This window comes from Xanthocytophaga flava, assembly GCF_030068545.1.
GTDB lineage: Bacteria > Bacteroidota > Bacteroidia > Cytophagales > 172606-1 > Xanthocytophaga > Xanthocytophaga flava.
In genome coordinates this window covers 1-115,343 of record NZ_JASJOR010000009.1, presented here as the reverse complement: position 1 = coordinate 115,343, position 115,343 = coordinate 1, and the positions used below count along the sequence as shown (strand labels likewise).

The window sequence follows — 115,343 nt, the reverse complement described above, 5'->3', positions numbered from 1 at the left end:
CACCAGATTGCCAATTTCAGAAGGAAGCACAGAAAGCTGATTGTTACTTGCTCTCAGGTAATGAAGTTCAATACAATTTCCAATCTCAGAAGGAATAGATTGCAACAAATTTGTATCCAGGTCCAAATTTCTGAGCTTTTTAAGATTACCTACTGAAGTAGGAAGCGAATGTAACTAATTACTTGCTACATTCAGGGTATTAATATTGCGACAATATCCAAGTTCTATAGGAATAAAACGCAATCGGTTATTACGGCAATCGACCTTACTCAAATGGAACAGATACCCTATTTCAACAGGAATGGAAACTAATTGGTTATTATCCAGAGACAAACGCTGTAGTTGTGTTAATATCCCTATTTCACTGGGAATAGTAAACACTTGGGTAAATTGTAACTGAAAGATTTGAAGATTCTTCAGATAGTGTATCTGAGGAGGTACTACAGTCATGCTACAATCTGATATAGTTATATTTCTCTGAGAATTCACATGAAATATCTTTTGCTCAAAAGATAAATCTTGCTCTGTAGATAACCAATTGAAGATAACTTCAATATCCCGTTTAAACTCTTCCAGATCAATCTTTAGTGACTCAGCAATTGCTAGTCCCACCTAAACAGTCTCCATTTGGCCGGAAAGCAATAACCACAGTGCCTTTTCTTTTTCAGTTTACTGGACTGTATAATGAGTCATATTGTTGTAATGTTTCTATTTATTGTAGCCATTTTTATAGATAAAAAGGTAAATCAGTACGAGTTGTTTTTCTATTAAATACTCTATTTATTTCGAGCCCTTTTTATCTTCTTTTGGAACTGCTTCTCTTAAAGAGTAATGGTTATATAACTTATTGAATAGAACCCAGATACAATCATAGGTTGAAAGAACATTCTTCCAAAAGATAGTTTATCTGACTACCAATATTAATTAAGTAATTTTTCTAATTAAAGAACACTAACATGTAAGAAAAGCGGTTATCCTAAGAAAGTACAATTAGAAATGATCCTATATTTTTGCATCTATACTTTCTATATCACTCTATGCAAAAAACTCTACAGATTATTTTATTATTAATTTTGTTTTTTTTCTTATCTCCGTACTTATGGGCCCAAGAATATACGTTTAAAACAAATATTGGACAAGTTTTAATCTATAAGGCTAGAGATATTACTATTGATACTAAAGGAAATGTTTATGTGGTTAATGATGATCGTGCTGTCGTAAAATTAGATTCAATGGGCAACTTTATATCATTTATTGGTAATTATGCTATGCCTTCTGCCAGACATGAAAATTATATTACAGCGGACAAAAATGGAAATCTGTGGGTCTCCGAAGGATATGGGGGGAGAATTGCAAAATACGATCCAAAAGGTAATTTATTATTAAGATTTTTTGTAGATGAGGTAGGTGGGTCTGCTTCATCTCAAGGTATTAGTATAGATAGTCAGGAAAATATCTGGGTAATAGATCAGAATGATTATTGTGTTCGCAAATTTGATAAAAACGGCCTTCTATTGTTAAGATTTGGAAGTTATGGTATTAGTAAAGGAGAGTTTAAAACTCCATTAGCATTGGTTGCTGATAATGAAGACAATATATGGGTAGCTGATGGTGGTAACTACCGTATTCAAAAATTCAACTCTACAGGTGCTTTCTTAGGTGCTTTTGGAATGGAAGGCTCTGGTAAGGGCCAATTTAATTATCCACGTGATATTGTTTGTGATAAACAAGGCAATATTCTGATCTCCGATTATAGAAATAATCGTATTCAAAAAATTGACAAAAAAGGAAACTTCATACAAGTCTTCGGAACATTTGGCTATTCATATGGAAAGTTAGCAAATCCAAATATGCTCACGATAGATAACCAAGGAGTGATCTGGATTCAAGATGCACAATTTTCGTCTGCTAAGAGCCGTATCCAAAGATTTGACTCTAATGGAAATTTCCTTTCTGGATTTCCTTATTCAAAAGAAGAGAACACTCCACTTAATTTTCCAAAACGATTAACTTCTGACAGTCAAGGCAATACATGGATAGTTGATACAGGAAACTCTACACTCCTGAAATTTGATAAGGATGGTAGTCTTTTATTGAAAGTAGGGTCTTATGGATCTGACAATGATCAATTTCAAAATCCTGAAGGTATTACAATAGATAGAGAGGATAATATATGGGTTATCGATTCACCGAACTCTCTCATAAAAAAGTTTGACAAGAATGGTAATTTTTTATTCTCTTTTGGATCAATAGGTCAAAACAATGGTCAACTTTCATATCCACATTCTATTAGCTTGGATCAACATAATAATATCTGGGTAGCAGATGAAAATGCTATCCAAAAATTTGACAAAAATGGCAATTTCTTACTAAGGAGAATATCTTATGGGAACAATAATCAAAAATTCTATCGACCTACGGATATTACTACAGATCGTAAGGATAACGTTTTGGTACTTGAAAGAGGAAGCACTGACATCCTGAAATTTGATAGGGATGGCAATTTTTTATTAAAAATAAGCTCCTATGGATCTGCAAACACTACATTTGCATCTAATAAAGATATTACAGTAGATAGTGAAGATAACATTTGGGTTGCAGAAAAAGATTATCAACATATTATTAAACTGAATGCTGATGGGAAATTTTTGATGAAATTTATACCGTCTATAAAACCTGAATATATTCATATCGATAAAACTGGTGATGTCTATTTGAGTAATTCTCTGCTTGGTGTAATGGTCTATACAAAAGATCATGATGCGTTTATTCATGGAATAGTATATGCAGATGAAAACCAGAATTGTAAATTTGACGGATCAGACAAGCCTATTTCAGATATCATACTGAAAACTGAACCAGGTAATTATTATGGAAAAACAGACAGTGGAGGAAACTATTGGATAAAAGTCCCTATTGGCAGTTACACTGTTAATCAAGCACTTAAAACAAATAACATTTTATTACAACCTGTTTGTCAGACAAATAATGCTTCTACAACTGTTACACTTATCAAGGAAAGAGAACAAATATTTGATATTAACTTTGCCAACACCGCTATCAAAATTCCTTATCTTGATATAACTGTAAGTTCTAACCGTAGACGTAGGTGCTCCACTAATACAACTCTTATTCGCTATTCCAATACAGGATATGCAGATGCGCATAATGTAAAAGTGTTTGTAAAGATGCCATTATATATTTCTCTTAAGTCTGCCAATGCTCCTTATACAATTGATACTGACTCTAATTATGTTTTTACTATAGGTACATTATCAGCCAATCAAACTGGAGTAATTACCATCATAGATTCAGTAGCATGTGTAGCTAAAGCGCGTGGGTTAACAGCTTGTACCAAAACCTGGATTATTCCTGCCAATAGTTATACATTATCTGAAAATTCAAATTGGGATAACTCTGATATATCTCTTAGAGGAAAATGTATAGAAAATGGTCGAGTACAATTAGTTATTAAAAATATGGGGCAGTCAATGACTGATAGTGCTCAGTTTCGTATTCTGCTTAATACTCAGCTCTCTTTTTACCGAAATTATAGACTAGCCCAAGGTGATAGTTTGGTATTGAAAATTCCTGCTAATGGCAAAACAATCCGTCTGGAAGCAGATCAGAGGCCAGGTCATCCACAGAAATATCAAACTAACCTTACGATTGAAGGATGTATAGCATCTGTAAGTGATATTATTAGTACAGGATTTGTTAATGCATTGCCTCAAGATGACTCTGAAGCCGAGGTTAATACAGATTGTCAGATTATTGTAGACTCTTATGATCCTAATGATAAACAAGTTAGTCCGTCCGGTATTACATCTGAACATTATACACCAACAACATCCGAATTGAAATATGTAGTCCGCTTCCAGAACACAGGTACTGATTATGCTTACAATGTTGTGATAGTTGATACACTGTCTGAAAATCTGGATATATCAACTCTCCGAATGGGAAGTGTTTCACATGCTTACACACTGAAAGTTAGTGGAAAAGGCCATCCTGTATTAACTTGGACGTTCAATGACATCAATCTGCCGGATAGTACCCGTGATCAGGCAGGTAGCAATGGGTTTATTCAGTTCTTGATCAAGCCAAAAACTGGCTTGTCAGAAAAAGCCCGTATCGAAAATTTTGCCGATATATTCTTTGATTACAATGATCCGGTACGCACTAACACTACGACCAATGTGTTGTACGATATTCCTCCCATCATTGCTGAAGAGAACAAATTAAACGAAAAAGGATTGCTCTTTTTGATCCCTACTATCAGCAACTTTACTCCTGAACAAGCACAGGTGGGTGAACAACTAACCGTTACAGGTACCAACTACCAGGCTGTTATCACAGATAATACTGTAAAGATCAATGGTATAACAGCCACAGTTGTTTCCGCTAATGAAATGCAACTGATCGTGACTGTACCACAAGGCGTAACGGCAGGTAAGGTAAGTGTAACTACACCAGGTGGAACTGCCACCAGTGAGACTGATTTTGTAATGAAGCCTACCGCTAGTGAACAACCTCAGTGGAGCCGTCCGATTGTAATCTCTCCGAACCCAACAGAGGGTAGGTTTACAATTGACTTCTCTAAAACTGGTGTTCAGATTCAGGCCATTGAAATATATAATCACCTGGGGCAACAAATCAGTTCACAAACAGTATCGAAGGTTACTGCCAGAAAAGAAGTAGACCTTTCAGATACAGGAACAGGGATTTACCTGGTTGTCTTCAAAACAGACAAAGGCAATGCGACCCGGAAGCTGATTGTAAAATAAATCCAAAGCAGAATAAAAAAGTGGTTCAGGTAGTTTTGTCTGAACCACTTTTTTATTTATAAAATCAACTTAAAGATGCTTCTTTTTCGAATGTTATTTATCCTGTTTATCCATCTGGTCATTTTTAGCTGGTTGGCAAAGGCCACCTTTTATGATCCTATAGGTTCAGACTTTTTTGCCCTATTGGTGATAGGCACCTTTGTATGTATGTTTTTCTATGGGTTGTATTCTATGGTGATTTATACGTTGTTCAAAAAAATAAAAGAACGTTCTATTTTAATTGAATTCGCTTTCTGTGTAGTGGAGCTATTGCCTTTCTTCCTGATGGCGTCTCTGACTATCCTAAACTCATGAAGCATTCTCGTTCATACATATTTCTTCTGTTTCCAGTAACAAAACACCTGATTCACCAACATTAACTTTCTTTCCTACATACTAGCTGAATATGTTTAGTAAGCTAATACAATCTGTTTTTATTCAGAAGCATAAATTAGGGATGCATACCACCTCAGGTAACAGATTAATGTATAACATCCTTTCTATCTATGTGAATAACTATTCCTTCCAGTATTGTTTATGAAATCATGTCTTGTATTCCTTTTTGCCGTTATTGCTTGTTTTAGTTCATGTAACCAGACGGCAAGCAGTCAGAAACCTGTCTCAAAAATTCCGTTTGAAGAGGTACTTACCTTTACCCAACAACTTTCAGAATACACCGGAATGTGGATCAAAGACAGTTCTACTATTTCGCAAAAAGACAAACTAAAGACGTTACTCAGTCAGTATCCGAAGATTAAGGACAACGTTCTGAGAGAATTGATTACATACGAAGGAAAAAACGAAAAAAAGATACTGGAACAGATTCTGGAGGCTAATAAGTCAAATAAAGAGAAACTTTTGGAAGAACTTCAGGTATGGAAACATAAACAAGAATCGCTAAAGTCTATAGATATCCTCACAGACCTTGAACAAGTGGTTACAAATACGCAGGCGATTACCGAAAGTCTTAAAGAAGCTAAGAACTATGAAGAGAATGGCGGTATAGACGTTTTTTCAGCTCAGACCACTTACGAGGAGGACATCCTGAAAGGGATAGAGAAAATCCGATTGGCCATAACTGCTATTCGTACAGAAACAAATCTCCCTAAAAAATAAAGAAAAACACTCTCCCTGTCTTCCTGAAAGGAACCCGTGACAAGACCGGCGGCCTGTTCGAATAGAGTGTATTTTTTCGCTCAGAATCCACAGATCACTCTATTTGTCAAGAGATTCTTTCAGAAGGACAGGGAGAGGAGTTGAGAATCAGGGTATGAGTCTGATAAATGTAAGCAGGAGGCGAATGACGCAGATAGAGTGCATAAAAATCTTAAAATCCGTGCCAATCTGTGATTAAAGACAACAAACAACCTCTATACAGGTTGAAATCTGTGAGTAACCAGAGTTTAGGTTAAAAATTATTTTGACTGGCGTTCAGGTTATTTTTGTTTTTAACTGGAACTCCAATCATATTCTCTCTTTTGTATAGTTCAACGCAAAATAAAAATTGATTAGAAGTAGAAGGACAAACGAGAAAGAAACTTTTCTAGACACTTGTCAGCAATTTAGCCTTGCTCTTAGTATTATCAAAAAAGCACGAGATTTCTCTCGTGCTGGTAGTATTTATTTCGCATTCTTGTAATCTAATCCATCATCCTTTCACAGCTTCCAGCCAGGCTTGGGCCATCAGGCGGGCACCGGCAATGCTGGGGTGTACGCCGTCGTAGGTCCAGTAGACGCCGGGGGCTGCTTTTTGGGCTTTGTCAAATACCGTCTGGTAGGGAATATATACAGCACCGTAGCTGTCTGCTATCTCACGGGATGCCTTGCGGTAGTCGTTAAAAGCAGGATACCACTTCTCGTCTACCGCCTTAATGCCTGTTACGGCAAAAGGCTCTCCAATGACGAGTTTAATAGTCGGATACTTTTGTTTGGTGCGATCCAGCAGTGTTTTCAGATCGGCCTGGTAGGTTTGGACTGTGCCTGTGTAGTTATGGGTTAGGGTATGCCAGAAGTCATTTACACCAATCAATATACTGAGTACATTGGGTTTCAGATCCAGGCAATCGGCATCCCAACGTTCGGCAAGCTGATATACTTTGTTTCCGCTAATACCTTTGTTATAGATTTTCAGGGTTTTGTCTGCATGTTGTAACAATAAATCTGAAGCGGCCATGAAGGCATATCCAGAGCCCAAAGCACCAGTGTTGTTTGCCTCTAACACTTCACGTTTTCTGCCAGCATCGGTAATAGAATCACCTTGAAAAAGAATAACATCGTCTTTTTGTAAAGTAATTTTGCCAACTTTTTCAGCAGCAAAGGCAGCTGATACAATTTGTGGAATGGATAAGGAAAGTGCAGTTCCGGCAGTGGCTTTTTTCAGAAAGTTTCTGCGGTTAAATAGATTGGTAAGGGACATAGCAACAGGTATAATTGTTAAGATAGTGTTTAGTCTTTTTTACAATCAATTGGGTGATTTGGATGCAGGCGTCAGTTCTGCCCACGTCCAGGCCTTGTCTCTTCCTGCCGTATGTTGTCTCATATTTTTTACATCTTCAGGCTTTACCAAAATACGGGACAGTTCTTCTGGTGACACTCCTCCTCTGTTGGGGCGACCTAAATCATATCGCACATAACTCAATACAGACGCTATCCATTCATCCTCATTCGCCCCCATGGGTGGCATCATATCGGGATAGGTTTTATCCTCAATAGGTCCGGTTAATCCATGTAATAGGATTTTAATCATGGCATCCTTGTTGGTCATCAATCGTTGAGAGAAGCCTGCCAATGGAGGTGCCACCTGACTAGGAAGTCCCTGTCCTTCGGGGCCGTGGCAAGTTGAACAAAGAGATTGAAAAATCATAGCGCCTTCCATAATCATCTTTCGATTTGTTTCATTGAGGCTACCCAGTTTAATACCATATTTTTTTACATCGTCATTTCTTTCGATGGCTAGCTTTGTACTTTTCAGCATTTCATTGCCTGTATTTGCCTCCAGAATAGCAGTTACCAGTTCGGTAGCCTTTGGCGACTGACTTTTATGAAGCGACAACAACAACTGCACCCGTACGTCATAGCTGGTATCGTCTTTCATGGATTTTAGTTGGGTCAGCATATCTGCATCATTGGCTACTAGCCAGGGTTCGCTTACCCAGACAGCAGCCCGCCGTACCTGCTCATCGTCATCCTTCATGGCTGTGAGGATGATATCTTTATCCAGCGCATCTACTCCTTCCAGCGTCCACAAGGCATGCAGGCGTCCCAAGGCGGAAGGCTTATGGCCTAAGGCTGTTGTCTCTCCTTTTATGATCTGTTTCAATACCGGTATCACAGACTTATCTTGTCGCACTACCAGTTCTTTCTGGGCATTGTCTCTCCACCAGCCATTGGGATGATCCAGATAGGCCACCAGCTTGCTTCCGGGCTCACTAAGCATTTTTGGTTTGGGACCTCTTGAAAGGCCATCATATACCAGCCTGTAGATACGTCCTCGCTGAATGTTTTTATCCAGCCCCAGACGCTGAATCTGTGGACGCAGGTAGCTTCCCTTAGCTGTCCAGGTTCCTTCCTGAATAATCCCTCTGTACATGTCTACAATATATAAACAACCATCAGGTCCGGTGTAGGTATTCACAGGACGAAAGTTCATATCTGTAGAGGCGATAAACTCCTGTTTGTCATAGGCATTTTCCAGCGTTGTTTTACCAGCCTTGTTGATGACCTTAGCACGCCGAATAATGCGGGCTACGGGTTCATTGATGAGGTAGTCACCTACCAATGTTTTAGGCAACCGGTCTCCTCTAAAAATAGACTGTCCGTTTCCTGCTGTAAAATGATTCAGGGTAGTATCGGGACGAATACGTTTTAGTCCGCCCTGTATATCAGGTGTTTTAATAATAGGCCATACCGACCCAAAGGTAGAGTCGATATAGGCATCCCTGAACTCGAGTTGACCATATGCAGGGTTGATCTGAAATCCGGAACCAGCATTTTCCCCGCCTGCTCTACTAAAAAACAGCCGTCCAAAGTTATCGTGTGTCAGTCCCCATTGTCCGTTCGAGCCACTTGCCAATGTATCTGCTTCCAGCATTCCATTTTTATACCGAAAACGTACCGGATCTACTGTTACATAAATCCAGTTGTCGAGATTCCAGTCCAGTCCGCTGCGCTGGTGCTCCAGATTGCCTGGGGCTCTTTTATTGATATGATAGACCCGTCTTTTCTGGTCTGCCACACCATCTCCATTGGTGTCTTTGTAAGCATATATATCATAGGTATCTGTTTCGTTGACCAGTAGTTCCGAACCTACACACAAGATCATACGGGGCAGCATCAGCTTGTCTATAAACACAGAGCTTTTGTCCATCCGTCCATCGTTGTTTGTATCTTCCAGGAGCATAATTCTGCTGTGAGGCTCGTGCTCTCCGGTGGTGTCTACTGTTTGCATATAGGTCTCCATCTGAGCCACATACATTCGTTCGTTGCCATCCCAGGCAATGGCTACCGGTTCGGTTATCATGGGTTCGCTGGCTACCAGTTCCATATGATATCCTTTGGGTAGTCGAAACGAGGCCAAGGTTTGTTCGGGTGTCAGTGGCAATGGTGATGGATCTGACTTTACAGTATAGGGGGTATCAAATCCTTGTTCCGCCTGCACTTGCATGGAGGGAGTCACATTTCGGTTACAGGTGATGAATAAAAAAGGAAGTGTAATAAGAAGAGTAACAGGCCATTGTTTTGCGTTCATAGTAGATCATCGGTTCCTGAAGTAATTCTTACCAATTAAACATTTACAGTGCCTGGCATCAAAAGGCATTCCTGAAACATATTTCTATGTCCGAAAATAGTTTGTCAACAGAAAAATACTTGCAACGAATCTAGTAATAAACTGCTATAATATTACACTTTTTATAGAATTATAATTTTATGGAAAGACAAATCTCGAGAGGAATAGGAGTCTGATTGTTAGCTGACGAATAATGAGAATCTCCCACATATGTAGAAAAGAACAATTCCTATCTATGTGAGCTTCCTCTTACAGACATACAGCTTTTCATATTGACCAGGTAACCGCAGTGACACTTCAGCATTTACTTGCAAACATGATTTTCAATTGATTTCTTTGCTGTAGCAATACTGTTTTTTCTCAAAACAACATCTATGAAGTCAACCATTTACTCAATCCTCTCTCTTTCCCTACTTCTTTTTGCTTCATCCTGCAAAGACTCCAAAGACCCAAAACCAGAGATAAAAACCTCTGTTGTAGCCAGTTCCAACAACTCCTTTTTTATGAGAAATGACACATTATGGGCAGCTGGCAACAATAATGACGGACAGTTGGGGGATGGCACAACTACCAATATAGAAACGCCTAAACAGATTATGACCAATGTTAAGGCTGTTGCAACTGGATCACTCCACACCATGATTCTGAAAAATGACAACACTTTGTGGGGTGTGGGCTATAATTATGTTGGTCAACTAGGTGATGGTACTACCACCAATGCAACAACGCCCAAACAAGTAGCAACTGACATTAAATCGGTAGCTGTCGGAGCGTTTCACACACTAATCCTTAAAAATGACAACACACTATGGGGTACCGGAGCTAATGTATATGGTCAACTAGGTGATAGTACGACTACTGATATCAAAACACCCAAACAGATTATGACTGATGTAAAAGCTGTTACTGCCGGGGTATTCCACACCTTGATTCTCAAAAACGACAATACACTGTGGGCTACTGGAAGTAATGTATATGGTCAACTAGGCGATGGAACTACCGGTTTGGTATACTCATTTAAACAAATTACGACCAATGTTAAACTAGTAGTCTCTCAAAGAGATTATACACTTATTGTTAAAAATGATAATACATTGTGGGCTGCTGGCTTTAATTTATATGGCCAACTAGGTGATGGAACAAATACTGATCTACATACATTTAAACAAATTATGACCCATGTCAAATCGGTATCTGCTGGACAATTTCATACCATGATTATGAAGAACGATAATACATTATGGGCTACTGGCTTTAATGCAAGTGGCCAGCTAGGCGATGGCACGACTTCTGATGCAAAAACGCCTAAACAAGTCATGACCCATGTCAAAGCTGTAGCTGTTGGACAATACCACACCCTTGTAATTAAAGATGACAATACCTTCTGGGCTACTGGAGATAATTTCTATGGTCAGCTAGGCTTGAATCTGGGATCGTCTTTTTATACCAAAACCTTCACCAAAATCCCTCTGTAAGCTATCAGCAAACAGCTAAACCTATTTATCCTCCGCTTGCAGTTTATACTATTGCAGCGGAGGATATTTTTTTCATAGCTGGCTGTAGTGCTTTTTCTAAAAAGATATAGCCATATTAGACATGGAGGTTGGTCTGGATTGTTGCAGACTGTGATTGAGAATTTACGAATCGTCCTGGTTCCATTCGCAAATGCTCGGGTTTATCAGAAAACCGTTTCGGATGTATCCCATGCCGTGTCTGTGGGAACTAGGGCGACCGCCAGTCGCCCCTACAGGATTTCGGAATATCCCAGGCATCGCCTGCGGGAACCAAAGAGAACAATGAGACACGGTAATCCTACCAGCAAAAACAATGTTACTATAGAAAAAATATTCCATGACTTAACACGATGGTTTGCCTTGATACGTTTATATTATACAAGAAACTTTTTTCTTAATTGCCTGTCATGAACCATTTTCTACGTAGAATCCTGCCTGTTTTTCTGTTTTTATCTCTGCTGGTTCCCTGTCTGGCACAAAAAGAAGCTACCCATTGGTACTTTGGCCGAAAACAGGGGTTTGACTTTAACAATGGGACTCCCATAATAGACCGAAATAGTGATATGCTTACAGTCAGAGGATGCGTCACTATGTCTGACAAAAATACAGGGGAACTGCTATTTTACAGCAATGGGCGCAATGTCTGGAACCGGTTTCATCAGCGTATGCCCAATAGCCATTTTTTTTCAGAGGAGTGCAGTGGGCCTGTTCCTCAATCCGCACTGATTGTACCTGTCCCCGAAAGCGAATCGCTTTATTACCTGTTTAGCTTATATCCGGTAACTAACAACATACCAGACACTTCTGCTAACTGTATATTTGGTGATTTAAGTGAAGGCCTTATTGGCAATGGCACCTATTCTTTTCAATTGCGCTATTCAATTATTGACATGCAACTGGATGATGGCAAAGGAGACATTGTGGATGATCAAAACAACCTGTTTCTAACCGATAACCTGAGTGCTAAACTCACCGCTGTTCCGCATACAAATGGCACGGACTACTGGCTCATTTTACATGAGGCAGTTGGTGATTCGTTTTATACCTGTTTAATAGACACGTCTGGTATACAACCTCCTAGTCAACAGCGTATTGGCTCCGAGTATCAGGTTCGTCCAAGCAGCATTGGCAGCTATCATGAAGTTTTAGGTGAAGTAAAAGCCTCTCCGGATGGCAAAAAGCTGGCTTGTGCCGTATACAATATTCTGGGTCACCCCTTTGATGTATTTGATTTTGATGCAGCTACAGGTACTATTTCCAATTATCAGAACTATGGAAATATCTCAGACCAGATGGGGGTTACCTTTTCACCGGACAATTCTAAGTTATATATCACGTCTTTCAATAAGATAGATAAAACCAACCTGGTAGAGCTAATCCGCCAGTATGATCTATCGTTACCAAGCCTTTCTCAGGTCCTCTCTTCTGGTAAAAGTATTATTCGGTTTAATCCCTGTACCAATATATCCGAAAAGGCCTGGCCAGTCAATGTGGTTTTCAATACCTTGCACATTGCCCCTGATGGAAAAATATATGGGGCTGGCGAAGGAAGTAACAATGAGAATGGCGGAAATAATGATATGCTGGTCATTGCACATCCTAATCGGGCTGGATTTGACTGTGGGGTATCTTTACAACGATTTGCTTTTGGTATACCCGACTCAGTGGTGAACTTTCGCAGCTTTCCCAACTTTATCCAATCGTATTTCAACAACATCCCCTCTTCTTCTGGTGAAGAATGCACTCTCCAGCAGCTGATTGTGTATCCTAATCCCACACAGGATATGGTAATTTTGCGTTCTGACTGTGGCATTGTGCCCAGATATGTAGACATACTGGACCGTCTGGGACGACTGGTAGACTCACAAACGCTTTACTCTACGGCTGTAAATCTGACTTCGCTGGCCAAAGGCATGTATGTGCTTCGGATTACGGATGCTCACAAAGGTCAGGTGTACCGAAAGGTGATTAAGCTGTGAGGGATAGCCAGGCTGATTCAATCATTCCTGGTTGGTGTGTATTATCTGTAAAGTCTCATTGAAAAAATGCTGCACTTGTGGCAGAAGTATAGGGTTACTGACCAGATTAGTAGTTTAGTGTAGTTCACCCATCAGTCGTTTTAGTTGATTGGGATAAAGTGAAATTTCTATCTCATTTGACTCAATCTTTTTACCATTAAGATCAAAAGTAATTTTGTATTTTACTTTCTCACTTCCTTTTTCCTGATGTATAGAGTTCACATTCAATACATACAACCCTCTAGGGCCAAGTTTTGACTTATAATAACTATTTCCACAACGGGATTTTTCATTGTCCCGGATTTTATACCATGTATTGTTGATTTTTATATAATCTGAAAAGTTATTTACAGTGGCATCCATCCTGGGAATATATATTGTAAAATCCAGAAAATTAATCAGACATGTATGTTCCAGTCTTCAGGTATGTAGAGAGCAAACTTATTTGCCTGCTTTATATGTCTTGACACAATAGATACAGTATCACCTGACTTTTGTTCATTAAACCATACAGTAAGTCCAGCACCAAGAGAGCCTGCCTCTGCTACTACCTTATGATTCCATTCTTCTATGGTCAGTTTTTTCGCATTATAATCTGCCCATAATGCATTCTCTTTTTCCCGCCAAGCAGATTGAGCAAATCCAGTAGAACAAAGTACCAGCAAGGCAGCTAGCCACAGTACAAAAACTTTCATAGTATTTTGCTTTAGGAATTAGTATAGAATGTTGTCGAAGCAGCTTTTTTACACTTAGATGCAAAAGCAGCAGGTTTCCATATTCATTGACACTAAAAATTATTGCTAACAGAAAAGGACTTTGTGGTGTAATTGCCCTGTCTGTTGTTATCCCAAAGATGAGTATGGATCTGAACCAATATAGGGACAAGTAGCAGATTGTCCCGACTCGGGTAGACTCTGTCTAAGTTCTTACGATTCTATAGGGGGACACCTATGTTCCTACAGGATCAGATCAAATATCGATACTGACTTGGCAGCCACTAAAGCAGAATCGCTGATTACAATTATTACAAATCTTTCCTAAAGTGCTATACAAACCGAAAAGTATGTCCAATTATGGGTCGTTTACGTTATAATAGCATAAAAGTAAGTTTCAGCTTTAGTTTACACGCTTGTGTCATAAATAGAGAGTCAATGCCTACTTACATATGCAGTAGCCACCTTCATTTCAGTACGTGAAGAGGACTGTGCTATAGCTAGCATTTTCTGATAGTATTGTTTTGCTTTTATTGCGTTACCATTCTTTGCTGCCACTTCTGCAGCACTGTACAGACCATTGAATCTATTTGGCTGGCGTTGAAGAGCAGCTTCATACGCTTCAAGAGCATGAGCAACATCCCCCAACTGCATATACATATCACCAAGTAGTTCGCGTGCAGGTATAATTGGCCCAGGGCTAACGGGATGTTTTTCTGTAGCATCTTCCATCTCTGCTGCGGTAGTCATCAAGGCCAGTGCTTCCTTTTTCTGGCCCTCTGCCAGCTTTACCCAACCCTCACCCGCTTTTACCTGAATCTGTACCAGATTTGATTTGTATACTTCTTTTGCCTCCACTAGCTTTTCATAAGACTGTTTTAACTGTTGCAGGCTTTGCCGTGCGTTAACGAGGTCTTTTTCATGTACGGCACCTAGTAGCCGGGCAAAATCGGTATTGGAACGCTCCCAATAATAAGTGTCCCATGAAAACGTAGATGGAGTAAGTACAAGTGCCGCAGCCGCTTTCCAGTCCCGTCGTTCAACAACATAACGGGCAGGCACAGCTCCAAATGAAAATGCATCTTTGGAACTCATAGGAAAAACTTCCTGAATGGTTTTAAAATATTCAAATTCCTTTCTGGCATTCACCTCGTCCCCCTTTTGCAGGTAAGCATACATGAGATAATCCAATCCGTGAAGTTCTTCATCCCAATGCCCTTTCATTCCTACATTTCCCGCATAACACTTTGCTGCATCCACCGACTTGCTATTGGATTCTATGGACTCATCCCATAAGCCTAACCTGGTAAATATGTGTGAAGGCATGTGTTGAGCATGCGCACTTGCAGGAGCAAGTGAGGCATACTCCCGTGCAGAGGTTAATGCCTGTTCTGCCAGCTGTGGGTAGTCATAGACATGAATGATGTAATGTGCCACACCAGGATGCATGGGATCTTTTGTCAGTACAGCATTGAGAATATCACCAGCCTGTTTCTGTTTGACAAAGGTTTTATCTTTCGGATCAGCAGCAGCACGAATTGCCAAAGCATGAAAAATGGCAGCCTCCGTATCGTCTGGAAAATCAGCCGCAAGTTTTCCGGATGCTACTTCAAATTTTGCTACACGGGTTTTGTAATCCGTTTCTTTCCAGCCATCATAGATAGTGGCAATGGTCTCCAGGTATTTCGCCTCTCGTGAGGTAGCATCAGTGACAAGTGTACGTGCCAGCTTTATTACGTCTGCTCCTTTTTGTAGATCGGCCTCAGTAGGTGGTTCCCAGAGAGGATGAAAACTGCACATAGCAGCACCCCAGTAAGCCATAATACAATGAGGGTCTTTCTCTATAATACGCGCATATACTTTTTCAGACTCGGTGTATTCAAATGAGTGTAGCAGTGCCGTTGCCATGTTAAAATCCTCAGCTGTTTCAGGTGAGCAACCTGTTGCAAAACGAACTTTACCAAACTCATTTTTGCCGGAAAACCAAAGGGCTATATCACCGCGTTTCAGATCCAGCGCCTCAAGCTCATTTTTGATTTTGTCGTTGGTCTGTTTTTGAGAACACGCACTAAGAAGTGCGATTACTATGGCTGAATAAATAATCTTCATCTTAGTAAAAATTACCAATGGAATACTACCAGACTTTACAGATGAATAGAAAGCAAGATATTCATGAAACAGTCGCTTATATGTTAGTAGTAAAAGAGTTCAAAGGATAACATATTCAGCTACAGAAAGATGATTCAATTTTCTACAAATCGGGCGATTAAATGACAGTAAAAACCAAAATAAAAATAACCTAGCAATTTAGCATTCGGTACATCGAATGTATATATTCCGACTACAGATAAATTCATATACCATTTAATATTTCGACAAAAGTGAAAGCATTACTAGTGAAGTCTTTACTTCTCTCTACCTCGATTCTTCTTATTACCACCGCCTGTTATCACAAAGACATATATGATTTCTCTGAGTTATATAATGACAACTACGATAGCACAAAATATGAAAATCTAAATAAGTTTGACAGTGTAATGGGAACCAATTATAGCCTTCTAGAAGCAAAATATTGCATTAAGTGGATAGAGTTTGATGTAGAATGTATTTATGGGAACGAAGATTTAACAAAGTTAATAAAAGAGATGCTGGATCTGGGAGGATTTCAGTATCAACTGGTTAAAGAAAAACATGATGACTCTGAAAAGCAATACGTTTCTATATTTCAGATAGCAGGCAAAAACTATGAATTCAGAACCTCATCTGAGGGTGACTATGTTGATCTGGAGATCATAATCCCTATACTGGAAAAAGTTACCAGAGATAACAATCCTGACTATGAATATAATATAAGCAACCTGGATGGAGGACAAGTTGCAAATTTAATTTTTGCAAAATCATCTGACTTACGCCAGGCTGTTGACGAAGGGTTTCCCTGTTCACTAGAAAGTGGTTACTGGCAATGGGACAAAGAATGGCAATGGGGCGTGTATTCAGATATTCAACTGAAACAGATCCCAGATTTTGAAGAGTTAAAGACTAACTATCATCAAACACTACAGGAGCTTTATAAACAAGGGTTTAATGTCCCTGAACTAACCATTAAAAGGATATATATAGATGACATCTTTAAGGGAAATCAAATTGATATTATGATTGATGGTGGTCCTCTATCAACCTCATCCAGTGATATAGTGGGAAACAAAGTTCGTTGTTTTTGGGATAGCTGGGGTGTTCTGCTTGCCTATACACTTGTTAAACATTACAATGGTAAGCCAACTTTGTATGACAAAGAAGAGAAAGAGACCACTGTAGTAACTCAGCAGGAATATCAAATGATGGCAGAAAAAGCATTTGGCAAACGCTTGAAATAGAAAACAAAAGTTTTTTTGATCCAAAATGATACTCAATAGAGCCTATGCCTTTTCAAAAGTATAGGCTCTGTTTTATTTTGATTACTTTTCACCTCGCTCTTTCTTCCCTCTTCTTCTATATACTCAAGTCCTTTTCGTTCCTGTGTTTTTTGATTCTACCAGGGACAAGTAACAGGTGCTGGAAAATATTCTTCGCTGAAAAACTTTCCTGTAGGTCCATCCTGACCGATCAATGCGTATTTAGCAATTCGTTGTCCTGCCTCTTGTGGCGTGCTTGTTCCTTGATAATTGGTAAAATCGGTTTGGGTATATCCGGGACACACGGCATTGACTTTAAATGGTGTATCACGAAGTTCGTAGGCCAGATTAATCGTGTACATATTCAGAGCAGACTTAGACGACTGGTACATCGCATACCGGGTAGGATAATTGGGATTGTCAATATCGGCAGCGAGAGTCAGTGAAGCCATGCTGGTGCTCACATTCACAATGCGAGGCTCTGATGACTTTCTCAGTAGATCGATAAAAGCCTGTGTCACCCTGATCACACCAAATAGATTGGTCTCATATACGGCTTTGAACTGATCGGCTGATGATTCAAGGGCTGACTGTGGAAGTACACCCGAAATACCCGCATTGTTAACCAATACATCTAGCACCTGTGTTTTTTCACCTATCCATCTACGGGCAGCACTGACAGATTCCGGATCGGTAACATCTAGTTGCACAGCCTCAATGTTGTCGATTCCGCTGGCTTTAAGCTTTTCTACCGCCAACAAACCATTTTCCAGACTACGGCTCCCTACATACACAAAGAACCCGTTTTGAGCAAGTTGTCTCACAACTTCAAAGCCAATACCTTTGTTGGCTCCTGTTACTAATGCTGACTTCATCTTATAATTTGTTTTTAAAACCTGATGCAGCAAAAGTAGGCAGTGCGCAACCAACCGGAATGGACAAATCTTCTTATTGGCTGGACAAATCGCGCAGGTTGGTTAAAAAGGCACTCACGCTCTTGCCTGTGCTCTTTTTAAACAACCGCGAAAAGTAATCAGGGTCATTAAAGCCCAGTTCGTAAGCCAGTTCCTTTACAGAAAGAGACTCATACTGTAACTTTCGTTGCGCCTCCAGCATAAGTCGGTTGGTGATCCACTCCTTTGGTGAAACACCCGAAAACTCCTTCACAACGCCATACAAGCTGCTGGTAGTCATTGCCAGCTTTTCAGCGATGGTATGCACATCGTGTTGCTCGGTCAGGTGGGTTTCTACGGCAAGTTTAAAGGCAACATATTTTGATAGTTTAGGATTGGCAACCGTTTCAGGTGCACTCTGCTCAAAATAGGCGCTGTTAAACTCCGTTAACAAAACGTTCAGATGTGCCAGAATGATTTCAGAATTTCTGGGCTTACCAGAAGAATGAAGCAACTGAAATAGATTGGCAAAAACACCCTTTACCCGTTGCTGGGCATCCGGGTCAAAGGTAATCCGGTTTAGCTGTAACGGATTGACCAGAAATGGATACGAACGTGGAAGCAAGGCCAGTGTGCTTTCATCAAATCCGAGGTGAGAATAGTGGTTGCTTGTATTGTGTGGTGAATTGATAAAAACCTGGTTGGGCAAACCAAAAACCATCTGACCATCAGACACTGCAATATCCTCAAGGTCTACTGTGTAGGTTGCAGAACCCTTATCCATAAACACAAAGTAATAAAACGCAAGCTTGTGTGGTTGAAGCAGCTTTTGCAATACATATTCCGGCAGGTAAATCCTACAGTCTTCATTCACTGTAATCGACAATTTATCGTGGTGCTTGATCCTGTCGAGTAAACCTTTTGTCTCGTGCATATAGTATCATATATTCCAGACAAAGATACAAAAATGGAACAATTGTAAAGAAGCTCTCGCTATATTAGCCAGACATTGCAATTGTGTAACTTAGTTGTCTTTTATATATCATTCTAATGCAAGGCACGGACCTGGCTTTTCAGTATCCGTTGTTCGATACGATCCAGTTCGTTTTGTAATATATCTTTCATCAGGTATTCAGCCCAGATACCTGCATACCAGTTAAAAGGAGTATTGATATAAAACCGACTCGACAACAGCAGACGGGTTCTTCCATCTGATAATGTTTCCAGTTCATAAACATCTTCCAAAATATCCAGGTGCTTCCCTCCTATCAGAATATGTTCATCCATTACGGTAGGAGGTATTTTGTGTGGGTCTGTTTTAATAGCTAAAACCAACTTTTGGGCAGGTTCATACTGAGAAATGGTTTCTTCGAAGTATAAGCCTTTCTCATAATAAGCTATTCTTTTGCCATTAACGGCAGCAGTATCCAGTGTGGTTTTACTATGTCTGGGAAAACCCATCAGATTAGACAACGAGCCACCAGAAGACTCTGAAGGCAGTGTCTCATGAGATGAGATAATCTGTTGCCAGACCTCCTTAGGAGTGGCATCCAGGCTAACTTCTCTCCTGATAGTCATTTCTTTGGGAGTCAGAGACCGTTCCCCTTCGATAAAGCCCAGCAAAACCGGAACCATAAAAAGCAGAGAGACCTGAAGGGATGTAGGTTTCTCCCAGTCATTCTTTTCTGCATTCTTTTGAGCTTGTTTCTTCTTAATTTCAAATGCAATCAGCCCACCAAATCCTGCCATAACAGCAAAAAAAGGAAAAATCATAATCCAGCAGATAGCACCCTCTATATTTAACAAGATGGTAACAACAAGCAAAATCAGACTAGTAACCCAGGGCATAAAAAATGCAAAAGTTTTACTAGTGAGTTGTCTGACAGGCATTAGGTAAATGGTTACGAAACCAACAATAGCAGGAATTAGCGCCAGAAAAACAATACCCATAATTTGCATAATCTCACTTAAGAAACCAAACAAAATGCGAATGGTTAATCCATATACAGAAGCCAATAAAACTGCCAGTCCGGGTTTCATAGTATTGAAAAAGTAAGAGTAGTTAAAGAAGTACTGGATTTCCGATAGTAACCAGAAGGATATCCTTTTTGCAATTATAACGTATCGGCAAGGTGTCTCCAAGTCCCTTGCTAATCAGATATAAACAATTTTCCAGGTTAGCTTTCAGAAAGTTTCTTCTATAAAACCATTTACCCGGATATAATCCTTTTTCGGTTTCCCATAATACAACCTGGCAACCATGCAGATGTCCTGCCAATACAAGCTGATACTTGCCTTGTATCTGCTCAGGATCTATCGGCTGATGTACACACAAGATTCGTATAGGGGTATTTATGCTTACATTGCCACTCACCTCATTTGTCACTTGCACTTTAAGGCCATTCACCTCAATCTCGTATGATGTTCCTTCCAGCCATGTGATTCCCTGATCTTCTACCATTTTCTGGATGGACTTAATTCCAAAAAAATAATCATGATTTCCTGCAATAGCAAATACATGGGATCTTTGAGAGAGAAATGCAAGCAGCCTTTGAAAGTGTTTTATTCCACCTTTCGAATCGATGTAATCACCTCCCAGCAAAACAACAGAAGGGTTTAAGCTGTTAATACTAACCTCCAGATTGTCAATTAATGTACTGCTATATCGGTTTACGTGCAAATCGGAAAGATAAAGCACACTGAACCCTGACTGACCCGGAAATGGATAAGATTCACTACGAACTTCGTATTCATTTGTATAACCGATCTCTAACATCGTTTGTATACCAGAGCACTATTGACAAACAGCCAATATACCAGTTTTGAAAAGGTTTTCTAAGATTAAACAATCCTACCATCATAAAAAAGGCAATCTGCATAACAGTGATTATACATCGGACTATCCCAATCCGATACGTAATACAGATGCTGGTTAGAACAGGATTGGGCACACGATCTATCAGTAATGGAAATAAGAATAAGAAGTGTACTTCGACAAAGTAAAAAATAAGAACAGAGAGAGGAAGTAATCCAACATGAATACGGGAAAGCAGAATACTGGATAACAGAAAGATACCCAGACATATACTATATTTCAATAGTCCATACAACCCAAACCGGATCGATTTGTCAAAAGGAACGGTATTCTCTGGCGATAATTCACTCATCCGGGTATGCATCCAGTGAGCGCCATACTGAAATACATGAATCGAAAGAGCCTGATGTATCTCAACAGGTTTAGAATCAAACCAGACTTTACTTTTGTTGATCAATTCAGTACCGTTCATTAGCAAAAAATAAAATGAAACCAGGCCAGCCAGGCAATGCCATTACCTAACACTAACATCCGGTGATAGATAGTTTCCAGCTTTCCACACCGTTTCCGATGAAACACAAATTCATCATAACAGATTGCCACTATGGTATAAATCAATACAACTAAAATAGGAATCAAAAATTGAGTGGGCTTTGCATGCATCATAGCCAGCCACATCAGTACAAACATTGGCAAGCCGCCTAGCCCGAGTGCAGCAGCCTCGGCATCTCTTTCTTTTTTTGATAATTTCAATTGTAAAGGATTGCGGTGGTATTTCCAGTCCAGAACACCTCCCGCAGTTGCAATGACACCAAAAATGCCAATGATCCAAAACTGCCACGGTAAAAACGGAAACGCTCCCTGAATATGCAGGATGCTATGGTTTCTGAACACAATCAGCAGTAAGGCAAATAATAGTGCAGGCATAAACAAAAGCACCAATGACAAATATGGTCTGATTTGCTTGCTATAATTCATCATTCACTTGTATAACTCTTGCTAATTTCTGCCTCTAATATCTGACATTCCAGAGAATTTAGGAGACAAAGCTTGGAATAAAATAGGCAATAAGTCTGGAGGAATTAATTTTACAACTAAAACTTTTGAAAAAACATCTATCTTAAAACACTCATATTGCAATAGAAAACAAATTCTACCATTTCCTTTTTCCAGCCTAACCATGTATCAGACAGCATTTTCCTTCTTTATTGCAACTCTACTTTTTATCACAACCTCCTCTCATACATTACCTTACACGTCTTCCCTAGTCATCGGAATAGATCACATCCCGCTGGCAGTCAGAGATCTTGATCAGGCTGCTACATTTTACAGATCCATCGGCTTTGCACTCAAGCCAGGAAGATCTCATAGCAATGGCATACGCAATCAGCATATCAAATTCCGGAATGGTACAGAGCTAGAACTCATCACCGCCTCACAACCTCACGATTCGGTGACAGCAGAATACTGTCGCTTGCTGAAAGAAGGCGAAGGGCCTGCATTCTGGGGACTTTTTACGAAAGATACTGAGGGCATAGCCAAACAGCTTACAGCCATTGGTCAAGAGTATCAACGTGAGGGTTCCATGATTACCTTTTCCGAAACAGATAGACTGCATACACTATTTTTTGGGGGTCGCAATCACTCTCCAACAGACAGAGAAGAACACTTTCAGCATACCAACTCTGCCACAAACCTTATTGGTGTCTGGATAGCTACCTCTGATTCAGAGGTATACACCAATCTCTTCAAAAATCTCTCCCTACATGTTACCTTCCAAACCAAACAAACTCCTTTCCAAAAGAAGAAAGTAGCAGTGGTATCACTGCCAGAAGGCGAAATTGTATTCTTTCCTGCCTCTGAACAAGTGAGTAAAAGACTCACAGTTATAGGCGCTACTATCAGTGTTTCAGACATGAAACAAGTACAGACATCCTTACGTCAGGCTGGCATCAAAAACGTATCTGTGACTCAAAATACAGATGATACACAAAGCTTGTTCCTCCCTCCTTCACATACACATGGCATCTGGCTGGAATTCAAGCAAACTTCAATATCTAACAAATAACTGATCTATCTATCATGATAAGGGTATCAGCAGAAATATTTTACTTTCAGAAAACAAAGCCTCACATTTGATAGACATAGCGGTACACATTAGTCAGCTAAGAATTGCTGAATGGGAAATAATTCACTTTTAAAAGTGGTCAGATCACTCATTAAGGAATCAAAACATTGTTGAAATCCCTCAAAGCTGGTTTCGCCACCTTGTAAACCACAGAGTTTAGATTCAGGTTTAAAGCACAACTGACCTATTCTCTCAAAGCGATTAGCAAAACCCTTTAACGTTTTGTGCTCCACTCCGATCACATCTATGCCAATAAAGTATTTGCCTGTCCGTTCTGCTTCTCTTCTCACAATGACATCTATCCCACCCTGCTCAATGATTTTATGCATGCCTTCATGCAACAAACTTGCCCATTCTATCTCAACCCCAGACGATACTTTACGTCCGACAACATAATAGTTCTTTATATCAATTAGATTAGGCCTTTCAGTGTATCTGTATGTAAGTTTAGCAAATTCATAACTACACTGCCCTCTACCCTGACTGATCAGCAATACAAGGGTGGCACAATAACTTCCATCAGGAAGCTGAAATACCAGAACATCACCTTCAGAAAATAACAGATTCACAATTCTCCGGTAACTCTTCCGCTTGCGAATTGTTCGTTTAGCTGTGTTTATTTTTTTCCAAAAAAGAGCCAGTTCCCGTTCTCGGGCCTTTCCCTCTGCTTCTGAGACTTCCTCTTTCCAGACTTTCACACCCACCCCTTTATCAATCACATTTCTTACCTGTTGTTTTATCAGATCGGTTAGCGTTCCTGTTTCCCAGAGAGCCAGTGCATATGCGGTGATAAATATTTCATATTCAAAGTCATCATACTCTTCCTTTCCTTGTTCTATCGAGGCTTTGATCTTTTCAAGAGGTATCCCTTCATCATACATATCCATAAATCCCCAATAAGTATCATGAGCTAAATCACCATTAATAATTTTTACTCCATCTGTCGCCATAGTTAGTATAAAAGACGGTACAAGTAGATTGTTATTGACTATATACCTTTATTTGTTACGGAACTTGACTATCTCATCTGCTTTTCTTCCCAATCAACACATATATTAATCTTTTAGCTCTTCCAAAATAAAAATAGAACAAAAGATATAAAGACAAAAAAGGTAAGAGCAAAAAGCTTCCGACACAGACACTCAGGAATTCAACAGATAGATTCCATATTCTTGGTACATACTCTGCATAATCTTCTACATCAAACACATAATATGTTCCCAGATCCTTCAATTCCTCAGAACCAATTATCTTTCCTTTTAGGATAAAATTAGCCATTAAAACATCATAGTTTTCAGAATAATTATACTTCGCAGTGGGTATATTTCCAGTTATATTGATTTCATATATCCCTTTCCCTTTTTTTACCAATGGTAATGAAACGGTATGCTCTATCACATAAAAATCTCCTCCTGTATATTGTAAGTAATGTCCAAGTATGTAATTAGGCTTCATTTCTGAATTCCACATTTTCAGAGGAGTCACCGGCGACAAACTATACAATATAAGTAGCAGACATATCAGCCAGAAAATCCATACAATACTCACAAATTTGAATTTCACACAAAATAAAAAAATAACATGTGGTTTATAGAAATCTTAAATTTTCAGTTCATTATTCCACAATTCAGGTATAAATTCGGAAATAAACTCTGTTGTAACTATATTTTTACTATCATTATTCTACTCACAAACTACGTATGAAAATAAAACAAAAGCCCGACCTTGTGGACGGGCTATAACTTATAGATACGTTTGTGTACAGACTTATCCTTCCGGTATAAAGGCTTTACTTTGGCACAAAGTTATGGCAGAGCCTTCTTTAGGAATATTGCCGGGAAACAAAAACAGGTAAAATCGCAGCACAAGGCCTGCTCTTTTCAGCATTTCAATCTCCAGGTTGGTGTGGTGTCATCACCAACCTAGGACAGAATATTTCTTCTCTGAGAATGACTTTATCTGATTCTCATTCAGGCGTCAGGAAGCTTTGTATTTTTTCGCAGATGATCGTGCCACTCCGCAAATGTGATAAACTCTGCATACTTACGGGCCCATTGAATATGGCGCTCAAGTTTAGTTAGCATCCTCTGCCCACCATAACGACTCACATAAAAAGGTAAGCCAAATACTGATTTATCAGAAATATCAGCAAACTCCCATGGGTGAAAGTAATAATTCACACAACTATCTGTATTCCAAATCCATCGTGAGGCTAGCCGAATCCACTGCGCTGGAAAATTCTTAAAGCTAAGCCAGAAAACCGGAAATCGGAAAAGTGGTGTTACCGAAGCGGGAATTTGTACTACTCCTTTACTTAAAAATGGAGTACGGGGCCTGGAAAAACAATTATAACGGCCAGGCAAAAAAGTTGGATGCAAGGATGAGTTGTACCTATATCCTGCTTGCGCAATGGCTTCCTCACTGACAGGCATCATACGCGCCATCCTGTAACCAAGTATAGGTTTTTGAATAATCTCCTCCAATGCATCTTTAGATCTGCGCAAATCACTCTCTTCGAATGTAGAATGAAAATACCCATGAGAGGCAATTTCGTGTACTTGTGCCATAGAGCGAATCAAATCCGGATACTGATTGGCAAAATTAGCTGTTGTAAAAAAAGTAGCCCGAACCTTATATTTGTCAAGCAAAGCTACTACTGCCCGCAATCCTTCTTCTGATACACGCATCTGCTGGCTGAGTGGCAGTTCTTTGCCATATTCAAGAGGCGTATCAAATTCTTCAACATCAAAACTTAAAATTATTTTTTTATTCATAAGAGTTGTTACAACATTCTAACACTAGCTATAAGACTTAGAGGTTGTCTATATTATTATGTCAACTATTAGTCTATTTTTTGTCTAGCTATAATACTACTGATAAATTCACGCTTTTTAGTCAGAATGGTTGGTGATTCATCTAGCGTATTTTTCTTCACTATATAAGAAGGTCGCTGCTTGGCTTGCATAAACAATTTACCAATATACTCGCCAATAATTCCCAACATAATTAACTGCAAACCTCCAATAAAGAGTACTCCCATAATGACAGATGTCCAGCCAGAAGTATTCCAGTTTGTAAATAAATAGCTTAGGAAAGCAAATACAGCATACGAAAAGCTGATCAACGATAAGGTAAAGCCTATTATCATCGCCAGGCGTAAGGGTTTCACACTAAAGGATGTAATGCCATTGAGAGCAAAAAGAAGCATCTTCTTTAACGAATATTTGCTGGTTCCGGAATAACGCTGGTTAGGCTGGTAGGGCATACAATATTGCTTGAAACCCATCCATTTAACCAAGCCCCGAATAAACAAGTCCCGCTCAGGCAATTGCTTGAATACATTAACTACCACCTTATCCATCAAACGAAAGTCAGCAGTACCTTCTTCTATTTCAATGTCCGAAAGCCAATTCATCAGCTTGTAAAAAGTACGGGAGGTAACCCTTTTAAAAAATGGTAACTTTGCGTCTTCCAGTCTTTGGGTGTATACAACATCGTAGCCCTCCTGCCATTTATCAATCATGGGAATGAGTAGTGCTGGTGGGTGCTGTAAATCAGCATCCATCGAAATGACACAATCGCCGGTAGCCATATCTAACCCTGCCTTTAATGCATACTGATGCCCAAAATTGCGGGAAAACGAAATGTAGTGAATTGAGCTATTATGTTGTCTTAATTTTTCGAGTTCAGCAAGTGTATTATCCTGACTACCATCATCAACAAAAATGATTTCGTAGAAACAGTTAATAGGAGAAAGAATATCCTCCAGACATTGAGCCATCATCCATACATTTTTTTCTTCGTTGTAAGTAGGGACAATGACTGAGATTTTGAAACTCATGGTTTAGTTAATTCATAATGGATATGACTTGGTATATTTCATAAAGGTTTGAGTCTAATAGTACTCAAACGCTAGGAGTTTTAGTATTCAGCAGAGATAATATAAATTGATTAAAATGGTTATAAAAAGATATTAAAAGAGTATTAAAAAAATATTAAAAGTACTATATCACTATCCTGAAATAAAGCATTATAGATGAATGTGCTACGAAGACATCTATAATACTTTAAAACAAAGTCACATTATCACTTCACAAAAAACTCTAATAAATAGTTTAATACCTTTCCCTAAATAGATCAAAACGGAAATTACTCTCCAATTATTGAGCTACAGTAAGAGATGGTGATGAAACTTTGGAAAAAGAGCCAAACAAAAGTTCAACCATGACTACAATCCAGACTACAGCACATGGCAGAGCCTTCAAACTGTAAGGAATTACATACACATCACGCAGGTAGGCAGGGAAAATGTCAGTAGGAGATAGAATTGTTAGGACAAATACAAAGATTGCCAGGCTGATTTGCCATTTTTTTCTCTCACTTTGAATATACCATAGAGCAACTCCTGTAACAGCAATCACAAAGGTAGGAGATTCAGCACCAGGACTAAAAATAACCATCCAGATTAGCACAGAGGCTAAAAACAGGAGCCGAAAGGATAAAGTTTCGAACTTGTCCCATCGGAGATAGGCCAAACAAAATATACCCACACCTGTCAGTACAACATAGGCATCTTTGATATTGGAACTAACCAGAGACTGGAGGATTTGTATAAGTGAAATGTCGTGATGAATCTGTGCCTTTTCAACAAGTGCCAAATACCATTCCTTATAAAGAAAAAGCAGTTGATCCAACGAAATGAAAATTAATGGTAAAAAAAACAATACGACACACCAAAATGCGAAAGAGAGGATAAAACGAATTTTTTGCGGATATAAAAGAAAAAAGGCAGCACCTATAAATCCATAAATTTTAAAAAAGCCCCCCAAAGCAACAAAAAACGCAGCCCAGAAGACCGTCCTCCGTTCAAAAGCAATAAAACAAAATAATATGAGGGAGGTAAGCATCGGATTAGCCTGTAGATTCTGAATTGAAGTCAGGAATTCAATCAGTATAAACCAATAGATAAAAATTTTACTTGATTGACCAATTGTAAGTTTATGTATTGCCCACAGCAACAAAAACGCATTTACCATAGTCCATGCTATTATTCCCAACCAATCAGGCAGTATTGCAAACGGAGCAATAAAAATTCCAAATACAGGACCATATTTATAATTATCATGGTATTGATCCGGAAACAAAATATATAAATTCTGATTATGAATTAGATGTTGGAAGGAGTATTTAAAGATATAATAGTTGTTGAGTTGATCAATCAACATTTGTTGAATGGAAGCTGCCAGTGTAATTAAAAAGTAGATTCCATATATATAACGAATAGGGACCTGAGAGATTTTGTTAACAAGTGATTTAAACATAGAAGCGGTTTCGTAAAAGAAAAATTCCTCAAAAAAGTGTAATTTCAGACGTATATCAAAAGAAACTACTCAAAAACAATTAATCCCGAAAGATAAATACATGCATTTATAGTTCAAAATTAAGTACGGGTGTAGAAGTAAATAATGTGATTCTCCCAGATTACTGAAACAACTCAGCCAGATAAAAAAATGAGTAACAAAGAAGTAAATTCACCTATCTATTAGAGCATTATAAAATATACAGCATAGTAATCAACTCATGTTATCATTTTGTTAAGACTTGACCGAAATAAACAAATAATAGTTGGCCCACCGCCATAGTTTGGGTATTCATTCGAACTTTGTTAATCAAACATCATTAATATACATCCATAAAAATAGCCCGACCTTGCGGACGGGCTACTGCTCATTTAGATACGTTTGTGTACAGACTTATCCTTCCGTTGTAAAGGCAATAGCCAATGCAGGATATGTCTTGTTTTGTTTGCGGAAAGCATCAGGCAGCCATACCTTTACTTTATTTCCGCTATGCTCCCATTTTACTTTTGTACCACTTGCCAGCAACGTCATGGCAGAACCTTTTTTAGGGACATTGCCAGTCCATTCAATGAAGGCAGGTACATCTTTTCCTTCGGGTAGTTGAGCCAAGGCATATAATGTATTTCCGGCTTTTGCCTTGGTAAAATACACGTCACCATCTTTGAATACATCAGTAGTACGGGTATTGTAAATAGCCTGTCCGTTTTTATCGAGCCACTTTCCAATTTCTGCCAGTCGCTGCACAGCCTCTTCGGTAAGCGTACCATCGGGCTGAGGACCAACGCCCAACAGAAGACTCCCTCCTTTAGCAACAATCTCAATCAGAGAATGTACCACCTTCGTTGCAGACTTCAGCTGATCGTTTGGTACATATCCCCAGGCATTACCCAGTGTCATACAGCTCTCCCATGGGTTGTTCAGCTTGTGATCCGGAATGCGCTGCTCAGGTGTCTGATAGTTCTCATAAGGGCCATGTACGGTACGGTCTACAATTAGTAAACCAGGTTGCGCCTGACGTGCCATGTTGGCAATACGAGGCATATCAATATCCTGACTCCATGCCGGAATAGATGCACCCCAGGCACGTACTTCGTCATTTACAGTCTCTAGTGGACGTACCCAACCGCCATCTAACCATAGAATATCCATCTTTCCATAGTCATGCATCAGTTCACTGATCTGGTTATAGGTATACTGCTTAAATTGATTCCAGCGCCATGGATGCTTACGGATATCGTAGTTGTTGTTCCGGTCGGCAGTGGCATATTTAGGCCACCAATAGTATTCAGTATGCCAGTCAGGCTTAGAGAAATACGCTCCAATCATGAAACTCTGCTTCCGGAAAGCTTCAAACACATACTTTGCCACATTGGCTTTCGGATTACCCGCAAAAGGACCGTTGGTGATTTTAAAGTCGCTCTGTTTGGTATCAAACATGCTAAATCCATCGTGATGTTTGGTGGTAAATACCACATACTTCATCCCCGCAGATTTGGCTGCTATAGCCCACTGATCCGGATTAAATTTTACTGGATTAAACTTGGCACTTTGTCCCCAGTACCATTTTTTATAATCATCATACGACATGGTGCTATCCCGTTCAATCCAGTCTTCCGAACACAGTTCCCATGATTCGATAATACCTGGAACAGCATACAATCCCCAGTGGATAATCATCCCAAATTTCTGATCCTGCCACTGATCCAGCTTTTGCTTTACCTGAGAATCGGTAGGCCACTCATACACAGAAGATTGCTGGTGGATATTTCCTTGCGCATTTACCTGAACAACAGGTACACCCAGCAAGGCCATCCACAAAAATAATCGTAGTTTCTTCATACGAATAAAAGAGCAAGTAGATTAGAAGTGTTGGTTAAACAAAGAAGCGGCTTATACTGGCTTTAAAAGTAGTATAAACCGCTTCAGAATATATTATTGATTGATAATCTCACCGTTTTTCAGTGACCAGTCATTTCCGAAAAATCCAGCCATCTTTACACCTTTTATACCCTCTTTCAACATATCTGTTGTAAAGATCATAAAGTCTGGAAAACCACTTCCACCACTGAAGTACTGATTCGCTTCACTAGCACGCATTCCGGCTAATCCGGTTCCACCAATCACCGCGACAGAAGCTATAGGGCTATCCGGTCTTGGCCAGGAGAAATATGCTCCGATATCTGTTCCTTTCTGTTCTTTATCACCCAGTTTTGCTACACCATTGGATAACTGTATCGGGCAGTCAGACAGCAGCGGCTTCCAGGCTTTGTTGGTAGAGGCATTTCCATAAATAATCACCCCTCTGTCTTTGTATTTCTTCAGATCAAATTCTTTATCTGAAATCACATCTACCGCACCATTGCCTCTGTAATACCAGGTTTCAGCATCATAACGAGCTTTATTGTATGCCCACTCATTCTCCGGTGCCGTTCCTCCGGTTGCATACACAAATACCATCTGGTTATTAAATGGCTCTTTGAACGTTCCATTTCTGTGAGGTCCTTTCTGTATTGTTTTGATAGCCTCTGCCTTTGTCCATGATGCACCTTTAGACAGATACAGTTGCTCGTTGCTTTGTTTTACAATGTGGTGTATAACGGGCAGACTATCCAGCGTAATGTGTACAGTATCCCCTTGTTTAAAATCAGCCAGATCCAGTTTCAGTAAAGCGATGTTTTCTGTAACACCTGAAATTTTATGACTGGCTTTGTTGCGTTGTAACTGAATACGGCTATATTTCAATGCCTGGTTTTGCTGTACAATCGTTGCCCAACGCATCGTAGCCGAGATCGCAGGATTAGCTGTAGTAAAGTCAATTACATTGGCTGCACTGTCTGCTGGAATTTTGTGCCACTTGAAGAAATCGAAAATAGGCTTCCAGTCTACACTTTCGTTGCCATACCAGTGTGATCCACCCGGATATTCGTAGTAGCTATGATCGGCATGAAAAGTACCTAACAACTTCCGCATTTGACGAGCATAGTCAACAGACACAACCGGATCGGCATCACCATGTAAAACATATATACCCAGTGCTTTGTAGTTAGAAGCCAGTGAAATTACATTACTTGGATTGCTGGCACGTAGCAACAGATTTTCCATAGGCGTAGTCCCTGATTCGGGAATTTTGCCATCATGTGAGCCATAAGCCGACAATACCGGATACCCTGCACAAGGAGCAATAGCAGCCCAGTTACCAGGGAAAGTTGCTCCCAGATACCAGGTTCCATGTCCTCCCATTGAATGGCCTGTCAGATAGATATGCTCCGGATCGGGCTTAAACTCCTGTTTCGCCATTCCAAATACTTCCAGTGCATCCAGACGACCCCAGTCTTCCCAGTTAAAGCCTCTCGGACGTCTGTTGGTAGGCGCAACCAGCACACCCCAGTTTTTAGGTTCATAGGCTCTTGCCTGACCAATAGCTTCTACCCCTGCTCCATGTACTGACAGAAATAATGCAGGTGCTTTGCCATCTGGTTGTGCCTGTGGTGCTACAGCATAGTACTGGATACTACCATCAATCTTACTGGTGAAGGTCTGTATGTATTGCTCTCCAGCACCTGTCGCGGTAAGTTTTATTTCTTTCTCATCCCACACTTTTCCTTTTGCCTGCAAGTTCACTTTCACAGGGTATTCTCCCTTTTGTTGAATGCCAGTTGCATTTATTCTGAAACCGACCTTTCGTGTAGTTAATGCAGGTACTACAGGTAGTATAGTGGTATATTCTTTTCCTTGTAGAGAAGTTTTAATTTGAAGATCTTTTAATGGCAGAGCAGTCGTATTAACAACCACCATAGCCCCCCATAGCTGATCATTTGTCTTGCCATGAACAATATGAGGCAATGTCATATCTTCTGTGCTCAATGCAACGGCCTTATCCGGAAAAGTCAACTTGGCCGTTATGCCCTGATAACGAGAAAAAGAAGCAGTCCGAACCAGTATTTCGTTCAGACCTTTTTTCAACACGATAGGTATGTACATCCATCCGGAAGCATAGGCATCACCTCCATGAGGAGCACCATTAAAATACAGCATGCTATGTCCGCTTACATTCAGTATCGCTGTCTTTGCTTCATTGGCAGTATAGGTCAGATATAAATATCCATCCTGTGCCAGTCCTGCTTTGAACTTACTCTCCTGGTCTGTTTTGATAGCTTGCCAGGTAACAGGCTTTCCATCCTTATCTGTCAGCACAGTTTGTCCGGCAGCAGGTGTTTTTAGTTCATTCCGAAACAACAGATAGGTTAATTGATCGGTGTAAAGTGCTTCACGGCCATAATGATGACAGGGACCAGCAATCAATCCCTCTGAAAAGGTGTAAGTTTGTTGAGCAGAAACAGGATTACCAAACAACAGTAGTCCGATAATCATACAGCTCCATACGAAAGATAATTTATGCATAGGATATATGGCAAACGATAGATTGGTTAGAATCTAACGGGTTAACGATAATTATTTATCAAGCACAGGCTTTTCAACCGTTTTAAGAACAGTTTGAGCCACATCGTTTTGTTGTTCAAAGATTACTACTTCATTTTTACCTTTAGTAAGCCAGCAACCTGGTACATACAAAGTTTGCTGAGGGCCGGCATTCCAGTAACGCCCCAAGTGATGTCCGTTTATAAAAACAATCCCTTTTCCCCAGCTACTCATATTCAGGAATGTATCCCCTATTTTGTCCAGTTCGAAAGTTCCGGTATAGAAGGTAGGCTTACCTATTGTATTTTTGGATGTATATTTTTGCAGATTAGGCACCGACGTAAGTGGCAGGGAATACATTTGCCAGCTACCAGTAATTTCAAAATCATTGATTAGCACAGGCGAAATAATGCCTTTGGTGTTATTAGGGATCTCTGCCCCATAGTTGATACGTCCCAGATTTTCCACCAGTATTTCCAATGTGCCATTAAACGGAATAGTTACAGGCAGATCATATTTTTTATCCACTCTGTTTAACTCCCCTATTTTCTTACCGTTTACAAACACAAGTGCATAGTCACGCAATCCATTCAAATGTAGTGTCCCGGATAGTGGCTGAGTAAATCTCTTGCTATATAACACATACCCATATCCCTGATTTAAAGCCTCAAATGTCAGTGGAGAATCATTAGATACAGGCTTTATGTCTTTCTTCAGATCGGCCAGCTCCACTGTACGGGAAAGAGGAATATCAGGAATAGTGATAACAGGAATTTGTGCTGGAATGGCAGGTATAGGATACTTTACGTATTTTTTCATCAACTCCCGCAATGCCATATACTTTGGTGTGGCCCATCCTGATTCACTTACAGGTGCATCATAGTCGTAACTAGTTATATCAGGCTGAATGTCATGTTCTTCATTGTAGTTGGCCCCAGAAGTAAATCCAAAGTTGGTCCCGCCATGTGCCATATAGAAGTTAAAATGAACTCCATTTTGCAGGTACTTCTCCGTTTGTTTGACTATCTCATCCGTCCCAATCCGAACAAATGGTTCAGCCCAGTGATCCAGCCAGCCTGGATAAAATTCGGCTACGATATAAGGTCCTTTACCATCGTGGTATTTGTCTACAGCCTTTTTCAGATTGTCTATGTTTCCTTCTCCATTTGCAGTAGGTAATATACCACTGATAGCACCACCTTCAAACAACCAGCTTCCGTCTGACGTAAAAAATGGTCCTGTAAACCCGGCACTGGTAAGCATCTGCTGGATGGCTTGGTTATAGGCACGGTGTTGTTCCATAGGAATATCCTGGCGCTGTGACACATACGAACCAAACTCGTTCTCAACCTGCACCATGACAATAGGTCCTCCTTTGCTTACCTGAAGCGATGACACCTGTTCAGCCAGCTTGTTGATATATACTTTACAGGAGTCTAGGAAAGGTTTGTTATTAGTCCGGATTACCAGATCCTTATTCTTTTGTAACCACCAAGGGTAGCCTCCAAACTCCCATTCTGCACAGGCATAGGGTCCTGGTCTAAGGATAACATACAATCCTTCTTCTTTTGCCAGCTTAATAAATTCAGCCAGGTTACGGTTTTCTGATGTAAAGTCCCACACACCGGGAGCCGTATTGTGATAGTTCCAAAACACATAGGTTGCTACTGTGTTTAATCCCATAGCCTTCAGCATCTGAAGCCGATGGCGCCAGTAAGGCTTAGGAATACGGGCATAATGCATTTCACCAGAATGAATCTGAACAGGCTTTCCCTTATCCAGAAACTGGCCGTTTTTAATTTCAAAAGTTTGCTTTTGGGCATAAATCGGTTTTATCCCCAAAAGGAAAACAGGTAACAGAATATAGGTAATGATTTTGGAAATAGGCTGCATCGAAATAAGAAGAGACAATGCGCAGTTGAAAACAGATAAATACTGCTGCGTAAAATATAAGAAGGAACTTTTCAATACAGGCAATAAATCAGGGTTACTCTTCTGATTATTTATAAAGTGACACTCTATCTTTCAAAGGAGAACTACATGGGGTAGAGAATAAAAGACCCCTTACTGAATAGTAAGGGGTCTTCAATCTAATCCCCTAGGCATTTGTTATGAACACCCAAATACCTGATAAAAATTAATTTTCATGCAATGCGAATAAAGCCTTAGTCTACATCCCAGAAGATTTTGGTTGTACGGGTATCTTTAGCCTGTACATCCTTATAGTTAGTATTGTAAGTTGTTTCTGTAGAAGGATACACCAACCTTGTTGGAGGCGTAGTATAATTCGCTAACGTAGCAGTTGGAAATGTCAACTGAGGATAGTTTGTTCTACGGTATTCTGCCCAAGCTTGTGTAGATTGTAAGAAGCCAAAATGTAACCATTTCTGATTCCAGATTTTAGCCAGCTTCTCAGTATCATCACCATCATATGCAGCAGTAGATGTAGTTACAAACGTAGCGATTTCGCTATCTGCCGGCTTTGGTAAAACTGTCAAACCTGTTGTGTTCAGACTATTCAGATAATAATAGAATGTAACAGATTGTTTTAGAGCTGTTTCATATGCATTTTTTGCATCTGCAGTACTTCCCCAACGCTGGTAAGCTTCTGCTTTCAGGAAATTAACTTCTGAAGCTGTGATAACAATACCAGGTAATCCTGGGTTTTGTAAAAAGGTAGCAGAATCCAGAATAGAATATTTCTGAAAGTTATTCTCCTGTTCTGAAGCAGTAAATGTAATTGGCATTGCAGCATATTCTTTATTAGGAGTAAATACCTTATTACTAGTTACACCAAATTTGTCAAACATTACAGGAATACGAGGATCATCTGCTGGCTTCATCAATGTGTTCAGCATATAATCGGGTGCATAATAGCTTGGTAATTCTGTTAAGGCAGAGTTAAGGTTGGCAGTATATGTTGTCAACGGCTTTAACAAAATATCTGTTGTACCAGGAGCATAATTTGCAGCATTACCACCATCTACTAGTGGATATGTATCACCATTATTCAGCATTTCCAGGACAGCAGTTCTTGCTGTTGTTTCATCTTTCTTGGAAATACGCATCAGTAACCGCAAACGAATAGAGTTTGCATAACGTTGCCACTTAATAAGGCTACCACTAAGTAAAATATCTGCCTTTGTAAAAGATGCATTGGAAGATGCATCACCAAAGAAAGCAGCAGATTCTTTCAAGCCAGCTAGAATAGTATTATACAATTCAACTTGGTTATCAAATTTTGGATTAGCTATTACACTTGATGATTCAAGACTTCCTGCTTCGCTGAAAGGAATATCACCCCACAAATCAATCATTTGAGATGCCTGATCATATAATACGATTCGTGCAGCTTGCATAAAAACCTCCTGATTAGCTTTCTCTTCTGCTGTAAGAGAGTTGTATACAGTCTCCATAGAACGATACAAAGCGATCACCCCACTCCCATTTCCATTAGGCACATAAAAGTTAGTCCAATATTCTCCAACATAGCTATCGCTTTGCTGATACATAGTATTACTATTTGAGAAATATGCAGCTTGGCTGTATACAGCAGGATGCAATAACAGAAAAGTACGTACATTCCAGTATGATGGACGAACTCTATTATTGTCCAGAATTCCCGTTAACAAACCTGGCAAGTTAGCAGAGGTTGACTTTTCTGGGTCATTGTATTTTTCTTCCAACTCTTTTTCACATCCGCAGAATACGAATAAGAGAGAGCAGAGTAATCCCGATATAATTAAAAACTTTTTTGTCATATCATTTTTCTTAATAAGTTCTTTACATTAAAAAGAGGCATTCAGTGAAAATCCAAAACTGCGTGTAGGAGCTGAAGAACCCACATCTAATCCTTGAGACCACCATTTATTGCCTAGCGGTGCTTCAGGATCAACATTTTCTAATGTTCTCCAGATATAGAATAGATTACGTCCGACTAATGAAATACGGAGATTATTTAGATGCAGTCGATCAGAAATTCTGGAAGGAATTTTATATGCCAATGTAATTTCTCGCATCTTAATATAACTATTATCGTATATAGCACCTTTGGAATTCCATGTATCACTGCCCCAATTAAATGTATTAAAATAATAAGTAGCGGCACTGATTACTTTTGTGTTAGGCTCTCCTGTAGCTTCATTAACCCCTTCCAATAATACACCATCATCATGAACTTGCCCATCTATAGGATCAGTATATGTTAATCCTCCATGTTCAGCATCTCTGTATTGAAGCGTATTTTTATATTGTCCAGCAGCCATCCCATACTTTGTAGGAGCCGAAATCATCTGTCCGCCAAAACGATAATCAATAGTAAAGTCAAGAGATAAATTTTTATATGATATTGTATTTGAGAAACCACCAATTGCTTTTGGCATAATATTACCTACCTTAACAAATTTGGTTTTATCTATTACATATAGTCCATCATTATTAATGATATAATCGCCATTTTCATTTTTTGCTCGCTCATATGTATAAATATTGCCTAGCGTTTCACCAACATTTGCAACTATCTTTATTGATCCGGCTTCAATCGGATTTTCAGTAAAATTAATTTCTGAGATATTATTTGTCAGAGAAATAACTCTAGATCTATTAAATGCATAGTTGATTCGTGTATCCCATCTTAAAGAACCAGATATAGGTGTTGCATTAAATGCAATTTCAACTCCGCGATTGCCAATCTCTCCGATATTAACGATTTGACTATTCGCTCCATTTGATGGAGATGTATTTAGATCCAGAATCTGATTTTTAATTACATTTGTATAGTAAGTAACATCAACACCAAATTTATTATTCAAAAAGCGAGTCTCTAGACCTAGTTCAGTTTCATATTTCTTCTCCGGTTCTAGTAATGAATTACCATATGCCGAATTAGTAGTTTGTTTAGGTACAGATCCATTGATTGTTTGTAATGAGCTCTGATTATATAAAATATTAGATTTATATATTCCTGCACCGTTACCTACCACCCCATAAGATGCTCTTAGTTTACCATAACTTAGTGCTGTTGGTAGTTCTAACACATCTGTGAAGACAAAACTACCATTGGTTGACCAGTAGAAATATTGGTTATTATTTACTGGAAGTGTAGAGGTATATTCCTGACGAGCAGTCCCTTCCAGAAACAAAAAGTTCTTATAACTTAGATTTAATATACCTAAGTACGCATATTTCAACATCTCTTTGCGAACAACTTTTGTGTTCAGGATTCCGTAAGAATTATTCAAACTAAACCAGTTTTCAGTAACTAGCCCAGCAGTTGTAGTTGACTCTTGATCCTTATAGTGTTCTGAGCGTCCTTGAAAACCACCACTTACAGAATAATCCAGATCAGATCCTAATTTATTATTATATGTCAGTAAAGCATCACCGTATATAACAGCATATTGCCCTTTTGAAGTACCGTAAGCGCCAGTACTGGAACTAGTGGTATTATAAGCAGTAGCATACTGATTGTATTCTTTGTTTTCAATTCCCAATCCTGTATAATCATTTCCAATCCGGCCCCTAAAGTTCAAATGATTTATAATTTTCCAATTTAAGGTACCACTGGTAATCAAACGATTCTCAGTCTCATCGTAGCTATTTCTTAACTGATTCCAATAAAAGTCCAACAAACCAGTAGGTCTAATATTATATCGGAAAGCTTCAGGCTGGTTAACATTATATCTTACATATTTGTAACCTTGTGATGTCTGATACTTGTCTCTTAATAGAGACATATCCTCTGCACGACTAAAGAAACCATCAAATGATCCTAATACTCGACCCAATTGATATGCACGATTGTGAGTAAGCGTATTAATATAACTTACTACTACATCCACACTTACATTATTATTTAGTTTAGCAGTACTATTCAAATTAAATGTAGTTTTCTGTTGTTTACTACCTGGGTTTGTACTTTTATAATCGAGCCTGGTAGCAGACAAACGATAACTAATTTTATCTGTTTGATTTGATAAGCCAATATTTAAGTTAGAGCTATACCCCTTGTCAAAAACATCTCTGTAATTATTCGGTTCAGCAGAAAATGCACGAGTAGAACCATCCCACCAAGATACTTGCCGTCCATCCATCTTAGGACCAAAATTCGCATAGGATCTGAAATAAGGGCGTAATCCTCCATTTACAGTTGGATCTCCATCTTTTATCCAACCTTCTGCAGTAGCACCATTTTGCATATTAGTTTCTCTATCATATCCAGGTCCATATGTATTTTGAAACTTAGGAAGAAACGCTACTCTCTCAAGAGTTCCTGTATAGTTTACATCTACACCTAAGCCCTTTCCTTTTGCTCCTTTCTTAGTTGTAATTACAATAACACCACTTGAAGCATCAGAACCATATAAAGCTGTAGCACTAGCCCCCTTCAAAACAGATAAACTCTCTATATCAGACGGATTAATATCCAGAACACCATTACCTCGAATACGTTGGTCGGAGTCATAGTTATTATTATTGGCTCCAGCAGTCCCATATTGTTCATCATTTCGGATAATAACCCCATCAACCACATAAATCGGCTGTTTGTTATTGTTTAATGAGTTAATCCCACGAATCTGAACGTTTACTGCACTACCAGAACCACCAGGTGCTGTTGTAATTTTCACACCAGCAGCTTTCCCATATAATGCAGAAGCAAAGTTGGTGTTACCACTTTTGGTAATTTGTTCAGCAGTGACAGTACTTACAGCATACCCTAATGCTTTTTCTTCTTTTTTAATACCCATTGCTGTTACAACAACTTCATTCAAAGACATAATGTCTGGAAGTAGAGTAACATTAATAGTATTTTGATTATTAACTGGTACTTCTTCTGTTACATACCCTACGAATGAAAATACAAGTGTGCCTGTGCCTTCAGGTATAATGATAGCATACTTTCCTTCCGAATCTGTTATAGTTCCATTAGTAGTTCCTTTTAATGAAACACTAACACCTGGCAATCCCTCACCCTTATCATCTTTTATCTGACCTTTTATTTCAAAAGCGACAACAGAACTAATAGAGTTAACAGGGCCTGCAAGGGCAGAGCTATTGACAAATCCCATGTTCGCCATACTATTATATGGCAAATTATCATTTCCTTTTCCGGAAGCGTCAGTTTGTGTTTTTTCTTTCTTAAGATAAATTATATAAGAATGGTTGTTATTCTTTTCAAATGTAAGTTTATGTGGAGTTAACAGGCCATTCAGTATCTGGTCCAAGTCTCTGGACTGACTTTCCTTTTTATCAAGAGATACTGACTTTCCTTTTAGTACTTTAGGATTGTAATCAAAAATAACACCATAATCCTTAGATAGTTCTTTTAATACATCTACAAGATCCTGGGACTGATTTTGCTGTGAGAATCGGTGTGCACTTTGTACGGAGGCTAATGCAATAGGCTGAACTTGCCCAAACATAGGCAGTGCAGACCCGACAAAGAACGACCCATAAACAAATGTTCGGAGCCGGAGTAGGTTTTTCCTCATGAAAATTGCAATTTGGGGGTGAATTAAAATAAACTAATTTCAGCTGTCTATGCTCTGTAGTTACTGGTACTAACTGCAAATGCAAGACAGCTTTTTCTTTAATAGATTATATAGTGGTTATCTTGTTTGGTTATTTTCGTTTGATATAATTTTTCAAATTTTTCAAACAATTGATCTACTGAATCTGCTGGAACCGACCCTGTAAACAACTCTTTCTTTAAAGAAGTATCACGAAACTCAACTTCAATACCATAACTATCATGAAGCTGGTTTGCAATAGAATCCAATGACTCATCCTGATAAAGTAAAAGATTATCTTTCCAGGAAGTAGCTGCTCTAGGATTGGTATTTTGAGGTGTCAATAAAGGACGAGTGGCAGAATAACTAACCATTTCGCCTGGCTTCATTACATATGTCGACTCCGTATCAGACACTTTTACTTTACCTTCCTGTAATACCACATTTGTGATCCCCCTGCGATTACTCACATTAAACTTTGTTCCTAAAACCTCTATCAGAAGCTTATCAGGTGTATGAACTATAAACTTTTGATGATTCTTTGTATGCTTCACTGAAAAATAGGCCTCCCCTTCAATCCATACTTCCCGGTTCTGCTCAGGATTCCAATCAGTTGCATAGCGGATTGAAGAGTTTCCATTTAATACAACTACGGACTGATCTGGTAACACTATTTCTCTACGATTCCCAAAAGCAGTTTCTTCAATCTGAAGAGAATTCTTAGTATATATCCATATACTCATCACAGAAACAAGTAATATAACAATTGCTGCTGCCCAGATCCAGCGATTAGAAGATAATGGGATCACTTTCGCCTCTTCTCCAGCAGCTATATCTTCCTTTGTTTTTATGGTCTGTAGAATATTCTGATACATGGTATTACCTAAACCTGAATATTCTGTTTCTGAAAGACCTGTTAAAAACTCCTGATCCTCTACTGACTGATTCCAATGTGCTTCCAGTAAGTCTTTTTCTGCAACAGTTGCGGTCCCGGCTCTTACCTTTCTTATGAGTTCTGTTAATTGTAATGGTTCCATCGAATATTAGGTTATGTATGTAAGTAGGACAACTTTAAATTTACCCTAAAGCCCAAAGCATAATTTTCTATCTTTTTTTTCAAAAAACAGAAAACAGTTTTTTTTTTATATATTTGAGCCTAGCTTCATAAAAGGTTCACGTTTATTTTGTCTATGAATCAATCCTACAGAGAAGAGGAAGACTGGATTATAGCCTTACAGAATGGCGACGAAAAAGGATTTGAGCAGATATATCAAAAGTATTGGCCTAAGCTTTTCTCCGCTGCCTACAATCATACCCGTATTCGCGAAACAGCACAGGAAATTGTGCAGGAGGTATTTGTTAGCCTTTGGGTTAACAGGTCAACAGTAACTATTCATACAAATCTTCAGGGTTATCTGTTACGGGCTGTCCGTAACAAGATATATGATCACTTTGATAAGCAAAATGTACGATCCAAATATGAACTGTTTGTATCTGTGCAACAACCTAATGCTATCAACTTTACAGAACAGGAAGTAATCTACACTGAACTGGATGAATTAGTACATACAGAAATCAATGTGCTTCCGGAAACAACCCGCCAGGTATTTCAGCTAAGCCGATTTAATGGATTTACCATTCCTGAAATAGCTGATGAAATGCAGGTTTCTGTAAAAACAGTTGAATATCATCTTACCAAAGCACTAAAACATCTTCGGTTAAGACTCTCAGAATTATTGTTTCTGCTTGCAACCTTACTAGTTATTTAGACAAATACTGTAGTTGAGTATGTGCCTTCTGATAATGGAGCGGGCTTACTCCGGTAATGCGTTTGAAGTATTTATTAAAATTAGCAAATGTATTAAAACCACTTTCAAAACACACTTGCGCCACACTCAATTTTGCTTCTGCCAATAGTTTACAGGCATGTCCTACCCTAAGTTCGAGTAAAAACTGTGAATAGGTTTTACGGGTTCTGGCTTTAAAATATCTGCAGAATGCATGGGGACTAATATGTGCCAAAGCCGCTACTTCCTCCAAAGAAATTTTTTGTTTAAAATAGGTAGTGGAATACACCAGCACCCGATTCAGACGGTCTGTCTCATCTTCACTTAATGCCAGTGTATAGCCTGTAGAAGAGATCAGTTGAAAGTTTTTAGAAACAGCTATCTTATATAATACCTGCAAAAGAAACAGCAATCGTTCACCCTCTTTGGCCTCTGTTAACTGAAACAAATAAGACACAAAGGTATCAGACTCTTTTGTAGTTAATTGCATGCCTCTTCCAGCTTTTGCAAACAACTCTTTCAGCAATCGATTTTCGGGTAGTTCCAAAAAAGAAGCCCCCCAGAAATCTTCCAGAAAATGAACAACCAGCGCTTTAGCCTGTTCATTCTCATCAGATTTGTCACATAGCCAATAATGAGGTACATTTTTTCCTATTAGTATACTATCACCTGCCTGAAATGACTGAATCTTATCTCCCAGAAAAATCATTCCTCTACCCTTCTCAATATATACGAGTTCAACTTCAGGATGAAAATGCCATCGGTTATAGGTTTGTAACACTACACTGGTTCGGACACTGAAGGAATGATCAGGCGATAACTGAAGTTTTACTAATAACGGTTTCATACACAAAATGAATTAACCTGATTGTCTCTCAAAACACTTTAAATTATGTCAAAATAGTTGTAAAAATAGCCAATCCAAACGAACTTTCCTTATAGAAAAAGATGCTACTTTACAGTATCGTTTTATACCCTATTTTAAAACTACACCTGTCTTTTTATGAAAGTAGGCTTGTTTATACCTTGTTATATTGACCAGTTTTATCCCAATGTTGGCATTGCGACACTGGAACTATTGGAAAAACTGGGCTGTGATGTCGCATTTCCTCTTAATCAAACGTGTTGTGGCCAACCTATGGCGAATTCGGGTTATTCGAATCTCACCAAAGGTTGTGATGCAAATTTTGTCTCAAACTTTTCTGAGTTTGACTACATTGTGGCTCCTTCAGGAAGTTGTGTCCTTCATATTAAAGAACATCTCAAAGATACCGATCATCCAGAGAAGGCGATTCAGATACGAAAACGAATATTTGAGCTATGTGAATTTCTAACAGATATTCTAAAAATAGACAGTCTGCCAGCATCTTTTCCACATCGGGTTGGATTGCATGCCAGCTGTCACGGACAACGTGGGCTTCACTTGTCGTCTATGTCTGAACAAAACGAACCTTCGTTCTCTAAACCAGGTCATCTATTATCTATGGTAAAAGGACTGGATTTGGTACAGGCAGAACGTCCGGATGAATGTTGTGGCTTTGGAGGCACCTTCTGTGTATTTGAAGAGGCTGTTTCTGTAAAAATGGGAAAAGATCGTATAGAAGAACATGCACAGAACCTGGTGGAATACATTACAGGTGGTGACACTTCCTGTCTGATGCATCTGGAAGGTATACTCAAACGACAACAATCCCCTATCCGGATTATTCACATTGCAGAAATACTGAACAGCAGTATTTCCAACTGACTTTTCCAGTAAAAGAATTCTGGACGCAAATTTCTATACAATTACAGATTAATCATTAGATATGATTACACACGCCAAAGAAGCTGAAAAGTTCAACAAAGATGAAGCTCGGGTAGACTGGCATGATGATACACTTTGGTTTGTTCGCCAGAAACGGGATCGTATGGCTCATAACATTCCGGAATGGGAACAACTCCGGGAAAAGGCGTCCCAAATTAAAAATCACACATTATCCAATCTCGATCAATACCTCGTCCAATTTGAAAAACAAGCTCTTGCCAATGGAGTGCATGTTCATTGGGCAGCCAATGCAGCAGAACACAATCAGATTGTATTTCAGATTATTCAAAAACATGGATTTCAGAAAATCGTTAAAAGCAAGTCCATGCTTACCGAAGAATGTCATCTGAATGAATTTCTGATCGGTCAGGGCATTGAGGTAATAGATACAGATTTGGGAGAGCGCATTGTACAGCTTAGACATGAACCTCCCAGTCATATTGTTCTGCCAGCTATTCACTTGAAGAAAGAAGATGTAGGAGAAACTTTTCACCAACATCTGGGTACAGAAAAAGGAGCCAAAGATCCTCAATATCTGACAGAAGCAGCTCGCCAGCACCTACGTGAGAAGTTTATTGCAGCAGACCTGGCGCTGACAGGGGTCAACTTCGCCGTGGCAGAAACAGGTGGTATTGTCGTATGTACCAATGAAGGAAACGCTGACATGGGTGCACACCTGGCTAATGTACATATTGCCTGTATGGGGATAGAAAAGATTATTCCCAGGCAGGCTGACTTATCCGTTTTTCTTCGACTGCTTGCCCGAAGTGCTACCGGACAGCCAATCACCACCTATTCTAGTCATTTTCTGCGTCCGGCACCTGGTAAAGAAATGCATATTGTGCTTGTCGATAATGGTCGCACAGAGCAGCTTGCACGTGCAGATTTTCGTAATTCGCTGAAATGTATCCGTTGTGCAGCCTGTTTTAACACATGTCCTGTGTATCGTCGCAGTGGAGGACATAGTTATCATACAGCTGTTGCTGGTCCGATAGGCTCTATTTTAGCACCCAACATTGATATGCGTAAATACGCCGATCTACCTTTTGCCAGTACCCTTTGTGGCTCTTGTTCTAATGTTTGTCCAGTGAAAATAGATATACACGATCAACTTTGGAAATGGCGTCAGATTCTGGCGCAGGAAGGACATACAGGTACTGCAAAGGCAACAGGGATGAAACTGATGTCAGCAGTACTTTCCAATCCGGATATTTATCGATTTGTGGGAAGCACCGGACGCTGGTTTCTGCGACATGTACCATCTCTGGCATCTAATTCTTTGAATCCCTGGTTCAAACAACGCGAAATGCCAGAGCCACCCAAAGAAAGTTTTCGGGACTGGTATCTGAAAAACAGAAAGAAACCAAAAGGTGAATGAGCTTATACACAAGATGTTTTTGACAAAGTATGAATAGCAGAGAACTTATCCTAAAAAAAGTCAGACAGAATAAACCAGATCTGTTGCCTTTACCTATACTGGAAGCCTATCCTCAGGGAGACATAGATCTGACAGATAAGTTTGGGACTTTTCTGAAGAATGTCGGAGGAGACATCTATTTAGCAAAGGATGTACAGGAGGCCAGGGCTCATCTTACACAGAAATTTCAGCTATCTGAATCTATCAAAGTAGCAGATTATACGGATACCAACCTGTTAAAGCAAGACCCACATTCGTTTGAGGACGTCTTTGTTACCATTATGCGTGGTCAATGGGGGGTAGCTGAAAATGCAGCTATCTGGATTCCAGAAGAATATCTGCCCGGAAAACAGAGAGTATTACCTTTTATCTGCCAACATCTGGTTATATACCTACCAGCAGATGCGCTGTTACCTACTATGTATGAAGCTTATCAGAAAATAGGCACTCAGGATTTTGGTGGATATGGTGTGTTTATTGCCGGACCATCCAAAACAGCAGATATTGAACAATCTCTGGTGATTGGGGCACATGGACCCAGAAGTCTAACCGTTTATTTGATTGAAAAACAACAGCTATAAAGAATATAGCTCTGATAAAAAAAGCCTTCCGGATAAATCCGGAAGGCTTTTTTTTAGCTCAACAATTGTGGTTTCTCTCGGAAAACTTTCCAGACAAACTCTCCAAAAATGGTATTAGCCCATGCAAACCATTTACGGGTGAATTTAGTTGGATCATCCTTATGGAAAGACTCATGAATAAATCCAGTACCGCCATGCGTTTTCTGTAATGTTTCCAGACACATTTTTATTTCTGCGTCATTATCAGAAGTCAATCCACGCATGATGATACTCAATGGCCATATCATATTTACACCTACGTGTGGTCCACCAATACCTTCTCCTGCTTTTCCTTTAAAGAAAAACGGATTTTCTTCTGAGAAGAGTAGCTTACGTGTATTGATATAGATAGGATCTGTGTTTTTAATAGCACCCAGATAAGGTAATGAAAGAAGACTAGGTACGTTGGCATCATCCATCAGGTTAAAGCTTCCGTATCCATTTACTTCATAGGCATATACCTTTCCAAACTTCGGATGCGTTACCACTGCGTATTCGTTCAGTGCTTTCTGAACTTCATCAGCTAGCTTTGTAAACTCAGCGGCATTGGCTGTATCTTTTAAAACAGTTTTAAATATTTCTGCCAACTGCTGTAATGACACAACCGCAAAGAAATTGGACGGAATCAGATATGGGAAAATAGTAGCATCATCACTTGGTCGGAACATGGAGCAAATCAATCCAACAGGTTTTGCAGGGTAACCATATCCTCCCAATGGTACACTATCGGTAGCCCAGGCTGTTTTCCTTTCAAACTTATAAGGGCTATGGCCATCTTTGCGTTGTTGCTCACGGAAGGTCTTCAGGATCAATAATGCGGCTTCTTTCCACTGACTGGTAAAAACGGAAGTATCTCCTGTTTGTTTCCAGTAATGATACCCTAACCGTACAGGATAACACAAGCTGTCAATTTCCCATTTACGTTCATGAATACCAGGCTTCATATCTGTAACATCGTCTTTCCACTCACTGATCTGGCTTTCATTCTTATAGAATGCATTGGCATACGGATCTTTCAGAATACAGGTTGCCTGCCGGCTAATTACACCCTGAATCAGTTGCTGCAGCTTTTTATCTTCTTTCATTAATGGAAGATAAGGCCATACCTGTGCAGTAGAATCACGCAACCACATAGCATCAATATCACCTGTAATAACATATGTATCAGGCTTTCCATCTTTTAGCTCAAATTCAACGGTGGTATCAAGGGTATTTGGGAAACTATTTCCAAACAACCACGCCAGTTCTTTATTGCCAATGGTGCTCTGTACTTTTTTAATTGCAGCTTCTACAGCTGTACTACGAAATTTCCGCTGGGCTTCCGGAACACGTACTTCCAGAAAAGCCGCTCCTGCAGCATAGGTAAACTTATTTGCAAGTAAAAATCCACCGGAGGCCATTACTGCCTGCTTAGCAAAATTCCTTCTGTTCATGAATCAATAAATCTGAAATAGATGAGAGATGAGATTGTATCCACACAATGGGTATACTAACTATTCATATACCCGCATTAACAGTGCCAATTAAAAAAATATTTAGATTCCTGGCTACATTTATTTATTTTTTTACGAATCTCTTTCTTCTTAATAGTATAGTATCGAAAGTAAAACCGGAGACTATTTACTACAAAGTATAGCTCCGCTTGATATTCTTTTGGCTCTGACATGCGAAAACATATGAAATCTGGTTCTATCAGAGAATATAAATTCTACCAGGAAAGAAAAAGAAATGACACTCCTTGTCTGGGTAATGTTATGGGCACAGAAAGATTACCATTCTGAATCTTCTTTGTCTCAGGCTCTTTTAACAACTGCAATTGTCCGGCTTTCTCCAATGTGGCAATCTGAGCAGTATTGGGACTTTGAGGAGAGCCCATTTTCTTCCATACTTCATAGGAATTACTATGCTCATTATCTATCCGGTAGTGTTTTAGCGTAACTTTACTGGAAGGAACACCTTTTACTTGTATAGTTATTTCTTCTGCCACGCCTTGTTCATCCCGGTCATGGTAGTTCCAAACCATAACCGAAGCAGAACGACTATCCTTGGCAGCAATAGCTCCGATATCCGTTTGGTTTCGGATACTGGAATCCACTATGGTACGCACTCCATACATCCGATTGCTCTTCACCTCTACCCGACGGCCTTTCATCATGGCAAACATACGAAACACATTCAGGACAGGCTTATCAACTCCATTGGTAGCCAGATCACGAAATCCGGCAAACCAGGGTTGGTTTTCAAACTCGAAAGACCAGGATACAGCTCCCATCAGATTTACATTCAGAGAATCCATCAAAGCATATTTACGGGCAAATGAAGCTGCTGTATAACTGGAATACATTGTCCCATTCCGGTAGGCATTTTCCGGGTTGGTAGACATCCCACAGGCAGCACAACCCTCCGGATCAGATTCGCCTATTACTACAGGTATATTTTTTAGTTCAGGATAGGCTCGAATTACATTAAAATGATCATTTATATTTTTTAGCTGGCTTCCTATCTTCATTACTACCTGTCCGTCTATCACACGGGGAGCGCCTTTGGCATGAAACAGGATAACATCCAGTGGAGCACCTATTTTCCCAGTAGCATAGTTAGTATCTCTCAGGCAGTGCCGGAGAAAGGCATCCAGAAACTTCATAGCCCCACCGGTCGCATCACATCCTCCTACTCTGGCGTTAGGCAAAGCACGTTTTACGCCATCTGCAGCGAAATCGTATAATTTAAAGAACTCTTGCTGTGTCCCTTTCCAGTACGAAATATCTGGTTCATTCCAGACTTCCCAATACCAGCTTTCGACTTCTTTTTTACCATATCGTTTCACGCAATGTGTTACCCATTGATAGACTAACTCACCCCATTTTTTATAGTCTTTGGGAGGATATGCCCACCCTGTAAAAATGCCCGAATAAGGTTGTCCTGGCTGCCAGGTGTGTCTGTAAGGCTGTGGTTTAACAGATAATGCTTCTGGCATAAAGCCGATCTGTGCCAGAGGTTTCATACCTCTTTTGATATATACATCAAAAATGCTATCTACTACAGTCCAGTTATAAACAGGATTACCGCTGGAATCTTCTGTATAGGCATTGGTGGAACCCCACTTTAAAGCAGCAGTCCCATCTCCTGTCGTCAACAGATTATGTGCTCGCACAAAGACTGGCACAGGCTTGCTAAAGTCAGCAATTTCAGTAAGCAGCTTTTTACCATCCTTCATATAGGTATAATTGGGTTCATCATAGCCAAACCAAGCCCATATGGGTTTCATAGGTGCAATCTCTTTTGACAAATCAATGTCAATCTTTACAGGCGAATGTGTTTTACTCTGTGCAAGTAGGTAGTTATGTGATAAGAGACAAATAATCAGAAGGCTAAAAATATATTTCATCTTGATTGTAGTAGTATAAAATGTTGTTTCAAAAGTAGATCACTCAAAATAGTAAATTTTTAAGAGAAAAATGAATCTAAGAATGATTTAGCAGCATAGCTATTAAATAACTAAAAGTAAACCATCCTGTACAGACAGGATTACAAATAAAAAATCCCTGTGTTGCAAAACACAGGGATTGTCATGAAATACATCTTAATTAACGAGGCTGCCGCGATGGACGTCCTCCTTGTGAGGGTTGAGCAGATCCCTGTCCCGAAGATCGTTGTGACGGCTGAGAACTTTGCTCGAATGATCTTTGTGATTCCCGAGGATGACTTTCTACCCGTTCCTGCCGCTGTGCCTGTGAAGGTTGTGATCTTTCTACCCGTTGAGGCTGCTCCCATTGTGTACGTTGTGGTTCGGACTGACGTCGTTCACCAACAGCTCCTGAGGGTTGGCTAAACTGAGGTTGTTCCCGTTGACGAGGTTGTTCTCTCTGTTGAGGCTGTCCCCATGGTTGTGATGACTCTCTCTGCTGAGGCTGTTCCCGTTGCGGCTGGGTAGTTCTGCCTTCACTTGCAGAGTTACGGCCACCCCAATCCGGCTGGCGATTGTTATCAAATGAGGGTTGGCGGTCATTGTCAAAGGATGGCTGGCGATTCTCCTCACGTCTACCTGGTTCCATTGATGAACGCGGTTCTCTGGATCTGGGAGAATTTTGTGGTTCTGAAGGCTGTCTGAATCCATCATTACCTCGATTATCGTTAGGAGGTCCCATTCTCTCAGACGAACGATTCTGAGGTTGAGTAGTCACCCGATTATGATCCTGTCTGCCAGAACTTCCCCAATCCTCTCTACGGTTACGTACATCAGGCGTTGCATCTACCCGACGACCAGGTCCTGTATTTACTGGTCCACGCACATTATCTCTTCGTTCAGATACACTAGGACGATACACCCGCACAGATCCATTAGAAACCATTGACCGCCCTGGTCTGTCTTCATGTTGGACACGATACACTTCTACCCGACTACGTGAATGACGTTCGATATCTCTTACAGACGGACCGGAAGCATAGCGGCGATTATTATAAACATAATAGTTATTAATTACTGTTGTATGGTTATAAACATGAACGACACGGGTTCTTGGGATACAATAATCATAGAATCTGCGATTAGTAATATACACGTTAGGCACAAATATCCAGGCAGAAACAGGTATTGACACAGAAACATTGACACCAGGTCCCATAGGAGCCCAACCATAATATCCATCACCGGAACGCCACGACACCCAGGCAGGTCCCCACTCGGTATCAGGTATCCAGAGCCATCCATAATAGTTATCAAAATACCAGCGACCATAGTGGAAAGGAGCCCATCCCCAATCGTAATCAGATACCCAGGTATTTCCATATTCAGTCACTATCCAGTAGCCATTGGTTCCATAGGGCTGAAAATCGGTTGCTACATTAGGTTGCCAAACATACCCATAGTTAGGAGTGTTCATCCAGTAGCCATAAGGCGACAACTGATCATAGAAGGTCTGAAATGAAACACTCACATTTACTTGCGCAGATGCTTTTTCAGTACCTGAAAAGATAGCAACCAAAGTTGCCAGTATAACCCAAACCCGAAATTGTTTCAAAGTTTTCATAGTCGATTCGTCTAACGTGACTGACTGTTGTTAACAATCATGTATCCTACTTAAATCAAATACCTTGCCAAGGTATTATATAACACTATACGAGTCTTTAAACTCTTTTGATATTCATCCATATATGCGTTTATAACGAATATAGTGACCTCTTAACTACCTATATATCAAAAACTTTATTTTCAATCTTTCAACCAAAGAAATCTTCGGTACAGGCTTCATCCCAAATTTAGAAAGAAGTTGTAACACCATTGGAGAAAAGATCCTGCTTGCGCATAGTTCACTACAAAAGATTTTTCATGAAGTATTTCTAGTTTGTTCATTCAATGAAGAGATTGCGTTTTATTCACAGCATTTTTTATTTTGAACAGAATTCCGATCATTTTTTTATTTTGCGCATAACTCACTGCAAACTATTTTTTTGATCGGAATTCACCGCAGCTATTACTCTTGCGGTGAATTCCGATCAGACCACTTTAGTAAAATAAACTATACATTTGAGTAAAGTAGTCTGGTAAAATCTAACATTAGGGATTATTCTTATTTCTCAGCTTTCTATCGAAGAAATCAGATGTAGCCTTGAAACATTCCAGCCAGTTTGCATACCGTAAAAAACTGTGAACCTCATCCGGAAAGATCAGTTGTTCAATCTCAACATTACGTTTTCGTAACGCCTTAACCAACTCAACAGTTTCGGCAAAATCAACGTTACGGTCATCGTCTCCATGAATCACCAACACTGGTGATTTCCATGTGTCTACCGTTGCCAGAGGCGATGCATCAAAAGCTTTGCGTGCTTTTTCGGGAAACTCCAGCTTATTATAATCAGGTACGAAAGTTTTGATCCCTACATTCCAGTCATGTACGCCATGAATATCCACACCTGCTGCAAACAAATCTGATGCACGGGACAGTCCCATTGCTGTCAGATAGCCACCATAGCTTCCTCCCCACAATCCGATTTTACTTCCATCTACATCTGGTCGGCTACGTAAATACAATCCTGCACCCATTACATCATTAAACTCTGTCCCTCCTGCCTCACCATAGTTGATAGCCTCACGAAAATGCATTCCATACCCAATTCCACTTCTGTAATTTACCGATAACACAATATATCCTTGGGAAACAAAATACTGATTCAAGGCATAGGCATTATGATAATAGGATCCATAATTCCAGCCTAGCAACATCTGTCTGCGGGAACCACCATGAAAAAATATCAAAGCAGGACGTTTTTCACCTTCTTTGATATTGGCAGGCAAAAACAACTGGGCAGGAATTGGCATACCATCTACTGCTGAAACCGTTACTGCTTGCGGTTCTACTAATAACTTTTCCGGAAAATCAATAGGCAGACTATTAGAAGCTAGAGGTTTAAAACTGGTTGTATTGGTTACCATCAGTGCCCGTGCCGGACGCAAGGCATCAGATCCCAATACTCCTATAGTCTTTCCATCTGAAAGCATCACAGGCAGCCACTCAATGCCTTTTCCTTGTGTAATAGCTACAGGTTTGTTACTAGTGGGAGCTACTCGCCATATATGACGCCGATCAATATCACCCTGATTAGAATTAAACAGAATTTCATTTTTATCTGTAATCAGAGAGATATATTCTACTTCAAAATTGCCCGGGGTCAATAACATAGCATTCCCTCCCTTTGCCGATACACTATACAAATGTGTCCATCCATCCTTTTCCCAGGGAAAAACAATATAGTTGTTAGCAGTCCATAAAATTTGATTGTCTGAAACAATCTCCCGGTAGGCACTTCCTACACCAGGATCTGCTTTCCAGAGAGTTTTTCCTTTCCCTGTAGCTACATCTGCTACCAGAATAGACCAAGGTTCGGCTTCACGAGTAGGTCCAAAGATTACATCGTCTCCAGCTGGAATACGGATAAAGGCAATCTGATTTCCATCCGGAGACCACACCGGATTGTTGTCTGTATCTATGCTTGGAGACAAAAAACGAAGGTTACGGGAAGTCAAATCAAACACCCCAATGAAGCTATGATCTCCCCGATTACTTACAAAGGCTAGCTGGTTACCATTGGGAGACCAGCGTAACTGGGAAGAGCTACCTCGCACTTTCAACAGTTGCCGGGAGTCCTTTCCACCATCAAGGGTAGTGATATAAATTTGCCCTTTACGTAAAAATACCAGGCTATCTCCTTTAGGGGACAAGGTTGGATATGTACCATCTGTAATCTTTACAGGTTGCCCTCCCTCTGTACTGATTTTGTAAATAGCCAGTTCAGGTCCTGCCGGATCACTACTGGGATTGGGCGGTTCGCTACCACGAGTACCTCCTCCATATACAAATAACAATGTACGAGCATCCGGACTCCAGCGTAATTGTGAAATGTCCTTGCCATCATCTTTGGTAAATGAGGTGAGTTGTTTTCCCTGAAAATCCGGTGCCTGAGCCATCCAGATGTTACGCACACCTCTGGCATTCTGTACCCAGGCTATTTTTTTGTCTGTTGGAGAAGCAGTAAGTTCGGTTGGAAAAGGTGTGCCCATAATCTGCTCGAGAGTAAAGGCAGGCCTTTGAGCAAATACAGTGATCGAGCAAAAGAAAAACAGGAGTATGTGTTTCTTCATAATATGTAAGGTGTATGGTTAGAGAGATTAAAAGTTGAAGTACCGATATAGCTGAAATGATTAAAAATGCACAAATTCAAGAATATAAAACAGCATTGTTACAAAATAAAAACCGCAGACAGTAAGATACTGTCTGCGGTTTTTATTTTGTAATTTATTTACCCTCCTTAGCCTGGTTCTTACCATTCCAGCTCAACAATTGTATCATGTGCATTTTCATCTATCTTAGGCAAGGTAAGGATCAACGCATCTGCTTTTTGAGAGAAGACAACCTTTGACTTATCTGAAAACAGCATTGCAGACTTAATCTTCTTATCTACAGATGGTAATGCCAGGGTTTTATCTTTCCAGTTCAGAATATGCACATATATTTTATTTCCTTTCTGGGTAGTTACACCCCAGTCACGGGGAGGTATGGGTCCGCCTCTAGTGCCATAAATCGTTTCTCCGTTAGCTTTGGTCCACTCCCCTATCTCCTGTAATGTTTTCATAAACTCAGGCTGAATTTTACCGCTGGGCATAGGGCCAATATTCAGTAACAGATTGGCATTGTGCCCTGCATTGTTTACCAGTAATTGAACCAGTTGACGGGTTGTTTTGTAATGTCTGTCATTGATATTAAATCCCCAGGCACCATTCATCGTTTCACACATCTCCAGAGGTAATTGCCCAACCTGTTGATCTTCGCTAAATCCGGAAGTATTCTGTCCAGGCAGATCTTTTTCAAACATCTGAAAATCTTCTCCCGCAAAAGGCAATACATGGTGATTATTCCCAATCAGTGCGGCAGGCTGCAGCTTGTGAATAAGGGAGTACGTTTTACCCAATCGCCAGTCGATTTTGGTTTCGCGGCCTTTGGTCTTCTGATCCCACCAGCCATCAAACCAGATACCTCCAATTGGACCATAATTGGTAAGAAGCTCTGTCAACTGAGCATCCATGTAATCCAGGTATTTATTGAAGTCCCCACCTTCCGGACGTCCCAGTCCGGCTCCGGTCATTCCTGTCGGGAAGTAATCCGGATGATGCCAATCCAGATGCGAATGATAGAAGAACAACTTAATTCCCTGTTTCTGGCATTCTTCTGCCAGCATTTTTAAGATATCTTTTTTGTAATGTGTACGATCTACTATGTCATAATCGGAAACTTTACTATCATACAAGGCAAATCCATCATGGTGCTTGCTTGTAATAGTAATGTATTTCATACCCGCTGCTTTTGCCAATGCCACCCATTCAGCAGGATTAAAATCAACAGGATTAAAGAAGGTTGTGAGTCTTTCATAATCCTTTACTGGAATCTTTCTGGTATTCATCACCCATTCACCGTCACTCAGTAAACTATATAATCCCCAATGAATGAACATACCAAATTTTGCATCCTGAAACCACTTGCGGGCTTCCAGATTTTCGGGAGCAGGTGTATAGGTTGACTGTGCGTTCATAAATGCAGGGCAGAAAGCTATTGACAGTATTAGTAATAGTTTAGTACAGCTATATTTCATCCTATTTTTTATTTGTTTGTTACCTATCGTGAAGGTACAGGATTAATAGTAATTTCAAAAAGTATTTAACGGGAGGTTTTTTACAGAATTTCTTACTTCAGCGTGTAAAACCCAAAAGATGATTCTTTTAAAGCAAATATGGTATTATTTTTGCGCTTAAAATACTCATACCAAGCACTATATGTAATAAGATCTTTACTACATACTATGAACAAACGGAATTTTATTAAATCTTTTACCGCTTGCACATGTCTTTGTGGGTCTATGCTGTTTATTGGATTACACACACCTAGAACCAGAGCTCAGAAATTTAATAGTGGAATACCAGAAAAAGAGAAAACGCAGTTATGCAAATACCAGCAGAATTGTGAGAAGCCTAAGGTAACTTTATAAGCCAAAGTAGCCTATACTACCTTCTGGAAGGTAGCATAGGCAACAAGAACTACCATACCACACGTAGACGCTTCAAAATTTGTATCAGTACTAAAGGGGTCAGGCTGGCCGCCAGTACTACTACCCACTCTATGGGGTGAAGATTCTGAATAGTCAGAGCTTCCCGCAAAACAGGCACATAATAGGTAAGTGCCAGAATACCCATACAAACAATAATAGCTAGCCAAACATATCGATTCTTTGTAATCTCATTCCGGAATAAACCTGAATTACCTGAAGCCAGGTTAAATACGTGGAATAACTGTGCAAGTGACAAACTGTAAAACACAATGTTGTTATCATCAGCCGCATTGATACCTAGCACTTCTGCGCTATAAAAAGCGGCAAACATAACTGACCCTGTCATCAGCAAGGCATGAATAATTACAGCCATCCAGTGTGGCTTAGACAAGATGGGAGACTTGGGATCTCTTGGGGGATGACGCATAACAGAAGAATCACCTTTTCCTATTCCTAATGCCAATGCCGGGAAAACATCCGTCACTACATTAAGGAATAAAATCTGGAGAGGAGTCAACGGTAACCCCAGACTTAAAAAGCCGGAAGCTGTTACCACAAAAATCTCACTAAGATTACAGGAAACCAGATACATGATAAACTTCCGGATATTGCCAAAAATAATTCGTCCCTGTGCAATGGCAGCCACAACAGAGACAAACGAATCATCTTTCAATACCATATCTGCCGTTTCTCTGGCTACCTGAGTACCTCTCAATCCCATAGCAATCCCGATGTCTGCTTTCTTCAGAGCAGGAGCATCGTTAATACCATCACCAGTCATACCTACAATATCACCCTGCTCTTGATAAAGACTAATCAAATCCAGTTTTTGACCAGGACTCACACGGGCAAAAATTCGGGTTTCCAGCAAACGTTTTTTGTCTTCGTCGTTTAATTGCTTCAGATCAGGAATATCTCGTCCAGTCATTGGTTTAACAGATGCGTCTGTAAGTCCGATGGTTTCTCCGATATGTTGAGCAGTAGAAGGATGATCGCCAGTAACCATAATCACACGAATGCCTGCATCATGACATGATTTTAGAGAAGGCACCACCTCTAAACGAGGTGGGTCCAGAAATCCAATCATGGCTACCCATGTCAGATCCTGTAACAAGACATCATCTGCTGGAAGTGTAGAGGTTTGCTGAAATGCAAAAGCGATAGATCGCAGTCCTTTGGCTGCCAGTTGTTCGGATATATCTACCCATTTTTTCTTTCCCACCTCATCGAGTGAATTCTCCTGTCCTGCATCTAAAGAATTGTTACAACGTGACAAGACTTCCTCAACAGCTCCTTTGACTGCTACCAGATAGCCAGCTTCATTCTGGTGAATAGTAGCCATAATTCGTGTTTCCGAACTGAAAGCAATTTCATTTATACGTCGATTCTTCTGTATTAGATCTTCGGCATGAATTCTCTGTAAGTTTATCCATTGTAACAGTGCAATTTCTAATGGATCGCCTGTGGCTGTGTCTGCTGTTATATGAGCATTGTTACACAACATAGACAATTCTGCCAGTTTCTGATACGATCTATTTTTTATCAACTCAGCATCGCCTGACACCAGAGCCTGTTTTTTATCTTCTGTATTTATCCGAACTTCCAGCGTTCCTTCTGGCAGACAGATTGTATTTACCTCTATCTGGTTCAGAGTAAGAGTACCTGTTTTATCAGAAAAAACCACATTGGCACTTCCCAATGTCTCTACAGAGGAAAGTCGTTTAATGATAACATTCTTTTTAGCCAGTCGCAGCATGCCGTAGGCTAACGAGATAGTAGCCACAATAGCTAATCCCTCAGGAATAGCTGCAATAGCTAGAGCTATAGAAGTCTTTAAGAGAATCAACAGATCCTTTCCTTGTAGCAATCCGAATACAAAATACAGTACAGCCAACACAGCTGTAATCCAGATGAGTTTTTGGGTAAGAGATTCCAGTTTCTTTTCCAGAGGAGTAGATGTCTGCGTAGCAGATTCCACCATCTGAGAAATCTTTCCAAGTTCGGTCTTTGCGCCAATATCTGTGACAATGGCTTTCCCATTTCCATTGACAACAGCAGTTCCTTTAAATAACTGATGAATCTGTTCAGCAAGTGGTGCATTCTCGTCCGGTTCACCAGGTTTCTTCTCAACAGGTAAGGACTCTCCTGTCAGGGCAGATTCATCAGATTGTAGCTGATTCGCTTCTACTACATGCGCATCTGCTGGAACAATATCTCCGGCCTCCAGCCAGATCACATCTCCAATAGTTACTTTTTCAGAAGGAATTTCTTTCACATTTGCGTCTCGGATTACCCGGGCCATGGTAACATCTAACTCCTTGAGCGCATCCATTGATCGCATAGCCTGCCATTCCAGAATAAATCCGGTAATTGCATTAATAAGTAATACCCCTATAATAGCAAATCCTTCCAGCCAGTCACCAAATGAAAATGACACAACAGCAGCCAAGGCAAGAATAGCTACAATCAGGCTCTTAAACTGCCTGATAAATAGTAAAAAAAGGCTTTCTTTCTTTTGAGTTTCAATAGCATTAGGGCCATATTGCTCCAGACGCTGAGCAGCTTCTGTCTCCGTGAGCCCCTTAGCTATATCTGTGTCTACTGGCATTTCCAATTCCTGCTCCATTTTATCCGGGTTTTAAGTTAGGTTAAGTACTACAAAAAAGTTATGAGGCGACTGTGCAGGTAAATGATTTTTACATCCACCTGTTACTGAATATAGTAATAGAAGATATCTAAAACCACATAAAAAATAGTTTCAGAGGAATAAAGGTAAATCTAGAAGGATAAAAAGGATTTTAGAATGAGGATTGTCAACCTTCTATGTGATAGATAGTAATTAGCCAGAAGTAGCTATCTGAATAATCAACCATAGTCATTACAACTTTCAATTAGTGACTTACTCTTCCCATACATCCATTCGGGGTAATCCCCGTTCATCACAAACCTGGTCAATAACAGATTGGACAAAACTGGTTTTGGCTTTTGTATACGCCAAAGTATCATAAGGATATAGTTCGGCCAGTTTGCGTTTTAACTCACTGTAAACCTGTACAGCTTCAGGATGTGTCAGTAAATAATCCCGCAGCATTCGTTCTTTCCGTCCTTCCCAGGAATGTAATTCTACAAGATGCAGGTGATAAGTCGGTTTACTCTCCATTGCTGCTTTTACAAGAAAAAGTCGGTTTCGCATTCCGGTTTCTGTTAGCTGATAACCAATAGCAGCCAGGTCAGCTAAAAAACCATCTATTTGTTGTAAGCATTCCACTGCTCCCATCATATCAATAACAGGTTTGGCCTCTTGTCCAAGAATGGCAGTACTTCCGATATGTTCTATTTTTAGTAATTGACCATTACTTAATGACAAAATGGTCTCTCTCTCCTGTTCATAATAGTGTGGCCAGTGGACATCATATGCAACTATTTCTATTTGTTTAACCGCTGAGTGAGATTGTGCTGCCATACTTTAATCATAGCGAATTATAGTGTTTTCTATTTGCCAAAATTAATAAAATTGGCAAGTTGATAATACACAAAAACAGCCTGTATGTACAGGCTGTTTTTGTAAATAATTCTAATTATAACCAGGGTTCTGAACAAGAACATCTTTTCCATCTACCTTTGTGTTGACAATTTCCTGAAAAGGAATCGGGTAGTATTCATGTTTGCCCTTGATAAACTGAGCTCCATTCAAATACGTTCGTCGCACTTGTTCTTTAGTCAGGAATGTATTAAGCGTTTGTGCTGCAATTCCCCAACGTACTAGATCGAAGAAACGTGTTCCTTCCATGGCAAATTCCAGTCGATGCTCAAACCGAACTGCTTTACGTGCAGTTTCTGCATCTGTCCATGGAGCATCGTATTCTTTTATGAAATAGTTGGCAGCAGGTGTGCCACCAGACGTAAGCACCATGCCAGCAGGATTGGCTGCCCGTGCACGAATCAGATTTACATACTCACGTGCTTTTTCCAGATTGCCAAGTTCTACTTCACATTCGGCAGCCCATAACAACACATGTGCATAACGTACCATACGATAATTATTTGCATGTCTTCGCACGTTACCGGATACGCCAGAATTTCGTTTTTCAGGAATATGCTTTTTAGGTGAGTAGGGGCCACCATACGCCTGATCACGTATCCAGTCACGTCCCGGATGAGTTCCCCAGTCCATATAAGGGATACTCCGACGTCCTACACTCCAATCCAGACGAGGGTCTAATGTACCTGTTTCAGCTGTAAAGGGATCGCCAGACTTAAATCCTTCATCACTTTTTACATCTGTTTCATTAAATGTATCCAACAGAGGAAGTCCTGTAACAGGATCTGTTTTGTGTGCATTTACGAGATTTTGGGAAGGCTGATAAAACCCGCAACATCCTCCAGGACCATTATTATATGGCCATGCCAGATCCATGCCAGCATTTCCACCTCCATCGGCTGCAGCTGTTACCTGATATTGTACTTCAAAAATGGATTCGGCATTGTTTCGGTTGGCAGGATCTGCTGACCAGTTTTGATGATACTGAGGCATCAATGTATACCTTCCACTGGTAATGATAGTATCCAGTAAAGGTTTTGCTTTGTTAATATTATCCAGCCTGGCAGTTCCTGTAGCTATATCAAAAGCTTGAAACATGTAGCACTTGGCAAGCATTGCCATAGCAGAATAACGTGTAGGCCGTCCGGGAAATCCGGGCTGTTTTGCAGGCAATACACTTATTGCGGCCTCAAAATCAGCTATGATTTTTGGCCAGGCATCCTCTGTATTAGAAATTTTGACACTACTGGGATCTGAAGAGTTGTAAATCGTTTCATCGTAATATGGAATGTTATTCCACATCCTTTTTGCCTCAAAATGATATAATCCCCGTAAAAATCTAGCTTCAGCAGTAACCTGAGCTGCCCGGGCAGGATCCATATCAGTAGCTTTTGTCAAGGTTTGCAAAACCTGATTGGTACGTGCAACTCCATTGTAAAGGGCACTCCACTTACCCCGAACATGATTATTAGTCTCCAGCCACTGATAGGTTTCCAGGAATGTTTGCTCTGGCTGATCCCCTGCATCTGTACCCTTATAGGCATCATCTGAAACTACATCTCCAAATATCCAGGAATGTATTGAACCGTGCCAGTCACTCTGCCCAGTACCTACCGGAATTCCATCCAGCATCCCATAAGCTCCAACCAGCAATCCTTCTACGCCAGCTGCATTTTGTAAGCTTTCAGGACTGTAACGTCCCAGAGGTTCTTTCGCCAGAAAGTTGTCTCCACAAGAGGTACTGCATAATAAAGTAATGGCAGAAAGAATGGTAAGTATCGTTTTTTTATTCATTGTCTTCATACGTTTAGATTAGAAATAACGAACGTAACAGGTAGGATAAAATGAGCTGTATCAAAAACCAAGGCTCAAACCAAACAAGAATACTTTGGAAACAGGCGTAATGGCTTCATCTACCCCAATCTGATTGTTGTTATTATCACGCAATTGCATTTCAGGATCCAGACCCGTATAGTTAGTAATAGTAAACAGGTTCTGAGCCTGAACGTATACCCGGGCAGTACCAAGACCAGCTTTGGAAGTAAGTGAATTAGGGAAACTATACGCCAGTTGTAGATTTTTCAAACGAGCATAAGATCCCTTTTCTATGAAATAAGAGGAGGGTCGGCTACTAACTGCATCTTTTTCATTCAGGATAGGCAACTTCGCATTTCGGTTGTCAGGTGCCCAGGAATCGTATAATACCCTGCGACTACGATTTCCCTGGAAGGTATTGAAATCAGTCCAATAGCGGATATAATTAAAAATATCATTGCCGGAAACTCCCTGTAGAAAGGCAGTCAGTTCAATGCCTTTATATCCCAGACTCAGGTTAACTCCATAATTAAATTTAGGATGAGGATTACCGATATATTGCTGATCACCAGCTGCAGTAATTTGCTTGTCACCATTGATATCCCGATACTTGAATCGACCAATTCCTTTGTGTGGCTCTCTCACACCATCTCCATTCAAGTCGGTATAAATGACAGCATCATAGTATCCGGGAAATGCGACTCCATCTACTTTACCACTTGTTTCATCTGTTGATTCCTGTATAATGCCATCCACTACATATCCATAGAAAGAAGACAACGGATAGCCTTTCTGTGAACGGGTAACAGCAGGTGTCCGCAAACTAATACCAGGAATAAAAGCATCATTATTCAATGGATCAATAACTGTAACGGTGTTCCGATAGCTGGAATAGATCAATCCTAAACTGACATCCACTTTTTCAGCAATTCGGTCACGCAGGGTAATTCCCAAATCTACACCACGATTACGTACACCAGCAGCATTGTAAAAAGGAATATCAGCGTTACCTAATGCCCGAGGCAAGTCAATCTGCAACAATACATCATCTGTCTGACGGTTATACCAGTCAAAAGTGACTTCTACTCTGCTGTTAAATAATCCTAAATCGAAACCAAGGTTAGTAGAGGTAGTAGTTTCCCACTTGCCTTGAGGATTACCAAACTTGCGTAATGAATATGTTACATCGTAGCCATTAGGATTACCTACAACACTATATCCTCCACGAGTTACGTCGGTATCATAGTACTCGAATGAGTTATAATCATTGATTCCGTCCTGATTACCTGTTTGCCCCCAACCTCCCCGTATTTTAAGATCAGTAATCCAGCTAATACTTTTCAGGAAGCTCTCTTCGGAAATACGCCAGCCCAAAGATACAGCTGGGAAAGTAGCCCAACGGGAGGCAGAAAGAAACCGGGAAGAAGCATCACGTCGTAATGTAGCAGACAACAAATACTTACCCATCAGAGAGTAGTTAATCTGGCCAAACATAGAAAACAACGTGTTGTCATTTCGGATTGATCCGCTGTTGGTCTGAAATTGCGGATTACCTGCATCCAGAAATTCCAGGTTTTCAGGAAATAATGTAGCTGTAGTAGCATAGCGGCTTCGGAAGCCGTTCTGGTTTTCACCATATTGCCGGATTGCTTCTGTACCAATAGTAGCATTGATATCATGAATCTCTTTTACTTTTACTTTGTAATTCAAGGTATTGGTCCATGTCCATGCACTGCGGTAATTGAAATCGGCAGTATATTCATAGTAACGGGAAGCTTCTGAGTTTTCCCAGTCTGGTGTACGAGCATTTTTACCTCTCCCTACTGTACCATCCAGCCCAAAGCTGGTACGTGCAGTCATCCCTTTAAGAAGATCTACTTCTGTATATACATTGCCAAAAATCCGCATGTCCTGGTATCCGTTATCTTTGTTTCGATACAATAAAGCTACCGGATTACGGGCATTACCTAGATTATTGCCCAATGTACCTGCGAAATTTCCAGCTATATCATATACAGGTACAATCGGCTGCATCCGTAAGGCAAACGAGATTTCATTACTTTCATTCTGATCTCCAAACAAACCAGTTCGACGGGCATATAATACCTGCAGGTTTTCTCCTATCCGAATGCGTTTATTAATTGAGAAATCTGTGTTTGCCCGAACAGAATACCGCTCAAAACCATTATGGATAATCATCCCTTTCTGATTGAAATAACCAGCAGAAAAAGCATACTTGGCAGTTTCATTACCACCAGACACTCCCAGTTGGTAATTTTGCATCGGAGCTCTGTTCAACACTTCTTCCAGCCAGTTAGTGCCTGCTTTATTAGCTCTAGTAATCTGAAAAACATCTCTACCAAAAGCTGGATTGTTTGACCCATCAGCCAAGTACCGATTTCGACTATACTTAGATGGATCTACCCGTGGATCGCCTTCAAATGCACCACTGGGAACAATATAATCAGGTATTACAGGATCTACCCCATTACCATACTGACCATGTTCCGGATTACCGGTTGTAGCATTCACTACTCCAGCATTACGTTTGCTATTCCATAAATACTGACCATATTCAGCAGTATTTAGCAGATCAAGCAATTTCCCATGTTGTTGTACGCCATAGTATGCATCAAATGTTACTCTGGGCTTTCCAGACTTTCCTTTTTTAGTGGTAATGATGACGACACCATTCCCTGCTCTGGCTCCATAAATAGAAGCGGAAGTAGCATCTTTCAGGATTTGAATAGATTCTATGTCATTCTGGTTGAAATTAGCCAGGTTATCCTTTGTAGGTACTCCATCGATAATGTACAAAGGATCATTATTACCTATGGTTCCATAACCACGTATGCGGACATTGGCTCCCTGCCCAGGTACATTACTGCTTGTGACAAATACTCCAGGTGCTCTTCCCTGCAATTGTTGTTGTACACTGGTAGCCGCTACAGCCAAAAGATCTTTAGAATTTACAACGGCAACAGCACTGGTTAAATCTTTTTTCTGCTGGGTGGTATAACCTGTAACAACTACTTCACCCAAAGAGGTGACATCTGGTGCTAACTTAACATCTATTGTACTTCTTGCTCCTACGGTTATCTCTTGTGAGGTATACCCAATAAAGCTAAAGATAAGCACAGCATCATTTCCATTAACGGTCAGACTGTATTGTCCATTAACATTGGTTGTAGATCCACTGGTAGTTCCTTTTACCAGTACACTAACTCCTGGTAACTCAGAGCCATCTTCTACAGAAGTAATTTTTCCTGTCACTGTTCGCGATTGAGCACTTAGTGGCAGTGAGGTAAAGACTAACCCGATTATAAGGGCAAAAAGGACATAAAGAAAGCGGCTTTTGAAAGCGTTGTTTCCTTTTCTACAAGCTTGGGTATCAGAAAAAGAAGATTTCTTTTCTAATACACATAGGGTAAGTGTGTAAAAGTGGTGCATCAGAGAAACTGTTGGGTTAAAAGTGAACAGAATAAAAAACTGACGACAAAAAGTGAAGGATCTTCTGCTTATTATATAACTAAAAAAATAAAAAATATAAATCACTCGTTGCAAGTAAAAAAATATAATCAAATATCACAAAACGATTGAATTAATTTTTTATCATTATTTCATAACATAACTACCTGATTAGCAAGATGAAGTGTCAAGGCTACATCTAATTGCAACGTCCTATGAGGTAAGATTGAAGAGGTTTCCAGGAAATACAGCATGTAATTATGCTAAACTTGTACAAATAGATGAATTATACCATCTATAAAGAAGATATTACTATGCAATCTCTTTGAATCTGATAGTCTAACTTCTATTTAACATCCAGAAAAATATCAGATTTTTTTAAATTATTCTATATAGATCTTACCACGAAGGATAATGTTTCTCTATCTCTATAGGGGATTCTTCTTAACTTCTATAAAAGCCTACATATTGGACTGATTAAAGAATTTTCTTTCTTTAAATGGAATAAAAAAATATTTTTTTATTCATATATTTGCTCAGAAGGATTTTCAATTAATCTAATCCTTCAATAACATCAAATCTTTCTCTGTCTCAAAAATGTCTGCACATTTCTTGCAGGATAAATAAACTTATATTCTCATAACCCCTTTCTTACTAAACGTACATTGAACCGAATGAAAAAAATTGTCTCGGGATTCTTATTTCTCCTCCAATTCCATCTGGCTTCGTATGCTCAGCAATTACAGTCTGCCGATTTCAAAAGCTTACAGGTAACCTGGGAAGTATCAGATAATAATACACAAGGCAAATCTCAATCTACTATTGTCTTTTCCAATACAGGAAACACCCCATTTCCTGCTACAGGTTGGACTATTTTCTTTAATGCATCTGGCTTCAAAGCATTGGATACTACTCAAGCGATTATCAAACTGGTAAATGGAGATTTATTTGCTCTGACTCCTGGTCCTAAGTTTGGAGCATTGCTAGCAGGCGGATCAAAAAAAATAGAAGTGACTGGTGGTGCAATACGAAATGTTTCTGGATTACCTATAGGATTCTATATCAGTGCGGATCATGCACCGAATAAAGGATATCCTCTCAATGTGGTTGTAAAACCATTATTCAATACTGGGAAGAATGATTTATTAGTTGCCAACCGCATTTACAAACAAAACCAGCAGATTGCCAATATTCCTGTAGAAAAGCTGGTCAAGATATTTCCAACACCTGTTAATTATACAGAGACAGCAGATAAATTTATCCTTGACCCTACTGTAGCAATTTCTGCGGATGCCAGTTTCAAAAATGAAACAGAGGCCTTAACGCGATATATCATCCAACTTACAGGAAAAAAATCAACTTCTCAGACAAAGCCGAAAGGAAAAGCTATTGTTCTCTCAAAAATAGCAGGATTAGCTCCAGAAGAATACAAACTTGCTGTTACAAAAAACAGAATCACTATTTCTGCTTCTACCCCAACAGGAGCCTTTTATGGTATTCAATCACTTATCTCCCTTATACCTTCTTCAGCTAAAAATACAGACAAAACTATTACTGTTCCTGGTGTTGAAGTAAGTGACTCTCCCCGATTTGGCTATAGGGCCTTACAGATTGATGTAGCCCGGAACTTTCATTCCAAAGCAGAACTGCTGAAGATACTGGATCTTATGGCTTTATATAAGCTAAATGTATTTCACTTCCACTTTAGTGAAGATGAAGCATGGAGACTTGAGATTCCTTCCTTACCAGAACTTACTAAAGTTGGTTCCAAACGAGCTGCTACACCTGATAGTAAAGATCATCTTTATCCTTCCTTTGGGTCAGGCGCGGATACTACTAGCAGCGGTTCGGGCTATTATACAAAAGCTGATTTTATTGAAATTCTGAAATATGCTGATCAACGTCATATCCGAGTGATCCCCGAAATTGAATCACCTGGCCATGCGAGAGCAGCCATTAAAGCAATGGATGCACGATATGAAAGACTGATGAAGCTCGGACAAGCAGAAGAAGCTCAGAAATACCTGTTACGAGATCCAAATGACAAATCTCAGTACCGTTCTGTACAAGGGTGGGATGATAACGTAATCAATATTGCATTGCCATCGACCTATAACTTCATGGAAACTGTAGTGGATGACATCCGGAAAATGTATCAGGAAGCCAATGCCCCTCTGGAAATGATTCACTTTGGAGGAGATGAGGTACCGGCAGGTGTATGGGAAAAATCTCCGGCAGTCAATGCATTACTACGCCCGGAAGGCGAATTAAAAACTCCCAATGATTTGTGGAACTACTATTTCACAAAGGTGAATACAATGCTCAATAAACGTAACTTATCCATGTACGGATGGGAAGAATCAGGGCTGGTAAAAACGTTCGTGAATGGTAAAGCAGTATGGGAACCTAATACGGAGTTGGCAAAGAAAAAAATACAGGTAGATGTGTGGAATAACCTACCAGGCTCAGGAGCCGAAGATTTAGCCTATCGTATGGCAAATAAAGGTATAAAAGTAGTCTTGACTGCAGTAACCAACTTCTACTTTGATCTGGCATACAATCAATCTTTTGATGAGCCGGGTTATTTTTGGGGTGGCTATGTAGATATAGACAAACCGTTTTACTTCATTCCTTTCGACTATCTGAAGAACCTGAAAGATAACGATGGTAACCCGATTAATCCAGCCATTATCAAAGGCAGAGAGCAGTTAACGGAGTTTGGCAAATCAAACATTGTGGGTTTACAGGGAGCCATCTGGAGTGAAAACATTCGTACACCGGAAAGACTAGAGTATATGTTACTACCCAAAATGTTTGGATTAGCGGAAAGAGCCTGGTCAAAAGAACCAGAATGGGCAAAAGAGAATGATGCAGCAAAAAGTGAAACGTTATACCAGACTGCCTGGTCAGAGTTTATCAATGTGGTTGCGAAAAGAGAACTTCCTCGTCTGGATCAGTATGCAGGTGGATTTCAATACAGGGTACCTACACCTGGAGCCGTTATTAATCAGGGACAAGTCGAGGCAAATGTTCAGTTTCCAGGATTTAGTATTCACTACACCACTGATGGATCTGAACCAACTTTAAACAGTCCAGTATATAGTGGTCCTATCAAAGAAAAAGGTACCATCAAGTTAAAAAGCTTTAACCTGACAGGAAGAGGCAGTCATACAGTATTGGTGACTAACCAGTAAAAGATACTATATCCAAAGCAAAAGGAGGCTACTCTAATAGAGTAGCCTCCTTTTTTAGTGCCTTACCCAAAGCTTGCCATCATCATTACAACTCATAATATGTAAGCGATACCTACCTGGTGGAAACTTATGTAAATCAAATTTAATAAATTCGCCATCCCCAAATGAGACACTTTGCGATTCTGCTTTATTATGCAAGAGTATCAGTAATAATATAAGTATCTTGTGAGATTAGTTTATAATTGCCAATTCTGGTATCCCAGGAGTCTGTTGTATCTTTCTCTACCCATCGTCCGGTTTTAAGTCCATCTTTTGTTAAAAGATTTTGTGCAGAACTGTTTATAACCAGACAACAACAGATAACCCTAATAAACTGTTTGATAATCATTTGATTCTACCTATTAACAGTATAATGATTTGTAAGGTTTTTGCATTTCTTATTTCAACAGGAAATTCAGTAAGTTTGTAACCTTTAAAGTTAAGGTGAATAGTTTCCGATACAGTATACCCTTTACTATTTCATCAATAAAACAGTAAAGTAGTCATATTTAGTATACAGTGACTTAGTTATAGAACTAATGCCTGGAGCAGGATTACCTACTGAACTAGTAAAGCCAGCAGAAGAGTCTAAGAAAGATGGATTTTAACTAATTCTATCTATTCCAGCATCATGATTAATTAAAATTTGTAATATATAATCGTATTTGTTTGATTCTTTACAGAATGATTACTATACAAAAACTTTTTCTTCTCGCCTTTATAGTCCTTAGTATAAATTATCAATCGCATTCACAGGGATTTACTCTGGAAAAACCAGATTCAACAACTATATATTATCAGATTATTATACAAAGAACCAAACAGCTAAAGTTAAATTCACTATGGTATCTCTTCATCCTGTTAATGGGTGGAATACGTTACTAAAGATGTTACATGATAACCATGTGTTCTCATTACCCGATATGGATAAGATCTATGGACTTGTTGATAATTGGGCGGATGGTACTACCTACATTGTTGAAGTTGCAACTCCTACAATGTATCGTTTTTATAGATATCATCTACCAGAGAAGTTTTCAGATAAATTTCAGCAGGCACAGCAGATGGTCAATATAGTCAGTGCAGTAGAAGAAACATTTATGCTAAAAAAACAGAGGAAACAACAGGAAAGACTATTAAGAAAATAAAAGAAAAATATATACACTTCTTATGCCATATTGTTGGTATCAGAGAAAGACTTGCATATAATTCACGGCAGGCCGTTGTTTGCGTTGAATTCTGATCAGATTTTATTTTTGCGGTGAGTTATGCACAAACAAAAAAATGATCGAAACTCCGGTCAAAATAAAAATTGCTGTAAATAAAACGCAATCTCTTCATTGAAGAAATAAACTGGATTGTTTTTACTAAAAATCTTTTGCAGTAAACTATGCGCAGACAGAATCTTCTCTTCAAAGACAACTACAAACTTTATTTACATTTGGATTAGACCATAACATACTATTGTGTTTGTTTATTCCAAACGCAATAGTATGGTTTTAGTATTTATTTCTTACCCCAGAATAAAGCTACACATCCCTGTACCTCAACACCAAACTCACGATATCTTTTCGATAAACTTTGTTGCAGGCTTTGCAAATCATCTTGTGTATTACTAAAAATACCTTTCTTGTTATATATACTCATCAACTTTCTGGCAGGATATCCTCGTTTCACATCACCCTGTAAAATGGTTGATCCAAATAGAACACCGTTTTCATTCAGTAAGGGATGAAGATAATCCAGTAAAACTGCCTTTTGAGAAAGAGAACCTGGCAAACAATGAAACAAATAATTTATGGAGATAGAGTCAAAAGAAGCAATGCTCTGTGTTACAGGCTCAAGCACATTGTGTTTATATGTTTCCGGTTTATAACGGTTAATGCGTGCTGCTGCGGCATGTAAGCTATTCTCATTCAGGTCCATCAGAGCTACCCGAGGATTAGCAACAGGAAACTTGCAACGATCCAGAAAATAGCCTGTACCTACTCCTACATCCAGATGATTGGCTGAAACATGCTGATTAAATAGTGACAATATCCTGGAAGATGGACACTTCCAGATAAATGAATTGGAAATACCCAATACCCATATGTCATATATGGACAATACAGAGCGAGAATAAATGGCCTGACCGGCAATAACTTCTTCAGATGTTTTCATACTGACCGCCAAGCTAGTGCATTTTAGGGAAACATTCAAAAAGACGGATATAGTGAACATGCACTTTTTTGTACATGTTGGGTGATATTTACACCCAATTCTGATTAACCTATATATCAATTTAAAACAGTATCATTATGCAATCAGATTCTTCACAATTACCCATAACATCCGAAGAGAAGCAACTCATTCTGGCAGCCTATCAAGCATTTAATGCCCGTAATGTAGATACGGCTTTAACTCTCATGACACCTGATGTGCACTGGCCCAATGGCATGGAAGGAGGTTATGTATACGGCCCCGCAGAAGTAAAGAGTTATTGGTTAAGACAATGGACTATGATCAACCCTACAGTACAGCCTTCTAGTATACATAAAGACAACACTGGACGAATAGTTGTGGAAGTACATCAGGTGGTGAAGGATTTGTCTGGTAATCTCTTACAGGATAAAATGCTTTACCATCTATATACTTTAACAGAAGGATTGATTAAACACATGGAAATACGTGAGTTATGATCTATAAACTTTCAACTTATGCATTATGCTTCATAAGACATTGATTTACCAGCTATCTCTGCTTATACACTAAAAACAGTATTTGTCAGCTGTTCACAAGCGAACATATCCTGTCCGCTTGTGAACAATACATGCAAGGTAAATTTATCAAAATCCCTATTTCAGACTATAAATACAGGTTGCAAGCAAATGGCAATGCATTTGTAATGCATTAGAAGACCAGAAATTGTTCTATCTGTTAAATCATTTATAATCTGAAAATCCTATGCTAAAAAACTATCTCAAAACTGCCTGGCGAAATCTTGTAAAAGACAAGACGCACTCATTTATTAATGTGATGGGTTTATCTATTGGCATGGCTGTAGCGATGGCAATAGGTTTATGGGTGTATGATGAAGTTTCTTACAATAAAAATTTCAAAAACTATAACAGGATAGCACAGGTAATTCAAAATCTGAACAACAACGGAGAAGTACAAACCTGGTGGGCAGTACCCTATCCACTGGCAGAAGAGCTACGCACCCATTATAGTAGTGACTTTAAGCATATTGCCATGGCAGTAAACTGGGGAGAACATCTGCTCACCATTGGAGATAAAAAGCTAAAGCAAACAGGAGGTTTCTTTGAAAAAGAAATGCCAGATATATTTACACTTGCTATGCAGAGAGGAAGTCACAACGCCTTACAAGACCCTTCTTCTGTGCTTATCTCTGCCTCTGCAGCCAAGTCCTATTTTGGAGACGCAGAGGCACTTAACCAATCTATTCAAATAGATAAATTACCATCTGTCAAAGTAGCTGGTATATATGAGGACTTTCCACAAAACTCAACCTTTGCCAACCTCCACTTTATCGCCTCCTGGGATTTTTATTACAAAAACAGTGACATGCAAAAAATGCCAGATCCATGGCGGCCTAACTTCACTAGTTTGTTTGTTGAGCTAAATGAGAATGCAGACATAGACGCCGTAAATCAAAGAATACGGGATGCCAAACTGAGAAAGATAAATTCTGAACTACAAAAGAAAAAACCTGCCTTATTTCTGATGCCGATGAGTGGATGGCATCTGTATTCTGAGTTTAAAAACGGAGTTAATACCGGAGGTGCTATACAATATGTATGGATGTTTGGCATTATAGGTGGGTTTGTATTATTGTTGGCTTGCATCAATTTTATGAATCTGTCAACTGCCAGAAGTGAGAAACGTGCCAAGGAAGTAGGCATTCGTAAAGCCATTGGATCAGTAAGACAACAGTTGATTGCTCAATTCTTTAGTGAATCTTTTCTGACGGTTCTTTTTGCTTTTGTATTATCAACCTTGTTTGTCCGGTTTTCTCTTTCATTCTTTAATGAGATAGCAGATAAGCAGATGCAAATGCCCTGGAATAGTGTAACTTTCTGGTTAATCTGTTCTTTATTTGTTGTTATTACAGCTCTGATATCTGGTAGTTATCCAGCTGTTTATCTATCTTCCTTTAAACCAGTAAAAGTCCTGAAAGGAACTTTTAAAGCGGGTCGCAATGCAGCAATTCCACGTAAAGTGTTGATGGTAGTCCAATTTACTGTTTCCGTTACACTTATCATTGGCACAATTGTAGTCTATCAGCAAATACAGTTTGCCAAGGATAGGCCTGTAGGTTACTCCAGAGCTAACCTTCTCCAGATTTCCACCTCAGGAGATGCCATCCATTCCCATTTCAATGCAGTAAAAGACGAATTACTACAAGCTGGCGTCATCACCCATATAGCAGAGTCAGAAAGTCCTACTACGGATATCTGGAATACAACAAGTGGTGTGAAATGGCCGGGTAAAGATCCTAACCTGTCCACTGACTTTGGGGTTCTTTCTATCTCTTTCGACTACGGAAAAACCATTGGATGGCAGATAAAAGAAGGACGAGACTTCTCTCAAAAATTCACTACTGACTCTTCGGCTGTAATTTTGAATGAAACAGCGGTTCGCTTTATGAATTTAAAAAATCCTGTAGGTCAAACCATAACCTGGTGGGATCAACCATTAAAAGTGATTGGCGTGGTACACGACATGGTTATGGGTTCTCCCTATTCAGAGGCAAAACCAAGTATTTATGGTATTCTGAATTATCCGGGAAACCTGAACATTCTTAAACTTAATCCCAAAATAAGTGCAGTTGAAGCCTTACATAAAATAGAGCCGGTTTTTAAAAAATTCAATCCAGATCAGCCATTTGAGTACAGCTTTGTAGATGATGACTATGCCAAGAAGTTTGGCAATGAGGAACGAGTTGGAAAGCTGGCAAACATCTTTGCTGTATTAGCTATCATTATTTCCGGTCTGGGGTTATTTGGACTTACTTCATTTGTAGCAGAACAACGTAAAAAAGAAATTGGAGTACGAAAGGTATTGGGAGCCTCTGTATGGAATGTATGGAGTTTATTGTCAAAAGATTTTCTGGTACTGTTTGGAATTTCCTTCCTGATTGCAATACCATTATCTTCTTACTTTATGCAAAACTGGCTGCAAAACTATACCTATAGAACCTCGCTCTCCTGGTTTATTTTTGTAGCAGCAGGTATAGGTTCACTAAGTATCACACTACTGGTAGTAAGCTTTCAGGCCATACGTGCAGCCATTGCGAATCCTGTCAGGAGTTTACGTACCGAATAAAAGAAAGAAAAAGTCTTCCTGCATGATATATATATCATGCAGGAAGACAAATAGATAGTTTTATTTCCAGCCTCCGCCCAATGCTCTATATACATTTATAGATGCAATGCGTTGACGCTTATTGGTAGAGATCACATCCAGTTGTGTTTGTAACGAATTCTGTTGGGCAATCAATACATCCAAATAACTGGCTCTACCTGATTTGTAAAGCTCGGTAGATGTTTCTACTGATTGCAACAACGCATCTGCCTGTTGTTGTTTAAATACCAGGATTTCTTTTAGATTATTTATATTTGAAAGCTCATTAACTACCTCTGTATAGCCATTCAGAATAGCTTGTTGATAAACATACATAGCCTGAACCTGTATAGCTTTGGCTGTAGTAAATTGTGCTTTCAGGGCATTTCTGTTAACCAATGGCGTAACCAGATTACCTAAAGCTGAATAGGCTATTGAAGCAGGCATAGTAAACAAGAACTCAGGTTTAAAAGCTTGAAAACCATATCCTCCTGTAATGGAAAACGAAGGTAGAAAGGATTTACGTGCAGATTGTAAATCCAGTTGGCTTGCCTTAAGCTGAAGTTCTGCTTCCCGAATATCAGGTCGGTTTAGTAATAACTGAGAGGGAATACCTGCTGATAGTGTTTGTGTACTCTGCCGAAATAAGCTTTCCTTCTGTCTTGGAGCAGATTGGGGAAAACGCCCCAGCAGAAAGTTAATACGATTCTCTGTTTCAACGATCTGTTGTAGGATTTCTCGCTCCAGTGCCTGGGTGTTCAGCAACTGAGCATTAAACTGATGAACTGCCAGTTGATTTTCTCTTGCAGCATCTTTTAAGGTCTTAACCGCCTCTACAGCTTCTTTCTGTTTTTGGATAGTTTGTTGGGTAATCTCCAGTTCATTATCCAGCGAAAGCAACTCATAATAAGAAATTGCTATATCTGCAATCAGATTGGTAAGTACAAAATTTTTGCCTTCTACACTTGCCAGGTATTGTACCACTGCTGACTGCCGTTGATTTTTCAGTTTACCCCAAATATCTATCTCCCAGGAAGCCTGAAGACCTACATACAAATCAGGAAGATGGGTAGGCACAATCTGTCCAGGTGTGATTTCAGTTGTGATATTACCAGCACCATCCATAGTATACAGGCCAAACTTTCTTACACCACCCGCTACAGCCAATCCTGCCTGTGGCAGCATGGCTCCTTTTGCAAATCGGATGTTGGATCGGAATATTTCTATCCGTTGCAAAGCTATCTGCAGATCTATATTGTGGGTAAGGGCAGTGTCTATAAGACTGACCAACGCAGAGTCTGCGAAATATTGACGCCAGTTCACTGAGGCAACAGAAGCAGAATCATATTGCCCTGCAAAAGTACCTGGCAAATTTCTTTTGGGAACTGACACACTAGTGTCCAGGCTTTTACAACTATTCAATGTTAGCCCTACCAATGCCAGCAGGTAAATATATAGTGAGAGTCTATGTTTCATTTTTTATCAAGGTGAGGCCCCATGAAAGAACATGGAATGTTTTATTTCAGAACCGTCTGCTTTCACCTTAAAAGATCAGGTGAAAGCAGACGGTAGTATTGATTAGATGAACGAATCAGATTGGTTCTCTATACAGTTTCTGTAAAAGCAACTTCTTCCGGGCGTTGATTACGTTTGAACCGTTTGGCCCAGGTAGCAAACACAACATACAGCCCAGGAATAAGAACAACTCCAAACACAGTTCCGAATAACATGCCGGCAGCCGCAGCAGTCCCAATGGTACGGTTACCAATAGCCCCAGCACCCGTAGCTACTACCAGTGGCAATAGACCAGCAATGAATGCAAAAGAAGTCATCAGAATAGGTCGCAAACGTGCTTTGGCTCCTTCCATGGCTGCCTGTACAGGTGTTTTTCCTTCCCGTTGGCGAAGTGTGGCAAACTCTACAATCAGAATGGCATTTTTACCCAGTAGGCCAATCAGCATGATCATAGCAATCTGAGCATAAATATTGTTTTCCAGTCCCATTACAGTTAGCATCAGAAAGGCTCCAAAGATTCCGGTTGGCAAAGACAGAATGACAGGCATAGGCAGCAGAAAATTTTCATATTGGGCTGCCAGCAGCAGGTATACAAACAATAAACAGATCAGAAAGATGTAAATACTCTCATTACCTGCACTCACTTCGTCTCTGGAAATACCCGCCCAGTCAATATCGTATCCTCTGGGAAGTTTTTCTCTGGCCGTTTCCTGTACTACCTGCAACACAGTACCACTACTGATCCCCGGCTTGCCCTCTCCATTCAATTCTGCCGAGGGAAACATATTGTATCGGGTAATCTGGTCCACTCCATAGGTTTTCTCTACAGCCATAAAAGCCGAAAGCGGCACCATTTCACCTTCATCATTTTTCACATAGAGCTTAAGCAGATCTTCAGGTAAGGCGCGGTACTCAGGTAAGGCTTGCACCATAACCTTATACATCTGCCCAAAGCGGATAAAGTTTGTAGCATATTCACTCCCCAGCATTGTCTGTAATGAACTCATGGCATTGTTTATGGTTACACCTTTCTGAGTTGCCTTATCAATATCAATCCGCAACAGATACTGAGGGAAAGTAGCATCAAAGATAGTAAAGGCACTGGCTATTTCAGGACGAGCTCTGAGGTCAGCAATAAACTGATTCACTACCTCCTGCATTTTCTGAAAATCGCCACTTCCGGTTTTATCCAACAAACGTAATTCAAACCCACTGGCATTTCCATAACCAGGCACAGCTGGAGGAGGAAAAAACTCAATCTGTGCATCTTTGATATGCCGGGTCTTTTCTTCCAGCAGTTCCATAATCTCATCTACAGATTGAGTGCGTTCTTCCCAGGGTTTCAGATTCACCAGAGCCGTACCATAGGTTGCACCAGTACCATCTGAAAGAATATTTGTTCCCCCCAGTGTAGAAATACTCTCCACAGCATCAATTCCGGCACAAGCAGCCTGAATCTCATTCACTACATCTTTTGTCCGCTCCAGTGTTGCCCCTGCAGGTGTAGTGATACTGGCATAAAATGTTCCCTGGTCTTCATTAGGAATAAAGCCGGTTGGCAATATTCTGCCTAAAAATCCTGTTCCGATACAGAAGAAAAGCAATACTCCGAATGTAATGACTCGCCGATTTATGATGACATTTAGCAACTTCTGGTATTTGCCCGACAGTTTATCATATCCGTTGTTGAATCTGGTGAAAAAACGACCAAGAAAACCGGAAGAGTGATGTTCTTTTTTCAGAAACAAACTGCATAAAGCAGGCGTCAATGTTAGAGCACTTACTCCTGACAATACAATGGCAATCGCCATCGTAATAGAAAACTGCTTGTAGAAGATACCTGAAGGCCCAGTCATGAAAGAGGTAGGTAAAAATACTGCTGACATCACTAGTGTGATCGCAATAATAGCCCCGCTGATCTCACGCATCGCTTTCTCAGTAGCCTTCACTGGCGATAATTTTCCTGTCTCCAGTTTAGCATGAACAGCTTCCACAACCACAATGGCATCATCAATCACAATTCCAATAGCCAATACCAAAGCAAACAGAGTGATCATATTGAGAGAGAAACCTAGCAGATTGATAAAGAAAAATGTTCCAACCAAAGCAACAGGCACCGTCAGTGTAGGAATAAGGGTAGATCGCCAGTCCTGCAGAAACAGAAATACGACCAATGCCACCAGAACAAAGGCTTCGATCAGTGTTTTGATTACTTCATGCACGGACGCATCAAGAAAACGGCTCACATCATAACTCACTTCATAATTCATTCCTGACAGAAAAGTTGTCTTCTTTAACTCCGCCATGCGTTTTTTCACATTAGCAATTACCTCACTGGCATTAGAACCAGGTAGTTGCTTCAATGCAATGGCAGCACTTGCTTTTCCATTAAGTTTAGATTCTACATCAAAATAGGTAGTGCCAAACTCCACATCTGCCACATCTCTGATCCGCAACAGCTTTCCATTATGCTCGGACTTGATAGGAAGATTTTCATACTCTTCTTTAGTGCTGAACTTACCCGCATATTTGATAGTATACTGTAGTGCCTGTCTCTTTTTATCAGAGCTCTCGCCTATTTTTCCAGGAGCAGCTTCTATGTTCTGTTCTTCCAGTACCTCCAGTACATCATCTGTAGAGATATTGTAGGCCAGCATTTTGTCGGGCTTCAGCCAGATCCTCATGGCATATTGTTTTGCTCCAAGTAAGGAAGCATAGCCTACCCCTTTAATTCTTTTAAGCTCCGGCATAATATTTATGTCTGCAAAGTTGTAAATGAATTTCTCAGACATAGTTGTGTCCGAACTGTATACATTCAGATACATCAGCATAGCGTTTTCCTCTTTGGCAATCTTCACCCCGTTTTTGGTTACTTCCGGAGGTAATTCACCCATTACAGAACCCACACGATTCTGTACGTTTACAGCCGCTACGTCAGGGTCTGTACCAATCTCAAACAGGATCTGCACTACTCCTACTCCATCATTCCCTGCATCACTACTCATGTATTTCATGCCGGGAACACCATTGATAGCTCGTTCCAGAGGTACAATGGCGGCCTTTGTTACAGTTTCTGCATTGGCTCCTGTATACTCTATGGTTACGTTTACTTCGGGCGGTGCAACACTGGGAAACAGGGTCATTGGTAATCGGAATACGGCTAGTATTCCAAGCAATAGAATGATGACCGACAGTACAATAGACAATACCGGTCGGTGTATGAACTTTGATGTCATGTTGTACAGTATTAAAGTTTGTTAAGAGTAGAAAATCCAACAGTCTCAGGTACTATCTTGTCACCTTCTTTCACACGCTGAATACCTTCATAGATAATTTTTTCATCAGCTGCCAAACCCTCGCTAATTATATACACATGTGGCAACCGGATAGCAGGAACAACCTTACGCTGTTGTACTTTGTGATCTTTGTCTACGACAAACACATAGATATTTTCCTGAATCTCAAATGTAGATTTCTGGGGTATCAGCATGGCATTTTTTACAGGTGTTTTGACCAATACTTTTCCACTGCTGCCATGTTTCAGGATTTGTTCCGGATTGGCAAACTTTGCCCGAAAGGCGATATTACCTGTATGTCTGTCAAACTCACTTTCGGTTGTTTCGATCACTCCCGGATGAATATAGAGTGTGTTGTTAGCCAGAATCAAAGAAACAGCCTGTTTCTCTCCATCCTGTTTGGAAGTAATGTAATCCAGGTAATCTCTTTCAGAAACATTAAAGTAGACAAACACTTCTTTGTTATTGGAAAGGGTAGTCAGTAATGTACCCTCATCGACCAGACTCCCTGCCTTGTTGGGAATACGATTGATCACGCCATCAAACGGAGCTTTGATTTGTGTAAAAGAAAGGTTGAGTTCTGCCTGTGCCTTATCTGATTCTGCCTCTGCCACTTGTGCTTTCATAGCTTCTACCTTTGCATTGGACATCTCCAGTTCAGTAGTAGACACAATATTTTTGCTCACCAGTCGCTTGGTATTTTCCAGTTCTATTTCAGCTGATTTCAGATCAGCCAGTGCATTTTTTAAGGTAGCTTCTGCCTTAAACAGATTTTGATGGTATTCTTTGCTACTGATCGTAAAAAGCGTTTGTCCTTGTCGCACAGCCTGACCTTCATCTACAGCAATCGCTTCAATGAACCCTTTGATTCGTGTGCGTACTTCCACATTCTGGCGGGCATTAATTTCTGCTACATATTCTTTCTGGTAAACGGTGTCTGCAACCACAGGACTTACAACCAGAAATTTTTCTTCGGTTTCCTGTTTGGTAGTAGTAGAGCAGGCTGTTGCCAATAGCATAACAGCCATGCTCATAAGTAATGCATGGTTTTTCACTGTATTGAATACGGTTTAGATAGGATGTTTCAAGAAGAAAAGCCGTGAAACGGCATAGAGGAATTTCTCATTTCCAGGCAGAACAATGCCAGAAGTTACAAACAACGTAATCCACTCCTGCTCCAACCAATGAGTTGACCTATACAATAGACCAAAGTATACCGTATCTAAAGAAATCTTCTTCAGACAACGGATTGGAAAGCAATACAAACATCACTCAGGCTATAACCTTGCAGTTGTATCAAAGTCTTGTATGCCATGAAGTAACGATTGTTGAATAGCAACTCAGGGGCAGATAGTTTATACCTGAAAAGAGAAATCCTGAGATTTGGGAGGAGGAGAAATTGTATCTGGTTGATGATCCAGATAACGACGTTCCTGATATACTGTTAACAGAATGGGTATTTCTGCTCCGCTTTCTGGCTTGATGATAAAAGCAGGAACAATCGACACATAGTCTACTATTTTTTGAATATCAGAGTGTTCATCAGCCTCATCCTGTTCCGGAATGGCATTTTTGTGTCCCAGAAAGTTTTCAACGATTAATTCTGTAAAACTTTCGATATCATTAACAGACAAATCTTCCTGACCCAGTTGGAGAACCTGCGAATTACCCACATAGGCATCTGGCGAGTCGATACTGAAATTCAATACCCAAAGCGCCATTAAAAGGCTACCTATAGCTCTTAAACTATACCATGGGCGTTGTTTTTTCATTCGTATCTCTGGAAGATTTTGACAAAGATATATGAATTGTCTTGGGGTTGTCAAGTAAAAAGGTTTATATTTTGTACTTAAACAGCACATACCAGCCAGCCTTACCCCTAATAGAGTATTATATTGTACTCTAGTAGTGCAGATAATCCTGAAACAGTTTTCTTCAGTTTATATGCAACAATAGCTATTAGAGTTTAGCAAAGAGAACTATCTCATAAGCTCTTTTGATAAACAAAGGTATGGTGCTGTACAAATACAATTTTGTCAATATATTGCCTTATGGTTGATCTACAAACATATGTCCCAGCTCAGCTTTCATCAATAGTAAAATCTTTCTGGAGCCTTCAGGTTTCAGATACAGCTAACCTGCCTTATGTCGAAAATATCATCCCAGACGGGCACCAGGAAATCATTTTTCACCTGTCTGCAAGTACAGCCAAACGATCTACGGAGCAACTGGAATGGCTTACTGAACCGGATGCATTTTTTGCAGGGCAAACACGATCTCCTTACTCATTAGAATTACGTCCCGGCTCTTTGTTGTATGGTATTCGCTTTCACCCTCACACGATGTATAATCTGTTTAAATTTCCAGCTAGTCTGATTACAGATACGATTGTTTCTGTACATGATATTCCCCAAGCCAAACTGCTACATTTCTGCCTGACGGAAGATCCCCGGCAAACATTCCTGAACTTTGAAAATACCTTAACCAATTTATGCAATCGTATCTATAAAACATCTCTTCCATTTCAGTACGTAGATTATACTATACAGCAAATCATTACGCATAGAGGGAATATAAAAATAGAGTCAATTCGTCAGAAAACAGGTGTTTCACAACGCTATCTGGACACTATTTTTCGGCAATGGGTAGGCATTACACCTAAAGAGTTTAGTAGTATTATAAAGATCAACCACTTCATTGACTACAGACAACAACATCCGGAAAAGAAACTGACAGAATGCAGTCATGAGAATCAGTTTTTTGATCAATCACACCTGATACGCATCTTCAAAACTTTTACAGGCCAGTCTCCCAAGAACTATTTTCATACACCCCACACAATCAGTACCTATTTCGCTCAGAGTTACTAGTTCATTTTTATACAATTTTCATACTGTTTCAGACGGTTTCTTTGCAGAAAAAACAAATCACAAATGAAAGGTATTTTGTATTTTCTGCTTCTGACACTACCTGAGTATTTACTGGCTCAAGGTGCTATTGCTCATTTTTCAGTATGGAAGCCCAACCCCCAGCAGGAGCACAAATTTGAAGAGGGGTATAAGAAACATTTGGTATGGCATCAGGCCAATAAAGACCCGTGGAGTTGGTATGGATGGTATGTCTTGTCGGGGCCAAGAAACGGATATTTCGTAGACGCTACGTTTGATCATGTATGGAAAGATTTTGACAATTCCATCAAGCCCGCTGATTATCAGGCAGACAATCAGTTGCACACATTTCCATTTGGCGACTATCTGACAGGGTACAAACTTATGGCTCTGCCTCAATTAAGTATCAGCAATGCCAATGGCCTAAAGTCCCGCTTTTTACGGGTTATAACGCTTCAGGTCAATCGTATAGACTTAGGTCAGCAACTAATTGAGAAGCTCAAAGCTGTTTATACCACCCGTCCAGTTAAGACATTTCTCGTTTTTAAAGCAGTAGATGGAACCGAGCTCAATCTGCTGACTATTTTTATAGGGATGGATAATTTTGAAGAGTTTGCTCAAACCGAAAATATACAGGATGATCTGGCAGGTATTGAAGGTAAACTCAAAAATCAGATTATAGTATCCTGTACATCCGAGACATGGATATACAAACCGGATATGAGTTTGTTTCCTGGTGGAAAGTAGTAAATATTGTCTTATGTATTTAGGGTTCTTTTTATAAGTAATCTCTAAATACATAACTGAAAAAAGTTAACACCTACAGTTCAACCAAAAAATGAGGACTTTATAGTATTTGTTATATATAAGACAACAAAAATACCCACTAAATAAAGTATATTTATTTAGTGGGTAAATAAAAATGTATAGCTGTTTGAAAGAATCTTCTATTGTTTAATCATTACCAGATGCTTTACGAGTATATCTGCTCACAAAACAATCAAAGCACTCTTGTGCAAGAATTAAGTCACCTTTGTCAAAATCATAACTTGTTCTAAAGCTTCCGTGACCATAGTCGATCTGAGAGGCTATTTTGCCTGTATACATACTGGTATCTTGTATGATCTGGTAAGTAAGATCTGAAATTAACTGACCATTTTTATAGATACGCTGATGTGCATCCGTTGTAAATTCCACCTCAATCGTTTCGTTGGTAGATGCAGGAGTATTAGTAGTACCTGCAATACCTCCTGATGATTGTACCCATACCCAGCGTCCAACCAGGTCTGTACTGGAATATTTTTCTGTTGGTGAAACAGAATTCGTATTACATTGGGTAAAGGCTAGAAGTATAGCCACGAATAACAGGTGTTTCATGTTTTTGTCGTTTTTTTATCATGACCCACGTAAAACAAAAAAGGTTGCAAGTATTTCCAAAAATAGTACACTTAAAATACAGATATTCAAAGACCTATCAGAAAATGATATACATACACTATTTAATTCTTTCTCTTATAACCTCTTTGATAACCTTTCCTCCTGTGGCAGGTCAAACTTCTTCCAAATGTGGTTGTCCAATTTCAAATGGATATATAGAAATTAGAAAAGAGCCTTTATTTTATATGGGACAACCATCCAGAAATGCTATGATTAAATCTGATAAGGATTCTCTGGTTATAAATACACATGAAGGACATTTACTAGTAATAGCCGAAATTACAGGGTTATTACTAGTAGGTATAAAGAAAAAAGAACAACTTTTTGTGTATTCTAAACTAAAAAAAGTTTTTTTCAGAAAGGAGAGTTCATCAAAAAAGGGGCAGTATTAGGTATTGCGAAGAAAGACGAGAGTACTCAAAGGTACATTATTGCGCTTAGTGTTTGGAAAGAAATAGACAAGCTTGAGCCCGAATTATTTATCAATTGCCATAAACGAGTAGTTAAGTAAAATTACAGTTATCAGACTGACTCTTTTTAACTTTTCAAGAAGATGAAAACACTATAACTAATAATCCGCAAGGAATTGCTGTTAGCAAAAACCATGTAATTGTTGAACCTGATGTTATAAAACAAATTCCTGCATAAGATGATCGCGTTACTCCCCGCTTTGATCAAATGCTACTGCTGGGAACACTTAAAATTTAACTACTTTTCTGGCAGCTTTTATATAAACTATACTTACAATAGATTCCTCTAAAATAGTGTACGTAAAGGCAACCTGATTAGGATTATTTTGTATAGTTTCCCATGTCTGACGATCTACCAGTTCGTCATCTTCTGCATATTCTACATCTTTCTCTATGGGTGGCTTACTAAACTGTTCTTTATTAAAAAAGTCATAGAATCCATTTAGCAGTTTTTCTTTGGTTAAACCAGGATTCTCTTCATTAGTTTGTGCAGAGTAAGTATACAAAGACAATCCTTTTAATGTGTCAGCGAAAATGCGTTTTCCTTTATAATCTTTGATATAAAAATAAACCTTTGCATTTTCATAATCTGTTGAATTGACAATCATCTGAAGACAGAAAGTATCTGCATGACTCTGATCCGAGAAGAAACACTTTTTCTGTGTAAAGTAGCTCGTAGTGGTATCAACAGGATTAGTAATAAAATTAACAGTCAACAGACAGTGTAAAAGAATCAGAAGGTTCATTTCTATTAAAGAACTACAAAAGTTATATACCACTACCAATACAAACCAGTACTACACAAATGTATACTACTGGTTTGTAAAAGTAACTCACATTCTTTTTATCTATACTCTAAACCATCTTTCTCCCAACAAATCTAATCACAGATCCTTTACCGTTATGATATTTCCCCTCTTCTAATATGACCTCTTCTTCTTCTAGTAATAGCAATTCATAGTTTTGAAAATCAGCCAGTATCTCTTCTTGGGAATACAGCATAGCTACATCTTTTGGCCCTCCCACTTTTGGGTTCTCTTTTACAAGATGTATATGATTTTTGCTAAACGCTTCCAGAATTATGATTCCACCCGGTTTCAGAAATGTGTCCAGCTTTTTGTGAAACCGGGACTTCTTTTCAGCGGAGAAATGGGCATAGATAAGGCCAATAGCATCAAATGACTCACGTTCAAACGCAAGTAGTTCCAAATCCCCTACAATATACTCCAGACTCACGCTATTTTCCTTTGCCAGTTGCAGGGCTTTAGCTTGTCCTTCTCTACTTTGATCAAAGGAAGTAACTTTCCATCCTTGCTGTGCTGCAAATACCCCATTGCGACCTTCTCCATCTGCGGGCATCAGGATAGTGCCAGATGTAAACTTCAAAAGCCATTCTTTAAAAAAAAGGTTAGGAGTTTTGCCATAAGCAAACTCTTGCTCTTTATATCGTTCGTCCCAATTCGGATTTATATTCATGGTATTTTATACTAATGGTTAAGTTTTCAGGTGAATAAAGAATTGACACACACAAACTATTCATGTAGTCTCTTTGTGATTTAGCTTTTATCATCTCGTGTTGGAATCAGTCGAAGGACAGACTCCACAAAAGGTACACCTACAAACACCATCCAGGGGACTAATGAGATGGTTAGTAAAAACGTCCGCTGATACAAAGGCAATGCAGCCAATGCTTCACCGAAGAAATAAAGAAATAGGGTAATGGAAGGATAGATAACAATCCAGATCTTGAAAGATGCAATTAATTTTAACTTTGTTTTCATACACAGAAAATTGCTTTTGAGAATCATTTTATCTGTCTCAAAAGTAATATCATTGAGTAAGTGTATGATAGGACAAAAATGCAGTTCAACAGCACTTATCTGAAATTATGCCGAAAGGCTTCTGGTGAATAGCCTGTGTGTTTTTTAAAGAACCGGATAAAGTAGGAAGTATCTTCATATCCCAGATAATACGCTATCTGATTGACCTGATTGGAAGTAGCCAGCAGATAGCGTTTAGCTTCCAGAATACAGTAGTCTGTAATGAGTTCGGAACAAGTTTTGCCCAACATGGATTTGGTAATAGCATTTAACTGGTAGACAGACAAATTCAACATATCTGCGTAGTCAGATACCTGCTTATGAGTGGTAGCATGGGTTTCTAACAATTCAAGTAATTCCTCCAAGCGTTCTTGTCCATACAGGTTTGTACTCGCCGAACTCTTTTGATTATTCTGTCGAAGAAGTTTAATAAAACAAATGCCCAGATTTGCCTTAATCACTTCCTGAAATCCTTCTTGTTGGTCAGTATATTCCTGAAATATATACCTCAATACAGAAAACAGTTTCTCAAAATTCTGGTCATTAAACTGATAAGAATTAATCGATCCTACCCTACGTAATACATGACTGGCTTTATGATCCTGAGGCGAATAGAAAGCTATTGTGAATTGCATCAGATATCCTGTACTACCAGCTTTTAGTGTAAGTTTATGCACCTGGCCAGGGCGCATAAAGAAAATAGTATTGTCAGAGACTTCATACGGAATAAAGTCTATTTCATGAGATCCTGCTCCTTTCTGTAAAGCCAGCATGTAAAAGAATGTATGTCTGTGTGTGTCCTGTATACTGTCTTTGCCACCAAACACTTCCTGTACATCCCGTATACTGAAACTATCTGACAGAATTGACTCCTGAGGAACAGTGGTAATATTTCGTATGGGAATATTTTCCATACGGCAAATGTAAAACTAATTCCCTTTACGAACCAGACAAACTCCAATAGCTGCCATTACAGCTACCAGAGATGCAATTGTACGCACATGATTCCAAATATTCCATCGGCCTTCAAATAAAGATCGTTGTTTTTGTATCTGTTCCGAACTAGCAGTTGAAAGTGAGAAAGCATCCAACTGGTTATTCAATGGAACATTAGCCACTATTGTTACCCCAAACACACCAATGCCATACACTACAGAAGCTGCTAACAAAAACAGAAATGTGGACTTATTCAAAGAATACTGCTGAATACAAGCCCAGGGAAGTAATAGTAGCGCTCCAAAGAAGCAGCTAAAGAACAATGGATTTTGAATTTCACGGTTAATAGACTGCATAGCTTTGATATATTCTATATCAGACAATTTCTGCAACCCAGGACTCACAGAAACAGAGTAGGCAAAAAACAACCCTGCCATCAATGCAGTCAGGGTTGTTGCTACCAGTACGATCACATCGGGGAACTTCATAGGATGCATTGGAGAGAAAGTCTAAGTTATTTTTTACCATGTATTAGTTGGAGATACTAACAGCCTTTCGGGAATAAAGTCTGTTCTGCAATTGCTGCAACATGAAATTAGCCACATCCGCTCTGGAAATTTTGAGGCTTAGCTTTTTATAGTTCCCATCAAAATCCACTTTGTAGGTATTGGTCACCGAACCATTGGTAAAAGCACTGGGACGTACAACAGTATAATCCAGTGAGCTGTCAAAAATATAACGTTCCTGTATCTGATGATCCTGAAAAGCCTTTTTGAGCAACCAACCAAACATGATGTATTTCCAGAAGAAATTCAGATTACCTGCACTGTTCCCCAACCCCAGTGTAGTCTGGCAGATAAAACGTTTACTACCCGTTTTTTGCATGGCATCCAGAATGTGTCGAGTACCTGTTGCCCGTACTTTTCCATTGGCACCATCTCCAATGGCGCATAATACCGCGTCCTTATTTCGGATGGCATTTTCTACATCGGTGGCATGCTGGAGATCACCTTTGATGATTTGCAGATTATCATGAGCAAGAGCAGCCAGCTTTTCAGGAGAACGAGTAAAGGCTGTTACAGCATATCCCTGATCCAATGCTTGTTTTACAAGTTGAGAGCCTACACTCCCGGTAGCACCAAAAATAATGAGTTTCATAGTGGTAAGAAATTTAAGTTATACCACAAAGTTGGTGCATGGGAAACGCGGAAAATAGAATAAAAACGACAGCTGGTGATTTTGTGCTTATTTTTTTGAAAAAACTTTAGGTGTTTTTCCAGTATAGGCTTTGAAAACACGGATAAAATGTGACTGATCAGCAAAACCGTTTTCGTATACAACATCCGTAAGCTTATTGTAGTCTTTTACTGTGAGTTGTTCCAGTGATAACTGAAACTGAATAATCTGAGCAAACTGTTTGGGTAATAATCCTGTTTCGCTGGCAAATCTTCGTTCAAGAGTACGTGGGTTAAGTTCTACTTCTTCTGCAATAGCTCGAATCGGCTCCTGTCCTTTGGTAAGGATAATCTTCTCAATTACTTGTTTGATTGTCAAATCAAGACTTTGTTTTTTGAGTTGAAACATCTGATATAGGAAAGAGGTTAATGCTTCTATTCTCTGCGAAAGCTCTGAACAGGCCAGCAACTGTTTGGTAAAAGTGAGACTATCAAATTCTGGAAGTTGCGCCAGGTCGTAACAAGTATCATTAATAGACTTAGGAGTAACTCCGAAAAAACTCTTTAAGACAAAAGGATACAATTGGTAGATAATCAGTTGATAGGTTCCATCTATTTCCATCTCAATAGGATGAAGTGTTTGTCCATACAAAAACAAAACTGGCATCTGCTTTTTATGAGGATTCACGATCAGACCATGGGATGTTTGCTGAAATAGTAATCCGGGATAGCCATCGGCAAAGAAAGGCAGATTGGTTTTGATACCAGAATCTATATTTTCAAATACCCAGATAGTTTTTACAAAAAGAGCAATCGATTTATCAGGAACTATGGTCTGAAAATTCATTCTATAGTGGTACAGTTTATATGAGGCAAAGCTGTGTTGGTATAAAAGTTTACGCAGGAACTTCAATCTCATTGTGATTTCTTGTTTCTTTCAATACTTTTAACCAGATATTTATCTTGAAGATAAAACCTTTTCATTATTTTTCATCTTGCCCTTATGACAAGTTTTAAATTATTTGGCCTTTCTTTTTTGATTATCAGCATTTCAACAGGATTACTATGCCTGGCGTATGAATACCCTCTCATTGCCACTTCATCTCCTTATAGCCTTTTTGACTTTACTATGTTTGGACTTTTACTAGCAGTCATGAGTTATAGTCTGGTATATATTGTCTTACCTGTTCTGTCACACCTGAAAAACGATCTTCAATTTACGCACTCCGACAAAGCTTTTTATAGTATCTACACACTACTATGCCTTCATTTTTTTATACTGGTAGGAGGTTATCTGGAATCGGGCATGTATATCCGTGAGGGCGCTGACTTTCTGTATTATTACAAAGGAGCGGGTAACAGTCTCATATATGTTCTGACAGGTACTGTCACTTCTCTTATCATTGCTACACTATATGCCACGAAACATTCTGTGCCTGAATATGACACAAAGGAATAAAACCAGTTTCCTTTCATACATAATTTCTTGACAAGTAGGACAATAAATAATCATTTTTGTAAAAAGCCATCCGGTTTTGGCATAACATTTTTTACTATTTGTCATAGATATCATACTCCTATCTTCCTGGCAACCAAGCGTTATGGATATTACCAGCTATTTACAACGAATCCTTTTTTCAGGCCCTATTGTACCTGATACCCAAACTCTGATAGCTATTCACGAACAACATATCTATCAGGTGCCCTTTGAAAACTTAGACGTTCGTTATAACCAGCTTTTTAGCTTACAACTGGAAAAGGGATATGAAAAGATAGTTACCCAAATGCGGGGTGGCTTTTGTTATGAGCTTAACCTTATTTTCAACTGGCTTCTCAATAAGATAGGATTTTCAAGCAAACTCATTTCTTCCCGCATTTTTGACGATGCAGGCAATCCCGGCCCTGAGTTTGACCATATGCTGGTACATGTAAAAACAGACAAAGAGTACCTTGCAGATGTAGGATACGGTGATTTGTTCATTCGTCCACTCGAGATAAGAGCAGGTGTTCAAAGTGACGGTAGAAACTTCTTTAAGATAGAAAAATACAATGATGAAAACTTTCTACTTTCCATGTCACCAAATGGGATTAAATTTCAAAAGAAGTATATTTTTAATCTGATACATGTCACCCCAGATGCATTTGAGGAAATTTGCCTATACAAGCAGACGAACCCAGAGTCTTACTTCGTCAAAAATACAATCTGCACAAAGCCTACAAAAACAGGTAGAGTAACCATATTCAATAATAAACTCATCGAAAAAACAACCAGTCGGCGATTTGAGGATATAATTACAGATGAGAACCACTTAAAAAAGCTTTTAAGAACAAAATTCGGCATTGAATTAGGTCTGTCTATGTAATTTAAACCAGGTATATTACTCTTATCAATTTACAGATATAGAGTAGCATGTATACTAATTTCTCAGTACAAACGTTTAAGTAATATGACATCTATAAAAAACCCATCAATGGATAACGCCAGCAATACGATTGCAAGCCGTATCCATTACCTGCGTACCCGAATTGCAGGTTTGACACGGACTGACTTTGCACAGAAACTAGGCAGTAAACCGGTCAATATCGCAATATTAGAACGAGGTATACGCAGGCCTAGCGAGAAGTTGCTTAACAGATTCCAACAAGTATATGATGTCAATATTAATTGGCTATTGACAGGCACAGGTAATGTTCTGATAGAAAAAATTTAGTAGTAGTATTTCCAACAAGAATAAGCCCTAAACAAACAAACCCCTTCTCCAGGGGTTTGTTTGTTTGAGATAATATAATCTAAAGTAGGTTATATTAAGCCAGTTGAACATTCACGGCATTTAAACCCTTCTTGCCTTTCTCTACATCAAAGGTAACTTTATCGTTCTCTTTGATCTCATCAATCAAGCCTGAAACATGAACAAAAATATCTTCATTAGAAGAGTTGGACTTAATGAATCCGAATCCTTTCAGATTATTAAAAAATTTTACGGTACCTTGTTGCATTAAACAGTTTTTTAAAATGACATCTTTAAAGATATGGTAATTAACTGACAATAAAAAACTTACCTTAATATATATTTTAAAAATAAGCCCTTGGAACAACGCTGTTCGTCAACAAAAAAGAAAATCCCCGAAACAGCTATTTATCTAAAAAAAAGTGTAATATATGTCTATATAATTGGATATATTGATACATAATCAAACTAATTATAGTAATAAAGTGTTATTATTACAGCAACGCATTTTTTTACGGGTAATAATTTTAGATTTCTACCCGGCATATCAAAGCCTACCATATTCATATCACCTTAAAAAAGCAAATTAATCCCTTATGGCAAAATCCAGAGAAACGTATAATAAAAAAGAAAACGTAGTAAAAAAACAAAAAAAGAAACAGGATAAAGCAGAAAAAAGAGCCGAACGGAAGACACACTCAGATAAAGGAAAAAGTGTTGAAGAGATGTTTGCCTATGTAGATGCAGATGGAAATATTACTTCTACCCCACCAGATCCCAAACAAAAAAGAGCTATAAAGCAGGATGAGATTGTGATTGGAGTAGCCAGACAGGCTCCTGTTGATCCTACATTGGATGTGAGAAAAGGCAAGGTCACCTTCTTTAATGAAGCTAAAGGCTATGGATTTATTAAAGATTCGGACAGTCAGCAAAGTGTTTTTGTACATGTAAAAGAACTCCGTCAGCCTATCAAGGAGAATGATCGTGTAACCTTTCTGATTGAACAACGGGAAAAAGGACCTAGTGCTGTCAGTGTACAGCTTGCAAGCTAGTTTCCTATATGCCTCTTCAACTGTCTAATCTTAGACTAGGTATGAATGACCAGTATAAAAGCAACAAATTTCTACTATGGATAATAGGTTGTATAATGCTGGTCTTTGTAAATATATCGGTGAAGGCACAAACTCTTGCGTCATTACGGAAACAGGAATCTAACCAGATTTTGAAACAAATCAAAGCGTTCCTGGTAAGTAAAAATCTTCAGAAGGGCGATAGTCTACCACAACAAGCAGATATTCTGGAAATCCGTAATCAAACACTATTACAAAATCAATCTGTAGGAGTATACCAGTTTGGCGTATCTGCCAACAAGAGTAAACAATATATACTACTCAGAGATCATGCACATTGTACTATTGTTGATCCTGACCAGTTGGGAAATACGGTCAAGATGACTACTGACTTTTTGCGGGAGTGTCACTTTACTCCTGCACAGATAGAAGAGTACTCTCAGGAAATACAGCGTATTTACGAATACAATCAGAACTTTAGTAAGTAGGCTTTTAAAGGAAGGAATCACTCACTATACATGCAAAAAACATCCTATGAATAACATAGATATAGTAGCTATGGTACTCATAGGATGTTGATATGTTCAATAACAATTTATTCTACCAATCCAGGTACCTGAACCATCTCATTGGCATCCGCCTGGTAATCTACACCTGCTACATCAAAACCAAACAGATTCATAAAATCGGCCTTATATCCAGCCAGATCGCCAATCTCAGGCAATGATTCTGTAGTAGACTGCTCCCACAAAGCAGCAACTTTAGCCTGCACATCTTCTCTCATTTCCCAATCATCAATACGGATACGTCCTTTCTCATCAGTTGGTATGGCAGATCCTGCAAACAAACGAGTCTGGAACAGACGCTGCATCTGTTCGATACAACCTTCATGGATACCTTCCTCTTTCATAACCTTATATAGCAGGGAGATATACAATGGAATTACAGGAATGGCAGAGCTGGCCTGAGTTACCAATGCTTTATTTACCGAAACATATGCCTGTCCATTGATATCTTTCAGGCTATCTGCAATGGTAAAAGCAGTAGCTTCCAGATCATCTTTGGCACGACCAATAGTTCCTTTACGGTATACAGGTTCTGTCAATGCAGGTCCAATGTATGAATAAGCCACAGTAGTAGCACCAGGAGAAAGCAGATTAGCACCTTTTAATGCCTCAATCCACATCGCCCAGTCTTCACCACCCATTACGGCAATAGTATTGGTAATATCTTCCTCTGAAGCAGGTGTGATGCTGATTTCAGAAACGACTCCTGTATGGAAGTTAACCGTTTTGTTGGTAAACGTTTGTCCGATAGGTTTCAGAGCCGAATTATAGACTACTCCTGTTTTAGGATGTGTTCTTCTTGGTGAAGCCAGACTATAAATCACCAGATCTACAGTTCCCAGATCTGCCTTGATCAGATCCATGGTCTTCTGTTTGATCTCGTCCGAAAAAGCATCCCCATTGATACTTTTGGCATATAGTCCTGCTTTCTGGGCTTCTGCCTCGAAAGCAGCTGTATTATACCAGCCGGGCGAAGCAGTTTTGCCTTCTGCAGGAGGCTTTTCAAAATATACTCCAATGGTAGCAGCACCTGCTCCAAAAGCACTGGTAATGCGCGAAGCTAAGCCGAACCCGGTAGAAGCCCCAATAACCAACACCTTCTTAGGCCCGTTGATTGCGCCTTTGGATTTGACATAATTAATCTGATTGACTACATTCTGCTTACATCCTTCCGGGTGCGCTGTCAGACAGATAAAACCACGTATTCTAGGTTCAATAATCATTCGAATAGATTTGATAGGTTAATGTGGTATCAAATATGTTTAAGAATTTCGATGCAAAGTACTCAATTTACCCATTAACTACCAAGCGTTCTTTGGAATCCCGGTAAATAGTCTAATTTCAGCTAATTGAAAAAATACAAACTTCATGCAACTGAAAGTCAGCATCACGCATCTACAAGGAAACTATACCAATCTGACCCTATGCGATTTAGTGTACTTCTGGCCTGTTTTCTTAGTATTTACACAAATACCTTAGCCACCTGGTCTATTATTATTATAGATCCTGTTACAAAAGAAATTGGCATAGCAGGAGCCTCTTGTACCTATAATTGCTATGGCATTGGACAGATTATACCTGGCAAAGGTGCCATTATAGTACAGGCCATGAGTAACAAAGATGCCAGACGTAAAGGACTTAACATGATTGAAGCTGGAGCGTCTCCCGAAAAAATTATTGCAGCTTTGCTTGATCCGCTATTTGATCCCGAAAAACAACAATATGCTGTTGTTACTCTTTCCCACCTCGCTACACCTGCCACATATACAGGTGCGGCTACCCATACCTCTCATGGCACATTGACAGCTGCAGGCGTTTCTGTACAAGGCAATACTTTGTCTTCGGAGGAAGAATTAAAAGCTATTCTGGATGCTGTGATACAGGGACAACAGGATTCTCTGCGTATTGATGAAATTCTGATGCGTGCACTGGAAGCTGGTTCTACTGCGGGAGGAGACAAACGCTGTGGCGAACAACGAGCCACTAGTGCGTTTCTGATGGTAGCCAAACCCACGGACAAACGAAAGCCCTATCTGGTTCTGCAATTTTTTGGTCAGAAAAGAGGCGGTCTTAATGCTGTGTCACTTCTGCGTGGTAAGTATGCGAGATGGAAAGCAAAGCACCAATCATAGAAATATTTTACGTTAAATGTTTGCTTGAGGCATTAGCAAGTAGCCCTTTATAGAGAATTTCTATTCGGGCACCTGCATAATACAACTCATTTTCATTAATCAATTCTCTTAATTCCATTAATATAGCTAAGGAATTAGCAGTAAGCAATTCAGCATCCGGATCATATTCTGAACCTTTGACATTTAGGGTCCATGCACTCTCCTCATCTTCCTGACATATATACAATTGTAATGGCCCTGTAGAATAGAAATACTTATAAGAAAGCGTTTTAGTTAACAGTAATTTTGTAATAACTATTCTTTCTTCAGCTGGATAAAACTCAAGCACTGTTCTTCTAAAATAAAGAATTGTACATGAAATAAGAAGGAATAATAATGAGACAATCCATGTAACTATTTCGCCGAAACCAACAAAAAACACCCAAATCATAACAGGAAAAATATAGGAGTTAAGTTGGGGAAATATAATAAAGGTATAACAACTCTCTTCCTTTATCAGTTGTACGTTTCTATTAAAAATAGAAACGTACAACTGTTTTTTTACAGATCTAATCTATTGAATCAGGTTAGTAGTATTACTATTGTAGACCTGTTTTATTTGTTTATATATCAACTCAATCATAATCACAAGAATAGGAAATTCCACAAGATATCTTTTTGACATGCTTTTTCACCTCCCTTATAGCATGAGATAGAAACATCAGGAGTAGGAATCACTTACCACATTTTTATTTGGGAGCCTGCATAATACAATTCATTGGTATTTATCAGGTCTCGAATCTCCATCAAGACGTCAATATTGGTCGTCTCGATTAGCTTTGTATTCACTTCATCAGGTAAGTTTTTGATATATAAGGTATGTGTTGCGGTGAGGGTATTGCTGTCACTATCCTGATTCCATGTACCCCATTCCATATACAAGTTTAATGGCCTTCGATAATGAAAAGCTTTATGAGAAAGTGTTTTGGTTAACAGCATTTTTGTAATAACTATTCTTTCTTCAGCTGGATAAAACTCAAGCACTGTTCTTCTAAAATAAAGAATTGCACATGAAATAAGAAGGGGTAATAACCAGATAATCCATGTAGCCATTTCGCAGGAACCAATAAAGAACACCAAAATTATAATGGGAAAAATATAGGAATCCAATTGGGGAAATATAATAAATGTGTAACAATCATCTTCTTTTAGCAGTTGGGGTTTCCTATTAAAAACAGAAGAATCAAGTCGTTTTTTTACAGATTGTATCTGTTGCCTAATACTAAGTCCTGACTTGTTAAGAAATAACATCACTATTGCAGAATATACGATTATCACCTTCTCAAATATAATCGCAGGAATAGTGTACAAAAAGCATCCTCTGCATCGAAAATGACATATGTAAGTTTACAAGTGCCAAGGGATTTGCCTACTATAGTACAATAGTGCGAAAGGTCAGATTAACTCTGGGTCTGGAAACTTTTTTAGTTTTAGGTAGTGCATGATGCCAGTATGTCTGAGTTGTCCCTTTCATCACCAACAAGCTACCATTCTCCAGAATTACAGAGGTAGTCTGTTTGGTTTGTTTGTGTCTGAAAGAAAATTTACGTTCAGCCCCCAAACTCAGAGAGGCAATCTCGGTATTGGGTCCCAGGGCTTTCTCATCATCGCTATGCCATGACATGCCTTCGTCGCCAGTATGATAGAGGTTTAACAGACAGGAATTGAAGGTTGATCCGGTTGTTTGTTCAACCAATGTTTTTAATTTTAGCAGATCAGCAGTCCAGAGTAGGGCCTGCTTGGTAGTATTTGAATAAGTATACTCGAATTTCTCATCTCCATACCAGGCTGCCATCCGTTTGGTAACAATGTGTTTACCAAAAATAACTACTTCATCATTTTTCCATTCAATAGTCTGAAATAGTTGATCCAAGTAGTAGCGGGCATCCGTTACAGACAGAATCTTTCCATAGTAGTGTGCAATTCCATCTGCAGGTAATATATTTACAATAGGGTCAGTATTAAATAAGTCCATTTTTCCACTTTTGATAAGTATGCCTCATGCAATGTGCACAAGGCCTGTAACCATATGTGATAGCATCATCCTCTGATCTGAAAAACACACGGTTTTCTCTTTTCATTCGTTTACCGGATGTACAATGTAAAGTTCCATAAATTTTTAGTTTTACATTGCCTCCTACTATAATCTCCCGATGTCGCATTTTGTGCCATAAAATACGATCCTCCAACTCACTATGTAGTATCATACGAGTCAGCTTAGTGCATCGTGAAAAATAATTCCCAAGGTATGGCGTTCGCCACTGTGAAGTTCACTTACTCCATGTTTCATTGTTGCCCGGTAATACCCTTTACTCCCTTTCACCGGACGAAAACTGGTCGTAAATAACACCATATCTCCTTTTCGTGGAGTTAGTACCATAGCTTTGGATTGAGCACGTGGAGTTTGTTGCATCAACACAAATTCACCACCTGTAAAATCCTGTCCCGGTTCATTCAGAAATAAAACAATCTGAATAGGAAAAAAGATCTCTCCATACAAATCCTGATGCAGTGTATTATGTCCTCCCTTGCCATATTTCAGTATCAGCACGGTTGGCTTCTGCTGTCCATGCAAATGGCAAAGTAACTGCAATTCAGCCAATGTATCGGGAAAGATTTTATCTATGTGTAAGGCTTTCATCCAGCCATTGGCAACAGGTGCCAGGTGTTCATACACAGATTCCCGTATAGTTTGTATGGTATCCGGCAAGGGATACTGAAAATACTTGTATTCCCCTAATCCAAAGCGGTAACGCTCCATAACAACTGTCTTGCGATACAGGGAAGGATTATCGTATTGTTGAATGAGTTCTTCGCATTGTGTCTCAGACAGCAAAGCAGATACACAGGCAAAGCCTTTTTCGTTCATCTCTTTGGTGATTGACTGCCAGTTCAGTACATTAATCTTTTCTTTTATAGATTGCATACTCATCTGTTTAGTCAATCGGTGATAATTGTTTTGGCAGCTTCCCAGCCAATCATAGCTGTTTTACGGGTTGATCCCCACATATAGCCTCCAATAGTTCCACTTGCCTGAATCACTCGGTGGCAGGGTATCAGAAAGGCAACAGGATTACTGCCAATAGCAGTACCAACAGCACGGGAAGCATTTGGCTGATTGATTTTGCCTGCTATTTCTCCATAGGTAGATAAATGTCCCATAGGAATACGTAGAAGGGCCTCCCACACCTTGAGTTGAAAGTCTGTACCCTTTAGATGCAACCGAACCTGATCGAGCTTGCTCCAGTCATGGGTAAAGATATACAAGGCATTCTGCTGAAGCAGATCCAGCATTTGTCGAAAGCGGGCGTTAGGAAAGTGTTGCTGCAGATCCTGTAAGGCTATCTGTTCATTCTCAGCAAATGCCATATAACAAATGCCTTTGGCTGTGGAGGCCACAATGATATTGCCGAAAGGACTTTCTGCATAGCTATAGTTAATAGATAGATTCTCCCCTCCGTTCTTAAACTCTCCGGGTGTCATTCCTTCTATGGTTACAAAAAGGTCGTGTAGTCTGCTTGTGCCGGATAAGCCGGTTTCATAGGCAGCTTCGGATAGAGATACCTGTCGGTTCTTTAAGATCTGCTTGGCATGTTCTATACTGATATACTGAAGAAATTTTTTAGGACTCACTCCTGCCCAGTCTGTAAAAAGACGTTGGAAGTGAAAAGGGCTCAGGTGCACTTTTTCTGCTACCTCATCCAGGTTAGGCTGGTCTTTAAAGTTTTGTCGTATATAATCTATTGCTTCTGCAATGCGATTATAGTGAATCTGTTCCTGTGTGTTCATCTTATAATGAATTAGATGATACAAAAATAGCAGGTCAGACCCCGTTCCAAAACCCGAAACTTGCGCTCCTTTATCCTTAGTTGGTTAACATTGCTGCTTGGCTCCACTCTCTCACGACAAATAATCTACATTTCTATTTTTATCAGTCACTATATTCATTTCTACACTATAAGGCAGGGAATAATTCTTCATAGTTTATTTTATATAAAAAAGTGGCAGTGTAGTCTATACATAACAGACCACTGCCACCTACTAGTGACAAAACAGAGCGAGGAGGAATACTATTCTTCTTATAACAATAAGACAATCTGTTGTAAAGAAACCTATCCTGCAAAACTGGGAAGACAGAGAAACGGTCGTACCATAGCAGGCAAATACCGTTGCAGTTCACGCACCTGATCTATATCCAGTTTTTCTTGTATATAGCAAAATATATGTTCTATTGACTTCTCAGTATCTGCAGGAGTTGCAAAATCAAAAAAGGCCAGCTTACCAGCTTTCTTACGGATCAAATCCACAAAGTTACACATTTCAGGAGGGACAGAAGGCAGATCAGCTGTATTCCAGTTTTCAATAAACAAAGCTTTCATAGGATGAGGCAGCAACATCAGAATTGCAATGGCATCATCCAGCTTAAGAAGATCTCTCAGTGAGTGGAGGACAGTTCGTAATATACGAACTCCTTTTTCAGGATCTCGTTCCCAATGTAAGTCTCTGGTCAGATCAACCAATTCCGGATGAATTTCGTCAAAGTGTGCTTCGATGATAGTAGTCATGGTATTGCCCCTCCTGCGAGCAATGCTATTAGCTAAAAAATAAACAAAACAAAAATACTTTGAAAGAAGACAGGGATGCTATGACATCATATACTCCAGCAGATGATATTCATCATACTGGCAATAATTACACAAACAGGTTACTCAATACATGTTCTGGTAAAAGTTACCATTACAGATTGGCTATTCATGTATAAACCAAGGTCTCAAAGGCACAATGCCTCAACATAGATAAAAAAGTAAAACACTGATTACCAGAAATTTCTTTGTATCTAAAATTGTACTTCAGACACATATCCATTTCTTTTTCTTATATGAGACAAGTAGTTGTGGTTATAAAAAAAGTGAATAAAAGTAACCGATAAAGTTGTAAAAATCAAAGGAAAAACAAGAAAAAAATTATAACTTAGATAGCGAGTTCATCAACAATCCCCACGATACTATACAGGTCAGAACCAAGGTGTAATAAACCCAAAAAGGGCATGCATACAAGTGAGATATATCATTGAAAAGAGTACTGAGAAGAAGTAGATTTCATAAATTTTTTAACACCAGACTAGTATGAAAACCATCATTGTACCAACCGATTACTCCGATAATGCCTGGTACGCGACCGAGTATGCCGCTCATGTAGCACAGAAGACCAATGCGGGTATTATCTTGTTTCATGCCGTAGACCTGCCTCTGATTACCACAGAAGTCCCTGTAGACATTCCCTCTCTGGATGAACTCAACCGACATCATATGATCCGGCTGGAGGAAATAAAGACTCAGCTAATGAATAAGTATCACATACAGGTAACCTGTAAACTTAGTCTGGGGGCTGTTGCAGAAGTATTGACCCGATATTTTAAAGAGGCAAAGGCGGATCTGATCATTATGGGTTTGCGTGGAACAAATCCAGTTGGGAAATTGCTTATGGGCAGTGTAACTTCTACCCTGCTTAAACGCGGGGATCTTCCGATTCTGGTGATACCCAGAGACTTTTCGTATAAAAACATCAAACACATTATGCTTGCCAGTGATTTTGATTCTTCCTGTTCTCTCTCGCCACTCAGAGACATGGCCGAGGCTTTTGGTGCTCAGGTAGAGGTATTACGCTTGCCACAACCTATGCCAGCAGGTCATTCGCCGGAAAGAACTGCCAGCTATATTGATTTTGAAAATCAGCTATCAGGAGTTAAGCTGGAATACACCTATCTGTATGGAGAGGACATTCAGAGAGGTATAGATCAGAGTGTGTGTGAATCGCATAGTGATTTGCTGGTGATGATACCACGCAAGTATTCATTTTTTGAACGCATGTTTGATAAGAATAATATCACTAAGATGGCATTTCATACCAAAACACCTCTATTGGCATTGCCAGCGGAGAAATAAAGCTTCAATCACTTATTTTATACTCTGAATTATTTCAGACGTTGGATGTAAGTATAGAACATGAGTCATCCTGAATAGTGGATGTAAATAAAACCCAAGCCTATGTTTTTGAAAATGTGGGCTTGGGGTATTCTTGAGAAAGCTCTCTTTCTTCGTTTGTTTAAAACCCAGAACATCACTCTTCTTATCGCCTTGTCACTTTTTTGCTTGTCCAAAAAACAGGGCACCAAATGAGAATTTGGTGAGCCAGATTGGTGTGTTTGTAAAGAAAAGGCACTTTTTCCCGATCCTTCCCCCGCAAGGCCAAGAGCCAACCTCGCGGAAAAAAGATTGACAACGTACCTGTACGACCTTTTGCGTTTAAAGTCACCGGTATTCTCTTTGTATCTTCTTTCTTTGTAGCTAGTGTGAACGTACTATAAATACAAGCAAAATAGGTATATATAAAGTCGCTCAATCGCAGCACAATCCTCATTATTCTACAGGGTAAAGCGTGGCATAGTTTTATTGTACTTTATAGTAGTTGGGTTGGGTATGTGTGTCCCCTATCCTATTTCAGGAAATACAATGTGATTTTTAGCTTTAAATATGAACTCTTATGAAAAACTTAGTAATTGTTCCTATGCTTGGTTTACTGATCTGGCTGGGAGGTTGTGCAGGGTCGCAGGTTGTTACAGATCAAAGCAGAGACGCTGATCTAAGTAAATATCGTACATTTCAGTTTGCAGATGTTGATAATACTAATAAAGGAAGTGAGAATCCATTGTTTGAGAATGAAATTATTGAACAGAATCTTCATGCTTCTATTGCCAGGGAACTTACAGATCGCGGGATGCAACAAACTACATTCAATCCGGATGTAAAAGTTGCGTATCATACCTATACTGAAAAAAAACGGAGTACTGGAAATAATTACTATCCGATGATGTATGGTGGCTGGGGCTGGCGTTATTATCCCTGGGGAATATCTCCCTTTTCGTATGCTGGCCGACAAAGTTATACATATACAGAAGGAACACTTATTATTGATATCATAGATGCACGCACCAATCAACTGGCCTGGAGAGGGTCAATTGCAGGCACTGTAGATAATCCCCGCACATTAAACCGACAGGTTGAAAAAGCAGTAATAGCTATTTTCAAAAAATATCCTGTTTCTCAAGAGTCAGATCAGGAAAAGGCGTTGAGTCGAAGGAAATAAAAAAATTTGCTAAACAAGAGTTATTTCAAAGTTTCACTGTGAGTATGAAACCAGAGTCTATACTTTTTAAAAGAGTGCAGACTCTGGTTTTTTTTGGAATATTTGGTAAGCTGTCTAAAAAAATCGCTAAATAAGCGAAGCATCTCATTCACTTTCAGACACTGTTTTCAACCAATAAGGTAGTATATTTAGCATACATCAGCATCCAGTATAAGTAGCTATCACCTACTCTACCTTTGTATGCATGAAATTAACTCTACTCTCTCTGCAATGTTGTTTATTTATATGGATACTTGTATCTGGTTGCAAAACGGATGATCCGGAGCCTGATGTAAACCGAACTGTATTTATTGGTAGTGATGATGGATATGAATATGCGTTTGATGCCCTTACAGGCAAGTTACATTGGAAAACTCAGATTGGAAACTATGTAGAATCCAGTGCTACAATAGCAAACGGATGGGTATATGTAGGAAGCTCAGATGGCAACCTTTATACACTGGATTCTACTACAGGTACCACCCAATGGAAGACTTCTACCCATGGATTTATATTCTCCTCCCCAACAGTAGTTGATAATAACGTATACCTGGGTAGTCGCAGTGATACGATGTATGCCATGGATGCAGTAAGTGGCACCATCAACTGGAAAAAGAATATAGGTAAGGATATTGAAAGCAGTCCGGTGGTAGCAAATGGAATGGTCTATTTTGGTGCGAAAGATGGTGCTTTATATGCGCTGGACCAGACTACAGGAGATCTGAAATGGAAAGTGTCTACTATAAACGCTTCATTTTCCAGTCCGGCAGTAGTTGAGGGGACAGTATACATTGGATCTGGAAAGGATACACTTTACGCCTTTAATGCCAGTACAGGTGCGCTACAATGGAAAATGGCAACAGGCTCTTTTATCTATTCGAGTCCTGCAGTAGCCAATGGAATAGTATATGTGGGTTGTTACGACAAAAACCTGTATGCCGTTGATACAGCTACAGGCACACTAAAATGGAAGTTTACGGCCAATAGCTCTATCTATTCCAGTCCATTTGTGTCGGAGGGTATTGTGTATATCACCTCTCATGCTGGCAGTACACTATACGCGCTGGATGCAGTGACTGGCACAGCGAAATGGTCTACCACTGTCACCAGCTATCTATTTTCGAGTCCGGTGGTTGCCAATGGTGTAGTGTATATAGGCGACCTTTCGGGTCAGGTATATGCCATTGATGGGATAACCGGACAGAAAAAATGGGTTTCCAATACTAACGGTGCCATTTATTCCAGTCCGGTTGTAGTAACAAAACAACACAAAGTCTTTCACCCAGGTATTAGTGGGGATATACAGTAGCTACTATGAATGCAGTTGTGTTAATCGTGCCAGGTACTGGTCATTTTCGTCTGTAAATAACAATTCACAGGTAAACCCTGCTGCTTCTGCATACTCAGACAGTACGTCAAAGCTTACAAACAACCAGGCAAAAGGCTCTCCTTTTACTTGGTTATATTCCATTTGGTAGGTGACTTCACCATAATATGCACCATTCAGATCAATCCAGTACCCTCCCTCTTCATCCTCATACATATATAGGATGTCAGCCGAATCCAGCAGTATCTGACCATCCGGTTTCAGCATATCTTTGGCCTGCTCCAGAAAATTTGCCAATCCATCCAGCGTGCCTACTACTCCCAGTCCATTCATCATCATCAGGAGGGTATCATATTTTTCGTCTCCGAAGTCCAGAATATTCACACAATGGGCATTCTGAACGCCTCGTTGATTCATAACCCAGACAGCCCCTTCTGAAACATCAATGGCGGTAGTAGTCAGGCCCCTGGATTGCAGAATCAGCGAAAGGCTACCAGCTCCGGCTCCAATGTCCAGAACATGACCCCGGCAGGCAGTAAGGGCTTGCTTTTCGAGCTCAGAGATGGTTTGTTCATTTCGGAAAAAGTGTGCTACAGGCAGATATTCTTCTTCTGCAATATCAATATGCACAATAATTGTATCGGAAGAAGAAGGGTTTGAAAGATACTCTTTTAATGCATCTCCTAGTGGATCACCCCATGAATCTGTGTGTGGAGGAGTGTCCTGTAAGGGTAATTTCTGATCACTCATGAACGGTTTGTATGCTGAAATTGTACCAACATATTGTCAATTGCCCAAAAGTAGCTATTTTCGTGCATTCAAAAAAAACCAGATTGGCGTTCTTTTATCGAATAAACTCTTTCTTTGTATAAAATAAAAGCAGTATACATGCTGTAATTACCTGTCTGTTATCAGCAATATACAGCTGATTATCACATACATGAGAAAGTATAAATTCTTTACAAGTACCCAATTCCATAATCTGAACAGAAACTAAACCAACCCGAAAAATCTGAACCTGTATGACTATCCATAAAGAAGGACGTATTTTATTGCTGGTCTCTTTGCTATTCCTGTTTATTCTGAATGGCATTCTCTTCAATTTCTTTGCTGCGCCCTGGACCTGGATCGTACTGGTGATCTCAGTTGTGTTCTATCTGTTGATCCTGCAGTTCTTTCGGAATCCTTACCGTTTACTGACAAAAGCTGACCTTCAGGTGATTGCACCAGCAGATGGAAAGGTTGTGGTGATTGAAGAGGTTATCGAAACAGAATATTTCAATACTCCCCGCCGTCAGGTTTCTATTTTTATGTCACCGATCAACGTGCATATTAACAGAACACCTATTGAAGGGATGGTTCAATATTTTAAATACCATGCAGGTAAATACCTGGTAGCGTGGCATCCTAAAGCCAGTACGGAAAATGAACGTACTACGCTGGTTATCAAGTCAAACAGTGGCACTGAAATTCTCCTCCGCCAGATTGCAGGTGCATTGGCTAAACGCATTCGCTGGTATATAGCCGAAGGACAACTGGTGTCTCAGGGACAGGAATTTGGTTTTATTAAATTCGGTTCACGAGTAGACTTGTTTTTACCGCTGGATGCAAAGATTCTGGTAAATCTTGGAGATAAGACTAAGGGTGGTGTAACTGTAATTGCAGAGTTAACTAAATAAACAAAGGTTTTCAGCAATAGATTTAAATATACCTTTATTACTTTATACGCCTGTACTTTTAAAAGAGTATAGGCGTTGTTTTTTTGAAGTATTTCGTACTTTATTTGCTACGATTCTATAGCATTTTTCTTCGTCTCTTGCTTATAGTCCAGAACATCTCTCTTCCACTGGCTTCTTCCTTTTTTCTTGTATTTTCCTGAGTTGGTTTATTGTCTCTTATATCACTCTCCCTGCCATGTCACTTTCTTTGCATGCCCAAAGAAAGGGGCACCAAATGAGAATTTGGTGAGCCAGATTGGTGTGTTTGTAAAGAAAAGGCACTTTTCTCCGATCCTCCCGCCCACAGGCCAAAGGCCAACCTCGCGGAGAAAAGATTGCCAGCGCACCTACACCACCTTCCGTGATTGAAGTGATATTTGCTCTCTTTGTAACTTCTTTCTTTGTAGATAGATAATTAGTTGCACAAGTCATATCAACTTTGTGTGCCCGTTGTTGGTGTTATCACCAACGACCTGTTTTCCACCGTTCAGGTTGGTGATAACACCAACCTGGGGAATAATTCCTTTTCTCTCAGAAAGTAAACGCAACTCTATTTATCACGCCTGTCCCGACAAGGGCGGGAAGATCCTTTCAGAAGGACAGAGAGGGAGAGGAGGTGTTTCTTTAGGCGGACAGTGAAGGGAGATCCTTTCGAAAAAGAAGACAAAGGCTTTTGCAGGCTTTAGCTATCTTAGTTTATCCAGTATCCGGGCATCTACCCAGTAAATATCCTGACAACTGGTATAGAGGAAATATTTCCCATCTTTGCTTACAAAGGGGCATAACTCATGGCCTGGTGTATTGATAGTGTCTCCCATGTTCTTTGCTTTAGACCATGTGCCATCTGCTTTTTTGAAACTTATGTAAAGATCGCCTGCACCATACCCATCAGGCCGACTTGCACTGAATATAAGGTACGACTCATCACTTGCCACAAATACATCCGCCTCATAGTGCTGTGTATTAATCGAGTCTCCCAGAGATGCAGGCTGAGTAAATTCCCCACGTTTTGTAGTTGCCGTATAGATGTTATAGCTATCTGCCCGTTCGTCTTTGCCCTTTCTGTTTGATGAAAAGTACATAGTTCCCTTATTTGAAAAAGAAATATAATATTCATTCTTATCCGAATTGATTACAGGGCCTGCATTAACAGGATCTGACCAACCGCTGCCTTTTTTTTCTATGTACCATATATCATAATCTTTCTTTTCTCCTGATTTACCCAATGGCCTGTCAGATATAAAAAACAACTTACTCTCATCTGGAGACAACATTGGATCATTGTAACTGAATACCTTATCAGATAGCAGAACTACTGGTTTTGTCCACTGCCCCTTGTTTAGTTTCATATACCTGATCTCAGCTTTTCCAGCCATGTCAACGGCATAATAGAACTCCTCGCCATTACTGGAAAATACAGAACCAAATTCATATTGATTATTCAACGACACCAGATCAGAGGCAAATTTTATTGGAGTGAGGCCAGGTCTGGGCTGCCCAAGATACTTCAGAGATTCTTTCTCCAGACTTTGTCCAAAGAGTAGGCATGGCAACACAAGTAAGAATGTGATGACTATTGATTTCATACGGTTGGTGATTCAAGGCTATATGGAGGAAAAAATATCAAATTTCACCTTTAAACTAACTTACTCGCATCCGTGCTTATATGTAATCCAATGCTTAGTCTGTCCAGAACTATATATTCCTCTTTGAAAGATAGTAAAACTACTTCACTATCTTTCAAAGAGGAATATATTAAAAACACATCACCCAAACGTCCTGGTATATTATAGTAAAAAATCAGGAACCCGCAAATACACGCAAACTATCTTCATTGTGGACTATACGATAGTATGTAGCCAGATCTGTTGAAGAAAATGTTGTAAAGCCTACCTGGCGTAATAGAGTCACCAGTTGACCACGATGGTAGGTAGAGTGGTTACTCATGTGCAACAATGATTGCCAGAACTCCATTGTACCTTCCCCACCTCCCGGCCATTTGAAAGTGACAGGTTGCAGATACTTTTCTTCAGGATATGTATCCATCAGATTTTTCAAGTCGGCAGATACACCTTCCCAGATTTGTATCAGGTCAGTTTTAGTACCTGTAAATCCAACAGATAAAAAAACAGGCGCAGAAACATTTTTCCAGTAGTCGATCCAGACTTTCTGAGCACTGACAATATGGAGTGCGGTTTGTTTCACACTACTGAAACTACTGACAATCTGTTGCTCCCATTGCTCATCATTGATTTGACTCAACCAGTTAATGGCAATTTTATTTACCCAGATAGTATAGTCAGTTAATTCTGAAATATATTTTTTGTTCATTTTTGATACAGAGATACCATGTTAGTTGAAAAGATATTCAGGAAGGATTCCCTGCGTCACAGGAATGCATTCTATGAGGCAGGGAAGTAGTACCCTCAATTGGGTATAGTTATCCCTGACCATATACCAGGAGTGAAGCCTTTGCCAGTGTGTTCATAGTAAGCATAAATCCTGTAAGTGCTGCACTTGCATTCTCATTTGCTGCTATAGGCTCTTTAAGTGCGTGAACGGTAATGATATAGCGGTGAAGCTCTCCGGCAGGTGGACAAGGGCCAAAATAGCCTTTTACTCCGATGTCGCTTAAGCCACCAACCGCCCCTTCGGGTAAGTTGTTTTCGGATAGGCTACCGGCATCACTGGCAAGGGATGTGATGGAAGGTGGAATGTTATATACGACCCAATGCCACAGTCCGCTTCCTGTTGGGGCGTCAACATCGTGCATGGTTACGGCAAATGCTTTTGTTTCGGATGGGGCATTTTCCCAATGCAATTCAGGTGAGATATTTTCACCTGAACAACCGGGTCCATTACCAAACTGTTTTTGGGTAAACTGACCTCCTACCTCCTTGCTCCTCAAAGTGAATGTTTGTGTTACTGTTGCTTGTGTTTCCATTTTTCTTTGCGTTTTAATGTGTATGCAAAGGTAGAGGCAAGCCCACAGTTCAATTATGGCTAATCGATCAAAGTCTGTTGGGAAAAGGTCATCTTTTGCTGCTGAAATTGTTTAGGGCTTATACCATATACCTGTTTGAACGATTGAGAAAAGCTGGAGTGATTTTCGAAACCTACTTTGTAAAACACTTCGCCCGGATGTTCGTTTTGTAACAACAATGAAGTGGCTATTTCCATTTTGCGTTGCAGGAAGTATTGGCGCGGAGTAATGTTATAAAGTTTTACAAATCTCCGTTTAAACGTAGAGACACTGGTATGACACAGAAAGGCTAACTCTTCTAAGGTAAGATTGCTGGTGATATTCTGCTCTACTGCTTTTCTGAGTTCAAGATCAGAGTATTCTTCCTGGCTCCTTATGTGAAAAGACAACATTTCTTCCGGGTATTTTTCAAACAGATGAAGCATTAATTCTTCAAATTTCAGTTCTATCTTTTTGTCAGAAAAGGAGGAAGTCTGAGATTGAATCAATCTCAGAGAAGCTATATAGTTTCTGATAAACTCATCTTTCTCAAACACAAGGAATGGCTCTTGACTCTGGCTCGGCTTTGACGAAATTTTTTCAATACTGGAGGCGTATTTTAGAAAGAACTTCGTTAACACTGTATTGTCAAAAAACAACATTGTGCTGCGATAACTCTTGTCGACAGGACGCTTTTCTGTCATCAGGCAATTACCAGACGAAAGTATGGCAAATTGAGAGTCAGTAATAATGGTGGCGTTATTGGCATAATGAACCACTTTTTCGCCTTGTTCCAGTAATGTAATGAGATTTTGCTGAAGAAATATCTGATTTCTCCGGGCTTGCTTGTCAGAAATGTAATGAAACAGGGCCAAATCCCGAATTGGTGTTTGGTCTGTCTGAGATTGGCCTGATAGCGAAGAATTATCTGACATAGCTTTTCTGATATAAATCTATCTCGAAACATGAGTAAAACCCAAGCCTATACTTTTGAAAATGTGGGCTTGGGGGTAATTTCTGAGAAATTTCTTTAGTTGCTTTGTTTATTGTCCCTTACATGATTCTACTTGCAGCTTTCTACTTTTTTGCTTGTCCAAAAAAGTAGGCCAAAAAGGACACTTTCTGCCGATCCTTCAGCCCGCAAGGCCAAAGGCCAACCTCGCGGCAGAAAGATTGCCAACGCACCTACACTGCCGTTCACTATTGAAGTCGTCTTTGCTCTCTGTGTGACACTTGTTCTTACTTTCTCAATGACACCCTTTTACTCAAAGTTTGGGATGACTTATGTTTCCATGCGAAGGAAAACTGAGTTATACTATTATAACGTTTTTTCTAATAGTCGCATAATTTGTTCCAGCCCTTCTTTATCTACTTCACTGAAATCATTTAACTGGTCGCTATCTACATCCAGTACACTGAACACCTGTCCGTCTTTGAAGATAGGCACTACAATCTCTGATTTTGAATCAGAGGAACAGGCTATATGCCCTGGAAACTGCTCTACATCGGGTACCAGTACAGTTACCTGTGTACGGTAGCAATAGCCACATACCCCTTTATCGAAGTCAATCCGGGTGCAGGCGATAGGGCCCTGAAACGGTCCCAGTACCAGTTGATTGTTTTTAGTCAGGTAAAAGCCTACCCAGAAAAAGTCAAATGCCTGTTTCAGAGCACCAGCTATATTTGCCAGGTTAGCAATCAGATCTGTTTCCCCGTCAATAAGTGAAGCAATCTGAGGAATCAGGGTATCATATATCTCTTTACGATCAGTGGTAGTAGGAATACTAAGTGTTTCTGCCATAGGAATGAGTACATAGAAAGCCATATCAAAAGCTGACATGGCGGATTAGTTTTGTCGATGCGATGTTACAAATTAGATTTTATACTTTAACGACAAACTTTCACGAATCATTCCAAAGGTAGCAGTATAGTAAATGAAGTTGTTTAGGATAAGTTTTAAACCAGCTCAACGAGCAGATTTTGTAGCATGCCTTAATTTCAATCCCCAGGTTGGTGTTATCACCAACCTGAACGGTGGGAAACAACTCGTTGGTGAATAACACCAACGACGGGAGAAGGAACACAAAGTTTTTGAAACGAAACTTTTAGATATTTCCCTTACTTACAGAATTAAACACTTGCATGTTGTGATGAGTAGTCGTAAAGGCTTTAGTATGGCACTTGCAACAAGTTTTTCTGCTTTCGGATTGCCTCATCGAGAGATTTCTGTATGTACGCGATCCCTGCAATCGCTTCCGGTGAAGAGGCTCTTTTTTTAACCTCTTCCGGGTTTGTAAAGTCCACCTCTTCGATACGCTGATTTATCCATAGAAGATTACCCAATGGATCTATTATCCGGCATACCTTCTCGCCAAACCAGAGTGTGGTACTATCTGTTACGGATGTGGCTCCAAGTGCCAGGGCTTTCTGATAAGTAATTTCGATATCCTCTACATACAGATTCAGAAAAGTCGGTGTAGGTCCCCATCCGTCTCTTGCGTCAAAAAGCATTACCATTGCGTTGCCAATTTTTACAACCGCATGAATAATCACACCTTCTTCATCTGTAATTCGGCTGTTGGGTACTTCTTCTGCGTCAAAGACGGTTGTTAGAAAATGGATCATTTTTTCTGTAGAAGGGGAAATGATCCAGGGTGTTACAGCCGTATACCCATCCGGTACTGTTTTAACTGTGTGAGTTTTGTTGTCTGACATGGTTGTGTGTTTTAATACCTCATTGTTGTACAACAAAACTACTCTCCTCTTCTAAGATGGTAAGGATGAGAAAGTTGGAAAAAATGGCAAAAATCTTGGTTTATCGTAGCCGACCTGGTGTAAATAATCTCTCATCTACTTGTTGTTTTGTCTGTATTGAAGCGGTGTACTCTGGACTTCCTTCTTAAATAGTTTGGTAAAATGAGTGGGTTCTGCAAAGTTTAAATGAAAAGCGATCTCTGAAATATCATTATTGGTAAACCGAAGCAGGTATTTAGCCTCCTCCAGTCTTCTTTCGGTCACGATACTCTTTGCCGTTTTACCTGTGGCTGCTTTTATGGTCTGACTTAAATGATTGGCTGTAATGTTGAGCATATCTGCATAGTCTGCCACCAACGTCTTGTGTATAAAATGCTTGTTTACCAGATAGTGGAATTGAGAGGCAAGAATCAAGCTTTGCTTTTCAATGGGTTGTTGTTTAGAACCCTCGTAAATTCTCCGCACCTGCCAGAGAACCGCCTGCAATAAAGCTCTCATTATTTGGGAATTATAACTAAAACCGTTTGCCTGTTCCGTTACAATCTGCTGACAGTTTAAGGCCAGATCCCTGAACTCACTTTCATTGATAGGAAACAGATTGGTTTGTTTGATGTTGAAAAACGGGAAATCTTCTAACAGGTTCATTTCTGATTCATACCGGGTAAAATCAGATTTAAAACAGAGGCAAAAGCCAAACCAGTCATCGTTTTTTTCCCACTTCATTACCTGGCCTGGTGCGGCACACACAATAAAATGATCCACATTTTCGAATGTAGTTGTGTTGAGTGTAAAGTTTAAGCTCTTGGTACCAAAGCTGATGATGAGTGTAAAAAAATCGAGTCTATGGGGAGGATAGTGGTTGACCGTTAGCTGGTTTGCATCACGCATGTCAAAGATGTGAAAAGAAGGATTGCTTGTACGAAGTGAGAGACCCGTGCTTTCATAGGCTTCGTTTATTTCCTTAATAAGAGGGATTCCTGTCATTTTGAGTGTCTTTTACAGAAACACAGTGTTGAATAACTAACTTAGCCAAATAGGAATTCAATGTACGCCATTTCATGAGGTATTTAGCGACAATTGTATTCTCTTTGCTCAAACTGACTTCTTATGGTTTACATTGAACTTGTTTAAAGCCATCTCGTAAATTAGGTAAAGGCAAAGGTCTTATCCTATCACATAACTTTTGCAGAAAAGCATTCGGTAAATAAAGAAAAGATACCTAAAAAAATACCTTACTAAAGAGAAATACTACTCTCTGCCCTACTGAAAGACCATTTCATTTCCCTGTCCCCTTTTGTCCTTTTCCTTCTGAAAGAATCAGTCTATCTATCTTTTTGGAAAAATTAGGTTCCCTTCCTGTCCTTCTGAAAGAATCTCGTGGCAAGACCGGCGGTTTTTCTGATTGGAGAGTATTTTTTCTCAGGACCCAAGCATGACTCTATTTGTCACAAGATTCTTTCAGAAGGACAACAAAGGGAGATTTCCTTTCAGGAGTACAGAGAAGAAAGTCCTTTTCAGACAGAGTTTAAAATACACAAAAATCCTCTCTTTTAAGAGATAATATTACAAAAATATAGTAACTAAAAAATATTCTATAAAAACCAAAAACATAGTATTCTTAAAATAAATCATCAGAGAATAAAAATATATCAATTCATTCCCTTCCCACTTACCCTTGCTCCCAGAAAACGATTACAGGTCATTAGAAGAGATTAAAGCGATGCTATTGAGTTTTGAACCAGTAAACTGATTATGGGCTGGCAATGCCTTATAAGTGATCTTTCATGCCTTATAGGGCCTATCTGACACAAAGGAGTCTGAAAAACACTCTGCCTCCATCCTTCTGAAAGTAATACCACTCCCCTTTTGTCCTTCTACCAGGCGAGTTTCTTTGGAAGGAGTAGGAAAGCCACTCTGATGGATTTAGCTTTTAGAAGACATTAGAAAGCTTCTGATGGTGAATACCTGCTAACAGACCCAGAACATGGGCTATGATCAGATAATAGTTTATAGAGCCTCTTTGGGGCCTCAGATTTGATTTTAGACTCCGTTTTGTACACAACCGAAGCCTTGATGAAAATTTTACTCAAATCAGACTTATGATATAAAATAAATACAATCCACATATCTTACCCAGCTTACCCCATCTGAATAAATCTTTCAGAAAAAGAAACCGACAAAAATTTTTAATTATAATTAATTATAATAATGACAAAAAATAAAATACCTTATCTGCTAACACTCAAAAAGATAGATAAAAACAAATCTTTTTTCTACGATTACATGAATAACTTTTATACAAAAATATTTGCAAAATCCTCTTTCCGGTTTAATTTTGTCCTTGAGTTCACACAGAGATTCATTTGTGAAATGTAGTGGATAAAAGAAGACAAACGAACCAGTTATTCGGATGCTTTTTTGTCGCCTCTGACAATCGCAACTCAACGCATACTTTCAACACACAACCTGATTTCAGTTTTCTTGTTACTTTTCAGTTTTTTTTACATGAAATTCAAAAATCTCACCCCCGGTTTCTGGTCTGTTGTCTATCACCTTAAACCCTATTTTTCAGATACGCTTTCATTGCACACCTATTGTACAAAGCCTCAACCGGCTAGTGCATACTCAACTAGTGCATACCCAGTAAAAACAATGACCCTATAAAATAGAAATAGGAACCCCTTTTGTGAGAGATTCCTAGCATGAGCCAATGTAGCGAAGTTTGGCGACAGAACTACAGTTGGACTTAGAATCAACCTTCTGTTTTGCAGAAAGGCTGCTTTATCTTTATTCAGAAACAAGACAAAAGAGTATTTTCTTTTAAATGCTCTGCACTATATATACGAAGCGAAAATCTATTGGAACGTCAATAGAGACAAGTAGTACTATCGTAGTAGCCAATGAAACAAAGGTAGCAACATTGTCAGTAAAAGTAAATAGGCTTAGGGCTTTTTCGTCGAAAAGGCAACAGCTGCTATTTGCAGAACTAATTGGAGTCACCTGCGTTTCATTTGTCCTGTTTCTGGTTATCCTCACAAGAGGGGGTTCTGTGTAATTAATTTTTACCACAACCTCATCCATGTATGTTTAATCCCTTTGAAGAGCTTCAATTGAGGCTTATTCGCCTGGAGGCTCTGATCGTAGAGCTCCAATCTGTTACCATTCCTGTTGCACCAGCCGACAAGCAGCTTGGCGGCATCGAATTAGCCATGCAGATTACGGGCCTGGCTCAGTCTACTATTTACAATCTGGTATGTGCCGGCAGCATTCCGCATATGAAGCGGGGACGCAAGCTGTATTTCAGCAAGCCTGAACTGGAAGCCTGGATACTAGCAGGTAAACAGAAAACACTTCAGGAACTGGAAGAAGAGATAAAGCGCCATTTATCTGACAACGGCAATCCGGAAGAGCCTGATCAGGCAACAGGGAACTCATCAGCCATCCAAAACAGCTAATCCATGAAAGAGGATGTGTTTTTAAACCATGCTACGGGCATGGATGGCGAAGCTTTGCCCTTACCGAACGTATCGGTTGCAGCTGTACACGCAGGAACAGGCAACCCAAAACTGGCTCTGAGAGGCTACCAGGAAGAGTGTATCCAGGCTATTGCACAAAAGCACCAGAGTGGCACAAAGCGTGTCATCCTGTGCCTGCCTACAGGTGCGGGTAAAACTGTGACCTTCTCTGAGATTACCCGACGCACACTGGAAGCAGCAGGTTTAGGCCGTATACTGATTCTGGTGGATCGTATCGAACTGTTGTATCAGGCAGCAGCTACCCTTCGGAAAGCGGGATTAGAGGTAGGTTTACTAAAGGCCGGAGTGAAATATATGCCGTCACAGGAAGTGGTGGTGGCCATGGTTGAAACCTACTACAAACGTGTCAAAAAAGGCTGGTCATTGCCGGATCTTCACCTTATTATTATAGACGAAGCACATAAGGGCAACTTTCGGAAAGTAATAGACCTGCACCCGGATCTACCTATCATTGGAGCTACAGCGACGCCTGTGGCTGCCAGTAAGCACGATCCACTCAAAGATTATTTTGAGGACATTGTAATAGGTACAGAGATACACCTTTTGATTGAAGCAGGTTATCTGGCTACCCCCCGCTACTTTGCGGTGCCTATGGAAATCACTGCCTCGACAGGGTATGATGGCGAGTATAAAAATAGTGAACTCTATACTGACTTTAATAAACCGAAGCTGTACCGGGGTTGTGTCTCTAATCAGCAGGAACATGCGCTGGGTAAAAAGACGGTGATCTTTTGTGTCAACATTGCGCATACGCATTTTACCGCTCAGGCTTTCCGGGAGGTGCATGAGCAGGTGCGTACGGTTACTTCGTATACCTCAGATGAAGAACGCCAGGCAACACTGCAGTGGTTTGCACATACGCCCGATGCCATTCTGGTGAACTGTGGCATTCTGACTACGGGCTTTGATGAACCCTCTATTGAGTGTATCATCCTGAACAGAGCTACTCAATCACTGCCGTTGTATCTGCAGATGTGCGGACGTGGCTCACGCACTACAGCCACCAAGGAGGAGTTTATCATTATAGACATGGGCAACAACATCCTTGAGCATGGCCTGTGGCATGTGCCCCGCGACTGGAGTTATTTGTTCCATAGTGGCAAGCCGCCCAAAACGCTTGACATTGCTCCTACGAAAGAGTGCACAGAGTGTCATTCGATTATTCCCTTAGGCAGTGTACACTGTCCGTATTGTGGCTGGGAGTTTGAACGCCTCACCCAAGAGAAAAAAGAAAGCCAGCAGGTACAAACCCAGGAGATGACCATAGACTGGTCTTATCTGAAACAAAAAAGCTTGTCAAAAATGAGTGTCACCGAACTCATGCAACGGGCTCAGCTAGGCAATCTACGGACAGGCATACCTTACAAACCCAAATGGGTGCTGTTCTGCATCATGGAGCGCGAAAATCCCAAACCCCTGCTGCAAGAGTATGCCCACATCAAAGGCTATCGTCCGGGTTGGGTAGACAAGTTTATGCAGGAATATGCCCAGATGGGCAATCTGTGTAATCCTGTAGAGGCAAACCCGCGTGATAACCTGGTGTCCCACAGGCTATGATTGTCACGCCCCAGGTTGGTGTTATCACCAACCTGAACGGTGGGAAACATCTCGTTGGTGATAACACCAACGATGGGAAAATCCGAAAGGGTCGTCTGATAAATCCAATCGTTCGCGTTCGGAAACTGGGCGCACACATGGGTGCGCCCCTACAATTTCGGAATGCTACAAACATTCGCTGTGGGCACACTCAGACAAAAAATCTATTCTCTAACCTTTTATTCTCTTATATACTTATGTCAACTATTAGTTTCTTTTCGCCTGTAGATGCTTTAACCTGTAACTCTTATCCACTGGACTTATACCTAACCCATATACAGGAAGGGTTATGGCGTGGAATAATAGAGCAATACCGTCAGGAACGTACCAGCCAACTGCGTTTGTCCCTTTCAGTTGTGACTCTGTCGGGTTCGTTTGCTATCCGCAATCAGGAACTGTCACTCATCAGACATTCGGGTTTTATCGGTATCGATGTAGACGGCTTTCGCGATCTGCAGCGAGGCAAACAGATACTGGCTCAGGATAAGTATACGTATGCCGTGTTTGAGAACTATTCTGGCAAAGGGCTGACAGTAGTAGTACGTATTCTGGCTAATGAACATACACAAGCGTATCAGGCTCTCAGTGTGTATTATGAGGCGGTATATGGCATTGTTACTGACCCTTCTGACCAGCAGGTTACCAAGCTGCGCTATGTTACCTATGATCCAGGTCTGACAGGGAATTACAAAGCTGAGGTGTTCTATGTATGATCCGATACCTGTAGGGGCGATTGGCAGATCGCCCTGGTTGACATCCGAATGATTAGGATTAACCCGATTCTGTAGGGGCGACTGGCGGTCGCCCACATTCCCACAGACACGGCATGGGACACATCCGAAAGGGTTGTCCGATAAACCCAATCATTCGCGAATGGAAACCAGGCAGGGCAAGTCCTTATCGTGTCCCATATCTTTTCTGGAAATGAAGGTTTTAAAAAGAAAGACGCTGGTTCGAACGTCCGTTCGGACCTATAGTGAAAGCAACGTCCGTTGCGTTGGGGCAAATTGATACTTGTTCAGGTTTGTGATAGTACCCAAACAAGGTTTTACCCACCAACGCAGCGTCCGCTCAATGCTGTCAACTTAAGAGTTAAGTATTGGGTTAAGTAAGTATGGAAACGAAAATACAAACCCTCTTTTCTACGGTTCATACTTTGCTAATGAGCCAACAGTTCAAGATTGAACAT

96 protein-coding genes (1 of these 96 running past the window's edge) are annotated in these 115,343 nt (G+C 39.7%); 31 read left to right on the top strand and 65 right to left on the bottom strand.

The genetic code is table 11. The annotated features are described in order from the left end of the window. Both QNI15_RS15040 and QNI15_RS15035 read right to left on the bottom strand, forming a co-directional pair. A protein-coding gene (locus tag QNI15_RS15040) for a leucine-rich repeat domain-containing protein (protein WP_314002762.1) crosses the window boundary here: on the bottom strand, positions 1-126 show its beginning. The gene continues 165 nt to the left of window position 1, outside the view; 126 of the gene's 291 nt are visible here — the first part of the coding sequence; it begins with the start codon at positions 124-126; the stop codon falls past the left edge of the window. A 48-nt stretch (positions 127-174) separates the two neighbouring features. Further along, entirely contained in the window at positions 175-612 is a 438-nt protein-coding gene (locus QNI15_RS15035; protein WP_314002764.1) for a leucine-rich repeat domain-containing protein, read from the bottom strand. A gap of 425 nt (positions 613-1,037) precedes the next feature. Here QNI15_RS15035 and QNI15_RS15030 point away from each other — a divergent pair, with 425 nt between their 5' ends. From QNI15_RS15030 to QNI15_RS15020, 3 genes are all read left to right on the top strand, one after another. Next, positions 1,038-4,787, top strand: a complete 3,750-nt coding sequence (locus QNI15_RS15030; protein ID WP_314002766.1) for a DUF7619 domain-containing protein — start codon at positions 1,038-1,040, stop codon at positions 4,785-4,787. Positions 4,788-4,862: 75 nt separating this feature from the next. Continuing rightward, positions 4,863-5,141 carry a hypothetical protein gene (locus tag QNI15_RS15025; protein ID WP_314002768.1) on the top strand — a complete coding sequence of 93 codons (279 nt, stop codon included), beginning with the start codon at positions 4,863-4,865 and terminating at the stop codon, positions 5,139-5,141. Positions 5,142-5,363: 222 nt separating this feature from the next. Next, entirely contained in the window at positions 5,364-5,942 is a 579-nt protein-coding gene (locus QNI15_RS15020) for a hypothetical protein (protein WP_314002770.1), read from the top strand. Between the two features lie 532 nt (positions 5,943-6,474). On the opposite strand, the gene QNI15_RS15015 is transcribed toward QNI15_RS15020, so the two are convergent. Both QNI15_RS15015 and QNI15_RS15010 read right to left on the bottom strand, forming a co-directional pair. Then, a complete protein-coding gene (locus QNI15_RS15015; RefSeq protein WP_314002771.1) occupies positions 6,475-7,242 on the bottom strand; it encodes an SGNH/GDSL hydrolase family protein in 768 nt (255 codons plus the stop codon). A gap of 45 nt (positions 7,243-7,287) precedes the next feature. Further along, entirely contained in the window at positions 7,288-9,573 is a 2,286-nt protein-coding gene (locus tag QNI15_RS15010) for a DUF7133 domain-containing protein (protein WP_314002773.1), read from the bottom strand. Between the two features lie 413 nt (positions 9,574-9,986). On the opposite strand from QNI15_RS15010, the gene QNI15_RS15005 reads away from it, so the two are divergent. Beyond that, positions 9,987-11,087: an RCC1 domain-containing protein gene (locus QNI15_RS15005; RefSeq protein WP_314032373.1), complete on the top strand. Its 1,101-nt coding sequence runs from the start codon at positions 9,987-9,989 to the stop codon at positions 11,085-11,087. 446 nt (positions 11,088-11,533) lie between these two features. After that, the gene (locus tag QNI15_RS15000) at positions 11,534-13,105 is read left to right on the top strand and encodes a T9SS type A sorting domain-containing protein (protein ID WP_314032372.1); all 1,572 of its coding nucleotides are present in this window, start codon (positions 11,534-11,536) and stop codon (positions 13,103-13,105) included. 114 nt (positions 13,106-13,219) lie between these two features. Here the strand turns inward: QNI15_RS15000 and QNI15_RS14995 are convergent, their stop codons facing one another. The 3 genes from QNI15_RS14995 to QNI15_RS14985 all read right to left on the bottom strand — a co-directional run bounded on the left by QNI15_RS14995 (position 13,220) and on the right by QNI15_RS14985 (position 15,966). Next, on the bottom strand, positions 13,220-13,507 hold the full coding sequence (locus QNI15_RS14995; protein WP_313978329.1) for a hypothetical protein: 288 nt from the start codon (positions 13,505-13,507) through the stop codon (positions 13,220-13,222). A gap of 35 nt (positions 13,508-13,542) precedes the next feature. Continuing rightward, complete coding sequence (locus tag QNI15_RS14990; RefSeq protein WP_313978331.1) at positions 13,543-13,839, bottom strand: hypothetical protein; 297 nt, start codon at positions 13,837-13,839, stop codon at positions 13,543-13,545. Between the two features lie 453 nt (positions 13,840-14,292). After that, positions 14,293-15,966, bottom strand: a complete 1,674-nt coding sequence (locus QNI15_RS14985) for a tetratricopeptide repeat protein (protein WP_314032371.1) — start codon at positions 15,964-15,966, stop codon at positions 14,293-14,295. Positions 15,967-16,238: 272 nt separating this feature from the next. Here QNI15_RS14985 and QNI15_RS14980 point away from each other — a divergent pair, with 272 nt between their 5' ends. Then, a complete protein-coding gene (locus QNI15_RS14980) occupies positions 16,239-17,231 on the top strand; it encodes a hypothetical protein (RefSeq protein WP_314032369.1) in 993 nt (330 codons plus the stop codon). Positions 17,232-17,386: 155 nt separating this feature from the next. Here the strand turns inward: QNI15_RS14980 and QNI15_RS14975 are convergent, their stop codons facing one another. The 6 genes from QNI15_RS14975 to QNI15_RS14950 form a co-directional block, all read right to left on the bottom strand. Next, positions 17,387-18,124, bottom strand: coding sequence for an SDR family oxidoreductase (locus QNI15_RS14975; RefSeq protein ID WP_313978337.1), 738 nt, complete (start codon positions 18,122-18,124; stop codon positions 17,387-17,389). A gap of 73 nt (positions 18,125-18,197) precedes the next feature. Then, positions 18,198-19,076 carry an AraC family transcriptional regulator gene (locus QNI15_RS14970; protein ID WP_314032368.1) on the bottom strand — a complete coding sequence of 293 codons (879 nt, stop codon included), beginning with the start codon at positions 19,074-19,076 and terminating at the stop codon, positions 18,198-18,200. 113 nt (positions 19,077-19,189) lie between these two features. Next, positions 19,190-20,182, bottom strand: a complete 993-nt coding sequence (locus QNI15_RS14965) for a hypothetical protein (protein ID WP_313978342.1) — start codon at positions 20,180-20,182, stop codon at positions 19,190-19,192. A 22-nt stretch (positions 20,183-20,204) separates the two neighbouring features. Next, entirely contained in the window at positions 20,205-20,918 is a 714-nt protein-coding gene (locus QNI15_RS14960; RefSeq protein WP_314032367.1) for a metallophosphoesterase, read from the bottom strand. Continuing rightward, positions 20,893-21,429: a hypothetical protein gene (locus QNI15_RS14955; protein WP_314032365.1), complete on the bottom strand. Its 537-nt coding sequence runs from the start codon at positions 21,427-21,429 to the stop codon at positions 20,893-20,895. Before QNI15_RS14955 ends, QNI15_RS14960 begins: the two co-directional genes overlap by 26 nt. Beyond that, positions 21,429-21,884 carry a hypothetical protein gene (locus QNI15_RS14950; RefSeq protein ID WP_314032364.1) on the bottom strand — a complete coding sequence of 152 codons (456 nt, stop codon included), beginning with the start codon at positions 21,882-21,884 and terminating at the stop codon, positions 21,429-21,431. The genes QNI15_RS14955 and QNI15_RS14950 overlap by 1 nt, the downstream gene beginning before the upstream one ends. A gap of 253 nt (positions 21,885-22,137) precedes the next feature. On the opposite strand from QNI15_RS14950, the gene QNI15_RS14945 reads away from it, so the two are divergent. Further along, the gene (locus QNI15_RS14945; RefSeq protein WP_314032362.1) at positions 22,138-23,025 is read left to right on the top strand and encodes a VOC family protein; all 888 of its coding nucleotides are present in this window, start codon (positions 22,138-22,140) and stop codon (positions 23,023-23,025) included. A gap of 89 nt (positions 23,026-23,114) precedes the next feature. Here the strand turns inward: QNI15_RS14945 and QNI15_RS14940 are convergent, their stop codons facing one another. The 11 genes from QNI15_RS14940 to QNI15_RS14890 form a co-directional block, all read right to left on the bottom strand. Beyond that, positions 23,115-24,035, bottom strand: a complete 921-nt coding sequence (locus tag QNI15_RS14940; RefSeq protein ID WP_314002801.1) for a hypothetical protein — start codon at positions 24,033-24,035, stop codon at positions 23,115-23,117. A 73-nt stretch (positions 24,036-24,108) separates the two neighbouring features. Beyond that, positions 24,109-24,555: a hypothetical protein gene (locus tag QNI15_RS14935; protein WP_314032360.1), complete on the bottom strand. Its 447-nt coding sequence runs from the start codon at positions 24,553-24,555 to the stop codon at positions 24,109-24,111. Positions 24,556-25,055: 500 nt separating this feature from the next. After that, complete coding sequence (locus QNI15_RS14930) at positions 25,056-25,859, bottom strand: polysaccharide deacetylase family protein (RefSeq protein WP_314032359.1); 804 nt, start codon at positions 25,857-25,859, stop codon at positions 25,056-25,058. Between the two features lie 68 nt (positions 25,860-25,927). Further along, the gene (locus tag QNI15_RS14925) at positions 25,928-26,926 is read right to left on the bottom strand and encodes a glycosyltransferase family 2 protein (RefSeq protein WP_314032358.1); all 999 of its coding nucleotides are present in this window, start codon (positions 26,924-26,926) and stop codon (positions 25,928-25,930) included. Between the two features lie 319 nt (positions 26,927-27,245). Beyond that, complete coding sequence (locus tag QNI15_RS14920; protein ID WP_314002809.1) at positions 27,246-28,406, bottom strand: glycosyltransferase family 87 protein; 1,161 nt, start codon at positions 28,404-28,406, stop codon at positions 27,246-27,248. A 432-nt stretch (positions 28,407-28,838) separates the two neighbouring features. Next, positions 28,839-30,284, bottom strand: coding sequence for an alpha-L-fucosidase (locus QNI15_RS14915; protein ID WP_314002811.1), 1,446 nt, complete (start codon positions 30,282-30,284; stop codon positions 28,839-28,841). Positions 30,285-30,377: 93 nt separating this feature from the next. Then, positions 30,378-32,846 (bottom strand): carboxylesterase family protein, encoded by a 2,469-nt coding sequence (locus QNI15_RS14910; protein WP_314032356.1) that lies wholly within the window; start codon positions 32,844-32,846, stop codon positions 30,378-30,380. Positions 32,847-32,897: 51 nt separating this feature from the next. Further along, positions 32,898-34,757 carry a beta-galactosidase gene (locus QNI15_RS14905; RefSeq protein WP_314002815.1) on the bottom strand — a complete coding sequence of 620 codons (1,860 nt, stop codon included), beginning with the start codon at positions 34,755-34,757 and terminating at the stop codon, positions 32,898-32,900. A gap of 272 nt (positions 34,758-35,029) precedes the next feature. Continuing rightward, positions 35,030-36,625 carry a SusD/RagB family nutrient-binding outer membrane lipoprotein gene (locus QNI15_RS14900; RefSeq protein ID WP_314002817.1) on the bottom strand — a complete coding sequence of 532 codons (1,596 nt, stop codon included), beginning with the start codon at positions 36,623-36,625 and terminating at the stop codon, positions 35,030-35,032. 27 nt (positions 36,626-36,652) lie between these two features. After that, positions 36,653-40,354 carry a SusC/RagA family TonB-linked outer membrane protein gene (locus QNI15_RS14895; RefSeq protein WP_314002820.1) on the bottom strand — a complete coding sequence of 1,234 codons (3,702 nt, stop codon included), beginning with the start codon at positions 40,352-40,354 and terminating at the stop codon, positions 36,653-36,655. Between the two features lie 98 nt (positions 40,355-40,452). Continuing rightward, on the bottom strand, positions 40,453-41,409 hold the full coding sequence (locus QNI15_RS14890; RefSeq protein ID WP_314032355.1) for a FecR family protein: 957 nt from the start codon (positions 41,407-41,409) through the stop codon (positions 40,453-40,455). Between the two features lie 153 nt (positions 41,410-41,562). On the opposite strand from QNI15_RS14890, the gene QNI15_RS14885 reads away from it, so the two are divergent. After that, positions 41,563-42,141 carry an RNA polymerase sigma factor gene (locus tag QNI15_RS14885; RefSeq protein ID WP_313978385.1) on the top strand — a complete coding sequence of 193 codons (579 nt, stop codon included), beginning with the start codon at positions 41,563-41,565 and terminating at the stop codon, positions 42,139-42,141. Here the strand turns inward: QNI15_RS14885 and QNI15_RS14880 are convergent. Then, complete coding sequence (locus QNI15_RS14880; RefSeq protein ID WP_314032353.1) at positions 42,134-43,006, bottom strand: AraC family transcriptional regulator; 873 nt, start codon at positions 43,004-43,006, stop codon at positions 42,134-42,136. The two genes, QNI15_RS14885 and QNI15_RS14880, sit on opposite strands and share 8 nt — an antisense overlap. Positions 43,007-43,162: 156 nt before the next feature. Here QNI15_RS14880 and QNI15_RS14875 point away from each other — a divergent pair, with 156 nt between their 5' ends. From QNI15_RS14875 to QNI15_RS14865, 3 genes are all read left to right on the top strand, one after another. Next, positions 43,163-43,906 (top strand): (Fe-S)-binding protein, encoded by a 744-nt coding sequence (locus QNI15_RS14875; protein ID WP_314032351.1) that lies wholly within the window; start codon positions 43,163-43,165, stop codon positions 43,904-43,906. Positions 43,907-43,967: 61 nt separating this feature from the next. After that, positions 43,968-45,344, top strand: coding sequence for a lactate utilization protein B (locus QNI15_RS14870; RefSeq protein ID WP_314032350.1), 1,377 nt, complete (start codon positions 43,968-43,970; stop codon positions 45,342-45,344). A gap of 29 nt (positions 45,345-45,373) precedes the next feature. Further along, positions 45,374-45,964, top strand: a complete 591-nt coding sequence (locus QNI15_RS14865; protein ID WP_314032349.1) for a LutC/YkgG family protein — start codon at positions 45,374-45,376, stop codon at positions 45,962-45,964. 53 nt (positions 45,965-46,017) lie between these two features. On the opposite strand, the gene QNI15_RS14860 is transcribed toward QNI15_RS14865, so the two are convergent. The 9 genes from QNI15_RS14860 to QNI15_RS14820 form a co-directional block, all read right to left on the bottom strand. After that, positions 46,018-47,436 carry a glycoside hydrolase family 125 protein gene (locus QNI15_RS14860; protein WP_314032347.1) on the bottom strand — a complete coding sequence of 473 codons (1,419 nt, stop codon included), beginning with the start codon at positions 47,434-47,436 and terminating at the stop codon, positions 46,018-46,020. Between the two features lie 275 nt (positions 47,437-47,711). Continuing rightward, complete coding sequence (locus tag QNI15_RS14855; protein ID WP_314032346.1) at positions 47,712-49,391, bottom strand: GH39 family glycosyl hydrolase; 1,680 nt, start codon at positions 49,389-49,391, stop codon at positions 47,712-47,714. A gap of 199 nt (positions 49,392-49,590) precedes the next feature. After that, positions 49,591-51,033, bottom strand: a complete 1,443-nt coding sequence (locus QNI15_RS14850; protein WP_314002836.1) for a DUF6600 domain-containing protein — start codon at positions 51,031-51,033, stop codon at positions 49,591-49,593. 527 nt (positions 51,034-51,560) lie between these two features. After that, a complete protein-coding gene (locus QNI15_RS14845; RefSeq protein ID WP_314032345.1) occupies positions 51,561-53,642 on the bottom strand; it encodes a S9 family peptidase in 2,082 nt (693 codons plus the stop codon). Between the two features lie 179 nt (positions 53,643-53,821). Continuing rightward, entirely contained in the window at positions 53,822-55,087 is a 1,266-nt protein-coding gene (locus QNI15_RS14840; RefSeq protein WP_314002840.1) for an alpha-L-fucosidase, read from the bottom strand. Between the two features lie 502 nt (positions 55,088-55,589). Next, positions 55,590-58,226: a cation-translocating P-type ATPase gene (locus QNI15_RS14835; RefSeq protein ID WP_314002842.1), complete on the bottom strand. Its 2,637-nt coding sequence runs from the start codon at positions 58,224-58,226 to the stop codon at positions 55,590-55,592. Positions 58,227-58,499: 273 nt separating this feature from the next. Continuing rightward, a complete protein-coding gene (locus QNI15_RS14830; protein WP_314002844.1) occupies positions 58,500-59,063 on the bottom strand; it encodes a GrpB family protein in 564 nt (187 codons plus the stop codon). A gap of 111 nt (positions 59,064-59,174) precedes the next feature. Continuing rightward, positions 59,175-60,944, bottom strand: coding sequence for a RagB/SusD family nutrient uptake outer membrane protein (locus tag QNI15_RS14825; protein ID WP_314032343.1), 1,770 nt, complete (start codon positions 60,942-60,944; stop codon positions 59,175-59,177). A 51-nt stretch (positions 60,945-60,995) separates the two neighbouring features. Further along, positions 60,996-64,406: a SusC/RagA family TonB-linked outer membrane protein gene (locus QNI15_RS14820; RefSeq protein ID WP_314032342.1), complete on the bottom strand. Its 3,411-nt coding sequence runs from the start codon at positions 64,404-64,406 to the stop codon at positions 60,996-60,998. 692 nt (positions 64,407-65,098) lie between these two features. Between QNI15_RS14820 and QNI15_RS14815 the strand changes: the two genes are divergently transcribed. Then, positions 65,099-67,618, top strand: coding sequence for a family 20 glycosylhydrolase (locus QNI15_RS14815; protein ID WP_314032341.1), 2,520 nt, complete (start codon positions 65,099-65,101; stop codon positions 67,616-67,618). 190 nt (positions 67,619-67,808) lie between these two features. Here QNI15_RS14815 and QNI15_RS14810 read toward each other — a convergent pair whose 3' ends face one another. After that, complete coding sequence (locus QNI15_RS14810; protein ID WP_314002854.1) at positions 67,809-68,006, bottom strand: hypothetical protein; 198 nt, start codon at positions 68,004-68,006, stop codon at positions 67,809-67,811. A gap of 493 nt (positions 68,007-68,499) precedes the next feature. Here QNI15_RS14810 and QNI15_RS14805 point away from each other — a divergent pair, with 493 nt between their 5' ends. Next, positions 68,500-68,805 (top strand): hypothetical protein, encoded by a 306-nt coding sequence (locus tag QNI15_RS14805; RefSeq protein WP_314002856.1) that lies wholly within the window; start codon positions 68,500-68,502, stop codon positions 68,803-68,805. Positions 68,806-69,163: 358 nt separating this feature from the next. On the opposite strand, the gene QNI15_RS14800 is transcribed toward QNI15_RS14805, so the two are convergent. Continuing rightward, a complete protein-coding gene (locus QNI15_RS14800; RefSeq protein WP_314002858.1) occupies positions 69,164-69,820 on the bottom strand; it encodes a class I SAM-dependent methyltransferase in 657 nt (218 codons plus the stop codon). A gap of 137 nt (positions 69,821-69,957) precedes the next feature. Between QNI15_RS14800 and QNI15_RS14795 the strand changes: the two genes are divergently transcribed. After that, complete coding sequence (locus QNI15_RS14795) at positions 69,958-70,338, top strand: nuclear transport factor 2 family protein (protein ID WP_314032340.1); 381 nt, start codon at positions 69,958-69,960, stop codon at positions 70,336-70,338. Positions 70,339-70,603: 265 nt separating this feature from the next. Then, entirely contained in the window at positions 70,604-72,985 is a 2,382-nt protein-coding gene (locus QNI15_RS14790) for an ABC transporter permease (protein ID WP_314032338.1), read from the top strand. A 60-nt stretch (positions 72,986-73,045) separates the two neighbouring features. On the opposite strand, the gene QNI15_RS14785 is transcribed toward QNI15_RS14790, so the two are convergent. From QNI15_RS14785 to QNI15_RS14770, 4 genes are all read right to left on the bottom strand, one after another. Further along, positions 73,046-74,479: an efflux transporter outer membrane subunit gene (locus QNI15_RS14785; protein WP_314002864.1), complete on the bottom strand. Its 1,434-nt coding sequence runs from the start codon at positions 74,477-74,479 to the stop codon at positions 73,046-73,048. 128 nt (positions 74,480-74,607) lie between these two features. Beyond that, complete coding sequence (locus tag QNI15_RS14780) at positions 74,608-77,754, bottom strand: efflux RND transporter permease subunit (protein WP_314032336.1); 3,147 nt, start codon at positions 77,752-77,754, stop codon at positions 74,608-74,610. Positions 77,755-77,765: 11 nt separating this feature from the next. Then, positions 77,766-78,848, bottom strand: coding sequence for an efflux RND transporter periplasmic adaptor subunit (locus QNI15_RS14775; protein WP_314032334.1), 1,083 nt, complete (start codon positions 78,846-78,848; stop codon positions 77,766-77,768). A 321-nt stretch (positions 78,849-79,169) separates the two neighbouring features. Next, on the bottom strand, positions 79,170-79,586 hold the full coding sequence (locus tag QNI15_RS14770; RefSeq protein WP_314002869.1) for a hypothetical protein: 417 nt from the start codon (positions 79,584-79,586) through the stop codon (positions 79,170-79,172). Positions 79,587-79,865: 279 nt separating this feature from the next. On the opposite strand from QNI15_RS14770, the gene QNI15_RS14765 reads away from it, so the two are divergent. Next, entirely contained in the window at positions 79,866-80,684 is an 819-nt protein-coding gene (locus tag QNI15_RS14765; protein WP_314032332.1) for an AraC family transcriptional regulator, read from the top strand. Positions 80,685-80,747: 63 nt separating this feature from the next. After that, positions 80,748-81,449, top strand: coding sequence for a hypothetical protein (locus QNI15_RS14760; protein ID WP_314032330.1), 702 nt, complete (start codon positions 80,748-80,750; stop codon positions 81,447-81,449). Between the two features lie 207 nt (positions 81,450-81,656). Here the strand turns inward: QNI15_RS14760 and QNI15_RS14755 are convergent, their stop codons facing one another. Next, positions 81,657-82,079 carry a hypothetical protein gene (locus QNI15_RS14755; RefSeq protein ID WP_314032329.1) on the bottom strand — a complete coding sequence of 141 codons (423 nt, stop codon included), beginning with the start codon at positions 82,077-82,079 and terminating at the stop codon, positions 81,657-81,659. 164 nt (positions 82,080-82,243) lie between these two features. Here QNI15_RS14755 and QNI15_RS14750 point away from each other — a divergent pair, with 164 nt between their 5' ends. Continuing rightward, complete coding sequence (locus QNI15_RS14750; protein WP_314032328.1) at positions 82,244-82,531, top strand: hypothetical protein; 288 nt, start codon at positions 82,244-82,246, stop codon at positions 82,529-82,531. A 305-nt stretch (positions 82,532-82,836) separates the two neighbouring features. Here QNI15_RS14750 and QNI15_RS14745 read toward each other — a convergent pair whose 3' ends face one another. The 7 genes from QNI15_RS14745 to QNI15_RS14715 form a co-directional block, all read right to left on the bottom strand. Beyond that, positions 82,837-83,355 carry a hypothetical protein gene (locus tag QNI15_RS14745; RefSeq protein WP_314002879.1) on the bottom strand — a complete coding sequence of 173 codons (519 nt, stop codon included), beginning with the start codon at positions 83,353-83,355 and terminating at the stop codon, positions 82,837-82,839. Between the two features lie 109 nt (positions 83,356-83,464). After that, positions 83,465-84,085 (bottom strand): class I SAM-dependent methyltransferase, encoded by a 621-nt coding sequence (locus QNI15_RS14740; protein ID WP_314002881.1) that lies wholly within the window; start codon positions 84,083-84,085, stop codon positions 83,465-83,467. Positions 84,086-84,165: 80 nt separating this feature from the next. Then, positions 84,166-84,390, bottom strand: coding sequence for a hypothetical protein (locus QNI15_RS14735; RefSeq protein WP_314002883.1), 225 nt, complete (start codon positions 84,388-84,390; stop codon positions 84,166-84,168). Positions 84,391-84,485: 95 nt separating this feature from the next. Continuing rightward, on the bottom strand, positions 84,486-85,343 hold the full coding sequence (locus tag QNI15_RS14730; protein WP_314032326.1) for an AraC family transcriptional regulator: 858 nt from the start codon (positions 85,341-85,343) through the stop codon (positions 84,486-84,488). A 15-nt stretch (positions 85,344-85,358) separates the two neighbouring features. Further along, the gene (locus tag QNI15_RS14725; RefSeq protein ID WP_314032325.1) at positions 85,359-85,853 is read right to left on the bottom strand and encodes an anthrone oxygenase family protein; all 495 of its coding nucleotides are present in this window, start codon (positions 85,851-85,853) and stop codon (positions 85,359-85,361) included. Between the two features lie 43 nt (positions 85,854-85,896). Beyond that, on the bottom strand, positions 85,897-86,523 hold the full coding sequence (locus tag QNI15_RS14720; protein WP_314032323.1) for an NAD(P)-dependent oxidoreductase: 627 nt from the start codon (positions 86,521-86,523) through the stop codon (positions 85,897-85,899). A gap of 87 nt (positions 86,524-86,610) precedes the next feature. Then, a complete protein-coding gene (locus QNI15_RS14715) occupies positions 86,611-87,387 on the bottom strand; it encodes an AraC family transcriptional regulator (RefSeq protein ID WP_314032321.1) in 777 nt (258 codons plus the stop codon). A 156-nt stretch (positions 87,388-87,543) separates the two neighbouring features. On the opposite strand from QNI15_RS14715, the gene QNI15_RS14710 reads away from it, so the two are divergent. From QNI15_RS14710 to QNI15_RS14700, 3 genes are all read left to right on the top strand, one after another. Next, positions 87,544-87,999: a hypothetical protein gene (locus tag QNI15_RS14710; protein WP_314032320.1), complete on the top strand. Its 456-nt coding sequence runs from the start codon at positions 87,544-87,546 to the stop codon at positions 87,997-87,999. A 142-nt stretch (positions 88,000-88,141) separates the two neighbouring features. Then, on the top strand, positions 88,142-88,903 hold the full coding sequence (locus QNI15_RS14705; protein ID WP_314032318.1) for an arylamine N-acetyltransferase family protein: 762 nt from the start codon (positions 88,142-88,144) through the stop codon (positions 88,901-88,903). A gap of 84 nt (positions 88,904-88,987) precedes the next feature. Then, positions 88,988-89,251: a helix-turn-helix domain-containing protein gene (locus tag QNI15_RS14700; protein ID WP_313978450.1), complete on the top strand. Its 264-nt coding sequence runs from the start codon at positions 88,988-88,990 to the stop codon at positions 89,249-89,251. Between the two features lie 94 nt (positions 89,252-89,345). On the opposite strand, the gene QNI15_RS14695 is transcribed toward QNI15_RS14700, so the two are convergent. Further along, the gene (locus QNI15_RS14695) at positions 89,346-89,537 is read right to left on the bottom strand and encodes a cold-shock protein (protein WP_313978451.1); all 192 of its coding nucleotides are present in this window, start codon (positions 89,535-89,537) and stop codon (positions 89,346-89,348) included. Positions 89,538-89,865: 328 nt separating this feature from the next. On the opposite strand from QNI15_RS14695, the gene QNI15_RS14690 reads away from it, so the two are divergent. Next, complete coding sequence (locus QNI15_RS14690) at positions 89,866-90,321, top strand: cold-shock protein (RefSeq protein WP_313978452.1); 456 nt, start codon at positions 89,866-89,868, stop codon at positions 90,319-90,321. Between the two features lie 8 nt (positions 90,322-90,329). Further along, entirely contained in the window at positions 90,330-90,827 is a 498-nt protein-coding gene (locus tag QNI15_RS14685) for a hypothetical protein (RefSeq protein ID WP_314032316.1), read from the top strand. 107 nt (positions 90,828-90,934) lie between these two features. On the opposite strand, the gene fabV is transcribed toward QNI15_RS14685, so the two are convergent. Beyond that, the gene (gene fabV, locus QNI15_RS14680) at positions 90,935-92,128 is read right to left on the bottom strand and encodes an enoyl-ACP reductase FabV (protein WP_313978454.1); all 1,194 of its coding nucleotides are present in this window, start codon (positions 92,126-92,128) and stop codon (positions 90,935-90,937) included. Between the two features lie 201 nt (positions 92,129-92,329). On the opposite strand from fabV, the gene QNI15_RS14675 reads away from it, so the two are divergent. After that, positions 92,330-93,037: a DUF1028 domain-containing protein gene (locus tag QNI15_RS14675; protein WP_314032314.1), complete on the top strand. Its 708-nt coding sequence runs from the start codon at positions 92,330-92,332 to the stop codon at positions 93,035-93,037. A gap of 7 nt (positions 93,038-93,044) precedes the next feature. Here the strand turns inward: QNI15_RS14675 and QNI15_RS14670 are convergent, their stop codons facing one another. The 7 genes from QNI15_RS14670 to QNI15_RS14640 form a co-directional block, all read right to left on the bottom strand. Continuing rightward, complete coding sequence (locus QNI15_RS14670; RefSeq protein ID WP_314032312.1) at positions 93,045-93,365, bottom strand: hypothetical protein; 321 nt, start codon at positions 93,363-93,365, stop codon at positions 93,045-93,047. A gap of 389 nt (positions 93,366-93,754) precedes the next feature. Beyond that, complete coding sequence (locus QNI15_RS14665; protein WP_314032310.1) at positions 93,755-94,015, bottom strand: hypothetical protein; 261 nt, start codon at positions 94,013-94,015, stop codon at positions 93,755-93,757. Between the two features lie 433 nt (positions 94,016-94,448). After that, positions 94,449-95,051, bottom strand: a complete 603-nt coding sequence (locus QNI15_RS14660) for an alpha-ketoglutarate-dependent dioxygenase AlkB family protein (protein WP_314032308.1) — start codon at positions 95,049-95,051, stop codon at positions 94,449-94,451. Next, complete coding sequence (locus QNI15_RS14655; RefSeq protein WP_314032306.1) at positions 95,038-95,283, bottom strand: Ada metal-binding domain-containing protein; 246 nt, start codon at positions 95,281-95,283, stop codon at positions 95,038-95,040. Before QNI15_RS14655 ends, QNI15_RS14660 begins: the two co-directional genes overlap by 14 nt. A gap of 5 nt (positions 95,284-95,288) precedes the next feature. Further along, positions 95,289-96,002: a 2OG-Fe(II) oxygenase gene (locus tag QNI15_RS14650; RefSeq protein ID WP_314032305.1), complete on the bottom strand. Its 714-nt coding sequence runs from the start codon at positions 96,000-96,002 to the stop codon at positions 95,289-95,291. Between the two features lie 14 nt (positions 96,003-96,016). Continuing rightward, entirely contained in the window at positions 96,017-96,865 is an 849-nt protein-coding gene (locus QNI15_RS14645) for a bifunctional helix-turn-helix domain-containing protein/methylated-DNA--[protein]-cysteine S-methyltransferase (protein WP_313978464.1), read from the bottom strand. A 323-nt stretch (positions 96,866-97,188) separates the two neighbouring features. After that, positions 97,189-97,641: a DUF2267 domain-containing protein gene (locus QNI15_RS14640; RefSeq protein ID WP_313978469.1), complete on the bottom strand. Its 453-nt coding sequence runs from the start codon at positions 97,639-97,641 to the stop codon at positions 97,189-97,191. A gap of 561 nt (positions 97,642-98,202) precedes the next feature. Here QNI15_RS14640 and QNI15_RS14635 point away from each other — a divergent pair. The 3 genes from QNI15_RS14635 to QNI15_RS14625 all read left to right on the top strand — a co-directional run bounded on the left by QNI15_RS14635 (position 98,203) and on the right by QNI15_RS14625 (position 101,570). Then, on the top strand, positions 98,203-99,021 hold the full coding sequence (locus tag QNI15_RS14635) for a universal stress protein (RefSeq protein ID WP_314032303.1): 819 nt from the start codon (positions 98,203-98,205) through the stop codon (positions 99,019-99,021). A gap of 598 nt (positions 99,022-99,619) precedes the next feature. Beyond that, positions 99,620-100,222, top strand: coding sequence for a DUF4136 domain-containing protein (locus QNI15_RS14630; protein ID WP_314032302.1), 603 nt, complete (start codon positions 99,620-99,622; stop codon positions 100,220-100,222). A gap of 244 nt (positions 100,223-100,466) precedes the next feature. After that, positions 100,467-101,570: a beta-alanine-activating enzyme beta-propeller domain-containing protein gene (locus QNI15_RS14625; RefSeq protein WP_314032300.1), complete on the top strand. Its 1,104-nt coding sequence runs from the start codon at positions 100,467-100,469 to the stop codon at positions 101,568-101,570. A 3-nt stretch (positions 101,571-101,573) separates the two neighbouring features. On the opposite strand, the gene QNI15_RS14620 is transcribed toward QNI15_RS14625, so the two are convergent. Further along, a complete protein-coding gene (locus QNI15_RS14620) occupies positions 101,574-102,338 on the bottom strand; it encodes a class I SAM-dependent methyltransferase (protein ID WP_313978473.1) in 765 nt (254 codons plus the stop codon). Between the two features lie 272 nt (positions 102,339-102,610). On the opposite strand from QNI15_RS14620, the gene QNI15_RS14615 reads away from it, so the two are divergent. Beyond that, positions 102,611-103,267, top strand: a complete 657-nt coding sequence (locus tag QNI15_RS14615) for a phosphatidylserine decarboxylase family protein (RefSeq protein ID WP_313978474.1) — start codon at positions 102,611-102,613, stop codon at positions 103,265-103,267. A 725-nt stretch (positions 103,268-103,992) separates the two neighbouring features. On the opposite strand, the gene QNI15_RS14610 is transcribed toward QNI15_RS14615, so the two are convergent. The 7 genes from QNI15_RS14610 to QNI15_RS14580 all read right to left on the bottom strand — a co-directional run bounded on the left by QNI15_RS14610 (position 103,993) and on the right by QNI15_RS14580 (position 110,006). Further along, complete coding sequence (locus QNI15_RS14610) at positions 103,993-104,892, bottom strand: hypothetical protein (protein WP_314002916.1); 900 nt, start codon at positions 104,890-104,892, stop codon at positions 103,993-103,995. Between the two features lie 214 nt (positions 104,893-105,106). Next, positions 105,107-105,637 (bottom strand): DinB family protein, encoded by a 531-nt coding sequence (locus tag QNI15_RS14605; RefSeq protein WP_314032299.1) that lies wholly within the window; start codon positions 105,635-105,637, stop codon positions 105,107-105,109. A gap of 109 nt (positions 105,638-105,746) precedes the next feature. Then, entirely contained in the window at positions 105,747-106,250 is a 504-nt protein-coding gene (locus QNI15_RS14600; RefSeq protein ID WP_314002920.1) for a YbhB/YbcL family Raf kinase inhibitor-like protein, read from the bottom strand. A 59-nt stretch (positions 106,251-106,309) separates the two neighbouring features. Beyond that, positions 106,310-107,203, bottom strand: a complete 894-nt coding sequence (locus QNI15_RS14595; RefSeq protein ID WP_314002922.1) for a helix-turn-helix domain-containing protein — start codon at positions 107,201-107,203, stop codon at positions 106,310-106,312. Positions 107,204-107,586: 383 nt separating this feature from the next. Continuing rightward, the gene (locus QNI15_RS14590) at positions 107,587-108,069 is read right to left on the bottom strand and encodes a GAF domain-containing protein (protein ID WP_314032523.1); all 483 of its coding nucleotides are present in this window, start codon (positions 108,067-108,069) and stop codon (positions 107,587-107,589) included. A gap of 368 nt (positions 108,070-108,437) precedes the next feature. Further along, entirely contained in the window at positions 108,438-108,983 is a 546-nt protein-coding gene (locus QNI15_RS14585) for a VOC family protein (RefSeq protein WP_314032297.1), read from the bottom strand. 135 nt (positions 108,984-109,118) lie between these two features. Further along, a complete protein-coding gene (locus tag QNI15_RS14580; protein ID WP_314032295.1) occupies positions 109,119-110,006 on the bottom strand; it encodes a helix-turn-helix domain-containing protein in 888 nt (295 codons plus the stop codon). A 2,099-nt stretch (positions 110,007-112,105) separates the two neighbouring features. Between QNI15_RS14580 and QNI15_RS14575 the strand changes: the two genes are divergently transcribed. Genes QNI15_RS14575 through QNI15_RS14565 form a run of 3 tightly spaced genes read left to right on the top strand, consistent with a single transcriptional unit; the run spans position 112,106 to position 114,867 of the window. After that, positions 112,106-112,477, top strand: coding sequence for a helix-turn-helix domain-containing protein (locus QNI15_RS14575; RefSeq protein WP_314002928.1), 372 nt, complete (start codon positions 112,106-112,108; stop codon positions 112,475-112,477). Between the two features lie 3 nt (positions 112,478-112,480). Beyond that, positions 112,481-114,115: a DEAD/DEAH box helicase gene (locus QNI15_RS14570; protein WP_314032293.1), complete on the top strand. Its 1,635-nt coding sequence runs from the start codon at positions 112,481-112,483 to the stop codon at positions 114,113-114,115. Next, complete coding sequence (locus tag QNI15_RS14565; protein ID WP_314002932.1) at positions 114,112-114,867, top strand: BT4734/BF3469 family protein; 756 nt, start codon at positions 114,112-114,114, stop codon at positions 114,865-114,867. The genes QNI15_RS14570 and QNI15_RS14565 overlap by 4 nt, the downstream gene beginning before the upstream one ends. The last annotated feature ends 476 nt before the right edge of the window (positions 114,868-115,343 follow it).

Bases quoted from the DNA above. Each gene is read 5' to 3' on its own strand.
- QNI15_RS15030 (WP_314002766.1), top strand. From the start codon at position 1,038: ATGCAAAAAACTCTACAGATTATTTTATTATTAATTTTGTTTTTTTTC.
- QNI15_RS15025 (WP_314002768.1), top strand. From the start codon at position 4,863: ATGCTTCTTTTTCGAATGTTATTTATCCTGTTTATCCATCTGGTCATT.
- QNI15_RS15020 (WP_314002770.1), top strand. From the start codon at position 5,364: ATGAAATCATGTCTTGTATTCCTTTTTGCCGTTATTGCTTGTTTTAGT.
- QNI15_RS15015 (WP_314002771.1), bottom strand. From the start codon at position 7,242: ATGTCCCTTACCAATCTATTTAACCGCAGAAACTTTCTGAAAAAAGCC.
- QNI15_RS15010 (WP_314002773.1), bottom strand. From the start codon at position 9,573: ATGAACGCAAAACAATGGCCTGTTACTCTTCTTATTACACTTCCTTTT.
- QNI15_RS15005 (WP_314032373.1), top strand. From the start codon at position 9,987: ATGAAGTCAACCATTTACTCAATCCTCTCTCTTTCCCTACTTCTTTTT.
- QNI15_RS15000 (WP_314032372.1), top strand. From the start codon at position 11,534: ATGAACCATTTTCTACGTAGAATCCTGCCTGTTTTTCTGTTTTTATCT.
- QNI15_RS14995 (WP_313978329.1), bottom strand. From the start codon at position 13,507: ATGGATGCCACTGTAAATAACTTTTCAGATTATATAAAAATCAACAAT.
- QNI15_RS14990 (WP_313978331.1), bottom strand. From the start codon at position 13,839: ATGAAAGTTTTTGTACTGTGGCTAGCTGCCTTGCTGGTACTTTGTTCT.
- QNI15_RS14985 (WP_314032371.1), bottom strand. From the start codon at position 15,966: ATGAAGATTATTTATTCAGCCATAGTAATCGCACTTCTTAGTGCGTGT.
- QNI15_RS14975 (WP_313978337.1), bottom strand. From the start codon at position 18,124: ATGAAGTCAGCATTAGTAACAGGAGCCAACAAAGGTATTGGCTTTGAA.
- QNI15_RS14970 (WP_314032368.1), bottom strand. From the start codon at position 19,076: ATGCACGAGACAAAAGGTTTACTCGACAGGATCAAGCACCACGATAAA.
- QNI15_RS14965 (WP_313978342.1), bottom strand. From the start codon at position 20,182: ATGAAACCCGGACTGGCAGTTTTATTGGCTTCTGTATATGGATTAACC.
- QNI15_RS14960 (WP_314032367.1), bottom strand. From the start codon at position 20,918: ATGTTAGAGATCGGTTATACAAATGAATACGAAGTTCGTAGTGAATCT.
- QNI15_RS14955 (WP_314032365.1), bottom strand. From the start codon at position 21,429: ATGAACGGTACTGAATTGATCAACAAAAGTAAAGTCTGGTTTGATTCT.
- QNI15_RS14950 (WP_314032364.1), bottom strand. From the start codon at position 21,884: ATGCCTGCACTATTATTTGCCTTACTGCTGATTGTGTTCAGAAACCAT.
- QNI15_RS14945 (WP_314032362.1), top strand. From the start codon at position 22,138: ATGTATCAGACAGCATTTTCCTTCTTTATTGCAACTCTACTTTTTATC.
- QNI15_RS14940 (WP_314002801.1), bottom strand. From the start codon at position 24,035: ATGGCGACAGATGGAGTAAAAATTATTAATGGTGATTTAGCTCATGAT.
- QNI15_RS14935 (WP_314032360.1), bottom strand. From the start codon at position 24,555: ATGTGGAATTCAGAAATGAAGCCTAATTACATACTTGGACATTACTTA.
- QNI15_RS14930 (WP_314032359.1), bottom strand. From the start codon at position 25,859: ATGAATAAAAAAATAATTTTAAGTTTTGATGTTGAAGAATTTGATACG.
- QNI15_RS14925 (WP_314032358.1), bottom strand. From the start codon at position 26,926: ATGAGTTTCAAAATCTCAGTCATTGTCCCTACTTACAACGAAGAAAAA.
- QNI15_RS14920 (WP_314002809.1), bottom strand. From the start codon at position 28,406: ATGTTTAAATCACTTGTTAACAAAATCTCTCAGGTCCCTATTCGTTAT.
- QNI15_RS14915 (WP_314002811.1), bottom strand. From the start codon at position 30,284: ATGAAGAAACTACGATTATTTTTGTGGATGGCCTTGCTGGGTGTACCT.
- QNI15_RS14910 (WP_314032356.1), bottom strand. From the start codon at position 32,846: ATGCATAAATTATCTTTCGTATGGAGCTGTATGATTATCGGACTACTG.
- QNI15_RS14905 (WP_314002815.1), bottom strand. From the start codon at position 34,757: ATGCAGCCTATTTCCAAAATCATTACCTATATTCTGTTACCTGTTTTC.
- QNI15_RS14900 (WP_314002817.1), bottom strand. From the start codon at position 36,625: ATGACAAAAAAGTTTTTAATTATATCGGGATTACTCTGCTCTCTCTTA.
- QNI15_RS14895 (WP_314002820.1), bottom strand. From the start codon at position 40,354: ATGAGGAAAAACCTACTCCGGCTCCGAACATTTGTTTATGGGTCGTTC.
- QNI15_RS14890 (WP_314032355.1), bottom strand. From the start codon at position 41,409: ATGGAACCATTACAATTAACAGAACTCATAAGAAAGGTAAGAGCCGGG.
- QNI15_RS14885 (WP_313978385.1), top strand. From the start codon at position 41,563: ATGAATCAATCCTACAGAGAAGAGGAAGACTGGATTATAGCCTTACAG.
- QNI15_RS14880 (WP_314032353.1), bottom strand. From the start codon at position 43,006: ATGAAACCGTTATTAGTAAAACTTCAGTTATCGCCTGATCATTCCTTC.
- QNI15_RS14875 (WP_314032351.1), top strand. From the start codon at position 43,163: ATGAAAGTAGGCTTGTTTATACCTTGTTATATTGACCAGTTTTATCCC.
- QNI15_RS14870 (WP_314032350.1), top strand. From the start codon at position 43,968: ATGATTACACACGCCAAAGAAGCTGAAAAGTTCAACAAAGATGAAGCT.
- QNI15_RS14865 (WP_314032349.1), top strand. From the start codon at position 45,374: ATGAATAGCAGAGAACTTATCCTAAAAAAAGTCAGACAGAATAAACCA.
- QNI15_RS14860 (WP_314032347.1), bottom strand. From the start codon at position 47,436: ATGAACAGAAGGAATTTTGCTAAGCAGGCAGTAATGGCCTCCGGTGGA.
- QNI15_RS14855 (WP_314032346.1), bottom strand. From the start codon at position 49,391: ATGAAATATATTTTTAGCCTTCTGATTATTTGTCTCTTATCACATAAC.
- QNI15_RS14850 (WP_314002836.1), bottom strand. From the start codon at position 51,033: ATGAAAACTTTGAAACAATTTCGGGTTTGGGTTATACTGGCAACTTTG.
- QNI15_RS14845 (WP_314032345.1), bottom strand. From the start codon at position 53,642: ATGAAGAAACACATACTCCTGTTTTTCTTTTGCTCGATCACTGTATTT.
- QNI15_RS14840 (WP_314002840.1), bottom strand. From the start codon at position 55,087: ATGAACGCACAGTCAACCTATACACCTGCTCCCGAAAATCTGGAAGCC.
- QNI15_RS14835 (WP_314002842.1), bottom strand. From the start codon at position 58,226: ATGGAGCAGGAATTGGAAATGCCAGTAGACACAGATATAGCTAAGGGG.
- QNI15_RS14830 (WP_314002844.1), bottom strand. From the start codon at position 59,063: ATGGCAGCACAATCTCACTCAGCGGTTAAACAAATAGAAATAGTTGCA.
- QNI15_RS14825 (WP_314032343.1), bottom strand. From the start codon at position 60,944: ATGAAGACAATGAATAAAAAAACGATACTTACCATTCTTTCTGCCATT.
- QNI15_RS14820 (WP_314032342.1), bottom strand. From the start codon at position 64,406: ATGCACCACTTTTACACACTTACCCTATGTGTATTAGAAAAGAAATCT.
- QNI15_RS14815 (WP_314032341.1), top strand. From the start codon at position 65,099: ATGAAAAAAATTGTCTCGGGATTCTTATTTCTCCTCCAATTCCATCTG.
- QNI15_RS14810 (WP_314002854.1), bottom strand. From the start codon at position 68,006: ATGATTATCAAACAGTTTATTAGGGTTATCTGTTGTTGTCTGGTTATA.
- QNI15_RS14805 (WP_314002856.1), top strand. From the start codon at position 68,500: ATGGTATCTCTTCATCCTGTTAATGGGTGGAATACGTTACTAAAGATG.
- QNI15_RS14800 (WP_314002858.1), bottom strand. From the start codon at position 69,820: ATGAAAACATCTGAAGAAGTTATTGCCGGTCAGGCCATTTATTCTCGC.
- QNI15_RS14795 (WP_314032340.1), top strand. From the start codon at position 69,958: ATGCAATCAGATTCTTCACAATTACCCATAACATCCGAAGAGAAGCAA.
- QNI15_RS14790 (WP_314032338.1), top strand. From the start codon at position 70,604: ATGCTAAAAAACTATCTCAAAACTGCCTGGCGAAATCTTGTAAAAGAC.
- QNI15_RS14785 (WP_314002864.1), bottom strand. From the start codon at position 74,479: ATGAAACATAGACTCTCACTATATATTTACCTGCTGGCATTGGTAGGG.
- QNI15_RS14780 (WP_314032336.1), bottom strand. From the start codon at position 77,754: ATGACATCAAAGTTCATACACCGACCGGTATTGTCTATTGTACTGTCG.
- QNI15_RS14775 (WP_314032334.1), bottom strand. From the start codon at position 78,848: ATGAGCATGGCTGTTATGCTATTGGCAACAGCCTGCTCTACTACTACC.
- QNI15_RS14770 (WP_314002869.1), bottom strand. From the start codon at position 79,586: ATGAAAAAACAACGCCCATGGTATAGTTTAAGAGCTATAGGTAGCCTT.
- QNI15_RS14765 (WP_314032332.1), top strand. From the start codon at position 79,866: ATGGTTGATCTACAAACATATGTCCCAGCTCAGCTTTCATCAATAGTA.
- QNI15_RS14760 (WP_314032330.1), top strand. From the start codon at position 80,748: ATGAAAGGTATTTTGTATTTTCTGCTTCTGACACTACCTGAGTATTTA.
- QNI15_RS14755 (WP_314032329.1), bottom strand. From the start codon at position 82,079: ATGAAACACCTGTTATTCGTGGCTATACTTCTAGCCTTTACCCAATGT.
- QNI15_RS14745 (WP_314002879.1), bottom strand. From the start codon at position 83,355: ATGAACCTTCTGATTCTTTTACACTGTCTGTTGACTGTTAATTTTATT.
- QNI15_RS14740 (WP_314002881.1), bottom strand. From the start codon at position 84,085: ATGAATATAAATCCGAATTGGGACGAACGATATAAAGAGCAAGAGTTT.
- QNI15_RS14735 (WP_314002883.1), bottom strand. From the start codon at position 84,390: ATGAAAACAAAGTTAAAATTAATTGCATCTTTCAAGATCTGGATTGTT.
- QNI15_RS14730 (WP_314032326.1), bottom strand. From the start codon at position 85,343: ATGGAAAATATTCCCATACGAAATATTACCACTGTTCCTCAGGAGTCA.
- QNI15_RS14725 (WP_314032325.1), bottom strand. From the start codon at position 85,853: ATGAAGTTCCCCGATGTGATCGTACTGGTAGCAACAACCCTGACTGCA.
- QNI15_RS14720 (WP_314032323.1), bottom strand. From the start codon at position 86,523: ATGAAACTCATTATTTTTGGTGCTACCGGGAGTGTAGGCTCTCAACTT.
- QNI15_RS14715 (WP_314032321.1), bottom strand. From the start codon at position 87,387: ATGAATTTTCAGACCATAGTTCCTGATAAATCGATTGCTCTTTTTGTA.
- QNI15_RS14710 (WP_314032320.1), top strand. From the start codon at position 87,544: ATGACAAGTTTTAAATTATTTGGCCTTTCTTTTTTGATTATCAGCATT.
- QNI15_RS14705 (WP_314032318.1), top strand. From the start codon at position 88,142: ATGGATATTACCAGCTATTTACAACGAATCCTTTTTTCAGGCCCTATT.
- QNI15_RS14700 (WP_313978450.1), top strand. From the start codon at position 88,988: ATGACATCTATAAAAAACCCATCAATGGATAACGCCAGCAATACGATT.
- QNI15_RS14695 (WP_313978451.1), bottom strand. From the start codon at position 89,537: ATGCAACAAGGTACCGTAAAATTTTTTAATAATCTGAAAGGATTCGGA.
- QNI15_RS14690 (WP_313978452.1), top strand. From the start codon at position 89,866: ATGGCAAAATCCAGAGAAACGTATAATAAAAAAGAAAACGTAGTAAAA.
- QNI15_RS14685 (WP_314032316.1), top strand. From the start codon at position 90,330: ATGCCTCTTCAACTGTCTAATCTTAGACTAGGTATGAATGACCAGTAT.
- fabV (WP_313978454.1), bottom strand. From the start codon at position 92,128: ATGATTATTGAACCTAGAATACGTGGTTTTATCTGTCTGACAGCGCAC.
- QNI15_RS14675 (WP_314032314.1), top strand. From the start codon at position 92,330: ATGCGATTTAGTGTACTTCTGGCCTGTTTTCTTAGTATTTACACAAAT.
- QNI15_RS14665 (WP_314032310.1), bottom strand. From the start codon at position 94,015: ATGCTGTTAACCAAAACACTTTCTCATAAAGCTTTTCATTATCGAAGG.
- QNI15_RS14660 (WP_314032308.1), bottom strand. From the start codon at position 95,051: ATGGACTTATTTAATACTGACCCTATTGTAAATATATTACCTGCAGAT.
- QNI15_RS14655 (WP_314032306.1), bottom strand. From the start codon at position 95,283: ATGATACTACATAGTGAGTTGGAGGATCGTATTTTATGGCACAAAATG.
- QNI15_RS14650 (WP_314032305.1), bottom strand. From the start codon at position 96,002: ATGCAATCTATAAAAGAAAAGATTAATGTACTGAACTGGCAGTCAATC.
- QNI15_RS14645 (WP_313978464.1), bottom strand. From the start codon at position 96,865: ATGAACACACAGGAACAGATTCACTATAATCGCATTGCAGAAGCAATA.
- QNI15_RS14640 (WP_313978469.1), bottom strand. From the start codon at position 97,641: ATGACTACTATCATCGAAGCACACTTTGACGAAATTCATCCGGAATTG.
- QNI15_RS14635 (WP_314032303.1), top strand. From the start codon at position 98,203: ATGAAAACCATCATTGTACCAACCGATTACTCCGATAATGCCTGGTAC.
- QNI15_RS14630 (WP_314032302.1), top strand. From the start codon at position 99,620: ATGAAAAACTTAGTAATTGTTCCTATGCTTGGTTTACTGATCTGGCTG.
- QNI15_RS14625 (WP_314032300.1), top strand. From the start codon at position 100,467: ATGAAATTAACTCTACTCTCTCTGCAATGTTGTTTATTTATATGGATA.
- QNI15_RS14620 (WP_313978473.1), bottom strand. From the start codon at position 102,338: ATGAGTGATCAGAAATTACCCTTACAGGACACTCCTCCACACACAGAT.
- QNI15_RS14615 (WP_313978474.1), top strand. From the start codon at position 102,611: ATGACTATCCATAAAGAAGGACGTATTTTATTGCTGGTCTCTTTGCTA.
- QNI15_RS14610 (WP_314002916.1), bottom strand. From the start codon at position 104,892: ATGAAATCAATAGTCATCACATTCTTACTTGTGTTGCCATGCCTACTC.
- QNI15_RS14605 (WP_314032299.1), bottom strand. From the start codon at position 105,637: ATGAACAAAAAATATATTTCAGAATTAACTGACTATACTATCTGGGTA.
- QNI15_RS14600 (WP_314002920.1), bottom strand. From the start codon at position 106,250: ATGGAAACACAAGCAACAGTAACACAAACATTCACTTTGAGGAGCAAG.
- QNI15_RS14595 (WP_314002922.1), bottom strand. From the start codon at position 107,203: ATGTCAGATAATTCTTCGCTATCAGGCCAATCTCAGACAGACCAAACA.
- QNI15_RS14590 (WP_314032523.1), bottom strand. From the start codon at position 108,069: ATGGCAGAAACACTTAGTATTCCTACTACCACTGATCGTAAAGAGATA.
- QNI15_RS14585 (WP_314032297.1), bottom strand. From the start codon at position 108,983: ATGTCAGACAACAAAACTCACACAGTTAAAACAGTACCGGATGGGTAT.
- QNI15_RS14580 (WP_314032295.1), bottom strand. From the start codon at position 110,006: ATGACAGGAATCCCTCTTATTAAGGAAATAAACGAAGCCTATGAAAGC.
- QNI15_RS14575 (WP_314002928.1), top strand. From the start codon at position 112,106: ATGTTTAATCCCTTTGAAGAGCTTCAATTGAGGCTTATTCGCCTGGAG.
- QNI15_RS14570 (WP_314032293.1), top strand. From the start codon at position 112,481: ATGAAAGAGGATGTGTTTTTAAACCATGCTACGGGCATGGATGGCGAA.
- QNI15_RS14565 (WP_314002932.1), top strand. From the start codon at position 114,112: ATGATTGTCACGCCCCAGGTTGGTGTTATCACCAACCTGAACGGTGGG.